Annotated in this window: 97 protein-coding genes and 6 pseudogenes (1 of these 103 cut by a window edge); 36 read left to right on the top strand and 67 right to left on the bottom strand. The window is 72.5% G+C overall.

Going from position 1 to position 113,764, the window contains the following annotated elements; all coding sequences use genetic code 11:
* Positions 1 to 1,073, bottom strand: the 5' portion of a protein-coding gene (locus ACWDD7_RS27865) for a helix-turn-helix domain-containing protein (RefSeq protein WP_450459442.1). The gene continues 55 nt to the left of window position 1, outside the view; 1,073 of the gene's 1,128 nt are visible here — the first part of the coding sequence; the start codon lies at positions 1,071 to 1,073; its stop codon lies off the left edge, out of view.
* Between the two features lie 175 nt (positions 1,074 to 1,248).
* On the opposite strand from ACWDD7_RS27865, the gene ACWDD7_RS27860 reads away from it, so the two are divergent.
* The 3 genes from ACWDD7_RS27860 to ACWDD7_RS27850 are packed head-to-tail and all read left to right on the top strand — an operon-like array spanning position 1,249 to position 4,789.
* Entirely contained in the window at positions 1,249 to 2,598 is a 1,350-nt protein-coding gene (locus tag ACWDD7_RS27860; RefSeq protein ID WP_450459441.1) for a flavin-containing monooxygenase, read from the top strand.
* Positions 2,595 to 3,446 carry an SDR family NAD(P)-dependent oxidoreductase gene (locus ACWDD7_RS27855; protein WP_351874781.1) on the top strand — a complete coding sequence of 284 codons (852 nt, stop codon included), beginning with the start codon at positions 2,595 to 2,597 and terminating at the stop codon, positions 3,444 to 3,446. The genes ACWDD7_RS27860 and ACWDD7_RS27855 overlap by 4 nt, the downstream gene beginning before the upstream one ends.
* The gene (locus tag ACWDD7_RS27850) at positions 3,443 to 4,789 is read left to right on the top strand and encodes an MFS transporter (protein ID WP_450459440.1); all 1,347 of its coding nucleotides are present in this window, start codon (positions 3,443 to 3,445) and stop codon (positions 4,787 to 4,789) included. The genes ACWDD7_RS27855 and ACWDD7_RS27850 overlap by 4 nt, the downstream gene beginning before the upstream one ends.
* On the opposite strand, the gene ACWDD7_RS27845 is transcribed toward ACWDD7_RS27850, so the two are convergent.
* Genes ACWDD7_RS27845 through ACWDD7_RS27820 form a run of 6 tightly spaced genes read right to left on the bottom strand, consistent with a single transcriptional unit; the run spans position 4,737 to position 10,910 of the window.
* On the bottom strand, positions 4,737 to 5,648 hold the full coding sequence (locus ACWDD7_RS27845) for an STM4011 family radical SAM protein (protein WP_450459439.1): 912 nt from the start codon (positions 5,646 to 5,648) through the stop codon (positions 4,737 to 4,739). The genes ACWDD7_RS27850 and ACWDD7_RS27845 overlap by 53 nt on opposite strands.
* Before the next feature lie 10 nt (positions 5,649 to 5,658).
* A complete protein-coding gene (locus ACWDD7_RS27840; RefSeq protein ID WP_450459438.1) occupies positions 5,659 to 7,017 on the bottom strand; it encodes an STM4012 family radical SAM protein in 1,359 nt (452 codons plus the stop codon).
* A complete protein-coding gene (locus tag ACWDD7_RS27835; protein ID WP_450459454.1) occupies positions 7,014 to 7,820 on the bottom strand; it encodes an STM4013/SEN3800 family hydrolase in 807 nt (268 codons plus the stop codon). The genes ACWDD7_RS27840 and ACWDD7_RS27835 overlap by 4 nt, the downstream gene beginning before the upstream one ends.
* A 1-nt stretch (position 7,821) precedes the next feature.
* Positions 7,822 to 9,000 carry an STM4014 family protein gene (locus ACWDD7_RS27830; RefSeq protein ID WP_450459437.1) on the bottom strand — a complete coding sequence of 393 codons (1,179 nt, stop codon included), beginning with the start codon at positions 8,998 to 9,000 and terminating at the stop codon, positions 7,822 to 7,824.
* Positions 8,981 to 9,946 (bottom strand): STM4015 family protein, encoded by a 966-nt coding sequence (locus ACWDD7_RS27825; RefSeq protein ID WP_450459436.1) that lies wholly within the window; start codon positions 9,944 to 9,946, stop codon positions 8,981 to 8,983. Before ACWDD7_RS27825 ends, ACWDD7_RS27830 begins: the two co-directional genes overlap by 20 nt.
* Before the next feature lie 7 nt (positions 9,947 to 9,953).
* Entirely contained in the window at positions 9,954 to 10,910 is a 957-nt protein-coding gene (locus ACWDD7_RS27820) for an STM4015 family protein (protein WP_450459435.1), read from the bottom strand.
* A 174-nt stretch (positions 10,911 to 11,084) separates the two neighbouring features.
* Here ACWDD7_RS27820 and ACWDD7_RS27815 point away from each other — a divergent pair, with 174 nt between their 5' ends.
* Complete coding sequence (locus tag ACWDD7_RS27815; protein WP_351874801.1) at positions 11,085 to 11,411, top strand: hypothetical protein; 327 nt, start codon at positions 11,085 to 11,087, stop codon at positions 11,409 to 11,411.
* A gap of 151 nt (positions 11,412 to 11,562) precedes the next feature.
* Positions 11,563 to 12,648 (top strand): DUF6745 domain-containing protein, encoded by a 1,086-nt coding sequence (locus ACWDD7_RS27810; protein ID WP_450459434.1) that lies wholly within the window; start codon positions 11,563 to 11,565, stop codon positions 12,646 to 12,648.
* 128 nt (positions 12,649 to 12,776) lie between these two features.
* Here ACWDD7_RS27810 and ACWDD7_RS27805 read toward each other — a convergent pair whose 3' ends face one another.
* The 3 genes from ACWDD7_RS27805 to ACWDD7_RS27795 all read right to left on the bottom strand — a co-directional run bounded on the left by ACWDD7_RS27805 (position 12,777) and on the right by ACWDD7_RS27795 (position 15,617).
* A complete protein-coding gene (locus ACWDD7_RS27805; RefSeq protein WP_450459433.1) occupies positions 12,777 to 14,204 on the bottom strand; it encodes an MFS transporter in 1,428 nt (475 codons plus the stop codon).
* A complete protein-coding gene (locus ACWDD7_RS27800; RefSeq protein WP_450459432.1) occupies positions 14,197 to 14,643 on the bottom strand; it encodes a MarR family winged helix-turn-helix transcriptional regulator in 447 nt (148 codons plus the stop codon). Before ACWDD7_RS27800 ends, ACWDD7_RS27805 begins: the two co-directional genes overlap by 8 nt.
* Positions 14,644 to 14,831: 188 nt before the next feature.
* Positions 14,832 to 15,617: an SAM-dependent methyltransferase gene (locus ACWDD7_RS27795; protein ID WP_450459431.1), complete on the bottom strand. Its 786-nt coding sequence runs from the start codon at positions 15,615 to 15,617 to the stop codon at positions 14,832 to 14,834.
* A gap of 250 nt (positions 15,618 to 15,867) precedes the next feature.
* Between ACWDD7_RS27795 and ACWDD7_RS27790 the strand changes: the two genes are divergently transcribed.
* Entirely contained in the window at positions 15,868 to 16,947 is a 1,080-nt protein-coding gene (locus ACWDD7_RS27790) for a fatty acid desaturase family protein (protein WP_450459430.1), read from the top strand.
* 111 nt (positions 16,948 to 17,058) lie between these two features.
* Here ACWDD7_RS27790 and ACWDD7_RS27785 read toward each other — a convergent pair whose 3' ends face one another.
* Together ACWDD7_RS27785 and ACWDD7_RS27780 are read right to left on the bottom strand one after the other, a co-directional pair.
* Positions 17,059 to 18,207, bottom strand: coding sequence for a macrolide family glycosyltransferase (locus ACWDD7_RS27785; protein WP_450459453.1), 1,149 nt, complete (start codon positions 18,205 to 18,207; stop codon positions 17,059 to 17,061).
* Between the two features lie 272 nt (positions 18,208 to 18,479).
* Positions 18,480 to 19,121 carry a CatB-related O-acetyltransferase gene (locus ACWDD7_RS27780; protein ID WP_450459452.1) on the bottom strand — a complete coding sequence of 214 codons (642 nt, stop codon included), beginning with the start codon at positions 19,119 to 19,121 and terminating at the stop codon, positions 18,480 to 18,482.
* A gap of 256 nt (positions 19,122 to 19,377) precedes the next feature.
* Between ACWDD7_RS27780 and ACWDD7_RS27775 the strand changes: the two genes are divergently transcribed.
* From ACWDD7_RS27775 to ACWDD7_RS27765, 3 genes are all read left to right on the top strand, one after another.
* Entirely contained in the window at positions 19,378 to 20,025 is a 648-nt protein-coding gene (locus ACWDD7_RS27775; RefSeq protein WP_450459429.1) for an FMN-binding negative transcriptional regulator, read from the top strand.
* Between the two features lie 229 nt (positions 20,026 to 20,254).
* A complete protein-coding gene (locus tag ACWDD7_RS27770; protein ID WP_351874817.1) occupies positions 20,255 to 20,929 on the top strand; it encodes a CBS domain-containing protein in 675 nt (224 codons plus the stop codon).
* A gap of 44 nt (positions 20,930 to 20,973) precedes the next feature.
* Positions 20,974 to 22,254, top strand: a complete 1,281-nt coding sequence (locus ACWDD7_RS27765; RefSeq protein WP_450459428.1) for an MFS transporter — start codon at positions 20,974 to 20,976, stop codon at positions 22,252 to 22,254.
* 50 nt (positions 22,255 to 22,304) lie between these two features.
* Here the strand turns inward: ACWDD7_RS27765 and ACWDD7_RS27760 are convergent, their stop codons facing one another.
* The 5 genes from ACWDD7_RS27760 to ACWDD7_RS27740 form a co-directional block, all read right to left on the bottom strand.
* Positions 22,305 to 22,961, bottom strand: coding sequence for a potassium channel family protein (locus tag ACWDD7_RS27760; RefSeq protein WP_351874822.1), 657 nt, complete (start codon positions 22,959 to 22,961; stop codon positions 22,305 to 22,307).
* Entirely contained in the window at positions 22,958 to 23,617 is a 660-nt protein-coding gene (locus ACWDD7_RS27755) for a potassium channel family protein (protein ID WP_392213990.1), read from the bottom strand. Before ACWDD7_RS27755 ends, ACWDD7_RS27760 begins: the two co-directional genes overlap by 4 nt.
* Positions 23,614 to 26,385, bottom strand: a complete 2,772-nt coding sequence (locus tag ACWDD7_RS27750) for a cation-translocating P-type ATPase (protein WP_450459427.1) — start codon at positions 26,383 to 26,385, stop codon at positions 23,614 to 23,616. The genes ACWDD7_RS27755 and ACWDD7_RS27750 overlap by 4 nt, the downstream gene beginning before the upstream one ends.
* A gap of 166 nt (positions 26,386 to 26,551) precedes the next feature.
* Positions 26,552 to 27,547, bottom strand: coding sequence for an Acg family FMN-binding oxidoreductase (locus ACWDD7_RS27745; RefSeq protein ID WP_450459426.1), 996 nt, complete (start codon positions 27,545 to 27,547; stop codon positions 26,552 to 26,554).
* A 30-nt stretch (positions 27,548 to 27,577) separates the two neighbouring features.
* Entirely contained in the window at positions 27,578 to 28,498 is a 921-nt protein-coding gene (locus ACWDD7_RS27740; protein ID WP_450459425.1) for a universal stress protein, read from the bottom strand.
* A gap of 239 nt (positions 28,499 to 28,737) precedes the next feature.
* Here ACWDD7_RS27740 and ACWDD7_RS27735 point away from each other — a divergent pair, with 239 nt between their 5' ends.
* Positions 28,738 to 29,160, top strand: coding sequence for an Hsp20/alpha crystallin family protein (locus ACWDD7_RS27735; RefSeq protein ID WP_351874837.1), 423 nt, complete (start codon positions 28,738 to 28,740; stop codon positions 29,158 to 29,160).
* 229 nt (positions 29,161 to 29,389) lie between these two features.
* Here the strand turns inward: ACWDD7_RS27735 and ACWDD7_RS27730 are convergent, their stop codons facing one another.
* The 9 genes from ACWDD7_RS27730 to ACWDD7_RS27690 form a co-directional block, all read right to left on the bottom strand.
* Complete coding sequence (locus ACWDD7_RS27730; protein ID WP_450459424.1) at positions 29,390 to 30,010, bottom strand: V-type ATP synthase subunit D; 621 nt, start codon at positions 30,008 to 30,010, stop codon at positions 29,390 to 29,392.
* Entirely contained in the window at positions 30,007 to 31,425 is a 1,419-nt protein-coding gene (locus ACWDD7_RS27725; RefSeq protein ID WP_450459423.1) for a V-type ATP synthase subunit B, read from the bottom strand. The genes ACWDD7_RS27730 and ACWDD7_RS27725 overlap by 4 nt, the downstream gene beginning before the upstream one ends.
* A gap of 25 nt (positions 31,426 to 31,450) precedes the next feature.
* Positions 31,451 to 33,202: a V-type ATP synthase subunit A gene (locus ACWDD7_RS27720; protein WP_450459422.1), complete on the bottom strand. Its 1,752-nt coding sequence runs from the start codon at positions 33,200 to 33,202 to the stop codon at positions 31,451 to 31,453.
* Positions 33,199 to 33,708, bottom strand: coding sequence for a hypothetical protein (locus tag ACWDD7_RS27715; RefSeq protein WP_450459421.1), 510 nt, complete (start codon positions 33,706 to 33,708; stop codon positions 33,199 to 33,201). The genes ACWDD7_RS27720 and ACWDD7_RS27715 overlap by 4 nt, the downstream gene beginning before the upstream one ends.
* 273 nt (positions 33,709 to 33,981) lie before the next feature.
* Positions 33,982 to 34,209 (bottom strand): hypothetical protein, encoded by a 228-nt coding sequence (locus ACWDD7_RS27710; RefSeq protein WP_351881660.1) that lies wholly within the window; start codon positions 34,207 to 34,209, stop codon positions 33,982 to 33,984.
* 2 nt (positions 34,210 to 34,211) lie between these two features.
* A complete protein-coding gene (locus ACWDD7_RS27705; protein WP_450459420.1) occupies positions 34,212 to 34,625 on the bottom strand; it encodes an ATP synthase subunit C in 414 nt (137 codons plus the stop codon).
* A complete protein-coding gene (locus ACWDD7_RS27700) occupies positions 34,610 to 36,046 on the bottom strand; it encodes a V-type ATPase 116kDa subunit family protein (protein WP_450459419.1) in 1,437 nt (478 codons plus the stop codon). The genes ACWDD7_RS27705 and ACWDD7_RS27700 overlap by 16 nt, the downstream gene beginning before the upstream one ends.
* A complete protein-coding gene (locus ACWDD7_RS27695; RefSeq protein WP_450459418.1) occupies positions 36,033 to 36,962 on the bottom strand; it encodes a hypothetical protein in 930 nt (309 codons plus the stop codon). The genes ACWDD7_RS27700 and ACWDD7_RS27695 overlap by 14 nt, the downstream gene beginning before the upstream one ends.
* Positions 36,959 to 37,396 (bottom strand): hypothetical protein, encoded by a 438-nt coding sequence (locus ACWDD7_RS27690; RefSeq protein WP_450459417.1) that lies wholly within the window; start codon positions 37,394 to 37,396, stop codon positions 36,959 to 36,961. Before ACWDD7_RS27690 ends, ACWDD7_RS27695 begins: the two co-directional genes overlap by 4 nt.
* A gap of 157 nt (positions 37,397 to 37,553) precedes the next feature.
* Here ACWDD7_RS27690 and ACWDD7_RS27685 point away from each other — a divergent pair, with 157 nt between their 5' ends.
* Both ACWDD7_RS27685 and ACWDD7_RS27680 read left to right on the top strand, forming a co-directional pair.
* On the top strand, positions 37,554 to 38,390 hold the full coding sequence (locus tag ACWDD7_RS27685; protein ID WP_351871678.1) for a CBS domain-containing protein: 837 nt from the start codon (positions 37,554 to 37,556) through the stop codon (positions 38,388 to 38,390).
* A 49-nt stretch (positions 38,391 to 38,439) separates the two neighbouring features.
* On the top strand, positions 38,440 to 39,345 hold the full coding sequence (locus ACWDD7_RS27680) for a universal stress protein (protein ID WP_450459416.1): 906 nt from the start codon (positions 38,440 to 38,442) through the stop codon (positions 39,343 to 39,345).
* A gap of 54 nt (positions 39,346 to 39,399) precedes the next feature.
* On the opposite strand, the gene ACWDD7_RS27675 is transcribed toward ACWDD7_RS27680, so the two are convergent.
* The 4 genes from ACWDD7_RS27675 to ACWDD7_RS27660 form a co-directional block, all read right to left on the bottom strand.
* On the bottom strand, positions 39,400 to 39,966 hold the full coding sequence (locus ACWDD7_RS27675; RefSeq protein ID WP_450459415.1) for an Rv1733c family protein: 567 nt from the start codon (positions 39,964 to 39,966) through the stop codon (positions 39,400 to 39,402).
* A 231-nt stretch (positions 39,967 to 40,197) separates the two neighbouring features.
* On the bottom strand, positions 40,198 to 41,103 hold the full coding sequence (locus ACWDD7_RS27670) for an N-acetyltransferase family protein (protein ID WP_450459414.1): 906 nt from the start codon (positions 41,101 to 41,103) through the stop codon (positions 40,198 to 40,200).
* A 78-nt stretch (positions 41,104 to 41,181) separates the two neighbouring features.
* The gene (locus ACWDD7_RS27665) at positions 41,182 to 41,826 is read right to left on the bottom strand and encodes a response regulator transcription factor (protein ID WP_351871666.1); all 645 of its coding nucleotides are present in this window, start codon (positions 41,824 to 41,826) and stop codon (positions 41,182 to 41,184) included.
* The gene (locus ACWDD7_RS27660) at positions 41,823 to 42,956 is read right to left on the bottom strand and encodes a GAF domain-containing sensor histidine kinase (protein ID WP_351871663.1); all 1,134 of its coding nucleotides are present in this window, start codon (positions 42,954 to 42,956) and stop codon (positions 41,823 to 41,825) included. The genes ACWDD7_RS27665 and ACWDD7_RS27660 overlap by 4 nt, the downstream gene beginning before the upstream one ends.
* A gap of 212 nt (positions 42,957 to 43,168) precedes the next feature.
* Here ACWDD7_RS27660 and ACWDD7_RS27655 point away from each other — a divergent pair, with 212 nt between their 5' ends.
* The 3 genes from ACWDD7_RS27655 to ACWDD7_RS27645 all read left to right on the top strand — a co-directional run bounded on the left by ACWDD7_RS27655 (position 43,169) and on the right by ACWDD7_RS27645 (position 47,286).
* Positions 43,169 to 45,049 (top strand): propionyl-CoA synthetase, encoded by a 1,881-nt coding sequence (locus tag ACWDD7_RS27655; RefSeq protein WP_450459413.1) that lies wholly within the window; start codon positions 43,169 to 43,171, stop codon positions 45,047 to 45,049.
* Positions 45,049 to 46,626 (top strand): acetyl-CoA hydrolase/transferase family protein, encoded by a 1,578-nt coding sequence (locus ACWDD7_RS27650; RefSeq protein WP_351871657.1) that lies wholly within the window; start codon positions 45,049 to 45,051, stop codon positions 46,624 to 46,626. Before ACWDD7_RS27655 ends, ACWDD7_RS27650 begins: the two co-directional genes overlap by 1 nt.
* Before the next feature lie 120 nt (positions 46,627 to 46,746).
* On the top strand, positions 46,747 to 47,286 hold the full coding sequence (locus tag ACWDD7_RS27645; RefSeq protein WP_450459412.1) for a manganese efflux pump MntP: 540 nt from the start codon (positions 46,747 to 46,749) through the stop codon (positions 47,284 to 47,286).
* On the opposite strand, the gene pqqE is transcribed toward ACWDD7_RS27645, so the two are convergent.
* The 12 genes and pseudogenes from pqqE to ACWDD7_RS27585 all read right to left on the bottom strand — a co-directional run bounded on the left by pqqE (position 47,283) and on the right by ACWDD7_RS27585 (position 58,303).
* Positions 47,283 to 48,413 (bottom strand): pyrroloquinoline quinone biosynthesis protein PqqE, encoded by a 1,131-nt coding sequence (gene pqqE / locus ACWDD7_RS27640; RefSeq protein ID WP_450459451.1) that lies wholly within the window; start codon positions 48,411 to 48,413, stop codon positions 47,283 to 47,285. The genes ACWDD7_RS27645 and pqqE overlap by 4 nt on opposite strands.
* Complete coding sequence (gene pqqD, locus ACWDD7_RS27635; protein WP_450459411.1) at positions 48,406 to 48,762, bottom strand: pyrroloquinoline quinone biosynthesis peptide chaperone PqqD; 357 nt, start codon at positions 48,760 to 48,762, stop codon at positions 48,406 to 48,408. The genes pqqE and pqqD overlap by 8 nt, the downstream gene beginning before the upstream one ends.
* Positions 48,763 to 48,767: 5 nt before the next feature.
* Positions 48,768 to 49,466: a pyrroloquinoline-quinone synthase PqqC gene (gene pqqC / locus ACWDD7_RS27630; protein WP_450459410.1), complete on the bottom strand. Its 699-nt coding sequence runs from the start codon at positions 49,464 to 49,466 to the stop codon at positions 48,768 to 48,770.
* A 4-nt stretch (positions 49,467 to 49,470) separates the two neighbouring features.
* On the bottom strand, positions 49,471 to 50,358 hold the full coding sequence (gene pqqB / locus ACWDD7_RS27625) for a pyrroloquinoline quinone biosynthesis protein PqqB (RefSeq protein ID WP_450459409.1): 888 nt from the start codon (positions 50,356 to 50,358) through the stop codon (positions 49,471 to 49,473).
* Between the two features lie 100 nt (positions 50,359 to 50,458).
* Complete coding sequence (gene pqqA, locus ACWDD7_RS27620; protein WP_285555765.1) at positions 50,459 to 50,554, bottom strand: pyrroloquinoline quinone precursor peptide PqqA; 96 nt, start codon at positions 50,552 to 50,554, stop codon at positions 50,459 to 50,461.
* A 46-nt stretch (positions 50,555 to 50,600) separates the two neighbouring features.
* Complete coding sequence (locus ACWDD7_RS27615; RefSeq protein ID WP_450459408.1) at positions 50,601 to 52,301, bottom strand: PQQ-dependent dehydrogenase, methanol/ethanol family; 1,701 nt, start codon at positions 52,299 to 52,301, stop codon at positions 50,601 to 50,603.
* A gap of 18 nt (positions 52,302 to 52,319) precedes the next feature.
* On the bottom strand, positions 52,320 to 52,781 hold the full coding sequence (locus tag ACWDD7_RS27610) for an MSMEG_3727 family PQQ-associated protein (protein WP_450459407.1): 462 nt from the start codon (positions 52,779 to 52,781) through the stop codon (positions 52,320 to 52,322).
* 215 nt (positions 52,782 to 52,996) lie between these two features.
* On the bottom strand, positions 52,997 to 55,192 hold the full coding sequence (gene katG, locus ACWDD7_RS27605; RefSeq protein WP_450459450.1) for a catalase/peroxidase HPI: 2,196 nt from the start codon (positions 55,190 to 55,192) through the stop codon (positions 52,997 to 52,999).
* Between the two features lie 107 nt (positions 55,193 to 55,299).
* Positions 55,300 to 56,697: a LytTR family transcriptional regulator DNA-binding domain-containing protein gene (locus tag ACWDD7_RS27600; protein ID WP_450459406.1), complete on the bottom strand. Its 1,398-nt coding sequence runs from the start codon at positions 56,695 to 56,697 to the stop codon at positions 55,300 to 55,302.
* Positions 56,698 to 56,834: 137 nt separating this feature from the next.
* Positions 56,835 to 57,284: pseudogene (locus ACWDD7_RS27595) on the bottom strand (nuclear transport factor 2 family protein); the annotation flags it as partial.
* Positions 57,285 to 57,339: 55 nt separating this feature from the next.
* A complete protein-coding gene (locus tag ACWDD7_RS27590; protein WP_450459405.1) occupies positions 57,340 to 57,897 on the bottom strand; it encodes an RICIN domain-containing protein in 558 nt (185 codons plus the stop codon).
* A gap of 76 nt (positions 57,898 to 57,973) precedes the next feature.
* Entirely contained in the window at positions 57,974 to 58,303 is a 330-nt protein-coding gene (locus ACWDD7_RS27585; RefSeq protein WP_450459404.1) for a hypothetical protein, read from the bottom strand.
* A gap of 22 nt (positions 58,304 to 58,325) precedes the next feature.
* On the opposite strand from ACWDD7_RS27585, the gene ACWDD7_RS27580 reads away from it, so the two are divergent.
* On the top strand, positions 58,326 to 59,006 hold the full coding sequence (locus ACWDD7_RS27580) for an adenosylcobinamide amidohydrolase (RefSeq protein WP_450459403.1): 681 nt from the start codon (positions 58,326 to 58,328) through the stop codon (positions 59,004 to 59,006).
* Positions 59,007 to 59,252: 246 nt separating this feature from the next.
* On the opposite strand, the gene ACWDD7_RS27575 is transcribed toward ACWDD7_RS27580, so the two are convergent.
* Complete coding sequence (locus tag ACWDD7_RS27575) at positions 59,253 to 60,728, bottom strand: MFS transporter (RefSeq protein WP_450459402.1); 1,476 nt, start codon at positions 60,726 to 60,728, stop codon at positions 59,253 to 59,255.
* 248 nt (positions 60,729 to 60,976) lie between these two features.
* Here ACWDD7_RS27575 and ACWDD7_RS27570 point away from each other — a divergent pair, with 248 nt between their 5' ends.
* The 3 genes from ACWDD7_RS27570 to ACWDD7_RS27560 all read left to right on the top strand — a co-directional run bounded on the left by ACWDD7_RS27570 (position 60,977) and on the right by ACWDD7_RS27560 (position 64,989).
* The gene (locus ACWDD7_RS27570; RefSeq protein WP_450459401.1) at positions 60,977 to 61,939 is read left to right on the top strand and encodes a helix-turn-helix domain-containing protein; all 963 of its coding nucleotides are present in this window, start codon (positions 60,977 to 60,979) and stop codon (positions 61,937 to 61,939) included.
* Between the two features lie 217 nt (positions 61,940 to 62,156).
* Positions 62,157 to 62,807, top strand: coding sequence for a hypothetical protein (locus ACWDD7_RS27565; RefSeq protein ID WP_450459400.1), 651 nt, complete (start codon positions 62,157 to 62,159; stop codon positions 62,805 to 62,807).
* Between the two features lie 628 nt (positions 62,808 to 63,435).
* A complete protein-coding gene (locus ACWDD7_RS27560) occupies positions 63,436 to 64,989 on the top strand; it encodes a serine/threonine-protein kinase (RefSeq protein WP_450459399.1) in 1,554 nt (517 codons plus the stop codon).
* 368 nt (positions 64,990 to 65,357) lie between these two features.
* On the opposite strand, the gene ACWDD7_RS27555 is transcribed toward ACWDD7_RS27560, so the two are convergent.
* A complete protein-coding gene (locus ACWDD7_RS27555) occupies positions 65,358 to 66,728 on the bottom strand; it encodes a M20/M25/M40 family metallo-hydrolase (RefSeq protein WP_450459398.1) in 1,371 nt (456 codons plus the stop codon).
* The gene (locus tag ACWDD7_RS27550; RefSeq protein WP_450459397.1) at positions 66,688 to 67,881 is read right to left on the bottom strand and encodes an MFS transporter; all 1,194 of its coding nucleotides are present in this window, start codon (positions 67,879 to 67,881) and stop codon (positions 66,688 to 66,690) included. Before ACWDD7_RS27550 ends, ACWDD7_RS27555 begins: the two co-directional genes overlap by 41 nt.
* A gap of 108 nt (positions 67,882 to 67,989) precedes the next feature.
* Between ACWDD7_RS27550 and ACWDD7_RS27545 the strand changes: the two genes are divergently transcribed.
* Positions 67,990 to 70,884, top strand: a complete 2,895-nt coding sequence (locus ACWDD7_RS27545) for a helix-turn-helix transcriptional regulator (protein WP_450459396.1) — start codon at positions 67,990 to 67,992, stop codon at positions 70,882 to 70,884.
* Positions 70,885 to 70,961: 77 nt separating this feature from the next.
* On the opposite strand, the gene ACWDD7_RS27540 is transcribed toward ACWDD7_RS27545, so the two are convergent.
* Positions 70,962 to 71,141: a helix-turn-helix domain-containing protein gene (locus tag ACWDD7_RS27540; RefSeq protein ID WP_450459395.1), complete on the bottom strand. Its 180-nt coding sequence runs from the start codon at positions 71,139 to 71,141 to the stop codon at positions 70,962 to 70,964.
* Between ACWDD7_RS27540 and ACWDD7_RS27535 the strand changes: the two genes are divergently transcribed.
* The gene (locus ACWDD7_RS27535) at positions 71,110 to 71,310 is read left to right on the top strand and encodes a hypothetical protein (protein ID WP_450459455.1); all 201 of its coding nucleotides are present in this window, start codon (positions 71,110 to 71,112) and stop codon (positions 71,308 to 71,310) included. The two genes, ACWDD7_RS27540 and ACWDD7_RS27535, sit on opposite strands and share 32 nt — an antisense overlap.
* Positions 71,311 to 71,341: 31 nt before the next feature.
* Here the strand turns inward: ACWDD7_RS27535 and ACWDD7_RS27530 are convergent, their stop codons facing one another.
* The 5 genes and pseudogenes from ACWDD7_RS27530 to ACWDD7_RS27510 form a co-directional block, all read right to left on the bottom strand.
* Entirely contained in the window at positions 71,342 to 71,920 is a 579-nt protein-coding gene (locus tag ACWDD7_RS27530) for a hypothetical protein (RefSeq protein WP_450459394.1), read from the bottom strand.
* A gap of 159 nt (positions 71,921 to 72,079) precedes the next feature.
* Positions 72,080 to 72,174 (bottom strand): annotated as a pseudogene (locus ACWDD7_RS27525).
* A 102-nt stretch (positions 72,175 to 72,276) separates the two neighbouring features.
* Positions 72,277 to 73,287 carry a DUF2804 domain-containing protein gene (locus tag ACWDD7_RS27520; RefSeq protein WP_450459393.1) on the bottom strand — a complete coding sequence of 337 codons (1,011 nt, stop codon included), beginning with the start codon at positions 73,285 to 73,287 and terminating at the stop codon, positions 72,277 to 72,279.
* Between the two features lie 217 nt (positions 73,288 to 73,504).
* Positions 73,505 to 75,010 (bottom strand): aldehyde dehydrogenase (NADP(+)), encoded by a 1,506-nt coding sequence (locus ACWDD7_RS27515; protein WP_450459392.1) that lies wholly within the window; start codon positions 75,008 to 75,010, stop codon positions 73,505 to 73,507.
* Positions 75,011 to 75,083: 73 nt separating this feature from the next.
* Positions 75,084 to 75,884, bottom strand: coding sequence for an NAD-dependent epimerase/dehydratase family protein (locus ACWDD7_RS27510; RefSeq protein ID WP_450459391.1), 801 nt, complete (start codon positions 75,882 to 75,884; stop codon positions 75,084 to 75,086).
* A 165-nt stretch (positions 75,885 to 76,049) separates the two neighbouring features.
* Between ACWDD7_RS27510 and ACWDD7_RS27505 the strand changes: the two genes are divergently transcribed.
* Positions 76,050 to 76,970 carry a 5-dehydro-4-deoxyglucarate dehydratase gene (locus tag ACWDD7_RS27505; RefSeq protein ID WP_450459449.1) on the top strand — a complete coding sequence of 307 codons (921 nt, stop codon included), beginning with the start codon at positions 76,050 to 76,052 and terminating at the stop codon, positions 76,968 to 76,970.
* Positions 76,967 to 78,235, top strand: a complete 1,269-nt coding sequence (locus ACWDD7_RS27500; RefSeq protein WP_351871590.1) for a glucarate dehydratase family protein — start codon at positions 76,967 to 76,969, stop codon at positions 78,233 to 78,235. The genes ACWDD7_RS27505 and ACWDD7_RS27500 overlap by 4 nt, the downstream gene beginning before the upstream one ends.
* A 69-nt stretch (positions 78,236 to 78,304) precedes the next feature.
* On the opposite strand, the gene ACWDD7_RS27495 is transcribed toward ACWDD7_RS27500, so the two are convergent.
* Complete coding sequence (locus tag ACWDD7_RS27495) at positions 78,305 to 79,096, bottom strand: IclR family transcriptional regulator (protein WP_351871587.1); 792 nt, start codon at positions 79,094 to 79,096, stop codon at positions 78,305 to 78,307.
* A 210-nt stretch (positions 79,097 to 79,306) separates the two neighbouring features.
* Here ACWDD7_RS27495 and ACWDD7_RS27490 point away from each other — a divergent pair, with 210 nt between their 5' ends.
* On the top strand, positions 79,307 to 80,824 hold the full coding sequence (locus tag ACWDD7_RS27490) for a sodium:solute symporter family protein (protein ID WP_450459390.1): 1,518 nt from the start codon (positions 79,307 to 79,309) through the stop codon (positions 80,822 to 80,824).
* A gap of 227 nt (positions 80,825 to 81,051) precedes the next feature.
* Entirely contained in the window at positions 81,052 to 81,705 is a 654-nt protein-coding gene (locus ACWDD7_RS27485; protein WP_450459389.1) for a chloramphenicol phosphotransferase CPT family protein, read from the top strand.
* 89 nt (positions 81,706 to 81,794) lie between these two features.
* Here ACWDD7_RS27485 and ACWDD7_RS27480 read toward each other — a convergent pair whose 3' ends face one another.
* Entirely contained in the window at positions 81,795 to 82,367 is a 573-nt protein-coding gene (locus tag ACWDD7_RS27480; RefSeq protein WP_450459388.1) for a maleylpyruvate isomerase N-terminal domain-containing protein, read from the bottom strand.
* A gap of 54 nt (positions 82,368 to 82,421) precedes the next feature.
* Positions 82,422 to 82,520, bottom strand: a pseudogene (locus tag ACWDD7_RS27475).
* A gap of 272 nt (positions 82,521 to 82,792) precedes the next feature.
* Here ACWDD7_RS27475 and ACWDD7_RS27470 point away from each other — a divergent pair.
* Positions 82,793 to 83,695 (top strand): fructosamine kinase family protein, encoded by a 903-nt coding sequence (locus ACWDD7_RS27470; RefSeq protein ID WP_450459387.1) that lies wholly within the window; start codon positions 82,793 to 82,795, stop codon positions 83,693 to 83,695.
* Positions 83,696 to 83,813: 118 nt separating this feature from the next.
* Positions 83,814 to 83,909 (top strand): annotated as a pseudogene (locus tag ACWDD7_RS27465) (SDR family NAD(P)-dependent oxidoreductase); the annotation flags it as partial.
* 1 nt (position 83,910) lies between these two features.
* Here ACWDD7_RS27465 and ACWDD7_RS27460 read toward each other — a convergent pair.
* From ACWDD7_RS27460 to ACWDD7_RS27445, 4 genes are read right to left on the bottom strand one after another with little or no spacing between them, the layout of a single operon-like run.
* The gene (locus tag ACWDD7_RS27460) at positions 83,911 to 85,338 is read right to left on the bottom strand and encodes an NAD(P)/FAD-dependent oxidoreductase (protein ID WP_450459386.1); all 1,428 of its coding nucleotides are present in this window, start codon (positions 85,336 to 85,338) and stop codon (positions 83,911 to 83,913) included.
* Positions 85,335 to 86,522, bottom strand: coding sequence for an MAB_1171c family putative transporter (locus ACWDD7_RS27455; RefSeq protein WP_450459385.1), 1,188 nt, complete (start codon positions 86,520 to 86,522; stop codon positions 85,335 to 85,337). The genes ACWDD7_RS27460 and ACWDD7_RS27455 overlap by 4 nt, the downstream gene beginning before the upstream one ends.
* Positions 86,523 to 86,574: 52 nt before the next feature.
* Entirely contained in the window at positions 86,575 to 87,180 is a 606-nt protein-coding gene (locus tag ACWDD7_RS27450; RefSeq protein ID WP_450459384.1) for a toxin-antitoxin system, toxin component, read from the bottom strand.
* Positions 87,177 to 87,791, bottom strand: coding sequence for a hypothetical protein (locus ACWDD7_RS27445; RefSeq protein WP_450459383.1), 615 nt, complete (start codon positions 87,789 to 87,791; stop codon positions 87,177 to 87,179). The genes ACWDD7_RS27450 and ACWDD7_RS27445 overlap by 4 nt, the downstream gene beginning before the upstream one ends.
* Before the next feature lie 287 nt (positions 87,792 to 88,078).
* Here ACWDD7_RS27445 and ACWDD7_RS27440 point away from each other — a divergent pair, with 287 nt between their 5' ends.
* From ACWDD7_RS27440 to ACWDD7_RS27430, 3 genes are read left to right on the top strand one after another with little or no spacing between them, the layout of a single operon-like run.
* A complete protein-coding gene (locus ACWDD7_RS27440; RefSeq protein ID WP_450459382.1) occupies positions 88,079 to 89,563 on the top strand; it encodes a wax ester/triacylglycerol synthase domain-containing protein in 1,485 nt (494 codons plus the stop codon).
* Positions 89,560 to 91,518: a glycerol-3-phosphate 1-O-acyltransferase gene (locus ACWDD7_RS27435; RefSeq protein ID WP_450459381.1), complete on the top strand. Its 1,959-nt coding sequence runs from the start codon at positions 89,560 to 89,562 to the stop codon at positions 91,516 to 91,518. Before ACWDD7_RS27440 ends, ACWDD7_RS27435 begins: the two co-directional genes overlap by 4 nt.
* Positions 91,515 to 92,963, top strand: coding sequence for an HAD-IB family hydrolase (locus ACWDD7_RS27430; protein WP_450459380.1), 1,449 nt, complete (start codon positions 91,515 to 91,517; stop codon positions 92,961 to 92,963). The genes ACWDD7_RS27435 and ACWDD7_RS27430 overlap by 4 nt, the downstream gene beginning before the upstream one ends.
* Positions 92,964 to 93,008: 45 nt before the next feature.
* Here the strand turns inward: ACWDD7_RS27430 and ACWDD7_RS27425 are convergent, their stop codons facing one another.
* Together ACWDD7_RS27425 and ACWDD7_RS27420 are read right to left on the bottom strand one after the other, a co-directional pair.
* On the bottom strand, positions 93,009 to 94,916 hold the full coding sequence (locus tag ACWDD7_RS27425) for an AMP-dependent synthetase/ligase (RefSeq protein ID WP_450459379.1): 1,908 nt from the start codon (positions 94,914 to 94,916) through the stop codon (positions 93,009 to 93,011).
* Between the two features lie 358 nt (positions 94,917 to 95,274).
* Positions 95,275 to 96,024: a hypothetical protein gene (locus ACWDD7_RS27420; RefSeq protein WP_450459378.1), complete on the bottom strand. Its 750-nt coding sequence runs from the start codon at positions 96,022 to 96,024 to the stop codon at positions 95,275 to 95,277.
* 344 nt (positions 96,025 to 96,368) lie between these two features.
* On the opposite strand from ACWDD7_RS27420, the gene ACWDD7_RS27415 reads away from it, so the two are divergent.
* The 4 genes from ACWDD7_RS27415 (at position 96,369) to ACWDD7_RS27400 (ending at position 105,117) form a co-directional block, all read left to right on the top strand.
* A complete protein-coding gene (locus tag ACWDD7_RS27415) occupies positions 96,369 to 100,625 on the top strand; it encodes a HAMP domain-containing protein (RefSeq protein WP_450459377.1) in 4,257 nt (1,418 codons plus the stop codon).
* A gap of 125 nt (positions 100,626 to 100,750) precedes the next feature.
* Positions 100,751 to 103,156 (top strand): SpoIIE family protein phosphatase, encoded by a 2,406-nt coding sequence (locus ACWDD7_RS27410; RefSeq protein WP_450459448.1) that lies wholly within the window; start codon positions 100,751 to 100,753, stop codon positions 103,154 to 103,156.
* 772 nt (positions 103,157 to 103,928) lie between these two features.
* A complete protein-coding gene (locus ACWDD7_RS27405; protein WP_450459376.1) occupies positions 103,929 to 104,852 on the top strand; it encodes a glyoxalase in 924 nt (307 codons plus the stop codon).
* Positions 104,853 to 104,862: 10 nt separating this feature from the next.
* Positions 104,863 to 105,117, top strand: a complete 255-nt coding sequence (locus tag ACWDD7_RS27400) for a DUF5709 domain-containing protein (RefSeq protein ID WP_450459375.1) — start codon at positions 104,863 to 104,865, stop codon at positions 105,115 to 105,117.
* 278 nt (positions 105,118 to 105,395) lie between these two features.
* Here the strand turns inward: ACWDD7_RS27400 and ACWDD7_RS27395 are convergent, their stop codons facing one another.
* The 3 genes and pseudogenes from ACWDD7_RS27395 to ACWDD7_RS27385 all read right to left on the bottom strand — a co-directional run bounded on the left by ACWDD7_RS27395 (position 105,396) and on the right by ACWDD7_RS27385 (position 107,886).
* On the bottom strand, positions 105,396 to 106,250 hold the full coding sequence (locus tag ACWDD7_RS27395; protein ID WP_392214039.1) for a LysR family transcriptional regulator: 855 nt from the start codon (positions 106,248 to 106,250) through the stop codon (positions 105,396 to 105,398).
* A 163-nt stretch (positions 106,251 to 106,413) separates the two neighbouring features.
* Positions 106,414 to 106,578 (bottom strand): annotated as a pseudogene (locus ACWDD7_RS27390) (SsgA family sporulation/cell division regulator); the annotation flags it as partial.
* 63 nt (positions 106,579 to 106,641) lie between these two features.
* A complete protein-coding gene (locus tag ACWDD7_RS27385; RefSeq protein ID WP_450459374.1) occupies positions 106,642 to 107,886 on the bottom strand; it encodes an MFS transporter in 1,245 nt (414 codons plus the stop codon).
* A gap of 167 nt (positions 107,887 to 108,053) precedes the next feature.
* On the opposite strand from ACWDD7_RS27385, the pseudogene ACWDD7_RS27380 reads away from it, so the two are divergent.
* A pseudogene (locus tag ACWDD7_RS27380) lies at positions 108,054 to 108,303 on the top strand (pirin family protein); the annotation flags it as partial.
* A gap of 523 nt (positions 108,304 to 108,826) precedes the next feature.
* Here the strand turns inward: ACWDD7_RS27380 and ACWDD7_RS27375 are convergent.
* From ACWDD7_RS27375 to ACWDD7_RS27360, 4 genes are all read right to left on the bottom strand, one after another.
* Positions 108,827 to 109,564 (bottom strand): YoaK family protein, encoded by a 738-nt coding sequence (locus ACWDD7_RS27375; RefSeq protein ID WP_450459373.1) that lies wholly within the window; start codon positions 109,562 to 109,564, stop codon positions 108,827 to 108,829.
* A complete protein-coding gene (locus ACWDD7_RS27370) occupies positions 109,545 to 110,069 on the bottom strand; it encodes a DoxX family protein (RefSeq protein WP_450459372.1) in 525 nt (174 codons plus the stop codon). Before ACWDD7_RS27370 ends, ACWDD7_RS27375 begins: the two co-directional genes overlap by 20 nt.
* Positions 110,070 to 110,124: 55 nt before the next feature.
* On the bottom strand, positions 110,125 to 110,787 hold the full coding sequence (locus ACWDD7_RS27365; RefSeq protein WP_351867794.1) for a hydrolase: 663 nt from the start codon (positions 110,785 to 110,787) through the stop codon (positions 110,125 to 110,127).
* Between the two features lie 75 nt (positions 110,788 to 110,862).
* Positions 110,863 to 112,731: an amidohydrolase gene (locus tag ACWDD7_RS27360; protein ID WP_450459447.1), complete on the bottom strand. Its 1,869-nt coding sequence runs from the start codon at positions 112,729 to 112,731 to the stop codon at positions 110,863 to 110,865.
* 388 nt (positions 112,732 to 113,119) lie between these two features.
* Here ACWDD7_RS27360 and ACWDD7_RS27355 point away from each other — a divergent pair.
* On the top strand, positions 113,120 to 113,764 hold a 645-nt coding region (locus ACWDD7_RS27355; RefSeq protein ID WP_450459371.1), incomplete at its 3' end, for an alpha/beta hydrolase.

Raw genomic sequence — 113,764 nt, 5'->3', positions numbered from 1 at the left:
CAGGCGTTCAGGGCCCCGAACGTGTCGTAGGGATCGATCCCCGTGACCTCCGCGAACCGCTGCACCCGGTTCCGCACCGTGTTCGGATGGACGAACAACCGCTCCGCCGCCGCTGCCACCTCCCGCCCGGCCTCCAGCCACGCGCGAACGGCCAGCGCGACCGGCTCGGCGTGGGAGCCGAGAGCGGCCCACGCGGGGCGGTGGCGTTCCGTCAGCACGGCGGACAAGTCGGCCCGGTCGGCCACCGCGGCGAGCACCGCGACGTCCGCGACGTGCACCACCCCCGTCCGCCCCGCCGACTCCGCGGCCGTCAGGGCGGAGAGGGCCAGCCGTCGCGCGGTGCCGAGTTCCTCCGGTTCGGCCGGCCCGGCGAGCCCCGCAGCGACACCGGTCCGCGTGCCCGGTGCCTGGGGGAGCACACCGACCAGCAGTCCGTCGAGGTGCCCGGTGAGCGCCTGCGCGCGATCGCGCAGGGCCTGCTCCAGAGCCGCGTCGCCCGGCCGGGCGACCAGCACCCACAGGCCCCCGGTCACGGGCAGCCCCGCCTCGGCCGCGGCCAGCGCGGCCGCCGAGCCGCCTTCGAGCAGCCGGCGCAGGATCGTCAGATTCCGGTCGTCCGCTTCGCGCCGGCCGGTGTCGGCGGCGCGGTGGGCCCTGATCAGCCGGGTGCGCACCGCCTCGGCCCAGTCGTCGTAGAGCTCGCGCACGTCCAGCAGCAGACGGGCCTCGATCCCCGCCTCGGCGGCCACTTCCCGGGCTCGTGACCAGATGGCGCGTTCGGAGACGTGGATGGCGCCGAGCACCGCCTCGATGGGTACGCCCTGCCGGGCGCGGGTGTCACCGAGCTGCGCCACGAAGGACAGCTCGGCCTCCGTGGGGCCCCGCCCGGCGGCCAGCGCACGGGTGGCCGCGGCCAGCAGTGCCCGGGTGTGCCCGGCGATGTCGGCGGGCGCGAGCCCCGCGACCTCGCGCACCGTCGTGCGGACGCCGGTGACCACGGACGGCAGGAGGTCGTCCTCGCCGACCACCCGCTCGATCAGGTCGACCACGCTGTCCCAGCCCTCCTGTCGCATGCGCGGCATGCTCGCACCGGTTGTGGCGCGGCACAAGGGAGGGGCCGAATCACGTGGTGCGGGACATGTTCGGCTGCGGTGATCGGACCTACGGTTGGCCGCAGTCACAACACGGCAGCCGTACGGTCGTACACGACCCGGCCGTCCCCCCACCCCCGCCCCGAGGAGATCCGCCATGCCCCCTTCCCGCCGGGTCGCCGTGGTCGGCGCCGGTGCGGCCGGCCTCGCCGCCACCAAGGCCCTGCTCGACGCGGGGGTCGGGGTCGTCACCTACGAGCAGGGCGACCGGCCCGGCGGGCTGTGGGCGCGCGGCAACGCGAGCGGACTGTCCCCGGCGTACCCCTCGCTGCACCTCAACACCAGTAAGGGCCGTACCGAGTTCGCCGACTTCCCGATGCCACGGCAGTGGCCGGACTACCCGTCGGCCGACCTCGTGGCCGGCTACCTCGCCGACTACAGCGCGGAGTTCGGCCTCACTCGGCACATCCGCTTCGGTACCGGCGTCGCGTCCGTCGAGCGCGCCGAGGACGGCTGGGCGGTCACGACCGGATCCGGGGAGAAGAGCCGGTACGACGCGGTCGTCGTCGCCAACGGCCACAACTGGCAGCCCCGTTGGCCCGAACCGGCGTACCCGGGAAGCTTCGACGGCAGTCAGACGCACGCCCACGACTACCGCGGCCCCGAGGTCTTCCGGGACCGGCGGGTGCTCGTCGTCGGCATGGGCAACTCCGCGATGGACATCGCCGTCGACGCCTCCCACGTCGCCCGCGGACCCGTCCTGCTGTCGGCCCGCCGCGGTGTCCACATCGTCCCCAAGTACCTCTTCGGGCGGCCCTCCGACGCGACCGCCGGCGCCCTCGCGGCGCTGCCGTGGCGAGTGCGCCAGCGCGTCGCCGAGACCATGCTGCGGCTGGCCGTCGGGACCCCGCAGCGCTACGGCCTGCCCGCGCCCGAGGGCGGCCTGTTCCAGAACCACCCCACGATCAGCGACACCATCCTGCACCGCCTCACCCATGGCGAGGTCGTCGCCCGGCCCGGGATCGAGCGACTGGCCGGGAACACGGTCGTCTTCACCGACGGCCGCTCGGAACCGGTCGACGTGATCGTGTGGGCCACCGGCTACCGCGTCCACATCCCCTTCCTGTCCGCCCGCTGGGTGGGTGACGATCCGGAGCGACTCCCGCTGTACCAACGGGTGTTCCACCTTCAGGACCCGAGCCTCGCCTTCGTCGGGCTGATGCAGTCCACGGGTGCCGCGCTCCCCGTGGTGGAGGCCCAGGCCAAGCTGGCCGCCGCCTGGTTCTCCGGCGGCTACGCGCTGCCCGCGCCGCAGGAGCAGCGGCGTGCCGTCGATCGCGCACTGCGCGCCGCGGCCGCCCGCTGGGGCGACCGGCGCCCGCAGATGCGCATCGACTTCGACCGGTATCTCGCCGACGTCTCCCGCGAGCTCGCGGCCGGACGCGCCCGACTGCGGCGCGGCGCCCGCCCGTTCACCGCACCGGCCCGTGAAGGGAGCCACGTATGAAGGCCGCATCCGTGACGCGAAGGGGCCTGCGCGACGCCCGCGGCCTGCGCGTCCTCGTCACCGGCGCCTCCGGTACCTTCGGCCGGGCCATCTGCGCCCGTCTCGCCGAACTCGGCGCCCACGTCGTCGGGCTGGACCGCGCGCCCCGCCCGGACGACCCGGTCGAGGTGCTCGCCTGCGACATCACCGACGACGCGGGCACGGCGACCGCCGTGGCCGCCGCGATCGACCGGCTCGGCGGCCTCGACCTGCTCGTCAACAACGCCGGCGTCGGCGGACCCGCCCCGGCCGAACTCCCGCCCGGAGCCGAGGTGCGGCGCCAGCTCGACATCAATCTGCTCGGGGCCTGGCGGGTGACCGCCGCGAGCGTGGCCGCCCTGGTGGCCTCCCGCGGCCGGATCGTCATGGTCTCCTCGCGCATGGCCGCCCTGCAACTGCCCCTGGCCGCCGCCTACGGCGCCTCCAAGCGGGCACTGGTCGCCTACGCCGACGCGCTGCGCCTCGAACTCGGCACGCACGTGGGCGTGACCTGCGTGTACCCGTCGGCGGTGCGCAGCCCCATCCACGACTCGACCGCCGAAGCCGGACTCTCGCTGGAAGGCATGAGCAGCTACGAGCCGCTGGAGGGCGTGGTCGACACGGTGCTCCGCGCCGCCCTGGGCCGCCGGGTGCGCCGCGACCTGTCCACCACCCGCCGCGGGGCCTTCGAGTTCTTCCTGGCCCGCCATCTGCCGTCCCTCACCGACCGGATCGTCGCCCGCACCCTCGCCGGCCGGGCCCGCTCCGGCGCCTTCGGGGGGGCCGAACTGGCCGCCGGCGTCGTCAGACGCCACACGGAGACACCGTGACCGCGGTGACCCGTACGACGGGGGAGTGCGCCACCTCGACCCGACCCCGGGCCGTCGACCTCACCCTCTACGCGACCGGCTCCATCGGCATGGGCGTGTGGGTCACCGTCCCCGGCCTGCTGCTCCTCTACTTCCTCACCCGGACCCTCGGGGTCCCCGCGTTCCTCGCCGGTGCGACCCTGCTGCTGCCGAAGATTGTCGACGTCGTCGTCCACCCCCTCCTCGGCTCCCTGACGGACCGCCAGGCGCGGCGTGGCGGGCACCGGCGCGGCCTGCTCCGCGTGGGGCTGTGGCTGACGGCGGCCTGGATCGCCCTGTTCTCCGTCCCCGGGGGCCTGTCCGGAACACCGGCCGCGCTGTGGGTCGGTTGCTGCTGCGTCGCCGGGAACCTGCTGTTCGCCTGCTTCCAGGTGCCGTATCTGACGACGCCGTCCGACCTGAGCATCGGCTACCACGAACGCACCCGCGTCTTCATGTTCCGGATGGTCTTCCTCACCCTGGGACTGCTCGTCGCGGGCGTCGCGGCACCGGCTCTGGTCGGCTCGGGAGGCCACCGCGCCTATGCCCGCATGGCCGTGCTGCTGGCCGGGCTCCTGGTGGGCTCGCAGCTGGTCGCCCTCGCGGGCGTGCGCAGGCTGACCGACCGCTGCGGATTCCGGCCCCCGGACGAGCGCGCCCACTCCGTCCGCGACGACATCAGGACCGCCTGGCGCGACCGGGACTTCCGGGCGCTTGCGCTGTCGTACCTGTGCACCGGGACCACCACGCACCTCTTCCTGGCCGCCGTGCCCTTCTACACCGAGTACGTCCTGCGCGACCGCGGCCTGACCGCCGTACTGATGGGCGCCTTCCTGATCCCCGCGACCGTCGCCGGACCCGGCTGGCTGCGCGCGTCGAGGCGCATCGGCAAGCAGAACGGACTCCTGCTCTCCCAGGCCGTCTTCGTCGCCGGCTCCCTCGCGCTGGCGGCCGGCGGACGGCTCGGCACGGCCGGGGCCGCCGTCCTGGTGGCGGCCATGGGCACCGCCTTCGCCGGGCTCCAGCTGTTCGCCTTCTCGCTGGTGCCGGACGCGGTGGCCGCGGCCGGGACACGCGGCTCCGCCCGCGCGGGCGCCTACACCGGGGTGTGGACCGCCACCGAGGCGACCGGGACCGCGCTCGGCCCCTACGTCTACTCCATGGTGCTGGCCCTCGGCGGCTTCGTGTCCACCACCGAGGGCCGCGCCGTGCAGCAGTCCCACGCCGCGCACGTCGGACTGCTGCTGGGCATCACGGTCGTCCCGGCCGCGTTCATGGCGGTGGCGATGGCGTTCCAGCGCCGGTGCGGACTCGATCGCCGCTGACCGGGCCCCGGCGGGGAGCCGAGGCCGGAATCCGCTCCAGCACCCCGCCCGCGAACACGTCGTACAGCGGCAGCGTCTCCAGATGGACGTAGCCGATGTGGCAGTCGCAGACCGCGAGCGGACAGGCCCGGGGCCGCAGGGCCCGCCGGTACGAGCCGTCGTAGAGGTTGCCCAGCTCCGCGCGGACGAAGTGGCAGCGGCGCACCGTGCCCTCGCCGTCCACCGATATGACCGACTCGCCCGTACGGCAGGGCAGGCCCGCGCTGCGGTGCGGGTGACGGCTGTACGGGAAGAGCGGGTCCAGCGCGGTCCACCGGTCGGCCTCCGCGTCGGTGTAGGTGTGCCCCTCGGCGGCGTTGACCCACAGATAGACCTGCTCGGGCAGGTCGGCGCGCAGCCGGCGGGCGTGCTCCAGGTGCTCGGGCAGGCCGACCACTCCGACGCTGTGCCGGACCCCGCGGGCGGCCAGGTCGTGGCACTTGGCGAGGAAGCGGTCGTACGGCGTCTGCCCCGGATGGTAGGTGCACCAGAGCGCGAGGGTGTCCCGGTCGGCCGCCTCCAGCCAGTCGGTGCGGCAGCTGAGGTTGGTCTGGATCGCCACCCGCCGGATGTGCGGCAACCGGCTCAGCTCCACGAGCGCACGCCGGTACCAGGAACGCACCAGACCCTCGCCCCACGGGGTGAACAGCAGCGACAGCCGATCGCCCTCCTGCGCCGCCGCCCAGTCGGCGAAGCGCCGCAACGCGGCTCGGTCGGCGGCCAGTTGGTCACGGCTGTCGCGCCGCTTGCCGAAGGGGCAGTACGGACAGTCGTAGTCGCACGACGCCAGCGGGCCCCGGTAGAGAATCGTCAGGTCCATGCGCGCCTCGTCACTTCGGCTCGTACGCGGCCATCCGCGCGCGCACGGCGCCGGAGAACAACTCGGGGCCCACCGCGTCCGAGTGCGCCAGCCCCTCGGGGCTCAGCCGCAGCAGGCCCGGACCCGCGGAGTCGTCCAGCCAGCCCCGGTCGCCGAACCGCGCCAGCTCGGCGGCGAAGTCGTCGCCCGGCAAGCTGCCGAACCGGGCCCGGTAGCCGGCCACCGGCATGCCCTCGGCCTGGAGCAGCGACTGCAACAGATGGCGGCGCCGCGCCTCGTCCCCGGTCATCTCCCAGCCGAAGTCCGCGTGCCGGAAGCCGTCGGCGGAACGGGAGGCGTACGCGTCGATGATCCCGCGTATGCGGTGCATGTCCACGGCGTAGTCGAACGAGTAGTGCAACCGGGAGGTGTACGACCGCGCGCCGCAGCCGAGACCGACCATGCCGTCGGTCTGGCACGCGTAGTCGCCCGCGCCGGTGTCCGGGGCGTCCGCGCGGCGGAACATCCGCATCGAGACCTGCTGGTAGCCGTGCGCGAGCAGATGGTCCCGGCCGTGGCGGTAGAGCCGCAGCCGCTGCTCGTCCCACTCGGCCTCGCCGGACACCACGCCCTCGCGCTGCCGGCCGAGACCCGTGAGCGGGCGCACATAGAGGGGATAGAGGTACAGCTCCTCCGGCCGCCACGCGAGGGCCGCGTCCAGGGAACGGGTGAAGGACTCCTCGGTCTGGCCGTCGATGCCGTAGATCAGATCGATGTTCAGGACGGGGATACCCGCGTCGCGGACCCGGGCGAGGGCCGCCTCCACGTCCGTTCGACGCTGCGGTCGAACGGCGGTACGCGCCTCGGCGTCGACGAAGCTCTGCACGCCCAGGCTCAGCCGGGTGGTGCCCCGGTCGGCCAGCACCGCCAGCCGGTCGGCGGTCGCCGTGGCGGGCGAGGCCTCCACCGACAGCGGGATCGCGGCGAGATCGGCGCCCAGGCCCCGCTCGGCCAGATCGCACAGCCGCTCCAGCTCCGCCGCCTCCAGGAACGTCGGAGTGCCGCCGCCGAAGGCCGCGTTGGCGAACCGCGCCCCCTCGCCCAACGCCTCGCGCACCGCCGACGCCTGCCGTTCCAGCGCGTCCAGATAGGCGCCGGTCAGGCCGCCCGGTGCGCCGATCCGCGTGAAGAGGTTGCAGAAGCCGCAGCGCACCTCGCAGAACGGGATGTGGAAGTAGAGCGAGAGGGCGCCCTTCGGCTCGTCCGCCCACAGGGCGCGCAGCGACGCCTGCTCACGGGGCAGCGGGCGGTAGGCCGTCTTGTGCGGATAGGCGTAGACGTACTGCTGGTACGGGCGGACGGCGGTGGCCGTCGCGGGGGTGCCGGTCATCGTGCCTCGTCGACGAAGAAGTGGGCGTAGGGGACGGTCCAGACGACGTCGTGGCCGATGCGGTGGCCCGTGTAACCGTCCTCGCCGTACGCGGTGCCGTGGTCGGAACAGACGATCGCGAGGCACGGGCGGCGGCTGCCGGCCGCGGCCAGGAGCCGGCCCATGTGCCGGTCCACGTACTCCAGGGCCGCCGCGTGCGAGTCCCGGGTGTCGCCCGTCTCGCGGGTGGCCCCGGGCAGATGGAACCAGTTGGGCTGGTGCAGCGCCGCCACGTTCACGAAGAGGAACAGCCGCTGCTCCTCGGGGAGACCGGCGACGACCTTCTCGGCGCACGCCACCTGGGCCTCGAACGAGGTGGGGGAGGCCACCCCGAACTCCGGCTCCCAGTGACTCTCCTGGAACATCCCCGGCAGCACCGAGCCCAGCGGCCCCTGCTTGTTGAAGAAGCCCACACCGCCGATGCACACGGTGCGGTAGCCCACGGCGGCCAGACCCGAGACCAGGTCGGGGGTGTCGTAGACGAACGTGCCCGTCGCCGTGCTCTCACTGCCCGCGAACCGGGCGGCGAACAGCCGCGGATGCGGGCCCGGCGCGGCCGGCGTCGGCAGGAACCCCGCGAACATCGCCTGGTGGGAGGCGTAGGTGAAGCTCCCGGGCGCGTGTCTGCGCTCCCATGCGCCGCCCGGCAGATACCGGGTCAGGTTCGGGAGGCGCCCGGCCTCGGCCAACTCCTGCGCCACGTCGTAGCGCAGGGTGTCGAGCGTGACCATCAGCAGATCGTGGCTACCCACGATCTCGGTCATGTCAAGCGGGGATGTCATGGTGGTGCTCCTCGTGTTCCGGCCGCCGTTCGCCACGCCCTGTCGGCCGTACGACGGCGGGGGCCGCGGCGACCTGCGCGGCATAGGTGTCCAGGTGCTCGGCGCCGCTGCCGGGCAGGCCGGTCAGGCGCGGGAGCAGGTCCCCGAAGGCGTTCACCTCGCCGACGGCGAAGCGGCGCCAGCCGGTGGCCGGCAGGATGTCCACGCCGACACACAGCGTGCCCGGGAAGCACGCGGCCGCCCGCTCGGCCACCTTGAGGACCTCGGCGAAGTCGCCGCCCGCGGCCCGGATCGCCTCGCGGGCCGCGTCCAGATCGCCCCGGGCGCCGCCGAGATGCAGGTTGGTCATGGGGTGCCGACTGGTCCGTACGACGGCGTGCGTGGCGCGTCCCGCGACCACGACGACCCGCAGATCGGCCGCCCGGCCGCCCTGCATGGCCTTCGGCAGCCACCGCTCCACGTGGACCCCGTCCGGGACCAGGGCGTCGACCAGGGCCGCGACCTCACGCTCCGAGGTGTAGTCGCGCACCCGCAGCGAGTTGTACAGCCGGCCGTCGTCGCCCCGCTCCACGGAGGTCGTCGCCTTGATCCGGCCGGGACCCGCCACCGACAGCGCCACGACACCGGAGGCCGACGAGCCGTGGGCGGGCTTCACGAACGCCCGCTGGAAACGGGCCTCCCTGAGCTGTCGTCGAACCCCGTCCCAGCCGTCGAACGGACCGGTCAGGGCCGGTGGGACCGGGACACCCGCGGCGGCGAGCCGGGCATGGCAGCGCCGCTTGTCGAACATCACCGCGATCTCCTCCGGGTCCGCGCTCGTCACCGCGCCCGCACGATGCGCCGCTCGCCCCAGTTCCCGGACCAGCGAGGTGAAGCGGCGGTACCACAGCGCCGTGCCCTCGACCCGGGTCGGATCGTCGACGCCCCGCAGCAGCCGGTCGACCTCGGCGTCCTCACCGGGGGAGTCGATCCGTACCCACTCGCCCCGCGCGAAGGCGTACCGGCCGCGCAGTACGTCCCGCCACGCGAGCACGCGCGGTGCCGGGTGCCCCGCGGCGCGCACGGCGTCGGCGAACATGGTCGTCCGCCGGTTCTCCGGGTTGCCGACGACGGCGAACCGGAGACCCGCACCGGACGCCGGGCTACTCGGAGACGGCGACATAACGCCACTCCTCGTCCCGCCATCGATGTGGAGCAAGGCGGTCCGACAGGTCCACCTCGGTCCCGGCGGAGCCGATGGCCGCCTCGACCCGCTCGGTCATGGACTCGCCGAGGAAGTGGTGGTGCAGGTCGAGCCGCTTGAGATGGGTCAGCGGCTGACCGCGCAGCAACGCCTCGGCACCGGCGTCGGTGAGGGTGCCCATGGACAGGCTCAGGGACTCCAGCTGGGCCACGACGGGCGCGGAGGCGACGGCCGCCGCGATCTCGTCCTGCAACTCGCTGTCCTGGACACCGAGATGGCGCAATGCCGGGAAACGGCCCCCGGACAGGATCGGCGCCAGGTCGGCCACCGTGGCATCACCGCCGTACGTCTGCACGCCGAGCCATAGCTCCAGCCGCTCCAGGGCGGGCAGATCACAGGCACCGACCGCCCGCACCACCTGCCCCGGCAGGCCACCCGACTCGAACCGGAGCACACGCAGCGCGTCGTGCCGCACGGGGCGCAGCGAGAGGGTTTCCTCGCCGAGCCCCTGCGAGTCGCCGCCGCGCACGCCCAGCTCCTCCAGCAGGGGGAAGGCTTCCAGGACCCGGGTGACGTCCGTGAGTTGGAGCCAGGAGATCTCGCACTCCTCGCTGGTGACGTCGGCGAGGAACAGGGCGCGCAGCGCGGGGAACCGCGCGGCGTCGGCCAGGATCAGCTCCAGCACCGGACGCAGCTCGCTGTACTCGTCCTCCCACCAGGGCCCGATGACGAGGGCCCGTACGCCCGCGCTCTTCACCCGTTCCGTGAAGCTCTGCCACAGTTCGGGGAACGGGATGTCCCCGGCCTCGAAGCAGTCCAGCCGCCAGGCCACGTCGCCCGCGGCCGGAAGCGCCTCCTCGCCCCGCTCGGGCAGGGTGAGGACGGGCAGTCCGTGAAAAGTGTCGAAGTGATCGGCGAAGGTCATGGCAGCCTCACTCCGCGACCGCGGTGTAGCGGTGCACGACGCCGTCGTGCTCCCAGGTGTCACCGGGTTCGGACAGGTCGACCTCGACACCGGACGGCTCCAGCGCCGCCCTGACCCGCTCGGCCACCGACTCGGTGACGTAGTTGTGGCGCAGGTCGAGCCGGGTCAGATGAGTGAGCGGCTGCCCGTCGAGCAGTGCGATCACACCCTCGTCGGTGAGCACCCCCATGGACAGGTCGAGCGAGGCCAGCTGGGCGACGACCGGGGCGCCCGCGACGGCGGCGGCGATCTCGTCCTGGATCTCGCTGTTGCGCAGGCCCAGACGGCGCAGCGCCGGGAAGCCGCCCCCGGCCAGGAGCGGGGCGAGATCGGCCACCGTCGCGTCGCCGCCGTACTCGGACACGCCGAGCCATATGTCGAGGAGCTCCAGCGCGGGCAGTTCGCTCGCGGCGACACCCCGCACGACCTCGCCGGGCAGGCCGCCGGCCTCGAAACGGAGTGTGCGTAGCCGCTGGTGGCGGACGGCCGGGAAGCGCAGTCCGGTGCCGCCGCGGATCCCGAACTCCTCCAGCAGCGGATAGGCGTCGAGGACCGGGGTGACGTCGGACTGCTCGATCCAGGAGATCTCTTCCTCCTCCTGCTCCAGATCCCCGATGAACACGGCCCGCAGGCCGGTCAGCCGCTCCCGGGCCGCCACGAGGCGGCGCACGATGAACTCGGAGTCGTTGTCGTACGCCTCGCCCCACCGGCCGATGACGAGGGCGCGCACACCGGCGGGGTCCACGGTCTCCAGAAAGCGGTCCCACAGCTCCTCGAACTCCTCCTCGGAGTCGTCGTCGTAGGGATCGATGCTCAGGCGCCACGCCACCGCATCCGCCTCCGGCAGCTCCCGAGCCGCCTCGGCGGCGGGGAAGTCGAAGGCCGGAAGGCCGTGCAGTTCCTTCAGATGCTCGACGTACGACATGACGCGCTGGCCTCCTGGGACCGTGATCGTGCGGTGGTCGGCAAAGTTCTACCAACCCGCACTGACAACGCGGGTGACGGGCTGTGGGAAGCCGCTCGCGAGGCCGTTGTCAGACCCCCGGCGTAGCGTCCTGGACATCGGTCGGCGAGGCGCCGACCGGGAAGGGAGACACGTATGTACCGGCAAGGGGACGTCCTGATCGTGCCCGTGGCGGAGGAGGCCGTGCCGCCGGGCACCGACCGGCTGCCGCGCCGGCCGCGGGACGCCCGGGGCAGGCTGGTGCTGGCCCTCGGCGAGGTCACGGGCCACGCGCATGCCGTGGTCGGGCCGGGCACGCTGGTCCGCGAGAGCGGTCCGTTCGGCACCGCGTACCTCCATCTCCCGGACGGCGGACGGGTGGTGCACGAGGAGCACGCGGCGATACCGCTGCCCAAGGGCTGGTACCGCGTGGTGCGTCAGCGCGAGTACGTGCCCGGCGCGGTCCGCGTCGTGGCGGACTGAGGCGGCGGGCACGACAGTGGCAGCGATCAGTGGGGAAGCGGGGGGAACGGTGACGGTGGTCGACGGAGGAGTCGGGGGAACGGTGACGGCGGCTGTCGGGGGAGCGGTGACGGCGGGAGTCGGGGGAACGGTGACGGTAGGCGGCGGAACAGTGACGACGGAGACGATCCGCACGTGGCGGGAGGTTGCCTCGGCGACCGGTCCCGCGGACCGTGCGGCGGCCGAGGAGGGCGTGCGCCTGGCCTACCGGCTGGCGGACCTGCCCGAGCCCGAGACCATCGTCTGGGCGGACTCGCCCCGCGAGGGCGCGGCCCTGGCCGCGCGGCTCACGGCGGAGGGCACGGCCGGCCGCGGCGTCCGCGACGCGGTACGCACGCGCCCGTGGGCGACCGCCCGCAGGCGCCTCCTCGACCGGCTCGGCCCGGCCGGCTGGGCCGAGCGCTGGGCCCTGACCGGCGCTCAGCTGTGGGACGGCATGGTCATGCTGACCGAGCGGATACGGACCGGTGTGACGGAGGACCGGGCTGGTTCGGCGGACGGACTGTCCGGCGCCCCGGAGACCTCGGCCGGCGCTCCGGACGCCTCGGCCGACGCGGTGGCCGCCGAACAGGCGGCCCGCCTGGTACTCCTCGACGCGGTCCTCGGCCAGCACGACGCCGCCTGGCTCGCGGCGTTCGACGGCCAGGAGGGTGGGGAGGCGCTCGCCGGGGTCGCCGCGGTGGCCCGCGCCGCGGGCTGGTGGTGGCCGTACGAGAAGGCGGCGGTCGTCTGCGAGCGCCCCGTTGAACTCCACCTGGACGAGGCGGGCCGGCTCGACCGGGGCGACGGCCCCGCGCTCGCCTTCCCCGACGACTTCGCCCTGTACGCCTGGCGCGGCATGCCGGTCCCGGCCGAGTTCCTCGACGAGCTCACCGAGCTGACGCCCCAGAGGATCCGCGAGGAGGAGAACGCCGAGCTGCGCCGAGTGATGCTGGAGCACTACGGCTACGACCGCTACCTGAAGGAGTCCGGCGCCGAACCGATGCAGCGGGACGAGACGGGCGTGCTCTGGCGCCTCGAACTGGAGGGCGACGAGCCGCAGGTCATGGTCGAGGTCGTCAACTCCACCCCGGAACCCGACGGCACCCACCGCACCTACTGGCTCCGTGTCCCTCCCCGCACCCGCACCGCACGCGAGGGCGTCGCCTGGACCTTCGGCCTGGAGGAGGCGGAGTACGCACCGATGCGACAGACGTGAGCCGACGGAGCCGCCGCGCTCCAACGCCCGGAGCGACCCAGGGAGCCTGATCGGAGGATGCCCGCTCAGGCCGGGGCTGGGGTCGGCGCGGGCTTCGGAGAGGACGTACGTTCGTGCGGTGTCGGGGGCTACCTCGCCGCCTGGGTGTCCGGTGCCGGTGCTCGGCCGAGCCTGCGGTCGAGGACGGTCAGCAGGAGGTAGAGCACGCCGGCGCCGAGCATGACCCAGGCGAGCTGGTGCATGCCGCCGGTGTCGGCGCGCTGCCCGAAGGACGCGGCGGTCGCGGAGGAGGCGACCATCGAGCCGATGTAGGCGAAGGTGCGCAGCAGCCCGGCCGAGGACGCGATCCGCTCGGGATCGGCCTGGAAGTACACGGAGTTCTGCAGGGCCAGGTTGTTGAGCCCCTGGGGGATGCCGAAGACGAGGGTGACGAGGAACAGCATCCACAGCGCGCTGCCCGTGCCGAGGGTCAGCATCACCAGGCAGGCGACGATCTGCCCGGCCGCGCCGAGCAGCAGCTTCCCGCGCACGCCCGGCCGTCGCCCGGAGACGATCGCGACACCGATCGCCACCAGGAACGTCGGGATCTGCACCAACCCCGCGTGGAAGGGGGTCAGCCCGTAGCCCTCTTCGGTCCACTGGCTGAAGCCGTAGAGGAAGGCGTAGGCGACGACGTACGCGACGAGCGCACGGCCGTAGGTGGTCATGAGCGGCGTGTTGCCGCCGAACACCCGCAGGTCGATGAAGGGGGTGGCGGTCCGCAGTTCCCGCACCGCGAACCCGGCCCCCAGAGCGGCGGCGACCACCAGCAGGTACCCGTCGCGCAGGTGTGGGTTCATCAGGAACAACAGCAGCGAGCTGAGCATCGCGGCGAACAGCACCATGCCCGGCAGATCGAGTTGCGCGATCAGCCGACCACGCCGCCCCGGGGACTCCTCCGCGCCGGCGGCGACGGGCTTGGGCAGCCACAGCAGGCCCAGCACCACGGACGCCACGGACAGCGGCACGTTCAACGCGAAGGTGGCGCGCCAGCCGCCCACCGCGATCAGCAGACCGCCGAGCAGCGGGCCGATGACCGCGATGGTCTGGTTGGCTACCGCCAGGGCGGTCAGCACTCCGCCGGGGCTGTCCCGCCCGGTGCGCTTGGCCTCGCTGCGCAGCAGGGCCATCGCGGCGGGATAGCCGGAACAGGTGCCGAATCCGAGCAGGACACGGGAGACGATCAGCACCGCCATGTTCGGGGCCAGGGTGCCGACGACGCCGGCGACCCCGACAAGGCTGGTGCTGAACAGGAAGAGTCTGCGCGGCCCGAAGAGGTCGATGAGCCGGCCGACGACCGGCTGTCCGAGCGAGGTGGCCAGGTAGAGGGCGGAGACCAGCCAGGCGGTCTGCGAGGCCGGCGCGCCCAGGGCCCTGCCGATGGGGACGAGCGCGACGGAGATGATGGTCGAGTTGATCGGGTTCAGGACCGAGCCCAGCATCATCGGCGGCAGGAGCCGCCGATCGAAACCGGGCTTGTCCGTCTCCCGTATCGCCCCCGGCTCCGTTTCAGTCATGGGTCAGCCGTTCCAGTACGGCCATGGCGGCGATCACGTTCCGGCGTTCCTCTTCCGTGCAGCGCTCCTGCAACCGGCCGGCGAGCCACTCCGTCCGGGCCTGCCGCCCCTTCTCCACCCGGCGCCGGCCCTCTGCGGTCAGCTCGATCAGCAGGCGCCGCCCGTCGTCCGGGTCGGGCGCACGCTCCACCAGGCCCAGCGCGGCCAGCGCGGCGACCGTCGCCGTCATCGACTGGTGTCGCACCCCTTCGGACGTGGCCAGCTCACTCGCCGTGACCCGGCCCTTGTCGGCCAGCCGGGCCAGCACGGATGCCTGCCCCAAGGTCATGTCCTCGGCCTCGGAGGCCTTCAGGATGCGCCGCCGCAGCCGACTGATCACCGCGCGAACCTCGCGCGACGCCTCGACCGCCGACGGCGACAGGCTCGGATTCTCCCTCATGACCAGCAGCTTAATCTGTACAGCCTTACCTGTACAGTTTCGCCTGCGTGAATGAACGGGCGAGGGATCGGGCACCGGCCGCCTGCCCGGATGTGTGGGAGGGCGGTCGGTCCGCCTCCTTCACCGCACTTGAACCGGCCAAGCCGGGCACGTCCGGTCAGTCGCCCCGGGCGTCCCACGGACCCGCGCTATGCCTTCCTGCCCAGTCCCGCGGCGATGAGCTGCTCCCAGACGGTCGGTACCTGAGACCCCTCGGTGGGGTCGGGGCGCCACTGGACGGCGGGGACGATGCCCGGTTCCTGGAGGTCCAGGCCGCGGAAGAGGGCGAGGAGTTCGGCGTCCGTGCGCCAGCGGCCGCGGCCGAAGGCGCCGATGAGTTCGGCCTGGGCGGCCTCGGTCTCCTTGTTGTGTCCGCAGCGGAAGTGGGAGATGAAGACGTAGCTGCCGGGCGCGATCCGATCGCTCCAGTAGCGGACGGCCGCGGCCGGGTTCTCGTCGTCGAGGTGGTGGAGTACGGCGCTGAGGATGATGCCGACCGGCTGCCCGAAGTCGATCAGCCGCTCCGTCTCGGGGTGGTGGCGGATGGCGTCCGGGGCGCGGACGTCTCCTTGGACGACGGTGGTGGACTCGTTCTCCGTCAGCAGGGCCCGGCCGTGGGCGAGGACGGTCGGGTCCGTGTCGACGTAGACCACGGCCGCCTCGGGCTGATGGCGCTGGGCGACCTGATGCACGTTGTCGGCGGTCGGCAGCCCGCTTCCCAGGTCGACGAACTGCCGGATGCCGGCGCGTGCGAGCGTGCGCACCGCGCGGACCAGTGCCCTTCGGTTGCTGTGGGCGATGGCGACCGACCCCGGCAGGTCGACCTTGAAGCGGTCGCCGACCTCCCTGTCGACGGCGTAGTTGTCCTTGCCGCCGAGCAGATAGTCGTACACCCGGGCAATGCTCGGTGCCTGTCCGCTCTCGTCCGCCGTCATCAACTTCCCCTTCTCGGAGCGTCGTTGACGTCATCGTAGGTATCCACAGGGCCGGATGTGCGCGCCTTCGCCCCGATGTGCCCGGTAGCCGACGAGCGTGGGCAGGAGGCGCCTTCGAACGGCCCTTCCAGGGTGGTTCGTTCCCTGGGAGGGGTGCTAACCCCCCTCCCCTGACCTGGGGGAAGCCCCCCCGCCGGTCCGGTGGCTGGCAGGCTGTCTCGCGCGAACGACCGTCGCGAGACTCGATGGCATGACGATTTCCACTGACGCACCCGTGATCGCGGGAGCACCTGCCGCCCACCCCCATGACTCCCCATCGCGGGCCGGCAGCGACTTCGCCGGACTTTCCCGGCGCATCGCCGAGGCGGGCCTGCTGGAGCGGCGCCCCGGTTACTACACGGTGCGGCTCGGTGTGGTGATCGCGCTGCTGACGGCGGGCTGGGGAGCCTTCTTCGCGCTCGGCGACACCTGGTGGCAACTCGCGGTCGCCGCCTTCCTCGCGCTGGTCTTCGGCCAAGTGGCCCTGGTGGCCCATGATCTGGCCCACCGGCAGGTCTTCCGGCGGCGCCGGCCGAGCGAGATCTGGGGCCGGCTCTTCGGCAACCTCGGCATAGGCATGAGCTACGGCTGGTGGATGAACAAACACACCCGCCACCACGCCAACCCCAACCACGAGGAACTCGACCCGGACGTCTCCCCGGACATCCTGGTCTGGTCCACCGACCAGGCCCGCAACAGCAGCGGCGTGTCCCGCCTCATCGGCGGGCGCCAGGCGGCCCTGTTCTTCCCGCTGCTGACACTGGAGGGCTTCAATCTGCATGTCGCCGGCGTGCGGGCGCTGCGCTCGCCGTCGATGAAGAACCGGCTGCTGGAAGGCTCCCTGCTCTTCCTGCACATCGCGGCCTACCTGACCGCGCTGTTCGTGGTGCTCCCCCCGGGCAAGGCGGTGGCGTTCCTCGCCGTGCACCAGTGCCTCTTCGGCGTCTACCTCGGCTGCACCTTCGCGCCGAACCACAAAGGCATGCCGACCTTCACCGGCGACGAACGGCCCGACTTCCTGCGACGCCAGGTGCTCACCTCCCGCAATGTGCGCGGCGGCCTGCTCACCGACGTGATGCTCGGCGGCCTCAACTACCAGATCGAGCACCACCTGTTCCCGAGCATGCCCACGCCCCATCTGCGACGGGCCCGGACGGTCGTGCGCGCGTACTGCGCGGAGATAGGCGTGCCGTACTACGAGACCGGGCTGATCCAGTCCTACCGCGAGGCGCTCACCCATCTGCACCGGGTGGGGGAACCGATCAGGCGGCGGCGCGGGGAGGCGTCCTGATGCACCCCGTACCCCGTACCCCGTTCCGCGGGCCCGCGCCCGCCGAACGGAGCCTCGGCCAGGACCACCGGCCTCTCGGACGGCGGCCCCGCGACCTTGGGACATCACGGCTCAGACCAGCACCCCCTCGATGAGGTCGGCGGCACGCGCTGTCCCGCCCTCGGCCCGCGCCTCGGCACGCAGTCGGGCCGAGCGACGCGCGACCTCCGGATCCCCGATCAGATCCCTCAGGGCCGTCCGCAGTGCGTCGGCCGTCGCGTCCGCGGTGTCGATACGGCGCGCCACGCCCAGCTCCACCAACCGGTCGGCGTTCATGAACTGTTCGGCGGCCTGCGGTACGGCGATCATCGGGACGCCCGCCAGCAGGCCCTCGCCGCAGCCGCCCATGCCGGCGTGGGTGACGAAGGCGTCCGCCTGGTCGAGGATCGCGCGCTGCGGGACCCAGGAGTGGACCTCGACGTTGGACGGGATGGTGCCGAGTTCCCTCGGGTCGGTGTACTTGCCGATCTGGAGGACGACATGCCAGCCGGGCAGATCGCCGTAGGCCGCGAGGCACCGGCGGTAGAACTCGGGCTGCCGGGTGAAGGCCGAGCCCAGGGAGACCAGCAGCACCTTCTCGGCGCCCGCCGGTCGGGTCCAGCCGTCCCCGGCCGCCGCCCGGTCGAAGCAGGGGCCGACGTAGGTCACCGTGCTGGTGTCGACCCGGTCGGCGTGCGGCTGCATCGCCCGCGGGATGAGCGCCAGCGCCCGCGCGGGCCGGCCGGAGAAGGAGTCCACGTCGGTCGTGGACGCCCCGCACCCGGCGAGCCACTCGGCGAACCTCGCCCGGTAGGCGTCCGCGCCCGGCAACTGCCGGATGTGCGCCGCGACCTCCTCGCCATAGCCCTCCCAGGCGACGAAGGTCGGGGACAGCTGCATCAGGGGCCGGCCCTGCGACTCGGCGAGGGCGCGCGCGGCGTAGGCGCCGATGTCGTACAGGTACAGGTCCGCCGGGTCCTGGTCGTAGGCGGCGTGCAGCCGGGGGAGGGTCCGGATGGCGTCGGAGAGGAAGAGGTCCATCGTGGCGACGGGGTCCTCGGGCCAGGTGTTGTCGGCGAACGGCAGCCCGGAGGGGCAGGGGACGAGTTCGGCGCCGGCGCCCGTGATCAGGTCGGCGACCGCCGGATCGTTGGCGTACGTCACCCGGTGGCCGCGCGCCACCAGTTCACGGATGACCGCCAGACTGGGCAGCACATGACTGACGAGCGGGATGCCGACCATGGCGATGTGGGCACGACGGCGCGAAGCGGAGGACAGGGAGGACAGGGAGGACAGGGAGGACAAGAGGACTCACTCATTCCAGATCTACGGCGAAAGGGATACGCAGGCCGGCGTGCCGACGGAACCCCGTCCTGTCGGCGGACGCGCTGGGCCATGCGGAGGGGAACCGGGGCGCTGCCCCGACCCGTTCAGCCGTAGATCTGAGTGAAGTGCATGCCGGTGACTCTAGCCGTGATCACGATCCGGGACACCGGATTTTCTTCCGTCCTCTCTCACACCCGCGGGGCGGCGGCCTCCAGATCGGCGATGCTGCCCGACATGATGGTGCGGATGTGCTCTGTGATGTGCTCCGCGGGCCAGTCCCACCAGGCCACCGCCAGCAGCCGGGCGACGTCCTCGGAGCCGTAGCGGGTGCGGATGAGGCGGGCCGGGTTGCCGCCGACGATGCCGTAGTCGGGCACCTCCGCGGTCACCACGGCGCCGGTGGCGATGATCGCGCCGTGTCCGATCCGAACGCCGGGCATCACCGTCGCGCCGTGCCCGAACCAGACGTCGTTGCCGACGACGGTGTCCCCCCGGTTCGGCAGCCCGGTGAGCAGGTCGAAGTGCGCGGCCCAGGAGCCGCCCATGGTGGGGAAGGGGAAGGTCGAGGGGCCGTCCATGCGGTGGTTGGCGCCGTTCATGATGAACCGCACGCCCGTGCCCAGCGCACAGAACTTGCCGATGACCAGCTTCTCCGGCCCGTAGTGGTAGAGCACGTTGCGTGTCTCGAACGCGGTCGCGTCGTCCGGGTCGTCGTAGTACGAGTACTCCCCGACCTCGATCAACGGGGACTTCACCAGGGGCTTGAGCAGGACGACCCGAGGCTGCTCGGGCATCGGGTGGAGAACGGTGGGGTCGGCCGGTACGGGCATGGTGGGTGATTCCTCGGAGGGCGCGGGTTCGATTGGCCGTTCCATGATCGTGTCGTAGGGCCGCCCGGGACACCGGATTACGGGACTTCCGCCGTCCGATCGTCGTTCCTGCCGGGGCGCGGTGAAGTGGACCGGGCGGTCCGGTGGTTGACGCCGGCCGGTCGAGCTGTTGTACGGTCCCCTCGTTCCACCGCTGGTGAGGGACGTGCCGTGCCCGGTGTCGCCCGACCCGCCGCACCACGTCGAGGAGACCCGCATGTTCATCCAGCCCTGGGACGCCGGTCTGGACGAGGCCGAATGGCGGACCTGGCTCGCCGAGGGCCATGACTTCGGGCAGCTCAGCGTCAACGGTCTGCCCGGTGAGGCGCCCGTCGTCGTCCCCACCCACTTCGTCACCGACGGCGACCAGCTGCTGATCCACCTCGCCCGGCCCAACCCGGTCTGGAAAGCGATCGAGCACGACCCGAACGTCACCTTCGCGGTCAGCGGCGACTACGCCTTCATCCCCGGCCCCTGGCGCGCCGCGCCCGGCATCCCGCCCACCGACGGCGTGCCGACCAGCTACTACGCGGCCGTCCAGTTCACCTGCCGCGCCCACATCATCGACGACCCCGAGGCCAAGGCCGAGCTGCTGCGCCGCCAGCTGGCCCACTTCCAGCCCGACGGCGACCACGGCCCCGTCGAGGTCGATGGGCCGCCGTACGGCCGGACGCTGCCCGGCATCCGCGGCCTGAGGCTGGACGTCGTCGAGGTACGGGCCAAGTTCAAGTACGACAACCAGAAGCCCGTCGAACTCCGCACCTCCGTCGCCGACCGCCTCACCGAGCGCGGCGAGGGCCTCGACGCGCCGACCGCCCGCCAGCAGCTGCGCCGGGTGGACCGCATCGGCACCTGGAAGGCCTGACGCCGGCTCCGGCTCCCGGAGCACGCGCCGGCCCGACGACCTCCGACCTCCGCCCCCCGACCTCCGAACAGACGATCCTGCGATCGGGTCGGTTCGCCGGGGTGAGCTCGCATGATCGCCCGACCCTCCGCAGAATGGTGCTGTATCCGACCTGCCACGCGGGCCACACCGCCGTACGGGGCCGCAGCCCGGTATCCGCGAGGTGGGCGCCCCGTCTCCGGGAGGCGACATGCACCACCGAACGGTCGAGGAACTCATGACCCGGGACGTCGTCCGTGCCCGGCGCGACACCTCGTTCAAGGAACTCGCGAGGCTGCTGGAGGAGAACGACATCACCGCCGTCCCCGTGGTGGACGAGATGGAGCGTCCGATGGGCGTGGTGTCCGAGGCCGACCTGCTGCGCAAGAGCGCCGACCAGGCCGACCCGTCGGGCCTGACCCCGATCCCGCACCTGGAGGCATGGGAACGGGCCAAGGCCGAGGGCGCCCGCGCCGAGGAACTGATGTCCGCCCCCGCGGTGTGCGCCCGGCCCGAATGGACCGTGGTCGAGGCCGCCCGCCTCATGGAGGTCCAGCACGTCAAACGCCTGCCCGTGGTGGACGAGGCCGACCGGCTCGTGGGCATCGTCAGCCGTGCCGACCTGCTGCGGGTCTTCCTGCGCCGCGACGAGGCCATCCGCGAGGAGATCAACCGCGACCTTCTGCGGGGCACGCTCCTCCTCGATCCCCGCGATGTGACGGCGGAGGTGCGCGACGGACGGGTCACGCTCGCCGGCGTCGTGGAGTTCAGGAGTCAGATCCCCGTCGTCGAGCAACTGTGCCGGGGGGTCGACGGGGTGGTGTCGGTGTCCGGCAACCTCACCTACCGGAGGGATGACGCCAGGGACGCGCCCGGCGGAAGGTGAGCGTCCGCGCTGATCGTCGGCGGCGCTGCCGGCATGCCGCCGGGATGAGGCCGTTCGGGCTGGGGGACACGTTCGCCGCGCTGCGGGTGCGCGACTTCCGGCTGTACTTCGCGGGCCAGTGCGTGAGCCTGGTCGGCACCTGGATGCAGGCGGTGGCCCAGTCCTGGCTGGTGCTCCAGCTGACCGGCTCGGGCACGGTGCTGGGACTGGTGGTGGCCGTCCAGTTCCTGCCGGTTCTGCTGCTCGGCCCCTACGGCGGACTGGTCGCGGACCGCGCCGACAAGCGCCGCCTGCTGATGGCCACCCAGACGGCCCTGGCCGGCCTGTCCCTGGTCCTGGGCCTGCTCAGCGTCACCCACGTCGTGCGGCTGTGGATGGTGGTGATCCTCGCCGTCGCCCTCGGTACCGTCAACGCGATCGACAACCCCACCCGGCAGACCCTGGTGCCCGAGGTGGTCGGGCCGGAGCTGCTGCGCGACGCGGTCAGCCTGAACAGCGTGATGACCAACGCGGCCCGCGCGATCGGCCCGGCGCTCGCCGGCGTCCTGATCGCCTCCGTCGGGGTGGGCGTCTGCTTCCTGGCCAACGCCGCCAGCTTCGCCGCCGTACTGCTCGCCCTGCGCGTGATGCGTACCGACCGGCTCCAGCGGAGCGCGCCGGTCGAGAAGGGCCCGGGACAGCTGGCGGCCGGACTGCGCTACGTCCGCGGCACCGCGGGACTGTGGGTGCCGCTGGCCATGATGGCGCTGATCGGCACGCTCGCCTACGAATTCCAGGTGGTCCTCCCGGTGCTGGCCCGCACCGGTGTGCACGGCGACGCTCGCACCTACGGATTCATGACCTCCGCCATGGGCCTGGGCGCGACGGTCGGCGGCCTGGCCGTGGCCGCCTTCGGCAGGGCCGGAGCGGTCCCGCTGATCCGGACCGCCGCCTTCTTCGCCGCCGCGCTGACCGCGGTCGCGGTCATTCCCTGGCTGCCCGGCGTCCTCGCGGCACTCGCCGTCGTGGGAGCGGCGAGCACCGCGTTCCTGGCGACCGGGAACACCACCCTGCAACTGGTCGCCGACCCGTCCCTGCGCGGCCGGGTGATGGCGTTGTGGTCGGTGACCTTCCTCGGCAGCACCCCCGTCGGCGGGCCCGTCGTCGGCGTCGTGGCCCAGCACCTCGGCCCGCGGGCCGGGCTCGGCCTCGGCGCCGGTGCCTGTCTGGCCGCCACCGTCCTCGGCTTCGCCGTCCTTCCGCGGATCTCCCCGGAGCACCGGTTCATCGAACCCGGGCCCGCCCCCTGCCATCCGCCGCCCCCCACCGAGACCGACCGGACCTGAGCCGCCGGGGCCCATGCCCGGCCTCGGCCGCCGGAAGGCCGGGGCCCCGGTCACTGGAAGGCCGCGTGGATCTCCTGCTCGGTCGCCTCGTGCGACACGAGCAGGAGCTCGTCGCCGGGCAGCAGCCGCACCCCGGGACCGGGCACGGTGGGCTGGCCGTCGCGCACGACGGTGGCGACCACGGTGCCCGCGGGCAGCGGGATCTCGCCCAGGGTGCGCCCCGCGGCTCGGGAGCGCGCGGTGATGGCGGTCTCGATGACCTCCACGCCCGCCTTGCTCAGCCTGAGCAGCGCCACCGTGTCCGTCGCGCCGGTGGCCTCCTCGATCAGGGAGATCAGCGGGGTGGCGGCGGGCACGGCCACGTCCACGCCCCACCGCTCGTCGAAGAGCCACGCGTTCTCCGCGTCGTTGACCCGCGCGGCCACCCGGGCCACGCCGAACCGCCCCTTGGCGAGCAGAGCGATGACGAGGTTGTCCTCGTCGCGTCCCGTGGTGGCGATGACGAGGTCGCAGGCGAAGGCCCCCGCGCGCTCCAGCGTGCCCGGATCGCAGGCGTCGCCGGTCAGGAGACGCACCTGCTTCAGCCCGCCGAGTTCGGCCACGCGGTCGTCGTCGTACTCGACGAGGGAGACGTCGTTGCGTGCGGCCGACAGCACCTGGGCGATCTGCGCGCCGAGCCGGCCCGCGCCGGCGATCAGGACCTTCACGTTCCCAGCTCCTTGTCGAGAAAGCCGCCGAGCCGGCCGAGCGCGGTCGCGGCGACGGAGAAGGTGACGAGGTCACCGGGCTCGGCGAGCACACCATGGGCGGGCAGCAGCGAATGCCCTCCCCTGGTGACCTCCACGACGCGGATCTCGCCGTCGACGTCGAACTCGGACAACCGCCGCCCGGTGAGGTACGACGGCAGCCGTGAGCGTACGAGGAGGGTCTCGCCGCTTCCGAAGGAGACCTCGGGGCTGAGATGGCGGTGCAGCAGCATCTGGTGGAAGCGGTTGACCGCCCAGCGGACACTGGAGACCGTCGGGATGCCCAGCTCCTGGTAGATGTCGGCGCGGCGCGGATCGTGGATGCGGGCGAGGACGACCGGGACCCGGTACGTGTCCCTGGCGGTCCGCGCGCTGACGATGTTGCTGTTGTCCCCGGAGGTGAGCGCGACGAAGGCGTCCGCGTGGGCGATCCCGGCCGACTCCAGCGCGGAACGGCTGAAGCTGTTGCCCACGTGGAAGGCGCCGGGGAACCCGGGCGGCAGCAGCCCGCGGGCCTTGGGCTGCCGGTCGATGAGCCGTACGTCATGACCCTCGGTGACGAGCTGGCTCGCCAGGGCGGCACCGACCCGGCCGCAGCCGGCGATGATCAACCTCATCCTGCCGCTCCCCCCGCGCGTCGGTCATGGCGTCGCACCAGCCCTTTGCGGACCTCCTCGGCGGCGAGCAGCAGAGCCCCGAACGCGGCGAGCACCGCCCAGTCGGCGAGGGTCAGCGGCGCGGTGCGGAAGACCGCCTGGAGCGGGGGCGCGTAGCTGATGGCGGCCATCAACCCGATGCCGAAGCAGCCGGCCGCCAGCAGCCACGGGTTGCCCAGCAGGCCCGCCCTGAAGACGCTCTGCCGGTCGGTGCGTACGGCGAGGGCGTTGAAGAACTGACTGACCACGATGCCGGCCTGGACCATGGTGATCGCCTCCCGGTAGACGGGGTCCGCCTTGGTGAAGTGCGCGTAGGGGATGCCGGAGGCGTGGATGTGCCAGAAGAAGACGGCGCACACGCCGACGGCCTGGATGCCGCCGAGGAAGAGGACACGGCCCATGACGGCCGTCGAGAAGAGCCGCTCCTGGCGGCGCCTCGGCGGGCTGTTCATGACGTCGGGTTCCATCGGCTCCGCGCCCAGGGCCAGGGCGGGCAGCACGTCCGAGCCGAGGTCGATGGCGAGGATCTGCACGGCGGTGATCGGCACCAGCGGGAACCCGGCGAAGGTCGCCGCGAGGATCGGCACGAGTTCGGCGATGTTGTGACTGAACAGGTAGATCAGGAACTTGCGGATGTTCCGGTAGACCGAACGGCCCAGTCCGACCGCGGTGGTGATCGAGGCGAACGAGTCGTCGAGCAGCACCATCACCGCCGCCTCGCGGGCGACATCGGTACCCGAGGCACCCATGGCGACGCCGATGTCCGCGTGTTTGAGCGCCGGCGCGTCGTTGGCTCCGTCGCCGGTGACGGCGACGACCTCACCGCGTCGCTGCAACGCCGTCACCACCCGCATCTTGTGCTCGGGATCGACCCGGCACAGCAGCAGTTCCGCACGGTCGGCCAGCAGGGCGTCCAGACCGGCGTCGTCCAGGGCGTCCAGCTCGCTGCCGGTCGCCACGGCCGGTGCCGGTCCGCGCACGATGCCGACCCTGCGGGCGACGGCCTCCGCGGTCAGCGGATGGTCACCGGTCACCATGACGATGCGGATACCCGCCCGCCGGCACGCGTCGACGGCCTCCCGCACCTCCGGCCGCGGCGGATCGTACATCCCCGTGAGCCCCAGCAGCGTCAGTCCCGACTCGACCTCCGCGAGCGGCGGCCGTCGCCCGGCGACCCGCCGCCGGGCGACCGCCAGCACGCGCAGACCCTGCCCGGCCATGCCGTCGGCCGCCGCGGTCACCCGGGCCCGGTACGCCTGCGTCAGCGCGGTCCTCGTCCCCGCCGCACCGACGGCGTCGCAGCGGGCCAGCACCTCCAGCGGGGCGCCCTTGACGCAGGCGAAGAACGTGCCGTCACCATCGCGGTGCACCGTGCTCATCAGCTTGCGCCCGGAGTCGAAGGGATACTCCGCCACCCGGGGCGTCAGGGCTTCCTCCCGCGCCGGATCCAGACCGGCCTTGCGGGCGGCCACCAGCAGGGCGCCCTCGGTGGGGTCCCCGAGCACCCGCCACGTCTCGCGCCCGTCCGGCGGCACCAGCCGGGCGTTGCCGCACAGGGCCGCCGCCCGCAGCAGCTCCCGCACCCCCGGCGCGTCGGCGACCTCACCCACCGGCGCGTACCCCACCCCCGTCACCGGGTACGGCACACCGTCCGCCCACAGCTGTACGACGGTCATCTCGGCCTGGGTGAGGGTGCCCGTCTTGTCCGTGCAGATCACGCTGGTCGAGCCCAGTGCCTCCACGGCGAGCAGCTGCTTGACGAGCGCGTGCCGGCGGGCCATCCGGCGGACACCGATCGCCAGGGACACCGACAGCGTGGCCGGCAGTCCCTCCGGGACCAGCGCCACCATCACCCCGAGGGAGAAGACGAACGTGTCGACGAACGGCTGCCCCTCCGGCACCCGTACGGCGAAGAGGACGGCACCCGTCGCGAGTGCCACGCCCGCGACCCGGCGGGCCATGACGGCCACCTGCCGCTGCAGCGGGGTCCGCTGCCTCGGAGCGGCCGCGGTGAGCCGGAAGATCCGCCCGAACTCGGTGGCCGTGCCCGTGGCGTACACGACGGCCTTGCCCGTGCCGGCGACCATGTCGGTGCCCATGAACACACAGTTGCGCGCACGCAGCGGCGGTCCCGGCGGCACGGGTTCGGCGACGCGCCCGACCGGCTCGCTCTCCCCGGTGAGCGGGGCGTTGTCGACCGCGGCCTCCTGGGCGTCGACCAGCCGGCAGTCGGCCGGTACCGCGTCTCCCGCCTCCAGGACCACCACATCGCCCGGCACCAGGTCCCGTGCCGGCAGCTCACGCCGCTCCCCGTCCCGCAGCACCCGGCAGGTGTGCGGCACCATCGCCTGGAGGGACTGCGCCGTGCGCTCGGCGGAGTACTCCTGCGCGAAGCCGATGCCCGCGTTGAGCAGGACCACCCCGAGGATCGCCAGGGCGAGCTGGAGGGTGGCCGGATCGCGGGGGCGTCCGAGGACATAGGCGAGAAACGTGATCGCCGAGGAGACCAGCAGGACCACCGCGAACAGGTCGGTGAACTGTGCGAGCAGCCGGCGCCACAGCCGGCCGCGCCGTGCGCCCGGCAGGACGTTGGGGCCGTAGCCGTCCTGCCGTGCGGCGGCCTCGGCCGACGGGAGGCCGCGTGGGGAGCTGTCCAGGGCGGCGAAGACGTCGGGAACGGACAGCGAGGGCAGGAGCGGCGGGGGCCCGTTCCGCCGGTCCGAAGGCATGACCGGCGCCCCGGCGCTCGGGCCGCCCTCGGGCGGGGCCGGGGTGTGCCGGTCCGGCCCGGGACCCGCTGGGGAGGCCGGACGCGTCCCGTCGTGCGCACGGCGGGAGCGGTCGGCGCCGCCGAGACCCCCGTACGGCCGCTCCCCACTGCGCGGTGAGGCCCGGTCAGAGGACATCGAGCACATCGGCCACCGGCCGCCGCGGGCTCGCGGGGCCCTCGGGGCCGTAGCCGAGCCGGATCACCATCTGGACGTACGCCATCTCCGAGACGGGATCACGGACGGCCCACCGGACCTCGGACCACTCCAGGGGCTGGGAGGTGAGCGAGGCGACCAGACCGTCGGTGGTGGCCCGGAGCAGGACCCGCTCCAGCGCCTGACCGGCGCACAGCCAGTCCACCGGGCCGTCCTCGACCGTACCCAGCAGCGCGATGTTCGGGTTCTGCTCGAAGACGGCCTCGCCGCGTCCGGGCACCGGGCGGCCCGCGGCGAAGTCGCGTACCGGAACCGAGGTGCCGTGCTGCCGGGGGCCGAACGCCTCGGCGGGGATGCCTTCGGACGCCCCTGGGGTGCCCGGTGCCGCCGGTTCCGTGTGTGCCCACCGTGCCGTCTCCGCTCGCCACGCCGGATCGCTCGCCTCCCGGTCCTCGGCGTCCCGCACCAGCTCCAGGACCGACCGCACGTGCCAGGCGCCCGGGAACACCAGTTGGGCGCCCTCGGTACGGGCCGCGTCGTACAGCCGCTCCTTGACGGCGGCCGGGATGTCCTCGTCGCGGTAGGGAAGGCGACTGGAGTGCCGCCTCGGGACCGCCGGGTGGAGCCCGGCCAGCGCGGCGTCGGGTGATCCGGCGCCGGACAGGCGCACCTCGGCGAGGAGCTCCGGCTGCGCCGGGTCGGGCAGCAGCCGGACGTCCGGGGCGAGTCCCGCCGCGGCGGCCGAGACCCGCAGGTTCAGCAGCGCCGCGCCGCAGCTCAGGTGCAGGCCCCGGTTCTCCGGGTCGGCATGCGGGAGCGTGCGGTGCAGGTCGGCGTACAACCGCAGCGCCCCGCTCTCCCGCAGGTAACGGAACGTCCAGGGCTGCGCGTTGCACAGGGACGGCGCCGCGACGGCGTCCGCGACCAGCGCGGTGGCCGTGCTCACGGTGAGGGACTCTGCGGTCACGGTGGCTTCCCTTCGTACCGGCTCGGTCGCTCACCCGCGGGTCGGGACCGCGATGACAGGACAGCGGGCGTGGTGCAGCACGCCCTGGCTCACGGAGCCCAGGAGCATGCCCGCGAAGCCGCCGCGGCCCCGGGTGCCCACCACCAGGCCCAGCGCATGGGCCGAAGCCTCGGTGAGGACCTGGACCGGGTGGCCCGCGACCAGTTCGTGGCGCAGGTCCACCTCGGGGTAGCGCGCTTGGCGGCCCGCCACGATCTCGGAGAGCAGCCGACGGGACTCCTCCTGCGGCCCGCTCTCGTCGAAGACCCTCAGCGGGCCGTGCTCCCACACGAGCAGCGCCCGCAGCCCGGCGCCGCGCAGGGCCGCCTCCTCGAACGCCACGTCGACCGCCGCCGCGGAGCGTTCGCTGCCGTCGACGCCGACGACGTAGTACGGCCGGTCCTGGGTGATGTGCTCGGGCTCGGGCACGACCACCAGCGGGCAGTGCGTACGGGCCATCACCGGCAGGGCGATGGACGCGGATCCGAACACCTCCCGGCGGCGGCTCAGGTGCCGTGAGCCGAGGACGAGGGAGCTGGCGTCGCGGCTCTGCTCGCACAGTGTCCACACCGGGTCGCCCTCGGCGAGCAGCGTGTCCACCTCCAGTTCCGGATGCCGGGCCGTGACGAACTCGGCGGCCTCCTCCAGCACCTGTCTCCCGGCCTCGTGCAGCGCCGCGTTCCACCCCTCCCAGGAGGGCGGGACGGCCTCTTTGCGATCGCCGGGCGTCGGTACGCCCTCGACATGGACCAGGCGCAGTGGCAGCCGACGGCGGCTCGCCTCGTCCGCCGCCCAGGCCGGCGCCATGCGATGGGCGCGGTCGGGATCGACGCCGACCACGATCGGCCGGCGTCCGGGACCGGTGTTCCGGGCGCCCGGGTCGTCCTTGCTCGCGGGTACGGGAGCGGACATCGTCCTTTTCTCCTCCCTGCGGCGGAGCGCCGCCGCGACTTCCATGAAAGCCCGGAACCGTGGGCCTTGCCAGGGGACCGTCGGCCCCCCGGAGCGGCCCAACGGCACGACGTCGGGGAATCGGGACGAAAGGGACCTCAGGGCCCGGGGTATGGGCTGTTCGGCCTCAGCGGCAGAGGGGCCCGCGCGGTGGACTGGAAGGTGTCCGCGGACAGCACGAGAGCCGAGGAGGTACGGCGATGACCACACTGGCCCGCAGGCAGAGGTTCGCGTTCCCGGAGATCCCGGACTGGTTCGAGAACCTTCCGGCACGGTTCGCGATGCCGACGATGGGTGATCTGTACACGGTCAGGATCGAGGACTACACGCAGGACGACCGCTACGTGATGCGGGCGGAGCTCCCGGGCATGGCGCCCGAGGACATAGACGTCCTCATCGGCGACGGCGTGCTGACGATCCGGGCCGAACGCAGCGAGAAGGACATCACGAAGAACCACAGCGAGATCCGGTACGGCTCCATGAGCCGCAGTGTGTCGCTGCCGCCCGGCGCCGACGAGGACGACGTCAAGGCCGACTACACCGACGGCATGCTGACGGTCAGCGTGGGCCTGGGTACGGAGAAGCAGGAGGCGAAGCACGTGGAGATCCGGCACGGCGGCTGAACAGCGGCCACGGCGAGCGGCGGGCCCGGCACCGGGCCCGCCGTCCGTGTGTCCGGTCCGGTCCCGGCCCGGTGTCGGACCGCTTCGTGGCGGGCCCGCCGTGGGAGCTTCTGGTCCCGGGTGTGCGGTCGGCGTGTTCCGTGCTCGGCCGGCCGCCGGCGCGTTCGGTCCCGGACGTCGGCCGGCGCGGTCCACGGCGGGCTCGCCGTCGGCGCCCCGGGCACCGGTGTCACCCGCCCGCGCGGGTGGCGGCCCAGCGGCGTCGTACCGCCTCCTCGTGTTCGGATTCCTCCAGTGCCAGCTCCAGGGCGGCCAGCTCGTCCCGCAGCCGGGGGATCCAGTGGCGGCGCAGGGCGCGGACCCGTTGCCGGGTCCGCCCGGTCTCGGCGGCCAGCAGGTCGGCGGCCGTCTGGTGCACGGCGAGTTCCGCGGCGGCGCGGACGGCGGCACGGTACGCCGTCTCGGCGTGCGCGAGCGCGGTGTTGGGCGCGGTCGGCTCCGCCGGGGTGCGGACCGGGTCCGTCCAGTCCACCGCCGCCGGGTGGCGCACGCCCATGAGCACGGCCCAGCGGACGTCGACGCGTGCCCGGTCCGCGGGCGCGGACGCGGACAGCGCGCTCTCGCCGCCGAGCAGGACCCCGCGCACCAGCCAGGTCTCGGCGTCGGCCAGCCGCTCCCGCCACACCCGCTCCGCTTCCCGTGCGGCCCGCCGCGCCGTGTGCTCGCGGTCCGACAGCAGCCGGAGTTTGCGTTCGAGCAGGTCCGCCGCGCGCGTGGCCGTGGCGAGACTGCGGCGCAGCCGCAGCCGTCCGGCCCGTCCGGCCGGGGCCCGCCGCGCACGCGGGCTCACCGCGGTTCCTCGTCCGCCGACGCGGCGTGCGCGTCGAGAAGCTCGGCCGGGATCATGCCGAGCTGGCTGCGCGGCAGGGTCAGCAGCACCTCCCAGGCCCGGTCCAGGGAGTCCTCCAGGGACCGGTTCTCGTCGGTGCCCTGCGTGAGGAACCGGCTGTGGAAGGCGTCCTCCAGCTCCAGATGGCGCAGGTCGGCGGGGCTCAGCGCGGACCGGCCGACGAGATCGGCGAGCTCCGCCACCTGCCGGGAGCGGGCCAGCGCGGCGATCAGCTGGGCCGCGAGGGCCGGATGGTCGGCACGGGTCAGCCCGGGTCCGGTGCCCTTGCGCATCAACCGCGACAGCGAGGCGAGTGGATCCACGGGCGGATAGGCACCGGCGGCCTGGACGTCGGCGGACAGCACGATCTGGCCCTCCGTGATGTAGCCGGTCAGATCGGGCACCGGGTGGGTGATGTCGCCCCCGGGCATCGTGAGCACGGGCAGGACGGTGACCGAGCCCGGCCGCCCCCTGATCCTGCCGCAGCGCTCGTAGAGGGAGGCGAGGTCGCTGTAGAGATAGCCGGGGTAGGCGCGCCGGGCCGGGATCTCACCGCGCGCGGCGGACACCTCGCGCAGCGCCTCCGCGTAGGCCGTCATGTCCGTCATCACCACCAGGACGTGGCGGCCCTCGGCGAACGCGAGGTGCTCGGCGACGGTCAGGGCCAGCCGCGGGGTGAGCATCCGTTCGATCACCGGGTCGTCGGCGGTGTTGACGAACAGCACCAGCTCCCGGGCGGCGGAACGCGCGGCGAGCGCGTCCCGTACGAACGCCGTGTCGGCGTGCGTGAGCCCCATCCCGGCGAACACGACGGCGAACGGCTCGCCCCCGCAGGTAGCCTGGTCGGCGATCTGCACCGCGAGTTCCAGGTGCGGCAGCCCGGCCGCGGAGAACACCGGCAGCTTCTGGCCCCGCACCAGCGTGGTCAGCACGTCCACGGCGCTCACGCCGGTGAGCACCGGCTCGTTGGGCGGTTCCCGGCGCACCGGATTGATCGGCGCGCCGCCGACCGCCGCGTAGGAGCCGCCCAGCACCGGGGGGCCGCCGTCGGCCGCCTCCCCCCGCCCGTTGCACACCCGGCCCAGCCAACCGGTGCCCACGGGGATCCGCAGCGGCGACCCGGAGAAGGCGACCCGGGTGCCGGTGCGGTTCATCCCGGCCGTGTCCTCCAGGACCTGCACCACCGCCAGGTCGCGGTCCACGTCCAGCACCAGCCCGTGCCGCCGCTCACCGGAGTCGAGGACGATCGTGGCGAACTCGTCCCAGCCGACACCGCTCACCCCTTCGACGACCACCAGCGGGCCGCGCAGCTCACGGACGTTCGTGAACTCGATCGGCGCGGGACCGGCCGTGCCCGCTCCTCGGTCCGGTGTCATGCCGCCTCCCCGGGCCGGGACGTCCTCATGCGGTCTCCTTCAGCCGGGCCAGCACGGCGTCGCGGGCCGCCGTCACCGGGGCGGTCTCGGCCGGGGCCGCCGTCTCACGCGCCCGCAGCAGCGGGGTGAAGTCGACCGCCTCGACGGCGTCCGCGGCCGTACCGGCCTCCACCAGCTCCAGACAGCGGTCGATCACGGTCAGTACGGCCTCCACCAGGGCCGCGGTCTTCTCGGGGGTGCTGTAGGCGTCCGCCGGGCTCAGCGCGTTCTGCTGGATCGCGGCCTCCCGCAGCAGCCGCCCGGCGAGTACGTCGACCCGCTCCCGGGGCGGCAGCGCGGTGATGCCGACCAGCTCCACCAGATCGGCGAGCCGGTCGGCCTGCGCCAGCTGCCGCGCCACGCGCCCGCGCCGCTCGGCCCACTCCGGGTCGCCGCCCCGCGCGTGTGCGGCGGCCAGCGCGGGGGCGTCCCGGGAGAAGGACTCGGACCAGGACACGGCCGGGTAGTGCCGTGCGTAGGCGAGATCGCGGTCCAGGCTCCACAGGCAGCGCACGAACCGTTCGGTGTGCGCGGTGACCGGCTCGGTGCGGTCGCCGCCCGGCGGGGACACCGCGCCGATCACCGTGACCGACCCGTCGGCGCCGCCCAGGGTGCGGACCGCCGCCGCCCGCTCGTAGAACGCGGCGAGCTGCGAGGCGAGACCGGCCGGATAGCCCTCCTCCGCGGGGAGTTCGCCCATGCGGGAGGCGAACTCGCGCAGCGCCTCCGCCCAGCGGGAGGTCGAGTCTGCGATCAGGACGACGTGGAGACCCATGTCGCGGAAGTACTCGGCGACCGTCGCCCCCGTGTGCACGCTCGCCTCGCGGGCCATCATCGGCATGTTCGAGGTGTTCGCGATCGTCACGGTCCGGTCCGCCAGCCGGCCCCCGGTCCGCGGATCGGTCAGTGCTCCCAGCTCCTCGATGACGTCCGCCATCTCGTTGCCGCGCTCGCCGCAGCCGACATAGACGATCACGTCCGCGTCGCACCACTTGGCGATCTGCTGCAACAGCATGGTCTTGCCGGTGCCGAAACCACCGGGGACGGCGACCGTGCTGCCCCGGGCGACGGGGAAGAGCAGGTCGACGGCGCGCTGACCGGTGTTCAGGGGCACCCCGGCCGGCACCCGCCGCGCGACCGGGCGCGGCCTGCGCACCGGCCAGGGCTGCGCCATCCGCACCTCCTGCCCGCCGACCTCGGCGACCACGGCGTCCGAGGAGTGCTCGCCCGCCGGCGCGATCCACCCCACCTCGCCCGCCAGGCCCGGCGGCACCAGCAGCCGCAGCGGAACCCGCGCGCCGATCTCCCCGAGGACCTCACCGGCCGCCACCCCGGTCCCTCGCGTCACCCGCGGAGTGAACGGCCAGGACGGCCGCCGGGACGTACCGGCCGGAGGACCGTTCGACGTGAGCAGATCACCGCTGTCGGCCAGCGGACGCAGCAGACCGTCGAAGACACCGCCGAGCAGTTCCGGCGACAGCCGCACCGACAACGGCGTCCCCAGTGGCTCGGCCGGGTGCCCGGGGGCCAGCCCGCCGGTGTACTCGTACGCCTGGACGGTCGCCGTGTCGCCGTCGATGGCGACGACCTCGCCCGGCAGCCGGTCCGTGCCCAGCGCGACCAGGTCGTGCATGGCGACGTCGGCGGGACAGACGACCTCCACGAGGGGGCCGGACACGCGCAGGATCCGGGAGCGGCCCGCCCCGGGGTCCGGTACCGGGGGGCCGGCGGCGGTCACGACGGCTCCCAGAGCGTCGCGGCGCGCACCCCCAGCCGGTCCAGGGCACGGTCGGCGAGGGCGTCGGCCGACAGGTCGACGCGGCGGCCGGGCGCATCGGCCGTCACGCCGCCCTCCGCGGCGGCCGTGACCCGGGCCCGCGGCCCCAGCGCGTCCCGTGCCGCGGCCGCGACGGCCGACGACGCGGCCGCGTCGTTCGCAAGGGCTCGCCGCACACCCGCGCGGACCGCGTCCCTCAACGCGGCGTAGACCTCGGCGCGCGCCGCGAGCTCCGCCGCCCAGGCGTCCTGCGCCGCGCGGACCCGCTCCCGTGCCGCCCCGGCCGCACCGTCGGCCGCCCCGAGCTCCCGGGCCCGCGCCAGCACCGCGTCGGCCGTGGCGCGCGCCCCGCGCAGGGTGGCGTCGGCATCGTCCCGCGCGCGCTCCAGAACGGCGTCGGCCGAGGCACGCGCCGCACGCAACAGCTCGGCCCGGACCGGGTCCAGGGCGTCCACGGGCGCGCTCACGAAGGGATCACCGCGCTCGGGGCGTGGCACGGAGCCGCGGCGCCGAACGGCTCGACGGGCACGGCCGGGCCGGGGAGCCGGACGGGGCGAGCCGGGTCCGGCGGGCGGCGCGGGCCTTCGGGCGACTCGTGTGCGCGGGCTGGGGGAGAGGTGGCGGGGTCGGGGCGCGCGGGGGTGTGGCCGTGCGGGGGGCACCGTCGGCGAGGGGGTGCCTGCGGTCGCGGGTGCCGGCGCACGCCGGGTGCCGTGGCCGGGCGCGGAGCGCGGGGGCGTTCATGCGGACATCACCACCGTCATGGGCCGGTTCGGCGCCGGCGTCGTCGTCTCGGCGCCCAGCGCGTCGGCCGCCTCGGGCGTGAGGACGACCAGGGCGACCGTGCCGGGCAGCGTCCGCCAGGCCCGGCGTACCGCGTCCGCGTCCTCGGCGACGCGGACCTCGACCCCGGCCAGGGCCAGCCCGCCCACGGCGACGCGGGCGCCGATGGCGGCGACGGTGCCCATCGTCAAGCCTTCCCGATGAGCAGGATCGCGACCACCAGCCCGTACACGGCGATGCCCTCCGCCAGGCCGACGACCACCATCGCCCGGCCGAAGATCTCCGGCCGTTCGCTCAGCGCGGCCAGCGCCGCGGCGCCCGTGTACGCGACGGCGATCGCGGCCCCGATCGACGCGCCGGCCACCGCGATGGCCGCCCCGATCAGGGCGGACCCGTTGGCCCCGCCGCCCGCGGCGGCCTGCGCCGAGGCACTGGCCGGCCCCGTGAGCGCCGCGCCCAGGACGACCAGGGCACCCCCCAGCAGGGCGAGGTTCGTGGCCAGGAGCCAGCGGAAGGCATGTCCGGTGCGGCGCCGGCGCAGCAACCGGACGGCGCCGAGGACCGCTACCAGGACCGGCAGCACGATCAGCCAGGTGAGCATGGGACCACCTTCGCAGCGGGGTCGGCGGATTCCGCCGGGGGAACCCGCCAGGGACGGAACGGGCGGCCCTCCGCGCCGAAGAGCCGGGAGAACAGCTCGTAGAACTCCAGCCGCAGGGCCTGCACACCGGCCACCAGCGCCTCCAGGGCGAAGGTGACGGCCGTACCCACGACGAACAGCAGGACGGCGCCCGCGACCGCGGCGCCACCCCGCCCCGCCAGTGCCGCGGTGCCGCGCCACACCAGGCCGGCCAGCGCGGCGTGCGTGAGCCCGAAGGCCGCGAGCCGGGCGAAGGACAGCGTGTTGGTGCCCGCGCGTATGACGATGTCGAACAGCTGTACCACCGTCTCGGCGAGTCCCCCGCCGCCGCCCGCCGTGGCCCGGTACAGCCCGACCGCCACCAGCGCCAGCCCCGCCGCCGCGAGCGCGGCACCGGCCATGGACAGGGCCGTCCGGTGCAGGACGAGGGCGCCCGCGGCCGACGCCAGCCCCAGGTAGAACAGCAGCCCGGCACCGCCGGAGGCCGCGCACAGTCCCGCGCCCCAGCCGCTTTCCCGCACCCGGTTCACGGCTCCCGAGGCATGCGCGAGGGCCAGCAGACCCGCGCCGAGGACCACCGCGGCGGCCAGCAGCCGCGCGGGCTCGGCCGTCGGACTCAGCCACAGCACCGGCAGCAGCCCCGTCGGCCCGAAGAACTCGCCGTAGGCGGCGCCCGCGAGCATCGAGGCGACACCCGCGCCCGCCAGGAAGGGCCACAGCCGTCCCAGCCGGGCCAGCCGGCGGGGCCGGCCGAGGCGCAGTGCGAGGGCGCCGAGCAGCAGCAGCGCCCCGTGCCCCACGTCGCCGAACATGATTCCGAACATCGCGACATAGGTGAGCCCCGCGGGCCACGACGGATCGAGGTCCGCGTACGCAGGGGTGCCGTACGTCGTCACCAGTGGGGTGAAGGACGCGGTCCGGTGCGGCCGCAGCTGGGTCGGGGGATCGGTGCCGCGCGGCGACGGCAGGGGCAGCAGCGCACCGCCCACCTCGGCCAGCCGTCGCGCGACCCGGGCCACCTCGGCGGCCGGGCACCACCCGGCCAGCGCGGCGACCTCCCCCCTGTGCACGGCGGCGGCCACCCGCTCCTCCAACTGGGCCTCGCCCGCCAGCAGGGCCGCGTCGCCCCGCTGTTCGAGGAGATCGAGGTCGGGGGCGGCGGCGGCCAGGACGGCCGGGGCGGCGTTCTCGGCCCCCGCACCCCGCCCCCGTACCCGCTGGAGCCGGGCGCCCGCCGCCCCCGGGGCGGACTCCTCGGCGCGGTCCAGCTCCACGCAGCCCTCCTCCGCGATCCGCACCAGCGCGTCCCGCAGAGCGGTCCGCGGCACGACCACCGCCACGCGGCGCATCCGGACCGGTGCCATCGCCTCAGACCAGGGCATCGAACGCCTCCCGGGCCCGGCCGCCGCGGGCCGCCGACTCCAGAGCCGCCCGCACCAGCCAGGCGTCCACGGACAGCACGGCGACCGCGCCGACGACCACCCCGGGCCCGTGGCGGCCCTCCCGCAGGAGCGCCGCGCCCTCGGCGCGCACCGTCCGCCACCAACGGGTCTCGGCCCGCCACAGCGTGTCCGGCTCCTCGACGCCCGCCAGCACCCAGCGAGCCGATGGCCCCAGGCGGTCGCGGAAGTCCTGGTAGGAGGCGGCGTCCGACGCCCGGGGCCCGAGCAGCCGTGCCGCGTCGCGCCGTACGGGCGCCGGCAGCGAGCGGCCGTGCACGAACCGTTCACGCGCCGCCAGCAGCGCCGCGCGCCCCCGCGCCCAGCGCCGTGCGGCCGGTACGGCGGCAGCGGTGCGCCGGGCGGCGGCCATCCGCATGCCCGTGACCAGGGCCCAGGGCGTGTCGGCCCCCGGGTCGCCCCAGGGCGAGGCGGCGAGCGCCGCCCGCAGCTCCGTGGGCGTCCCCGCACGCTCCAGGCTCCGCCAGGCGGTCTCCAGCGCCCCCAGCCGGTACGGCTCCGGGGCCCTGTCGGGACGGCCGTCCGGTGCGGGCAGCAGGGCCGCCACGTTGGCGATCTCGAACCCGGCGGCCAGCGGAACCAGCAGCCGGGCACCGCCCGGCGGCAGCCATCCGGCCAGCACCCGCAGCTGCCACAGGGCCGTGGCGGCCACGGCCCGCTGCGCCCCGGGCAGGTCCACCGCCGTGCGCGCGTACCGCCCGTACGGCGTCGGTGCCAGGAGCCGCAGGGCGTCGCCCAGGGCCGGGCCGCGCGCGATCTCCCGGGCACTGTCCGGCCCCGGACACTTGCCGGCGAGTTCCCGGGCCCGCACCGCCGCGGCGACCCAGCCGGCGCTCATGGGGCCCCTCGTGACCCGCCCGCCGGGCGCAGCGCGTCGGCCACCGCGAGATCCACCAGGGCCGGCATGCGCTCCGCCGCCCGCGCGCGGATCTCCGCGGCGGTGCGCTCCCCGGCGGCGCGCAGGGCGTCGGCCTCCCGGCGCGCCTCCCGCACCACGGGTTCGGCCGCCTGCCGGCGCACCGCGGGAGCCCGCTCCCGGGCGGCGGCCACGACACGCTCCGCCGCGCGCGCGGCGTCCCGGCGCAGGGCCGCGGCGGCCTCCTGCGCGTCGGCCCGGATCCGCGCCGCCTGTTCCTGGGCATCCGCCAGCCGGGCGAGGGCGGGCTCCAGTTCCGCCGTGCGCTCCGCCGTGCGGTCGGCGGGTACGCCGGCGGCGGACGCTCCCGGCGTACCCCTCGGACGGAACCGTTCCAGGAAGTCCCGCAGGGTCATCGGCGGCCTCCTGCCGGTCGGCTGCCCCTTCAGTCTCACCGCTCCCGCCCCGCCCCGCACGGTCGTCGGTCGGCCCCCAGGGCCGTTCGGCTCTTGGCACGGGCCGCGGGCGCGCGAGACTGGGACAGTAGGCAGCCGATGGACCGAGGAGGCCGCCGTGGAAGCGCACGAGAATCTCTCCGCCCAGACCGATGCCCGCCGGGAGGCGCCGGGCCGTCGCTGGAGTCCCGGTGAAGCGGCCCGGCAGGATGTGCTGCTCCGCTACCTGGGTGCCGTCGCCACGGCCGCGGCCGGACACGCGGCCGAGGAGGGCGCGCCGGCGGCGCCGAAGCGGCCCATGGCCCCGCCCGGGACCGGCCGGCTCGTGGTGCGCGAGGTGATGGACGTACCGGCCGGGTATGTGCGCGCCGACCTGCCGTACCGCGACATCGCCCGGGTGCTGGCCCGTGAGCAGGCGGGTGCGTTGCCGGTGATCGACGAGGAGGACCAGGTGATCGGCGTCGTATCGGAGTCCGACCTGCTGGCCAAGGTCGCCTTCGAGGCGTCCGGTCACCGGCCCGGACCCGTCGGCAGGCTGCGCGAGCGCCGGGTGCACGGCAAGGCCCGCGGCGAGACGGCAGCCGACCTGATGACCAGCCCCGCGATCACGGTGCTGCCGGACGCGACCGTCGCCGAGGCCGCGTGGCTCGCCGCGCTGTCCCGGCTGAAGCGGATGCCGGTCACCGACCGCAGGGGGCGGCTGGTCGGCGTCGTGCGCAGGGACGCCCTGCTCCAGGCGCTCATCAGGGACGACGCCGGTATCAGGGCGGACGTGGAGGCCGTGGTGCGAGCCTGCTGCCCGCCGGGCGAGCGGGACGCCGTGCAGGTGGCCGTGCATGACGGCATCGTGGAACTGACCGGACGGATGCCCGCGGCGACATCGCAGCGCCTGCTGGCGGAGGTCGAGAGGATCACCGACGTGGTCGAGGTGAAGAACCTCCTCACCGGGCCCTGACGTCGGCGGCATCACGCCGGTGCCGGAACTCACCCCGGAGGCGCGGACCATGTCCCGAACCGTCACCGCAGGCATCGACGACTCGCCCGAAAGCCGGACCGCAGCCGAATGGGCGGCCCGCGAGGCGTTGTTGCGCGACCTGCCCCTGAAGATCGTGTACGTCCAGGAGCCCACGCCGAGAATGGCGGCACGGACTCCGCTGTTCGACGTCGACAGCTACCGGCGCTGGGCCGAGCGGATGGCCGAGGAGGCCGCCGCCGGCATCCGGACGCGGCATCCGGACGTCGAGGTGACCACCGCGCAGCTCACGGGGACCGTGGCCGACGTGCTGTGCGAGGCGGCGGGGGACGCGGAGCTGCTGGTGCTGGGCTCCCGGGGGCTCGGGAGGCTCGGCGGGTTCCTGGTCGGCTCGGTGAGCCTCGCCGTCGTGGCCCGCGCCGAGCGCCCGGTGGTGCTCGTGCGGGCGGGAGAGGAGTCGCAGACGGCGGGCGCGCCGTCCGAAGCGTCCGACGAGGGGCCTTCCCTCCCTTCCCTCCCCGTCGTGCTCGGCCTCGACATCGAGGAACCGGCCGACGCACTGCTGGAGTTCGCCTTCGACGCCGCCGCGCGCCGCAAGGTCCCGCTGCGTGCCGTGCACGCCTGGCCCGAGCCGCCGACCTCCTTCTACCGCTTCTACGGAGACGCCGAACTCTACAACGACCTACAGCGCGGTCAGGCCGTTCTCCTGGGCAAGGTGCTGCGGCCCTGGCGGCAGAAGTTCCCGGACGTCGAGGTGATCGAGGCGAGCCGCTGCGGAAGCGCCGCGCAGGTCCTCGTCAACCACTCCCGCGACGCCTCCCTCGTGGCCGTCGGCCGCCGCATCCGCAGCCGTACCTTCGGATTCCACCTCGGCCACGTCCTGCACTCCGCCCTGCACCACATCGCCGCCCCGGTCGCGGTCGTCCCGCACAGCTGACGACCGGGCCCCGGTGTTCGCCGGCACCGGGGCGACGGCTGGCAGGGACGCTCCTCACCGAGGCCCCACCAGGTCCCATTCCCGATCCCACAGGGCCAGACGACGCCGGTCCAGCCGCGCCCGTGCGAAGGCGCCCGCGCCCAGCAGCGGAGCCGCGGCGGCCAGCGCGGCGCCGACGGCGAGGAAGCCCGCCTCGACGCGTCCTTCGCCGGGCTTCGTGGGCGCCGTGGTGACGAGCCGGCCCCGGTCGTCCTGCCACAGCGGCACCGTCGCGCCCGCCGGGAGACTCGGGTCCACCAGCGTGCGCCCGGTACGGGACGTGCCGTCCGGCGCCACCCAGCGCACCGCGTCCTGGACCCGCCCGTCCGCCGACCACTCCGCGGTGACGCCGTGGGGCGCGTCGTCCATCAGGACCGCCCGTACGGGATGCCGGTGGGCGCGCTGCTCCGCGAACCGGTGCTCGGCGGCGCGGAACGCCAGCGGCGCGGCGACGGCACCGACCACCGCCACGAGCACCCACACGGCCAGTACGATCCATGCCTCCACGACGTCCTCGCGCCGGCGCAGCGGATTGCGCCGCCACCGCCACAGATGCCGTCTGCCGCTCATCAAGCCGCTCATCAAGGAGACCTCCGCCTCGTGCCGACCCCTTCGACTCCGACGGTGCCTCCGGCGGGGGTCGCGCGGACAGGGGCGAAGGGACCTCCGCGGCGGGCCGCCCGGGACCGGAATCGGCGCGGGGTGGGGCCATGAGTCCCTTCCGGCGGCGCACCTGGGCGCATACCGGGGCCGGCCGTGCTCTGCGTTCCGGCGCATGATCCGCGGTGCGCGGACGGCCCGCCGCCCGATCCGTCAGGGCAGTTCGACGGAACGGTCCTCCTCCACGACCCGGTACCCCGCGCTCGTGTACAGGTTCATGGCCACCTCGTTGCCGCCCCACACCGTGAACATCAGCGCCGCGTCACCGGCCGCGAACGTGGTCCGCTCGCCGACGGCCATCGCGGCCCGCCCGTGGCCCTTGCCGCGGTGTTCCTCGTGGACGTGCAGCGAGTACACGTAGGTGACCCCGGGCAGGTACGCGTGCCTGAGCCACTCCGTGCCGATCGGCTCGCCCGCCGCCTCCAGTACGAGGAAGGTGTGCTCCGGTGTCGCCAGCCCCTCGGGAAGCAGCGCGGTGAAGTCGTCGTCCGACTTGCGTACGGCATCCTCGTGGCTCATGGCACCCGACCGGACGATGTCGCCGACATAGCTGTGCTTCTCAGGGGCGAGCCAGTCGGCGTACTCGTCCTGTGTCATCGGCCGCGCGGTGACCCCGCCGAGCGGCTCCGGCGGGGCCTCGACGCGCCGCGCCCTGACCTGCCCGTGGACGTCGTAACCGGCGAACACCTCGGCCATGGCGGGATCGACGAGCCGGACACCCACCCGGCGCGCGCCCCGCTTTGCGCACCATGCCTGCGCCCACTCCCGAGCGGCCTGCTCATGCCCCCGTCCGGCGTGGTCCGCGTCGATGTGCAGATCCCCGATACGCCCCGCGAGCACCCCCTTGTCCTCTGCCACGCTCACGGCCACGAACCCCACCCGGACCCCGGCGTCCATGATCCCGGCGACCGTCCAGTCGCCCACGAGGGCGCGGCCCTTGTCCACGTACCTCTCGGCCGCGGCCGCCCCGAGCCCGGCCGCCGAGTAGGAGGCGACGAGCCGACGCTCGCGGTCCTTCCGCCAGGCCGTGGTGTCATCCAGAAAGCTGAATTCCGTCACCCGGTCACATTAGTCACGTTGTCATGAACCTTGATCAGCGAATCCGGACGCCGAGGCCGCGCAGCGCGTTCCCGCGCCTCACAACAGTCTCGCCTCCCCGGCCTTCGCGATCGCCTCCACCCGGTTGCGCGCCCCGAGCTTGTGCATCGCCGCCTGCAGATACGTCTTCACGGTGTTCCGCGCCAGGTTGAGTTCCGCGGCGATCTCCGGGTTCGTGCGGCCCATGGCGACCAGGCGGAGCACGTCGTACTCGCGGCGCGTGATGCCGGCCTCCTGGAGGTGGCGGCGCAGGTCGGCGTCGTCGGGGGCGGAGAGGCGGGGATCGAGGACGGGGGTGCCGGCGGCGACCTTGTGCAGGGCCGTCGTCAGGTCCGGTGTCGCGGCGTCCTTGAGGAGGCAGCCGTCGGCGCCGTGGTCGAGGGCCGTGCGGACCCCCGCGTGGTCGCCGTACGCGGTGAAGAGCAGGACCCGCACGCCGGGAGCCTCCTCGTGGAGGCGGTCGATGACCTCGGGGGCGAGCATGTCGGGGAGCCGGAGGTCGAGGAGCACGACGTCGGGACGCAGCGCCACGGCCTGTCGTACGGCCTCCGCGCCGGTCTGCGCGCTGCCGACCAGGTCGATCCGCCGGTCGTGGCGGACGAGGAGCTTCACGCCGTCGCACACCACCGGGTGGTCGTCGGCCACGAGGACCCGGACCGGCTGCCGGGAACGGGAAGCGGTCACCGCAGCGGCATCCGGATCCGTACGGTGACCCCGGCGTCGTCGTTCTCCACGACCTGCACGTCTCCTCCCAGTCGTTCCAGGCGCTCGCGCACGGCCCCCAGCCCGATGCCGCCGACCGATGGTGTCAGGGACCCGGCGAGGCCCACGCCGTCGTCGGACACCACCGCGGTCAGCTCCCCGTCGGCCGCCATGAGGGTCACGACGACGGACGCGGCCCGGGCGTGCTTCTCGACGTTCAGCAGGGCCTCGCGTATCGCGCCGAGCAGGATACGGAACCGGGCGGGGTCCGGCTCGGGCAGGGGGGTGAGGGTGATCGCGCGAGCGGTGACCCCGGTCCGTTCCTCGAACGCCGCGCAGTCGGCGGTCACGGTGGCGGCGAGCGAACGGCCGGCGGGCAGGTCGCTGAGGGCGGCCAGCGACCGGCGCAGCGCCGTGGACGCCTCCGCGAGCCCCCGCTCGACCGTGCCGAGCCGCTCGGCCAGCTCGGGCGTGGTGTCGCCGTCGGACCGCAGATCCCGTACCTGCGCGCCGACGGTGAAGAGCATCGCCCCCACCGAGTCGTGCAGCGCGACGGCGATCCGGCGCCGCTCCGCGAGGGTGTCCGCCTCGCGCCGGGCGTCCGCCAGTTCGGCGACCGCGAGGGAGAGCGCCGTGGCGTCGGCTATCCGGGTGAGCGCGGCCGTGGCGCGGGTGCCGAAGTCCCCGGGGTCGCGGTAGGCGGCGTAGACCATCCCCAGCACCTCGTCGCCGCGCTGGATCGGCACACCGAGCATGGCCCGGATGCCCTCCGCGTTGATCGGGTCGTCGAACTCATGGGTGATGCTGCGGGAGCGCGCGTAGTCGTGGACACGGCAGGGGCGGTTCGTGGCGAGCACCTTGCCGCCCAGACCGAGCCCGGTGGGGACGACGAGATTGTGCAGTCCGGTGTGGTGGGTGCCGGCCCAGGACCGCACCACCGCGACGCCCGTGTCCTCCATCTCGCCGATCAGCGCGACATCGGCGCCGGTCAGCGCGCAGACCTGGCGTGCCGCCTCCCGAAGGGCGACCCTGCGGTCCAGCAGCGCGACCAGGTGGGAGGGTTCCCAGTCGACTCGGCCCGCACCGCGAGGCTCCCGCGTGTTCCTGCTCATGTGAACACTGTCGCACTCAGACTGGCGAAAACGCGAGGAGGGTCTCCATATGGAGGTGGTACGACCTGCGCCTCGGCCCGATGATGCCTGTCACCGGCCGAGGTACCCGGGTGCGACGCCGAGCCGCCGAGCATCCTGGAGCGGCAGGTCGCGCTCCCTCCGCAGGACAGGCGGGCTGTCCACGCGTGCTACCCCGAGGAGTGACGACGCACATGGGCGTCTACAGCGAGCAGTACCAGCGCAGCATCACCGACCCTGAGGGCTTCTGGGGCGATGCCGCCACCGCGCTCACCTGGTACGAGGAACCGTCGAGCGTCCTGGACGACGCACGGGCACCTCTGTACCGGTGGTTTCCGGACGGAAGGATCAACACCTGTTTCAACGCCCTGGACCGGCATGTCGCCGCGGGCCACGGTGACCGCACGGCGCTGATCTACGACAGCCCCGTCACCGGCACCACGGCCGAGTACACCTACGACGAGCTCCTGCGGCTCACCGCCCGGTTCGCGGGCGTGCTGCGGGGCCTCGGCGTCGGCCGGGGCGACCGCGTGGTCATCTACATGCCGATGGTGCCCGAGGCGGTCGTCGCCATGCTGGCCTGCGCGCGCCTCGGCGCGGTCCACTCCGTCGTCTTCGGCGGATTCGCACCGCGGGAACTCGCCCTGCGCATCGACGACGCCCGCCCCAAGGTCGTGGTGTCCGCGTCCTGCGGCATCGAGGGCAGCCGCGTCATCCCCTACAAGCCCCTGCTCGACCAGGCGCTGCTGCTGGCCCAGTACGCGCCGGACATCAGCGTGATCCTCCAGCGCCCCGAGGTGCAGGCCGAGCTGTCCCTGCGCGACGTCGACTGGGACGAGGCGATGGCCTCCGCCACGCCGGCCGACTGCGAGCCGCTCGACGCCACCGACCCGCTCTACGTCCTGTACACCTCGGGCACCACGGGCCGCCCCAAGGGCGTGGTGCGCGACAACGGCGGGCACGCGGTCGCCCTGGCCTGGAGCATGGCCAACGTCTACGACATCGGCCCCGGCGACGTCTGGTGGGCCGCCTCCGACGTGGGCTGGGTCGTCGGGCACTCGTACATCGTCTACGCCCCCCTCCTCGTCGGCGCCACCACCGTCCTCTACGAGGGCAAGCCGGTCGGCACCCCGGACGCGGGCGCCTTCTGGCGGGTCATCGCCGACCACCGTGTGAAGGCCATGCTCACCGCCCCGACCGCGATGCGCGCGATCAAGAAGCTGGACCCCCACGCCGAGCTGATGGCCGGGTACGACATGGCGAGCTTCCGCTGCCTGTTCCTGGCCGGCGAACGCCTCGACCCGGACACCTACGACTGGGCCCGCACGACACTCGGCGTGCCCGTGATCGACAACTGGTGGCAGACCGAGACGGGCTGGCCGATCGCCGCGAACCCGCGGGGACTGGAGCCGATGGAGGTCAAGGCGGGCTCGCCCAGCGTGCCCATGCCGGGCTACGACCTGCGCATCCTCGACTTCGAGGGCAACGACCGCCCCGCGGGCGAGGAGGGTGCCATCGCCCTGCGGCTGCCCCTGCCGCCCGGCACGCTCACCACCCTGTGGGGCGACGACGAGCGCTACGTGGAGTCGTACCTGTCCCGCTATCCTGGTTACTACCTCACCGGCGACGGTGGATACCGCGACGAGGACGGCTACGTCTTCGTCATGGGCCGGATGGACGACGTGATCAACATCGCCGGGCACCGGCTGTCCACCGGCGCGATGGAGGAGGTCGTCGCCTCCCACCCGGATGTCGCCGAATGCGCTGTCATCGCGGCGTACGACGCGCTGAAGGGTCAGGTGCCGCGCGCCTTCGTGGTGCTCAAGGCGACCGCCACCTGCGACCCCGGCGGACTGGAGCGGGAGATCATCCAGGCGGTGCGCGACCGGATCGGCCCGATCGCCGCGCTCAAGGACGTCACGGTGGTCGCGGCCCTGCCGAAGACCCGTTCCGGCAAGATCCTGCGCGCCTCCATGCGCTCGCTCGCCAACGGGGACGACGCTCCGGTGCCGGCCACCATCGACGACCCCGCCGTACTGGAATCACTGCGCCTCGTGCTGCGCAAGGAGAACTGATGCTGACCGAAGACCCGACCCGTGCGACCGCCGGGGCGCCGAGTGCCGGCAGGCCGGCCGCGCACCCCGCCGCGTCCCGGATCCAGGACGCGCGGCTGGCCGGCCGGATCATGACCGCCGAGGAGGCCGCCGCGCTGATCCCGGCCGGCGCGACGGTCGGCATGAGCGGCTTCACCGGCGCCGGCTACCCCAAGGCGGTGCCCCAGGCCCTCGCCGACCGCATCGCCGCCGCGAGCGAGCGCGGCGAGCGGATGCGGGTCAACGTGTGGACGGGCGCCTCCACCGCTCCCGAACTCGACGGCGTGCTCGCCGAGGCCGAGGGCATCGAACTGCGCCTGCCCTACCAGTCGGACCCCACCACCCGCCGGGAGATCAACGAGGGGCGGATGGAATACCTCGACATGCACCTCTCGCATGTCGCCCAGACGGTCTGGCAGGGCTTCCTCGGGCCGCTGGACATCGCCGTCATCGAGGTCAGCGGCATCACCGAGGACGGCCGGCTCATCCCGTCCTCCTCGGTCGGCAACAACAAGACCTGGATCGAGCGCGCGGACGCCGTGATCCTGGAGGTCAACTCCCGCCAGCCGGCCGAGCTGGAGGGCATGCACGACATCTACTACGGCACCGCCCTGCCCCCGCACCGCACGCCCGTCCCCATCATCCGGCCCACCGACCGCATCGGCGTCCCGTACCTGGGGTGCCCCACCGAGAAGATCATCGCGGTCGTACCGACCGACGCCCCCGACCGCAACACCCCGTTCTCCGCGCCGGACGACACCTCCCAGCGGATCGCCGAGCACGTCCTCGACTTCCTGGCCCACGAGGTCGAGCGGGGCCGTCTCCCGGAGAACCTGCTTCCGCTGCAGTCGGGCGTGGGCAACGTCGCCAACGCCGTGCTCGCCGGGCTCGGCGAGGGGCCGTTCGAGAACCTCACCGCCTACACCGAGGTCATCCAGGACGGCATGCTGCACCTGATCGACACCGGCAAACTGGTCGGCGTCTCGGCCACCGCCTTCTCGCTGAGCCCGGAGGCGGCCGAGCGGTTCAACGCCCGTGCGGGGGAGTACCGCGACAAGATCGTGCTGCGCCCCCAGGAGATCAGCAACCACCCCGAGGTCGTGCGCAGGCTCGGCTGCCTGGCCATGAACGGCATGATCGAGGCCGACATCTACGGCAACGTCAACTCCACCCATGTCATGGGCAGCCGCGTCCAGAACGGCATCGGCGGCTCCGGCGACTTCGCCCGCAACGGTCTGATCTCCTTCTTCCTCAGCCCCTCGCGGGCCAAGCAGGGCGCGATCTCCGCCATCGTGCCCATGGTGTCCCACGTCGACCACACCGAACACGACGTGGACGTCATCGTCACCGAACAGGGCCTCGCCGACCTGCGCGGTCTGTCGCCCAAGCAGCGTGCCCGCCGCATCATCGACCACTGCGCCCACCCGGATTTCCGGCCTGCCCTCCAGGACTACTACGACCGCGCCCTGCACTCCTCCTACGGCCGCCACACCCCGCACCTGCTGGAGGAGTCCCTGTCCTGGCACACACGGTTCATGAGGACCGGTTCCATGCGCTGAACGACGGGACCGGATCACCTTCGAAAAGCGAACGGTAATCACGGAATTCGCTGAGTGAATATCGCTCGGGAACGGCCCGCCGGGTTTATCCGGTGGGCCGCCCGAGATATCATGTCGTTCATGATCTGGGAAATGCTGGGCCTGGGTTTTGTACTCAGTCTCGACAATTTCCGGGTATCGATTGTGCTCGGCACCGTCCCCTTCGGGCTGAGACGCGCGGTGCAGGTCGCGGGGACCTTCGGACTGTGGGACGCGGTCATGCCCCTGATCGGGCTGCTGGTGGGCCACGAGATCGGGGAGTCGATCGAGGGCTACGCGGATGTGGTGGGCGCCGCAGCGCTCGGCGGGTACGGCCTCTACCTCGTCGTCTCGTCCCTGCGCCACCCCGAGCCGGACGAACTCGACCACCCGTGGGCCCTGTTCGGCATCCCGCTGACGCTGAGCCTGGACAACCTGATCGCCGGGGCGAGCCTCGGGATCCTCGGACTCTCGCCCTGGCTGTCGGCCGCCGCCTTCGGCCTCATCACGGCCGGGATGTCCCTGCTCGGCCTGCGCCTCGGCCGCGCCGCTGCACGCCTCGTCCGCGTCCGCTCGGACCTGCTCAGCGGCGTCACCCTGATCATCGCCGCAGCGGCGCTGCCGCTCGTGTCCGGCGGCTAGCGCACGCGCGTGTTCGGCGGCCGGCCCGCGCGCCCGGCCGGTCGACGCACCTGGTGCGGGCGTGGGACCAGCGGAGGACGGCCGGCGCCCTGCGGGGAGTCGGCGGCCTGGACCGCCCGGGTGACCAGCTCGTGGTCGGGCGACAGATGGCAGACCGGGTCGGTGCGCGCCGCGTCGCCGGTGAGCTGGAACGCCTGGCAGCGGCACCCGCCGAAGTCCACCTCCCGCCGGGGACAGGAGCGGCAGGGCTCCGGCATCCAGTCGGTCCCCCGGAACGCGTTCATCACCGGCGCGTCGGTCCAGATCCGCTCCAGCGGGTCCTCGCGCACACTGGCCCGCGGCAAGGGCAGCGGCTGGGCGGCCGGACACGGAAGGACGTCGCCGTTCGGCGTGATGGTCAGCTGCCGTGATGCCCAACCGCCCATGCAGGGCTTCGGATAGCGGCTGTAGTAGTCCGGGATGACGTAGATGATGTCCATCCGGTCCCGCAGCCGCGCGCCCGCGGCCCGTACGACACCCTCGGCCGCCTCCAGCTGCGACCGGCTCGGCAGCAGCGCGGCGCGGTTGCGCCAGGCCCAGCCGTAGTACTGGGTGTTGGCCAGCTCCACCCGGTCCGCGCCCACCTCCTCGGCCAGCGCGAGCACCTCGGCGACACGGTCGATGTTGTACCGGTGCAGCACCACGTTCATGGTCAGGGGCCAGCCCAGCTCCTTGACCACGCCCATCGCCTCGACCTTGCGCCGGAAGGAGGGGACCCCGGCGATCCGGTCGGACATCGCGGGCTCGTCGGCCTGGACGCTGACCTGCACATGGTCCAGGCCCGCCGCCCGCAGCTCCTCCGCCCTCGCCCGCGAGAACCCCAGGGCGCTGGTGATCAGGTTGGTGTAAAGGCCCAGGTCATGGGCGTGTGCCACGATCGCCACCAGGTCGCGTCGCAGCAGCGGTTCGCCGCCGGACAGATGGCACTGCAGCACCCCCAGATCACCGGCCTCCGTCAGTACCCGCAGCCACTCCTCGGTGGTCAGCTCGTCCCCGTAGTCGGCCAGGTTCAGCGGGTTCGAGCAGTACGGGCACGCCAACGGGCAGCGGTACGTCAGCTCGGCGAGCAGACCGAACGGGCTATCCATCGCCATCGCCTGCCCCCTCGCCTGCCCCCTCGCCTCGCCCTTCGCCGAGCTCCACATAGCGCCGGGCGACGAGCCGCGACAGGAACTGCCGTACCTCGGCCTCGGGAACGCGCTGGTAGCGCCCGCCGAGTTCGCTCACGATCGCGGCGACGGTGCGCCGGCCGTCGCACAGGTCGAGGACCGCCGCACCGGTGTCGTTCAGCACCACTACCGCCTCGGGGTGCAGCAGGATCCGGCGCTGCCTGGTCCGGTCGAAGCCCAGCCGGGCATGGCGCGCCAGCCGGGGCCGGTCCGAGCCGGCCACCCCGACGGTGCTCGCCCGGTGCGTTCCGGTGGGGGTCGCGTCCATGATCGTCACTCCGGATAGGCCTGGTCGACGGCGTCCATCAGGCTCCACAGGACGTCGCACTTGAACGACAGCGCGTCCACGGCGCGCGCCCGCGACTCGGCGGTCACGCAGTGGGCGGTGACCACCTCCAGGGCGTGTTCGCAGTCCCGCGGGGCCTGTTCGAGACGGGCCCGGAAGTAGGCGAGGCCCTCGGGGGCGATCCACGGGTACCATCGCTCGAACCCGGCCAGCCGCGCGGCCATCAGGTCGGGCGCGAACATCTCGGTGAGCGAGGACGCCACCGCCTCCACCCACGGCCGGGTCCGGGCGAAGTTCACATAGGCGTCAACGGCGAACCGCACCCCCGGCACCAGATGCCGGTGGTCCAGGAGCTCCTCGCGGCCCAGCCCGGCGGCCTCGCCGAGGCGCAGCCAGGCATCGATGCCGCCCTCCCCGGCGGCGGTGCCGTCATGGTCGAGGATGCGCCGGACCCAGCGGCGGCGGACCTCCGGGTCGGGGCAGTTGGACAGGATCGCGGCGTCCTTGCGGGGGATGTTCTCCTGGTAGTAGAAGCGGTTCGCGACCCAGCCCCGGACCTGTTCGCGGCTCAGGCGGCCGGCGTTCATCCGTACGTGGAACGGGTGCTGGTCGTGGTACCGCCGCGAGTGGGCTCGCAGCGCCTCCACGAAACCGTCCGCGCTCGCTGCCGTGGCCGTCGTCGTCACGGCACTACACCTGGACCTCAAGGCCGTCCATGGCAACCTCCATGCCGTACTCCTCCACGGTACGCCGCTCGGGCGTGCCCTCCAGGAGGACCGGATTGGTGTTGTTCATGTGCACGAAGATCGTCCGCCGCACGCCCAGGGACGAGAGCTGCGCCAGGCTGCCGTCCGGTCCGTCGAGGGGCAGATGGCCCATCTCCCGGGACGTCTTTCGCGCCAGGCCGAGCCGCACCAGTTCGTCGTCGCGCCAGCACGTCCCGTCGATCAGCAGGCATGGGCAGCCCTCGATCTCCCTGCGCAGCGCCCGGGTCAGCGCCTGCACGGCCGGCAGGTACACCAGCGTTCCGCCGGTGCGCTCGTCGGTCAGCCGGTACCCCACGACACGGTCGGGTTCCGGGCCGCCGCCGAACCGGGGGTGCTTGGTGGTGGGCACGTCGAAAGCCCGGCACGACAGGCCGTCCGCCAGGGGGAAGTCCGTGCCGGGGATCACCGAGCGCCACTCCACCGGGCAGTAGTGCTCCAGCGTGCGCAGGATCCCCGAGCCGTCCCACAGGGTCTTGTGCACCGCCGGGGTGGCGTACAGCAGCAGGGTGTGGGCCTCGCGCAGCATCAGCAGGCCCAGCGTGTGGTCCAGCTCCGCGTCGGTGAGCAGCACCGCCTCCAGCGGCGTCGTACGGTCCTCGCGCGGACGCAGCCCGGGGAAGCTCTCGATCTGGGCGCGGACGTCGGGAGAGGCGTTGACGAGGAACCACCGGCGGCCGTCGGCGCTGACCGCCACCGACGACTGGGTGCGCGGGACACCGGCCCCCGAACGGACCGCGGCGCACACCGGGCAGCCGCAGTTCCACTGCGGGGACCCGCCGCCCGCCGCCGAGCCCAGCACACGCAGCAACATGACGGCACCTCCGTCCGCCGTAGGGACGTCCAAGGGCCCGAGTGCCGGGTGGCGCCGGATCGGTTCCGGCGCCACCCCGACGGACCGCTCCTTACGTCCGCTACTCCTCCAGCCGGGCGAGGTACATCGTCACCTCGGCCGCGACCACGATCTCGTCGAACTCCGGTGTCTCCCACACGGCGAGCTCGCACTCCATGGATCCACCTCCTCTCTGCCCCATCGCGGCAGGCTCCGGTCACGCGCTACGACGATTCCGGAAGGGCGAAGGCGAACAGGGCGCTTCCGTGCCCCGCGCCGAGCATGCCGGGCAGGAACCCCTCGGCCCAGCCGCCCCAGCCGACCGGCACGGCGACGTACTGCCTTCCGTCGACCATGTAGGTGGTCGGGCTGCTGTGGTGGCCGCTGCCGCACTGGAACTTCCACAGCGGCTCCCCGGTGCGGGCGTCGAGCGCGTCGAACTCACCGGAGGGCTCCCCGGCGAACACCAGGTCGCCGCCGGTGGCCAACGTCGAGGCGCACATCGGCAGTTCGTTGCGCCAGCGCCACTTTTCCTCGCCGCTCGCGTCGAACGCGCTGACGGAACCGGCCATGTCCTCGATGTCCACCTGAACGCCCGCGCCCCAGTAGGGGATGCTCTCCTTGAACTCCCGGCGCCGCCGGGTGGCCGTGGCACCGGTGTCCTGGACCGGGACGTAGAACAGCTCGGTCTTCGGGCTGTAGGACGCGTGCGTCCACTCCTTGGCACCGGCCGGGCCGGGGTAGAAGTGGACCGGGACGCCCTCCTCGTCCGGGTAGAGCTTGGCCGTCACCTGGCCGTCCCGCGTGATCGCTCCCCAGGTGATGCGGTCCACGAAGGGAGTGATCGAGACCCGCTCGCCGTTCGTGCGGTCGAGGACGAAGAAGTAGCCGTTCTTGTCGAAGTGGCCCAGCAGTTTGCGCCCGCCCTGCTCGAACAGGATGCACTCGGCGATGCTGTCGTAGTCCCACAGGTCGTGCGGGGTGCACTGGTAGTACCAGCGGATCTGACCGCTGTCCACGTCGACGGCGATGATGCTGTCCGTGAACAGGTTGTCGCCCTCGCGGACCGCTCCGTCGAAGTCGGGCGCCGGGTTGCCGGTGCCCACGTACAGCAGGTTCGTCTCGGGGTCGAAGGTGCCGGTGAGCCAGCAGTTCGCCCCGCCCCGCGCCCAGGCCTCGCCGTCGGCCGGCCAGGTCTCCGCACCCGGCTCCCCGGGCTTCGGCACGGTGTAGCAGCGCCACTGGTGCTCGCCGCTCTCCAGGTCGAACGCGTCGAGATGACCGCGCACGCCGAACTCGCCGCCCGAACTGCCCACGATGACCATGTTCTTCACGATCAGCGGGGCGACCGTGGCGCTCTCGCCGGCCCGGACGTCGCCGTAGGTCTTGGACCAGACCTGCTTGCCGGTGGTGGCGTCGAGCGCGATCAGCCGGGCGTTCGCCGTGACGAAGAAGACCTTGCCCTGGGCCACCGCGACGCCGCGGTTCACGTTCCCGCAGCACAAGGACACGTCGAAGGGGACCGCGTGCTTGTACCGCCAGATCTCCGTGCCCGTCTTCGCGTTCAGGGCCCAGACCCAGCCGTCCCAGCCGGACAGGAACATGACCCCGTCCACGACGATCGGGGCGGCCTCGAAGGAGTAGGTCGACGCGCCGGCGATCAGACCGGTGGTGCCGGCCTGGAAGACCCACGCGGGGACCATGTGCTTGACGGTCTCGGTGTTGATCTGGTCCAGCGTGCTGAAACGCTGCCCGTTGTAGGCGCCGTAGTAGGTGAGCCAGTTCTGGGGTTCCTCGCGGGCCCGCAGAATGCGTTCGTAGCCGACGTCGGCCACCACCGGCGGCGCGACCTCTCCGCCCGCGACCTTGCCGCTCAGGTTGCCCTGGTCGACGGCCTCGCCCGCGTCCACGTAGTCGACGGTCATGCGCTCCGCCTCCTTCCCTTACGGTCGCGGCTGTTCCGGACGGTCGAGGCGGGCCTCCGGCGGAGCGTCCCCGAGCACGACGATGGACCCGGTCAGTCCCCGGCCCTCGTCATTGCCCGTGGGCGAGCCGAACCAGTAGTAGCCCGGTCCGTCGAGGTTGAGGTGCGCGTGTCCGCGCGAATGGTTCACCAGCCAGATGAACTTCCGGTCACCGTTGCTCGGCAGAAGCGCGCAGTGCGTGTTCAGGTCGTCATTGACGAGTTCGAGCTCGATGTCTCCTCCATGCGGCATGACCAGAATGGAGGGATCCCAGGAAAGCTCATCGGGATTGATGCGAATAGTGGCCCGCATGTGGCCGTCCGGCTCTTCGGCGGCGCGGCCGATGCTTCCGGTGCCCAGTACCTGGCCCAGCGCCGCTTTGTTCTGTGCGTTCAACCCGATCTGGTCCAGCAGGTCGGTTCGCTCCCGCGTGGTCGTCATCGGGGCTTCACTCTCCTCGTCGATAACCGCTGGTCGAATTTACCTCTCCTTCTTTTCTGTGCGTTTTACTGCGCCTCGAACGAATCACGCCGAAAAAGAATGGAAATATTCTTCCGTAAACACGCTACGCCGGACGGATCACCCGGACAAGGGCGACCGGGAGTCCGGGCCGGCGCCTGCCGTTCACCCGCTCATCGCTACCGCTCGTTCGCTTCCTACGACCGCTGGGACCGGCAGAGGTCGTAGCGGTCGAGGTTCATGACCTTGTCCCACGCGGCGACGAAGTCCCGTACGAACTTCTCCCGCGCGTCGTCGCTCGCGTAGACCTCCGCCACCACGCGCAGCTCGGAGTCCGAGCCGAAGACCAGGTCGACGCGGCTGCCGGTCCACTTGAGCGCTCCGGTCGCGCGGTCGCGGCCCTCGAAGGTCCGCGCGCCGGGAGTGACCGGCTCCCACGTCGTGTCCACGTCGAGCAGGTTCACGAAGAAGTCGTTGGTCAGCGACTCCGGCGCCGAGGTGAAGACGCCCAGCGGCGACTGCCGGTGGTTGGCGCCCAGCACCCGCAGGCCGCCCACCAGGACGGTCGTCTCGGGCGCGCTGAGGTTCAGCAGGTTCGCCCGGTCGATCAGCAGATGCTCGGCGGGCAGGCGGGGGCCGCCCTTGCCGAGGTAGTTGCGGAACCCGTCCGCGGCCGGTTCCAGCGCGGCGAAGGACGCCACGTCGGTCCACTCCTGCGGGGCGTCCGTACGTCCCGGCACGAAGGGCACCCGGACGTCGTGGCCCGCGCGCCCGGCGGCCCGCTCGACGGCGGCGGCCCCGCCGAGCACGACGAGGTCGGCCAGCGAGACCCGCTTGCCCCCGCTCTGCGCGCTGTCGAACGATTCCCGGATCCCCTCCAGGGTGGTCAGCGTCCGGGCCAGCGCGTCGGGCTCGTTGACCTCCCAGTCCCGCTGCGGCGCGAGCCGTATGCGGGCGCCGTTCGCCCCGCCCCGCTTGTCGCTGACCCGGAACGTCGAGGCCGACGCCCACGCCGTCGAGACGAGCCGGCCGATCGACAGCCCGGAGGCGAGGATCCGGCTCTTGAGCGCGGCGATGTCCGCCGCGTCGACGAGCGGGTGGTCCACGGCCGGGACCCGGTCCTGCCACAGCAGCCGCTCGCGGGGGACCAGCGGCCCGAGGTACCGCTGGATCGGGCCCATGTCGAGGTGCGTCAGCTTGAACCACACCCGGGCGAAGGCATCCGCGAGCTGGTCCGGATGCTCCAGGAAGCGCCGTGCGATCGGCTCGTAGACCGGGTCGAGACGCAGCGCGAGGTCCGTCGTCAGGATGGTCGGGGCGTGCGTCGCGGCCGGGTCGTGGGCGTCCGGCACGGTACCGGCCCCGGCGCCGTCCTTGGGGATCCACTGCCACAGGCCGCCGGGGCTCAGCTCCAGCTCCCACTCGTAGCCGAACAAGGTCTCGAAGAAGCTGTTGTCCCAGCGGGTCGGGGTCGGCGTCCACGTGCCTTCGAGGCCGCTGGAGATGGCGTCACCGGCCATTCCGGTGCCGTAGCCGCTCCGCCAGCCCAGGCCCTGCTGGTCGAGCGGGGCGCCCTCGGGCTCGGGTCCGAGCCAGGCCTCCGGGTCGGCCGCGCCATGGGTCTTGCCGAAGGTGTGGCCGCCCGCGATCAGCGCGACGGTCTCCTCGTCGTCCATCCCCATGCGCCGGAACGTCTCGCGGATGTCCCGCGCCGAGGTCAGCGGGTCCGGGACGGTGTTCGGGCCCTCCGGATTGACGTAGATGAGGCCCATCTGCGCGGCGGCCAGCGGCCGCTCCAGCTCCCGTACGCCGCCGTGGCGTTCGTCGCCGAGCCAGACCCGCTCGGGGCCCCAGTACACGTCCTCGTCGGACTCCCAGATCTCCGCCCGGCCGCCCGCGAAGCCGAAGGTGCGGAAACCCATCGACTCCAGGGCGCGGTTGCCCGCGAAGACCATCAGGTCGGGCCAGGAGATCTTCCGTCCGTACTTCTTCTTCACCGGCCACAGCAGCCGGCGCGCCTTGTCGAGATTGCGGTTGTCGGGCCAGCTGTTCACCGGCGCGAAGCGCTGCATGCCGCAGCTCGCGCCGCCGCGGCCGTCGCCGACGCGGTACGTCCCGGCGCAGTGCCACACCATCCGGAGCACGAGCGGCCCGTAGTGCCCGTAGTCGGCGGGCCACCAGGGCTGCGAGGTCGTCAGCACCGCGTCGACGTCGCGCGCGAGGGCGTCGAGGTCGAGGGTGGCGAACTCCGCGGCGTAGTCGAAGTCCTCGCCCATCGGGTCGGCCGTGGCGGGGTGTTTGCGCAGGACCGAGAGGTCGAGCCGGTTCGGCCACCAGTCGCGGTTGCGCATGCCGCCGCCCGGGCCGTTGCGCGCCCCGGCCGCGGCGGACAGTCCGAGACCGCGGCCCGCACTCGTCACGCTCCTCTCGCCCGCGACGGCGTCCCGAGTGTCCGACACGGGGACCTCCTTCCCGGAACATGGGCGGTTGCCGGTGGACGTCAGATGCCCAGCGCGCGGCGTACGGCCGCCGCGTTCCGCCGGGACACCGGCACCGTCTCCTTCGTCCCGTCGTCCATGACCAGGGACAGCTCGCCCTTGAGTCCGCGCTCGACCTCCCGGACCCGCCCGAGGTTGACCACGTACCGCCGGTGCACCCGCAGGAAGCCGTCGTCCGCCAGCTCACCGTCGAGCTTGTCCAGACTCGGACAGGCGGCTCGCAGGCGTCCCTGATCGGTGCGGAGCCACACGTCGTTGCCCCGCGACTCGGCGGAGGAGACCTCGGCGGGCCGCAGCAGCACCATCCGGTTGCCGTGCACCGCCACCAGCCGGCGCGGCCGCACCGCGGGACGCACGGGGTCCTCCGCCCCGGGCACCCGGGCCCCGTCGGAGGCACCGAACGAGACCAGGTTCCCGATCAGATGCCCGGAGGAGAAGACCGGCCGGATGCTGATCGACGTCGGCTCGTCGCAGGGGTGGCCGTAGATCTGCGTCGAACCGACCCAGGCGGGATCGTGCGCCGCCTGCCCGGTGGCGTGCCGGGAGGCCGCGATCAGTTCCGGCAGGCCGGGGTTCCAGCGCAGCGTCGGGTCGATCGCCGGGGTGGAGGCCGGGACGCCGAGGAGCACGCCCGCCAGGTCGTCGGCGATCACCACCCGGCCCGCGGTGTCCAGCGCGGCCAGCGGCGCGCGCGAGTGCCTCCTGGCCAGGGTGTAGGCGGCGACCAGTTCGGCTCCGCTGTCCCGGGCGCGCCGCTTGAGCGGGTGCTGGGCCATGACGGCCGCGTGCGCGAGCCAGCTCGCCGCGGCCGCGGGAAGCCGGCTGTGCCAGCAGCAGATGCCGAGGACCGCGATCGGTTCCCTGGTCACCACGTCACGCACCGCGATGCCCGCACAGCCCCAGTCGTGGAACGCCTGGCACCAGTGCTCCGGACCACTGATCGGCACCGGTCCGTGCGCTTCCAGCGCCGTCCCCATGCCGTTCGTCCCGGCCGCGGACTCCGACCAGCAGAACCAGGGGGCCAGCCGGGACTCGTACGCCCTCGCCAGCGTCGCCTGGTCACCCCACTCGGCGAGGATCCGGCCGGAGGCGTCGGTGACCGTGACGACACCACCGATCCCGCCGACCTCGTGCGCCACCGTGGCCGCCCGGAACCCCAGCTCGGCGAAGACGACGTCGTGCTCCGGCGGATGACTCGGCTGCGCGACGGCCACCGGGGCCTCGGCGAGATGCGGATCGACCCGGTACTGCTCCCGGCAGCGATGCCAGGAGACCGCCACCAGGGGCCGGACCCCCGGCACCCGGTCCTCCCCCCGGACGAACCGCTCCCACGCCGCGAGCACGGCGCAGTCCCCGGGATCCGCCGACATCGGCTCGGCCGGCCGAGATACATCCCTCATGGTTCAGAACCACCCTCGGTCCATCCCCGGCACGTGGGTTCCATCGTTTCCCCCGCAAACCCGTGTACGACACACCCTAGATACCCGCGCGGCCGCGCGCACGCCCCCTCGGGACGAGGCGCCAGGCACGGGCTTCATCAGGCGGCGTGCCGGTGACAGACCTTGTTGGCGATGCGCCATCCGCCGTCGACGCGGACCAGCAGGAAGACGTCCGTGAACGTGTCCGTGCCGTGCCGGAGCGTCATGGTCGCGGTCGCCACGCCGCCGTGGACGTCGACGGCGCCGACACCGCGGGACCGGGTCGGCTCGTCCGGGGCCGGTCGGCCAGGGAAGAGAGCGCAGTACTCGTCCAGTCGCCAGGAGACGAATACGCCGTCCCGGATTCCCTCGATGTGCGCGGTGGGCAGGAACGCGTCACGGAAGTGGGCGGGGGCTCCGGTGGCGGGCCCGCGGATGTACGCGCGGAGCGGTTCGAGCACGGCGTCGTCCACGGCGGGGACCGTGGCGGTGACGGCGGTGTCGGCCTCAAGGGGGACGGGGGTGCCGGTGTGGGCCGGACCGTCCGCGCCGCGCGCCGGGGTCTCGGACTCCAGGTCCTGACGGGGTGCTCGCCGCCGGTGCGCGCGAGCACCCCGACATCCCTCACCAGCTGCTGTCGTTGGGGGTGATCCGCCACAGCCTGTCGTCGCTGGGGTACGCCGTGTCGAGGTGCAGGGTGTCCCAACTGCCGTCGTTGTAGCGGTTCAGAGCCACGGCCAGCTTGGTGTCCACCTTGGGCTGCCACAGCCACCAGCGGGAGTTGTTGTCGTACTCGGGACGCAGGACCCACCGTTGCAGATCCGAGCCGTCGCAGTTGCGTACGACGATGGTGGTGCCCCGGGCGGGCGTGGCGGAGGACGGCTGGAGGCACTTGCCGGCGGCGCGGTTCTTGAACGTGAGGGTGTAGCCCGCGCTCTCCCACCTGCCGTCGACCTCGTCCCAGGCCTCGGTGCCGTACCGCCAGCCAGGGTCCCGCAGGGTGATGGCGGTGGTGCCCTCCCCGGTGGCGTTGCCGAGGAGCGCAAGGCGGCTGCCGTCCGACTTGTTGACCAGGTCCTGGTCGGTGCGGTCCGCGGCGGAGGCGGAGCCGGCGAGGGCGCCGACGAGCGTGGTGGCGGCCGCCGCGCACAGGGCGGCGCGGGCGAGGTGGTGCTTGGACATCGTTCTCCTTCGAGCACGGATCTTCCGGCTGGCCCGACGACGGACTCGGCTGTGACGTCGGTTGCCGACCGTGTGCTCACGGTCGCGGAGAGAGGGCGGCAATGCCGGGTAAACGGTGGATATGGCGCAAACCGGCGCTCCAGGGGTGCCGCGTGCGACGCCGATGGCGTCTTCCGCCGCGCGGGCAAAAACGTTGCGGCAGTGAGAGGTCCGCCGGACCGCCCGCCCGTGCGACGACCGAAAGACGATCACACCCATGGGTGACGCCCGGAATGCGGCGGAATGCGGTGTGGTCGATGCGCCGACTCATCTCGGTCCACTGGCAGGCGCGGTCCTGGCTCGTGCACAGGTCCTCCTGCGCGTACTCGAAGCACTGAAGTGCGCTCGGTACGATCATCAGCGTCATCCGCCCGGAGGAGTCCCGCTCAGTGATCGTTGCCCCGCCGTCCCGCGCCGCCGTCGGCGTCCTTCCGCTGGAGACGCTGACCCGCGTCGAGTGCGACGAGCAGCTGTCGGCCCTGCTCTGGCGGGCGGGTGCCGGCTGGCGGATGATCAGCAGCGCGGTCCTCGGCGGCGGCATCGGCGAGCGCTCCTGGGTCCTCAACGCCCAGGTTCCGCACGGCTACAGCCGCACCGACCCCGGGGACCACCTCGCGAGCCTCGCCCACGACGCCGGAGCACAAGGGCCGGGCGTGGGCCTGATGACGGCCGCCGACGTCCTCCGCCACGGCCACGCGCTGGACGGCGGCGTCGAGGCGGTGGTCACCGCGGGCCTCGGTGTCCACGGCTGGGCCGCCACCCCCACGCCAGGCACACCCGCGCCGCCCGCCCCCGGCACCATCAACATCATCGCCGTCTTCCCCGCCGCCCTCACCGACGCCGCCCTGGTCAACGCGGCAACGACCGCTACCGAGGCCAAGGTCCAGGCCCTTCTCGACTCCGGCTACGACTGCTCAGGCACCCCCACCGACGCGATCTGCGTCGCCGCCCGCACCCCCCGACCGGGCGAGGAACCAGCGGCCTTCGCCGGCCCCCGTTCCCTGTGGGGCGCCCGCCTGGCCCGCGCGGTCCACTCCGCGGTGTGCGCCGCGGCGGCGGGCGGACGCTGACCCGCCGGCTCGACCGCCGTGTCCATCCAGCCGGGGCCGGGCTGCGCCGCACCCGGATCGAACTCCTGCGTGGCGGGGGCCCGGCGGTTCCGGTGTCCCGGCCGCGAACCACTGCCCGACCGGGGGGTGCTGTGCCCGCCGGGTCCGACGCGGCTGCGCGGTGGGACCGGTCCTGCTGCGTCGTCGGCCGAACACCGGGTGACGTCACCGCGGTTGCCACCGGTCGGCGGGACCGCGAACGGGGTGTCATTCGCGCGGCAGGAGCAGTCGCGAGAGGACGGTGGTCACGAGGAGCAGTGCGGCGACGGCCAGAAGGCCGACGCGCATACCGGGGAGGGAGAAGCCGTCGCCGGCGCCGGACAGCAGGCTGCCGAACAGGGCGACCGCGAGGGCACCGCCCAGTTGGCGGAGGGAGTTGAGCAGCCCCGACACGGTTCCCGCGCGCTCCGCCGGGACCGCGTCGATCAGCAGCGCGGTCAGCGCGGGCACCGCGACCGCCCCGCCCATGCTCAGCGGCAGCAGCAGGACCAGCACCAGCCACACCGGGGTGCCCGCGGCCAGCGGCAGCATGGCCAGCATCGCGACGGTGAAGACCAGTTGGCCGACGACGATCACCGGCCGCCGCCCGGTCCGCTCGGCGAGCCGCGGCGAGACCAGGTTCGTCGCGGTCACCACCGCCGACATCGGCACGAACATCAACCCCGCCGCTGTCGCCGACATGCCCCGCAACTGCTGGTAGTACAGCCCGAGCAGGAAGATCCCGCCGTAGAAGGCGGCGTTGACGGCGAAGCCGACGGCGAGCGGGACGGCCACCCGGCGGTCCCTCAGCAGCGCGGGCGGGATCATGGGCTGACGGTGCCGGGACTCCACGAGGCGGAACACGAACCCCGAGACGACGGCGAGCGCGGCCGCGGCCAGCACGGGGAGGCTGGTCCAGCCCAGGTGACCGCCCTCGATCACCGCGACGGCCAGCCCGGCCAGGGCCAGGACGGCCGTCAACTGACCGGCGCCGTCCAGCGCGGCGGGCCGCCGGGGCGAGCGCGGCACCCGGACCAGCAGGCCGAGGATCACCGCGCCCACCGGGAGGTTGAGCAGAAAGACCGCCCGCCAGCCGGCCCACTCGGTGAGCAGCCCGCCCAGCACCGGGCCCGCGGCCATCGCCACCGAACCCCCGACGGTCCACAGCGCGATGGCCCGCGCACGCTCCCTGCTGTCCTCGTGGGCCTGCCGGATCAGGGCGAGCGAGGCCGGCATCACGACCGCGGCCGCCCCGCCCTGTGCCACCCGCGCGGCGACCAGCACACCGATGCCCGGCGCCAGCGCGCAGCCGAGGGAGGCCAGGGTGAACAGGGCCACGCCCCAGGCGTAGGCGCGCCGTGCGCCCGCACGGTCGGCGATGGCACCGGCGGAGAGCATCAGGGCGGCGAACATCAGCGTGTACGCGTCCACCACCCACTGGAGCCCGGCCATCCCGCCGTCGAGGGACGCCCGGATCGCGGGCAGCGCGATGTTCACGGCCGACACGTCGATGGTGATCACGGTGAACCCGAGCAGCGAGGCGACCAGCGCGACACCTGCCCGCCGGGACGGGGCGGCGGTGTCGACGTCCGCCGCTGGTCGGGCCCGGTCCGGCCGGCGTCGCCGTACCCTCCGCGCGGGCCGCTCGGGCTCGCGTACCCGGGCGGGCGCGGCGGACGGTGAGGGGGAAGGGGTGCCCGGCATGCTGGCCTCCTGGACGATCAGGCACGGTCGACGGTGTCCGTCAGGGACGAAAGGGCGGGCGGCCACGGACAACGGGACCGCGGTCCGGTGTCACGCACCCCCTGGGCCCGCGCCGCCGGGCCGCCCGCTCCTGATCAACTCTGCGCTCACGCGCCCCGGCGCGGCAGACCGCGCCGAACCCGGGGTGCGGCGTTCCTGGCCCTGACACGGCCCCCCAACGCCCTTGCGGACCTGCCACAATCGACCGAATGGCAGCGACAACAGACGTGCGGGGCACCGAACTCGGCAGATACCTGAAGGCCCGCAGGGCGCAGATACGCCCGGAGGACGTCGGCCTCCCGGCCGGCGCGGGCCTGCGCCGCACACCCGGGCTCCGCCGTGAGGAGCTGGCCGCGCTGGCCGGCGTGAGCGTGGACTACTACATCCGCCTCGAACGCGGCCGCGAGACCAATCCCTCGGCCGCCGTCGTCGACGCCCTCGGCCGCGCCCTGCGTCTGCGCGGCGACGCCTACGAGCGTCTCCACGAACTGGCGGAGTTGGCCGCGGGGCGGACCTCCGAGCTGCCGGCCTGTGCGGACCACACCGTGCGCGACTCGGTGCTGCGCATGCTGGACTCGGTGCGCCCGCTGCCTGCCTACATCGTGAGCCGGTACAACCGCGTCCTGGCCGCGAACCCACCGGGCCGACGGCTGCTGCCCGGCCTCTGGGACTGGCCGGAGGAACAGCGCAATCTGACCCGCTACCTCTTTCTCCACCCGGTGGGCAGGACGCTCTACGAACCCTGGGAGGACACCGTCGCCCTCTCGGTGGCCCATCTCCGGGCCGTCGCCGGCGCCGACCCGGACGACCCCGAACTGACCACCCTCGTCGGTGAACTGGTTCTGAAATCAAACGAGTTCGCACGTCTGTGGGAGCGGTACGACGTCTGCGAGCGCGGCGGCGGCCAGAAGAACTTCCGGCACCCCGGGGTGGGACTTATGACCCTGACCTACGAGGTCATGCGACTGGCCCGGACCGGCGGCCAGCGGATGGTCGTCTACCAGGCCGCCCCCGGCACCGCCGACGAGGAAGCCATGCTCCGCCTGGAATCCGGGGCGCGCCCCGCGGTGAGCGACCCGCGGACTCCCGTACCGGCCGGCGATTCCTCCGGGGCGGAGGCGTTCAGCGCCCGCCGCGGTGCGTCCGGCGGGCCCGGCATCGGCAGCGGCTGACCGGCGGGCGGTCGGCGCGCGCTCGGACCGCGACACTTCTGCGAACGCCTCCCGCAGGACGCCCTGGTCGATCCTGGGCTACTCGGCTACCCGATTCGGGACGCGAACGGGATGGCTCGGGCCGACCGCAGCACCGCACGACTCCGGCGGGCACTGCCGAGAAACCGTGCGGCGGGGAACCGCGCCGCCTCGGGATACTGGACCGGTGAGCGACGCCATGGCTGAGTACGAAGCGGATGACGAACAGTCGGAGCGAAGGGTCTACCTCGGCCTGCGCGAGGGCGACCTCGACCCACAGGACGTCGTCGCCCTCGCCTGCGAACTGCTCGACGGTTTCCATTACACCGACGCCATCGTGGAGGTCGTCGAGCGGAACCCGGCCGAGGTGTCGCCGGCGGAGATGACTGCCCTGGCCCGGCGCATCCTGGACGACATCGGCTTCGATCCCGGCTTCGACCTCGCTCCCGAGCGTTTGGAGACGTTGCGCGCCGCGCTGCGAATCGTGGCCCGCGACCTGCCCACACGCGGGATCGAGGGCGAACCGGAGATCGAGATTCTGGAGGACTGGTTCCCGGTGGGAGCCGGTGTCCGCCTTGCCGACGGCGAACGGCTCACCTGGGGCGGCCCCGTCCTGCCGAACATGTGCGACGACCCGACCACCGCACTGACCGGCCTGGCGATCCTGATCCAGGAGAGCCTGCTCGAACGGACCTGGCAGGTCTGGCCGGTGTGCCCCCGGCATGACCTCGGCGTCCACGGCTCGGAGCGGGAGCGCGAGGTCGTGTGGTGGTGCGCGGGCGATGGCGGACACGCGCTGGCACCGGTCGGCGAACTCGCCCGCGCCCTCGGCCGCCGTCGCCGCGAGTAGGGTCGGCGTGCGGCTGGTTGCGAGCCGCCGGGATCAGGCGGTGGCCGTGTATTTCCCCTGGCGTGTGCGGGGTCGAGGTGTTCGTGTGCGCGGGCGGCGTAGTAGCGCCGGCAGGAGTCGAAGTATCCGTTGGAGAGGACGGCACGCAGGCGCGGTAGGGCCTCCTCTCCGTGAAGGCCCTGGCGGGCGCCGGTGATGTCGAGGCGGTCGGCGATCCGGTGGCGGCCCGTGCCCCGACCGCGCCGGTGGCGAAGAGGCCGCCGCGGCAGGCAAGTACGTCACCACGTCGCAGCCCCAGGGGACCGTCCGTTGGGTGCGGTGTGCAGAACGGGCTCGGTCAGGTGCGCCCGCCCCGAGGGCTGCGGCCCGGCACGCGGGAAAGGGGCCGACGTCGTCGGAGCCACACGCTCCGGGTACTTACCAGATGCTCCCGCCCATTCTGTGGCCGGGCGCGCGTGAAGGGCGGCACCCAACGGGGGAGGACCTGACAGCGCCCTCCGAATCTCGGATGTTGTGGGTGGCGCTCTGCGCCGAGTGCCATGATCGAGGTGCTGGGGGCGCGGACGCACAGGTGAGTCCACGACGGGAGGACGCGGTGGAGGGCCAACTTCTGGGAGGCCGGTACCGGTTGGTCCGGCAGCTCGGCGAGGGCGGCATGGGCGAGGTCTGGGAGGCACGGGACGAGACGCTGGACCGGCAGGTGGCTGTCAAGGTGATCTCCCTCCTCGCCGGCGGCGGAAGCCGTGGGGATGAGGCTCGCGCGCGCTTTCTGCGCGAAGCGCGGATCACGGCCCGGCTCCAGCATCCGTACGTCGTGACCGTCCACGATCTCGGCGAGAGCGGTACGCAGCGAGGCACCGCGCCCTTTCTGGTCATGGAGTTGGTGCGCGGGGAAGGGCTCGATGCCAAGCTCCGGGAAGGCCCCGTCGACCTGGCTGAGGCGGCCCGGTGGGGTGCTCAGATCTGTGACGCGTTGGGTGACGCACACGCCCAGGGCATCATGCACAGGGACATCAAACCGTCCAACATCCTCGTCACATCCGCCGGAACGGTGAAGGTCCTCGACTTCGGTGTCGCACGCGCCGCCGATCCCTACGCGACCGCGGACCGGCTCACCCAGACCGGGTTCATCGTGGGCACGCCCCCGTACATGGCACCGGAGCAGGCACGCGGCTACCCGGAGCCGAGAAGCGATCTGTACGCGCTGGGCTGCCTGCTCTTCGAGCTGGTGACCGGCAGGCTGCCGTTCCAGGCCCCGGACAGCGTCGGCTATCTGACGGCGCACCTGAGCCAGCAACCACCCGCGCCCAGTTCCGTGGCCGCGGGTGTGCCGGAGGCCTGGGACGCTCTCCTGCTCAGGCTCCTGCGCAAGGATCCCGCCGAGCGGTACGCGAGCGCCGCCGACGCCGCCCAGGCCCTGCGGGGGCTCTCGGACGCGCCCGAGCCCGCGCCGACGGACACCGCGCTGCTGACAGAGGCCTGGCCGTCGCCGTCCCCCGGTGGCCCCGTCAGGAAGCCCGTTGTGGGGCGGTCCTGGATCGCGGTTGCGGTCTGGTTCCTCGTCACGCTGGTGGCCGCCACGGTGACCATGGTCAATATCGACGGAGTCGACGACGGTCGCGACGTGGCCAGCGGCGCCGGCGCGGTCGCCGTGGCCACCGGCGGGCTGATCGTATGGTTCGCCGTGCAGGCGCGACCCCGTTGGCAGGCACGCATGGCTCTGCCGCTCCGGTTCCTCCCCCCGACGCTCCTTTTCTGCGTCTACGCCACGGTGGTCGCCGCCGCCGTCGCCGACGACGCATCCGTCGGTGTGATCGACTGGGGCTACTGGCTGTCCGTCGGCGGGGTCTCCACGCTCACGCTGGCGGGCCTCCTGACCGTGGCCGCGGCCCTCACCCCCCGGACGGGACGCCGGACGCGCGGAATCGGCTACGCCCTCGTCGGCGTCAACGCCGCCGCGGTGGTCGGCACGGCAACGACGATGCTGTCCGGTCATCGGTTCGGTTTCCAGTACGTCTGGTTCGTCTCGCCGCAATGGGTTCCCCTCGCCGTGGGCGTGGCGGCCATCGCGCTTTTCTGCACGCGCGAGATCACGACGCGCCGGGTGGGTTCGGCATCGGGGCTTGCCGGAACACCGCTGAGCATGACGACGAGAACCGGTTCTCCGCGTTCCTCTCGCTGATCGCCACGTGCCGCCGGGAAGTGCCGGACGGCCCGGTCCGCGACGTACTCACCCGCCGGCCGGTCGAGTACGTCCAGGCCGGCGGGGGCAGGCATGGCCGGGAACCCCCGTGATGTCCGTGGGACGGGGGCGGGTCCCTCCAGGGAGTCAGGTCCTCGACGGACGCGAGTTCGTGTCATCGAAGGGTTAATGGCGCTGGATCACTGTAGGCCGCATGATCGGGAGGCGGGAGGCGGGAGGCGGGAGGCGGGAGGCGGGAGGCGGGAGGCGGGAGGCCAGGGGCCGCGGTCCGGGCCCATGAGCGGCATCTCCCACGAGATCGACTCGGCAAACCGCCGTGCACTGTCGGGCAGTTCGCCGGGCCGCGGTCATTGTCTGAGTTCGGTGAGGAGCAGGGTCTCGGCGAGGCAGGCGCGTTCGAAGTCGGCCAGGTGCAGGCTTTCGTTCTCGCTGTGTGCGCGGGAGTCGCCGTCGGCTCCGGCGGAGGCGATCAGGATTGCCGCGTCGGGGTAGGCGTGGGCGAACGCGGCGATGAAGGGGATGGAGGCGCCGGAGCCGATGTCGAGGACATCTTTGTCGTATGCCTGGCGGTAGGCCTTGCGGGCGGCGTCGAATGCCGGGCCTTGCGCGTCGACGAGGAATGGTTGTCCGGACTCGCCCTCGGTGACGGTGACGTGCAGTCCCCAGGGCGTGTGGTGCCGCAGATGGCGGGCGAGGGCTCGTCTTGCCATGACTGCATCGTCGCCTGGTGCGACCCGTAGCCCGACCTTCGCTCTGGCCGTGGGGGTGAGCGTATTGGACGCGGTGTCCACGGGGGTGGCGTCGATCGCGAGTACGGTGGCCGCTGGCCTGGCCCAGAGCCGCTCGCTGATGCTGCCGCGTCCGAGGAGGTGAACGCCGTCGAGGAGACCTGCCTCGGCTCGGAATCCGGTCTCGGAGAGGCTGTCGGCGGGTGCCGTCGCGGTGCCGAGGCCTTCGACGGCGACGTTGCCCTGCTCGTCGTGGAGCGTGGCGAGGAGTCGGCACAACGCGGTCAGTGCGTCCGGGGCGGCTCCGCCGTAGATGCCGGAGTGCACGCCGCGCTGCAGGGCGCGCAGTTCTACCACGCAGGCGGCGATCCCGCGCAGGCCGGTGGTCAGGCAGGGCGTGCCGGTGGTCAGGTTGTCGGCGTCAGCGAGCACGATGATGTCGGCGTTGAGTTTGTCCTTGTGGCGGTCGAGGAACGTGCTGAGGTTCGGTGATCCGATTTCTTCCTCACCTTCGACGAGCACGGTCACGCCGATGGGCGGTCGGCCGGAGTAGGCGCGCAGCGCGGCGAGGTGCGCGGCGATGCCGGCCTTGTCGTCGGCGGTGCCGCGGCCGTACAAACGCCCGTCGCGTTCGGTCGGCTGGAAGGGCGGGCTGGACCACCCTGCGAGATCGCCGGCGGGCTGCACGTCATGGTGGGCGTACAGCAATGCGGTGGGTTGACCGGGCGGGGCGGCATAGCGTGCGAGAACTGCGGGCCGGCCGCCTTCGATGTCATCCAGGATCTCGACCTGCGGGGAGCCGGTGTTCCGGAACAGGCAGGCTGTCATCTCGGCGGAGCGGCGCACCTCGTCGAAGGAGTCGGGGTCGGCGCTGACCGAGGGGATCCGGACCAGTGCTTCGAGGTCTGCCCGGACGGCAGGCAGCACCCGGCACACAGCCTGGCGAAGGTCATGATGCATGGTTGGCTTCCCTTCCTGCTGTGCGATCACGCCATGCGGGGGCGATCGCGGCGATGAGTACCAGTGCGGTCACGGCGAATCCGGTCGGGTAGCCCACCGGCGCGGTCAGCAGGCCGAATCCGACGGCTCCGATGCCGAAACCGCCGTCATAGGCGAGGTTCCATAGCGCACTGGCCTTGCCGAACTCGGTCGGTGAGACGCGCTCCAACATCAGCGCCAGGGTCGCGTTCTGGCCGATACCGAACCCGATCCCGAACAGCGCCATCCCCACGATCACCGCGAACGGGCTTGCCACCCACACAAGCCCCGCCGTGCCGATGGCTGCGGTGAGCACCGCGGGGACCAGCAGAGGCCCAGAGCCCCGGCGGTCGCCCAGGCGTCCTGCCCCCCAGCGTGCGAAGGGGGTGACGGCGGTCTGCGCCAGGAGAGCGAGGGGAACCCACGCGCGGACTGTGGCGGGCATGGCCAGCGACAAGAAGGTCTCCACCACGCCGGCTACCACCGTGAAGGCGGCGAAGATCACCGCAGGCCGGACGAGCCCACTGCCGCGAAGGCCGCCCAGCATCCCGCCATGACGTTCGCTGCGTCCCCGCTGAGCCGGCAGGCCGAGCGCGGCGACCAGGGTGGCAACAGATACTCCCGCGCTGATCAGGAAGACGAGGTGAAAGCCGAGGTGGCCGCTGAGCCACACACCCAGTGGCAGGCCGATCACGGCAGGTACACCGACCACCACGCCATACAGGCCGAGTCCTTCACCTCGACGCTCGGGGGGCACCAGTTCGGCGGTCAGTGCGGGGCCGACCACGGCCACGATCGCCAGGCCCGCTCCACGGAGCAGGCACACGGTGAGTATCAGCGGCATTCGCTCAGAGAGGGTGAGTGCGGCCGCCGAGGCGGCGAGCATCAGCAGGCCTGCTGATGCCACCGTCCGGTAGCCGAATCTCGCCACCAGACGGGCTACCGCCAACTCCATCAGGACGGTGGCAAGCATCATGGCGCCGGTTGCGGAGCCGGCACCACTCGCACCAGCCCCACCCGCGGCGGCATACAGAGGAACGACCGAGAGCAGCAGGTAGAAGCCGATGAACGAGCCGAATGACACAAGCAAGAGCAAGATCATCTGGCGGCTGGCGATCGACCGGGAGGCCATCGTGCTCGACGGGCCGGTATCGGAGACGGTCACGGCACGAGACTCGCCCCGGCCGGGGGCGGCCCGCATCGTACGACTGCCTTATGCGAGCGCCTTAGATCCTCACCGCGAGTGCTTACAGCGATCTGAAAGACTGGAGGCATGGCTACGACCAGCGCTGTCTTGGCGGGGCGAGAGGAAGAGCTGTCCGCCCTCACCGACGCATTCCAACGCGCTGGCGGCGGCCAGCCGTCCGCCATACTGATCGCTGGAGAGGCCGGCGTGGGCAAGTCCCGGCTGGTCAGCGAGTTCGCGGCACAGCTGCCGGCTTCAACCTGGCAACTCACCGGCGCATGCCTGGAGATAGGTGAGACCGGCCTGCCTTTCGCCCCCTTCACCGCGATGTTGCGTGAGCTGGTCCGCACGATCGGTGTAGAAGAAGTCCGCCAGCTGCTGCCGAACGGTGAGACGGGCGAGCTCGGACGGCTGCTGCCCAGCCTGAGCCGCCCGCACTCCGCGGACGAGACCGACCTTGCCCGCGCTCGCCTGTTCGAACAGTTCCTTGCGCTACTGCAGGCCCTCGGACAACGCGCACCGGTGCTCCTTGTCGTCGAGGATGTTCACTGGGCGGATCGGTCCAGCTTGGACCTGCTCACGTTCATCATCCGCAACGAGCAGTCCGTTCCCGATGTGCTGGCAGTGGTGACCTACCGCAGCGACCGACTGGCCCCGGCGCAAACGGTGCGCCGGCTGCTCGCCGAGATGGAGCGCATGGCGTGGGCACAGCGAATCGACCTCGGCAGACTGACCAAGAGCGAGGTCACCACGCAACTGCGTGGCTTGCTCGGACATCCGCCAACTCCTGAGCTGAGCGAAACGATCTACCGGCGAAGCGAAGGCAATCCACTGCTGGTGGAGGCACTGCTGACCTGTGGTGCCGAACCGGGCGAGCCACTGCCGTCTTCGATCCGCGATCTACTGGTCGCACCACTGGAGCGACTCGCAGAGCAGACCCAGAGCGTGGTCCGTGCCGCCGCTGTCGGCGGCGTGCGCGTTGGTCATGCGCTGCTCGCCGAGGTCACCGGCCTCGGCGACCTGGCATTGTCCACCGCGCTGCGGCCCGCCGTGGCATCGAACCTGCTGGTTGTCGAAGGCGACAGCTATGTCTTCCGACACGCACTGATCCGGGAGGTCATCGAGGGGGAGCTGCTTCCCGGTGAACGCTCTGTCCTGCACGTACGGTACGGCGAGGCGTTGCAGCGCTATCCCCACCTTGCTCCCCCCGGCCGTGGCGCACTTGAGCTGGCCCATCATTGGCACGCCGTGGCCGAGCAACACCCGCAACGAGCATTCGCTGCCGCGTGGGACGCTGCCGAGAGCGCCGAGGCATCACTGGCCTACACCGAACAGTCGCGCATACTGGAGACAGTCCTGGACCTGTGGGATCAGGCCCCCGACGTGGCACGTCGGCTCGGGATCGACCGAAGGTCCGCGCTGGACAAGGCCATCCAGGCGGCGATGCTGTCCGGCGAAGGTGGTCATGGCATGACACTGATAGCCACTGCACTCGCCGACGTCGATCCTGCCGACAATCCAGGGCGCGCCGCGCAGCTGCTCCGCCACCGAGGAGAGCTGCGTCAGGCCCTGGGACAGCCCGGCGCCGTCGATGACCTGCGGACAGCGGCGCGGATCATGCCACCACAACACCCGGACCGGCCCAACGTCCTGAACACCTTGACTCATCGCCTGCTCACCATGCCGTGTGGCGAAGAAGGAATCGCCATCGCCACAGAGGCGATCCGGGCGGCGCACGCTGCCGGCGACATCCGGGCCGAGGTGATCGCCTCGACCAACCTGGCCTACGCGCGGGCCCGTACCGGCGACCTGGACCGACAGCTGCCACACCTGGCCCAGGCACGGGCAAAAGCACAAAGCATCCATGATCCTGCCGCGTTGATGCACGCGTTCCGCTGCGAGGCCGACGTGCTCCAGGGAGCCGGTCGGTACGAGCAGGCTGCAGAATCAGCGCGGCAAGGTCTGACCGCGGCGAGCCGTGCCGGACTGTTGCGCACTTTCGGGCCCACGCACGCCGCCAACGTGGCCGAGGCCCTGATCGCGAGAGGGCAGTGGGACGAAGCGACCGAGATTCTCGACCATTCACTCGAACTCGCCCCCGCCCCCAGCTTCCGCGCCTATCTCCTGGTCCTGCGCGGCTCGATCGCATTGGCCCGAGGCGATCTCTCGCTGGCCGAATCCGCTGCCGACTTCGCCAACGGCGTCTTCAGCTGGGGAACTTCCGACGCCCAAGACCTCCTCCCGCTGATCTGCCTCGCATCGGAACTGGCACTCGCCAAGGGCAACGAAGCACAAGCCGTCGCGAATGTGGAGCAAATCCTGGCCAGGAACGAGGTCATATCAACTCCCCGCTACCTGTGGCCGCTGCTCGTCCTCGGTGCGCGAGTCGCCCACGCGAGCCCCACGCTGCCGGCCGCTCTGTGCGAGCTCGCCGCCGAGCTTCCCGTCATCGGGCCGGTCCAACAAGCGCAGCAATTGACCTTCACCGCCGAAACCGCACGAGTCCGCGGATCATCCCAGCCGTCGGCCTGGGACCGCTGCGCGACCGCCTGGGGCGAGCTACACCAGCCCTATCAACAAGGCCTGGCGCTCCTGCGAGCAGCGGAGGCAGCGGCCGAGGCCAGCGACCGGCAAACGGCGGCCGACCGTCTTCGAACCGCCCGCCACAACGCCGATCTGCTCGGCGCCCGCGGCCTGCTGACAGACATCGAGCAGCTGGCCAGGCTGGCTAGGCTTCCGCTGAACTCCCCTCCACATGAACACCGCTCTTCAGGCCAGCACCACGGGCTCACCCCCCGTGAGCACGAGGTGCTCCACCTGGTCGCTAACGGCCGCACCAACCGAGAGATCGCAGAGGAGCTGTACATCTCCACCAAGACAGCCAGCGTCCATGTCTCCAACATCCTCGCCAAGCTCGGCGTCTCCAGCCGAGTCCAGGCCGCCACCGCCGCCTACCGCCTCGGACTTGTCCCACCAGAATGACGATCATGGATCGGCGTACGAATGGCCCAGCACAGCCCACCCCCTCCATCCCACCCATGAGGGCTCTGAGGAGCCAATCAACCCTCTGGTGTGACCCGAAGAACGGCGACACTCTCGCGGTGCTTGCGGAGCTCCCGGTACAGCGTGGAGCGGCTGATACCGAGTTCAGCGGCGACCCGCTCGGGGATCGCGCCGTCCTTGATCCGCTGGGCTGCCCCGGCGCGAGTGCCTGTCCCGGCGATCTCCCATGGACGCACGGCGGAGCACCCGCCCGGCCACCGCGAGGCGGTACGCGTCGCCGCGGCCTGGGCCTTGGACGACGACCGCAGGAGCGACCTCCTGGACGACGTCGAGTACCCGGCCCAGGCCGCTGCCCCGCCCGAGCGGCGCGACCGGGACCGACCCGAGCCGCTGTCGGGGCGCTGACGGCGGCGGCCGGCTCAGCGCGATGTCCGGGCTACCACTGGCAGTGGACGTGGGTGCTGTGGCCCTTGTCGCCGGGGCCGAGGACCAGCGTGGCGCCGAGCTTGCGGCACGCGTTCATGAACCCGCGGTGATCGGCCTTCTTGCCCACGTGACGGCCGTTGATCCAGGTCACGTCGACCGCGCGGCCCGCGTAGTGCTTGGAGGTGCTGCTGTGCTCTCCGCCGACGAACTCGGAGATCTCGAACCTGTAGTGGTACTGGGTGTTGAGCTTCAGGACACCGTTGAGCATCCGCGTGTCGAGCGCCACCCGGGCACCCTTCTTGTGACCCCACGGGCTGGTCCTGGCCGGGCGCCCATGGGAGACATCGACCAGGTTCTGCTTCGGGAGGGACGCCTTGTCGGTGCCGCCCACGTGCGCACTGGCGTAGGTGATGCCCTTCGTGTTCAGGATGGAACGGGCCAGCCGAGCCGACTCGCTCGCCGGCCTCGCGGGCGCGTGGTGCCGGGCGGCTTCTCCGTGCCTGCCCGGGGAGGGCGTTGCCGCGGTCGGCCCGGCAGCGAGAGCGATGGCCGAGGCCGTCGCGGCGACGCAGACAGCGAGACGCTTCATCCGTGGGTCCTCATTCCTCTGTGGACGGTCAGGATCAAGAGGAAAGCAGGTGACCAGGCTGTTTCCGGCAACCTGGCAGGTATCCCACCTGATCGAGGTACCTGCGCGTCAACACCTTGTCCACAGGGGACCACCAGGAGTGAGCCCGGGGTCGCGCCGCGGAGAGGGCAGGATTCGAACCTGCGTGGACCCTCAAGGGTCCGACCTCGAGACGTGCTCGCTGGTCCCCGATCAACCGCTCCGGGCACCTCTCCTCGTTCCCGGCTCCCGGTCTCCCCGGGCCCCGTTCACGTGAACAAGAGTGGCAGGACCGTCTGACGGGCGGCTGACGTGTGCCTGACGCGGTGCCGCACGGTCTACAGGCGGGCCTTCATGCTTTCGCAGACCCCGTGGACGTCCTCGATCCCGATGTCGCCCTCGGCGCCGCGGAGCACACCACGGTAGCGCCCGAAGAGCTGGAAGTAGTCGACCGCGAAGAGTCCGAGGTTGTGCTTCACCTGCTTGCGGCCCTCCGGCTCGAAGACGACGTCGATGCGGCCGTCCTGGGAGGCGATGTGCCAGGGGGCCGACGGATCGGCCGACGCGGGCTCGAAGACCACGTCGCCGAGTGGCTCGCACCTGTTCGGGGTCCACAGACAGGACTCCTCCGGCTCGCCGGGCAACGCGGGCCGGGCCGCGAAGTTGGCCCCGACGACCGGGCCGGCGTCCGTCAAGGCCGCGAAGGTGCCCCAGAGCCAGTCGGTCCGGTACGGGAGCAGCGAGCGGTGCTCGTCGAGGATCGCCAGGTCGCGGGCGGGGTCGAAGGCGATCTCGGCATCCCCGACGCGGAGCACGCCGGAGACGGGGAAAGCGGCCTTGTGGGTGTACATGCTCCCCCTCGGCAGCCGGGAGCTGACGGAGAGGGGAGCGGTGGCCGCCATGGCGTCGAGGCTGAGGTGACCGTGGATGGCCGGGGCCTTCGGCGTCGCCGCGATGTCGAGTTCGATCCGGTGCCGCGCGGACGCGCGGGAGAAGGAGCAGGTGATCCGGTAGCCGTCGCGCTCGAAGCGGCAGGCGCTCTCCAGAAGCTCGGCGGGCAGCGTGGGGCTGCCGCCGGACGCGTTGGCCGCGTGCTGGTGGAGCGCGCCGCGCGTCCGGTCGTAGGCGTAGATCTCGGAACTGGCCAGGTAGTGCGCGTCCTGGATGATCAGGGAGGAGTACCAGTCAGGATGCAGCAGCGTGAAGCCGACCCACTCCTTCAGCCGCAGGCTCTTCACACGACGGGTGAAGCCGGCGTACACGTCGAGGGGGTTGGCGACAGCGGGTCGGTCCGGCAGCCGGCCCCAGTGGCGGACACCGTCCTGGACAAGGCGTTGAGGGGTGGACATGGCGGGTAGTTTTGCCCGCGGCGTCGCCACGGGTCAACAGCCTGTCAGCAGCAGCCGCGAGTGCGCCGCACCAGCTGCAAGCGTACGTCCCGCGTGCTCCCTCGGCGCCTCGCCCACAGCCCTTCGCGACCACGGCGCCCGGCCGTCACGATGACGTTCGGCGGCGCCGCGGACACCTTCCGCGGATCCTCGAACTCGGCCTGTCCCGGCGGGTGGGTCAGCCCACGCGGCGCGGGATGCCCAGCGGGTTCGTGTCCTGGAGTTCCGGCGGGAGCAGGTCGTCCGGCCAGTCCTGGTAGGCGATCGGGACGAGCCAGCGGTCGATCGAGCCGGCGCCCACCGAGGTGTGCAGCGGGGCCGTCGTCGAGGGCCAGGGGCCGCCGTGGTGCATGGCCCAGCACACGGCGACGCCGGTCGGCCAGCCGTTGTGGACGAGGCGGCCCACGCGGTGTCGCAGGGCCGTCGCCACCCGGGTGGCCGCCGGTGCGTCGCCGGCCGTGGCGTGCACCGAGCCGGTGAGGCTGCCCGGCAGGACGGCCAGCACCTCGGCCAGGGAGGCCACGTCCGGGTACGTCACCACCAGGCCGGCCGGGCCGAAGCATTCCTCGGCGAGGGTGTCCAGCTGTTCCGCGAAGGACTTCAGGGACAGCCGCCAGACGCGCGGCGCCACCGCGAAGGAGTCGCCGCCCGCGCTCCCGGAGGCCAGCGGGGCGAGGCCCGCGACCTCGTCCAGTGCGGCGACCCGGGCCCGGTAACCGTCCCGGATCCGGGACGTCAGCATCGCGCCGGTGGCCGAGGCGCCGACCGCGATGGCGACCGCGTCCGCCAGCGGGCCCTCCTCGGGGACGAACAGCAGACCGGGGTTGGTGCAGAACTGGCCGGTGCCCAGGGTGAGCGACTGCGCGTACCCCTCGGCGATCTCCTCGGCGCGGTCGGCCGCGGCGCCCGGCAGGACCACCACCGGGTTGACGCTGCCGAGTTCGCCGTAGAACGGGATCGGCTCGGGGCGGGCGGCGGCGAGGTCGTACAGCGCACGGCCGCCGGCCCGCGAGCCGGTGAAGCCGACGGCCTTGACGGCGGGGTGGTTCACCAGCGCGACACCCGCCTCGAATCCGGTGACGAGGCCGAGGACGCCCTCGGGGGCGCCGGCGCCGCGCAGCGCCTCGGTGACGATGCGCGCGACCGCGGCCGAGGTCGCCGGGTGCCCCTCGTGTGCCTTGACGACCACCGGGCAGCCGGCCGCCAGGGCCGAGGCCGTGTCGCCGCCCGCCACGGAGAAGGCGAAGGGGAAGTTGGACGCGCTGAACACCGCCACCGGGCCGATCGCCTGCCGCATCCGGCGGATGTCGGGACGGCCGGCGGCCGGATCGGCCGGGGTGAGGACGGCCTGCACATGGCCGCCGTCCCGCAGCACCTCGGCGAAGAGGCGCAGTTGGCCACTGGTGCGGCCTACCTCGCCGGTCAGCCGGGCCACGCCGAGCGCGGTCTCCGCGTCGGCGACGGCCACGAGTCCGTCGCGGGCCGCGTCCAGCGCGTCGGCGGCGGCCTCCAGGGCCCTGGCCCGGTCGGCGGCGGGCAGCGCGGACCAGACGGGGAAGGCCCGGGCAGCGGCGCGGACCGCGGCGTCGACGTCCCGCGCGCCGGACACGGGGACCGGGTCGCCGACCGGCTCGCCGGTACGCGGGCTGACGCCCCGCAGCGGGGCGGACGTGGTGTCGGTCATCGGTCGAACCTCCGGGTCGAACGGGGCGGTCGGGGGAAACCGCGTGGGAGTTGAGGGAGCCGGGCGCCTGGCGTCAGTCGTCCGCGGCCGCGTCGAGCTCCGGCGAGCAGAAGGCGCCGCCCAGGTAGATCTCGTCCAGCGGGTCGTGGTGGTCCGCGAGTTCGCCGGCGAAGCGTTCGGCGTCGTCCTGGGGCTCGTAGCCGAGGGCGCGTGCCTCGTCCAGCGAGAACCAGCGGCGGGTGTTGTCCGAGACGCCCCACACGACTCGGAAGCCGGGGGAGGGCGCGGCGATGAGCGCCTCCATCAGACGGGCGCAGTCGTCGGGGGAGAGCCAGGTGGCCAACTGACGGGTGGCGATGGGACGTTCGAAGCAGCCGCCGATGCGGACGCAGACCACGTCCAGGCCGTAGCGGTCGTGGTAGAGGCTGCCCAGGGCCTCGGCGGCCACCTTGCTCACGCCGTAGTAGGTGTCGGGGCGGGGGAAGAGGTAGTCGGGAGCCTCGCCCCTGCCCCGCGGGTGGAAGCCCACCGCGTGACTGCTGCTGGCGATGATCACTCGGGGCACCCCGGCCCGGCGGGCCGCCTCCAGGACCGTACGGGTGCCGTTGATGTTGATGTCGAGGATCTCGTCCCACGGCCCCTCGACACTGAGCCCGCCGAGGTGGATCACCGCGTCGGCTCCGGTGAGCGCCTCGCGCATCGCCGGCAGATCCGTCACCGACAGCCGTACGGTCTCCACGTCCTCGCCCTCGGCCGCGCCGGGCACCGGCGCCACGTCGAGCAGTCGCAGGGTCCGTCCCGCACGGGCCAGCCGGGGACGGAGCAGACTGCCGACCCCTCCCGCGGCCCCGGTGATCACGATGCGCTGGCTCACTCGCCTCATCTCCTCCGTAGCGGTGGTGCGGCGGCCGGGCGGCTCCCGGGCCGTCTTGACCGTGCTCCGGGGCGAGTCTTACAGTTCGAAGGCAAGTTCGCAAATGTGGAGCCTGTCTGCATATGTAGACAGCATATGTAGACGACGGAGGAGTGCCAAGTGCCCATGTTCGACGGCGTGCTGTTCTTTCCGGTGACGCCCTTCACGGCGTCCGGACAGGTCGACGGGGAGGTGCTCGCCGAGCATCTGCGCCGCGGCTTGGCCGCCGGCCCCGGAGGAGTCTTCGTCGCCTGTGGTACGGGCGAGTTCCACGCCCTGAGCCCCGACGAGTACGGCGAGGCGGTGCGCACCGCGGTGCGCACCGTGGCCGGCCGCGTCCCGGTGTACGCCGGCACCGGCGGCCCCCTGCCGCTGGCCCGCCGGTACGCGCGCATCGCCCAGGAGGCGGGCGCCGACGGCCTGCTCCTGCTGCCGCCCTACCTGGTCCAGGCCCCGGCGGCCGGACTCGCCGCCTACACCCGCGAGGTCGCCGAGTCGAGCGACCTGCCGCTCATCGTCTACAACCGCTCCAACGCCCGCTTCGACGCCGCCACCGCCGCCGAGCTGGCCCGCCACGAGAAGGTGGTCGGCTTCAAGGACGGCGTCGGCGACCTCGACCGGCTCTCCCGCATCGTGACCGCCGTGCGGCACGAACTCGCGGGCACCGGCAAGGAGTTCCAGTTCTTCAACGGCATGCCCACCGCCGAGGTGACCGTCCCGGCCTACCGCGGCATCGGCGTCGACCTGTACTCCTCCGCCGTCTTCTGCTTCGCCCCCGAGATCTCCAACGCCTTCTACCAGGCGGTCGAGAAGGGGGACGCGGCCAAGGTGGAGCGGCTGCAACGGGAGTTCTTCCACCCGCTTGTGGCGCTGCGCGATCTGGTCCCGGGCTACGCCGTCTCGCTGGTCAAGGCCGGCGTGCGGCAGCAGGGCCTGGACGTCGGCGGGGTGCGCGCCCCGCTGGTCGACCCGGCCCCCGAGCACCTCGACGCCCTGCGCCGGATCACCGACGCGGGCCTGGCCCTCGTGGAGGACACCGCCCGATGAGCGACGCGATCCGCATCACCGACGTCACCGTCACCCCCGTCGCCTTCCGCGACCCGGCCCTGCTCAACGCGGTCGGTGTGCACGAACCGTACGCGCTGCGGGCCGTCCTTGAGGTCCACACGGACCAGGGGATCACCGGCCTCGGCGAGACGTACGCCGACGAGGGGCATCTGCGCCGGCTGCGGCAGGCCGCCGACGCCCTCGTGGGCCTGGACGTCCACCGGCTCGGCCGGATGCACGCCGCGGTCGCCGCCGCGCTCGGCGGGGACACCGGCAGCGACGGCCACGGCCTCACCGGCATGATCACCACCAGCAGCACGGTGGACCGGGTCTTCTCGCCGTTCGAGGTCGCCTGCCTGGACATCCAGGGCAAGGCGGCCGGGCGGCCGGTGTCCGACCTGCTCGGCGGCGCCGTACGGGACGAAGTGCCCTTCAGCGCCTACCTGTTCTACAAGTGGGCCGCGCACCCGGGCGACGAGCCCGACTCCTGGGGCGAGGCGCTCGACCCCGAGGGCATCGTCGCGCAGGCCCGCCGCATGATCGACGAGTACGGCTTCTCGGCCATCAAGCTCAAGGGCGGCGTCTTCCGGCCCGAGGAGGAGATCGAGGCGGTCCGCGCCCTGCGCGAGGCCTTCCCCGACCGGCCGCTGCGGCTCGACCCGAACGCGGCCTGGACGGTGGAGACCTCGCTGATGGTCGCCCGCGAGCTGGACGGCGTCGTCGAGTACCTGGAGGACCCCACGCCCGGGCAGCAGGGCATGGCCGAAGTCGCCCGCGAGGCGCCCATGCCGCTCGCCACCAACATGTGCGTGGTCGCCTTCGACGAACTCAAGCCCGCCGTGGCCCTGGACGCGGTCCAGGTCGTACTCTCCGACCACCACTACTGGGGCGGCCTGCAGCGCTCGAAGGTGCTCGCCGGGATCTGCGACACGTTCGACCTGGGCCTGTCCATGCACTCCAACTCGCACCTGGGCATCAGCCTCGCCGCCATGACCCACCTGGCGGCGGCCACGCCGAACCTGACGTACGCCTGCGACACCCACTGGCCGTGGAAGAGCGAGGAGGTGGTCGTGGACGGCGTCCTGGAGTTCCGCGACGGCTCCGTCGCCGTGCCCACCGCCCCCGGCCTCGGCGTCGAGCTGGACCGCGACGCGCTGGCCCGTCTGCACGAGCAGTACCTCTCCTGCGGCCTGCGCAACCGCGACGACACCGGTTACATGCGGCGGATCGACCCGTCGTACGAGAAGAAGGTCCCCCGCTGGTGAGGCACCCGGCCTCCGGGTGGTGAGAGCGGTGGTGCCCCGTCGGTGACACCGGCGGGGCACGGGCGTACGTCAGCGGATGCCGTTGCGGCGCAGGGTTCCCGCCAGCGCCGCGGCGTGCCGGCTGACGGCCTCCGCGACGCGTTCGATCTCCTGGTCCGTGGCGTGGTCCAGCGGGATCGAGCAGCTGATCGCGTCGGTCGCCGGGATGCGGTACGACACGGTCGCGGCGACGCAGCACAGCCCCGGTGTGTTCTGCTCGCTCTCCACCGCCCAGCCGCGGGTGCGCGTCTGCTCCAGCTCCTCCCGCAGGGCCGGGCGGCGGGTGACCGTGTGCGGGGTGAGTGCCTCCAGGGGCTGCTCGGGCAGCAGCGCCTCCACCTCCTGCGCGGTCAGCTCGGCGAGCAGCGCCTTGCCCAGGGCCGTGGCGTGCGCCGGGAGTTGCCGGCCCACGCGGGAGGTCAGCCTGCGGGAGTCCGTGGCCTCACGGGTGGCCAGGTAGATGACGTTCGAGCCGTCCAGCCGGGCGTAGTGGGTGGTGTAGCCGACGTCCGCGCGCAACTGCTCGATCTGGCGCACCGCGTAGGGCAGTGCCGGGTCCCGGTCCAGGTACGCCGTGCCGCACAGCAGAGCGCGCGGGCCGATGCCGAAGCCGGCCGCCTCGCCGCCCTCCTCGACCTCGATCCACTTCAGCGCCACCAGGGTGCGCAGCAGCGCGTACAGGCTCGAACGCGGGTATCCCGTGCGCTCCTGGAGCTGGCCCAGGGTGAGCCGCTCCGGGGAGGCCGAGAGCACTTCCATGATCTGGACCGTGCGCTCCGCGGACTTCACCGGCCCGCGGCCGCCGTCAGATGTCTCCGTCAACGAAAACCTCCCGAAACATTGACCGCCCCTGTACGCCAGGCTAACGTGCGCGCTGAAAAGCATGGATGAGAACTGAGTCTACATACGTAGACGGCTTGGTCAAGTCGAGCTTCTGTCCATGTAGATGGAGGTCCGGGGCGTCGGTGCCGTCGGGACCCCTTCACCCCTACCGCTCGCTACCGCCGACGGCCGTCGGCACGAGGAGTTCGCATGGCTTGGCCGGACTGGGTGGCCCTCGGTGGCTACTTCGTGGTGATGCTGCTCATAGGCATCTGGTCGCACAAGCGCGTCAGTGACGTGAGCGACTACTTCACCGGCGGCGGCCGGATGCCCTGGTGGCTGTCCGGCATCTCGCACCACATGTCGGGATACAGCGCCGCGGTGTTCGTCGCCTACGCGGCGGTCGCCTACAGCTACGGCATCACCATCTATGTCTGGGCGTTCCTGCCGCTCGCGCTGGCGACCGGCGTCGGCGCCTGGCTGTTCGCACCGCGCTGGAACCGGCTGCGCCGCCGTTACGACGTCGCCTCACCGCTCGAATACCTGGCGCGCCGGTACAACATCGCCACGCAGCAGGCGCTGGCCTGGAGCGGCGCGCTGCTCAAGGTCTTCGACGTCGCCGCCAAGTGGGCCTCGGTCGCCATCCTGCTCAACGTGTTCACCGGCGTCTCGCTCGACGTCGGCATCCTGATCACCGGCGTCGTCACCCTGGTCTACTGCACGGTCGGCGGCCTGTGGGCGGACGCCCTCACCGACTTCGGCCAGTTCGTCATCCAGGGCGTCGCCGCGCTCTCCATGGTGGTCATCACGCTGAACCACGTGGGCGGCTTCTCCGGTCTCGGCTCCATCTGGCACCGCCTGCCCGCCGACCACACCCACCCGCTGGTCGGCCCGTACACGGCCGGCTTCCTCACGGCGTACGTGGTCGTCAAGCTCTTCGAGTACAACGGCGGCATGTGGAACCTGGCCCAGCGCTACATGGCCACCGACTCGGCACCCGCCGCCAAGCGCTCGGCCGTGCTGTCCGCGGTCCTCTACCTGATCTGGCCCGCGGTCCTGCTCTTCCCGTCCGTCGTGGGCCCGGTACTGATGCCGCACATCGCGGACCCGCAGCAGGTCTACGCGCTGATGGCCGAGCACCTGCTCCCGGCCGGCCTGGTCGGTCTGACCCTGGCGGGCATGTTCTCGCACACCATGGCCATGGCCTCCTCGGACGCCAACGCCATCGCCTCCGTGGTCGTCCGGGACATCATCCCCGCCGTCGCCCGCGGGGGCCGGGCGCTGAGTGCCGGAAGCGGACTGCTCGCCGCGCGCATCTGCACCGTCTCCTTCATCGCGGTGAGCATGGTGGTCGCCATGGAGGCGAGCCACTTCGGCGGCCCGCTCGGCATCATCACGGCCCTGGTCGCCGCCGTGATGGGCCCGATCTCCATTCCGATGCTGCTCGGTCTGCTCCCGGCGTTCCGCCGCTGGGGTTCCCTGGCCGCGCTGATCTCCTGGGCCTGCGGCCTGGCGAGCTTCGTCCTGGTGAAGTACGTCCTGGACAGCACCGACCAGACCTCGACCGTCGCCACCCCGCTGGTGACCTCGCTCGTCCTGTACCTGGTCATCGGCCTGGTGCTGCCGCAGCCGTCCGCGGTGGCGGACGAGATCACCGCCGCGGTGAGCGCGGCCGGGGACGCTCCGGCGCCGGAGGGGCCGGCGTCGCTGGTCCCGGCGACGGACTGATCCGGCCGCCAGGGGCCGCCGGCCCCGCTGTACGGCCCCCGACCCGGCCCCTGGCCGCGGGCCGGGGGCCATCGGCGTTCCGGGTGCCGCGGCTCGCGTCCCCCGGATCCGGAGGCATCGTGACGACGTGTCCCCAGCGGGGGCTGCCGTCCGGGAGATCTCTGTCCGTACGGTCGCCCATGGACGATGATGATCGGACGTCACCGGCGACAGCGAAGGAGTCCGAGATGCCCGAAGCCGGGAACAGGGGCGGGTCCGTACCGGCCGGCCACGGTGCGGACCCCGCGCCGTCCCGTACCGGACTGATCATCTTCCTGAACGGGACGTCCAGTTCAGGCAAGTCCAGTATCGCCAAGGAACTGTTGCAGGTCCTGGACGAGCCGTCCTTCCACATGCCGGTGGACTCCTTCCACGCGATGCGAACCCGGCGGGAGATGAGCCCGGAAGAGCTGCCCGCCGTACTCCGGCGCACATGGATGGGCTTCCACCGGGCGGTCGCCGGGATGGCCGCGGCCGGCAACACCCTCGTGGTCGACCACGTGCTGAGCGAGGAATGGCGCCTGCTGGACTGCCTGGAACTCTTCACCGCCAGGAACGTCGTGCTCGTCGGCGTGCGCTGTTCGCTCGACGAACTCCGGCGACGTGAACAGGCGCGCGGCGACCGCCCGGTCGGCCTGGCGGCGCGGCAGTTCGAGCACGTCCACGCGCACGGCCTGTACGACATCGAGTGCGACACCACCACGGACAGCCCGCTGCACTGCGCCCGCCGGATCAGCGCCTTCCTGCCGCAGCGCCCGACCCCGACGGCCTTCGAACAACTCCGGGCGAAACTGCGCCCGGACCTGCCGGCCGTCGAAGCGGAGGCCGTCGCGCCGTCATGACGGCCCGGTCGGTTCGCCGAGCGGACCGGAGCGCGGCGGACCGATCCGAGCTCTCGCGTCGCGCGGAACCCCGCCGTGCGGGCCCGGAGTCAGTCCGCACGGCGCGGCCGCGGCCGCGCCCTACTCGCCCGGATCCCGGTCGCGCAGCAGGTCGAACCGGCCTCGGTCGCCGCCGAGTTGCCGGGCGTCGACCGGGAGGCGGTCGTACAGGACGAGGACCGGTTCGCCGGCCGTGCCCCGGAGCGAGGCGTCGGCCGCGTCCGGGCCGTCGTCGCGCAGGAGGTGGACAGGAACTCGTCGACACCGTCGAGCGCGACCTCCTCCGGCAGCGGCAGCGGGGTGCCCAGAGCGGTCCGGGCGTCGTGGGTGCGCACCGCGGCCTCCTGCACCTGGTGCCGGGCGACGGCCCCGGAGGTCTGCGGCGACTGCGAGTCACCCCACCACGTCCAGCAGGCGCGATCCGGGCCGGCCTCGCGCGGCGCGTCCAGGAACCGCCGCGTCGACTCGGCCGACCAGGCCGGCAGGGCGTCGCGCTCCCGGGGCGCGGCCTTGGCGCCCTGCGACGCCTTGGCCGGGGGAGTGGCGTCCGGGTCCGCGGTGACGATGGAGGCCCAGCGGCGGTGCACCGCGCCCGTGCTTCGCGGGCCGCGCGCGATTTTCACGGCCGTCGGCAGAGGTCCGGCCGGGCTGTTCCCAGCTCCACCCGCGCGGCGACGTGGCGGAGAGGGCAGGATTCGAACCTGCGTGGGCCCCGAAGGACCCGACCATGAGGCGTGGCTGCGTGGCCCCCGATAAACCGCTCCGGGCACCTCTCCTCGCTCCCGGCCCCGGGCGGTGCCCCGAGCCGTTCACGTGAAAGAGCGTGACACGGGTCCCTGACGTGCGGCTGACGCGCGGCTGAGCCCACTCCTTGAGGTCGAGGTGTCTTCGCCTGGGCGCGACCATCGCACGGAGATCGGCGTCTCAGGCATACTGACGCCCGTTGCCGCCATGGTCCGGATCCGGGGCAGGGCGCCCGATGAGCGAGCCGCCGTCGCGGGCTCGGCCCCGATCGCCGTGGTGCGAGCCCCGCAGAGAGGAGCACCCCGTGACGGACGCGACGTCCTTCCTGCTCGAACGTCTGCACGCGGCCGGTCTGACCGACGTCGTCGCGGTCGAGCCGGCCACGGGAGGCCTCGCCGCGACCGCGGGGCTCGCGCGACGTGGTGACGGGGCGTCGGTGTTCGTCAAGGCGTTCGGGGAGCCACCGTCGGACGACGCGTTCGCCGCGGAGGCCGAAGGGCTCACCGCGCTGCGCGAGGCGGGCGGCATCGCCACGCCCGAGGTCATCCACGCCGACCGCGACCTGCTCGTGCTGTCCGTGCTGCGGCCCCGGCCGGGCACCGAGGCCTTCTGGGAACAACTCGCGCACGGGCTCGCCCACATGCACACCGCCACGCGGCACCCCCGATTCGGATGGCACCGGGACAACTGGCTGGGCCGCCGTCGGCAGGTCAACACCTGGGACGACGACGGGTTCGAGTTCTTCGCCCAGCACCGTCTGCTGCGCTGGCTCGGCGAGCCCCGCGTCCAGGACGCGCTCGACGCCGCGGACCGGGCGGCGCTGGAGCGGCTGTGCGACCGACTGCCCGAGCTGTTGCCGGTCGGGCCCGCGTGCCTGACGCACGGTGACCTGTGGGCGCAGAACGTCCTGGCCACCCCCGACGGGCGGCCCGCGCTGATCGACCCGGCCGTGTCGTACACGTGGGCCGAGGTCGACCTGGCCCACCTGTGGACGACGGCGCCGCCGCCCGAGGCGCGCATGTTCTTCGAGCTGTACGCCGAGCTGACCGGACTCGACAGCGACTGGCGCGACCGCATGTCGATCCTCCAGCTGCGCCAACACCTGGCCGTCATAGCCCAGTTCGAGCCCGATTGGGGCGCCGCCGACCTCGTACGCGCCACGCTCGCCCCGTTCCGGAAGCGGCCGTCGGCCCAGCCCGGCGCCTGAGCCGCGCGACGCGGCCGAGGCAGCGGCGCGCGGCTTGCCGCGTCCGTCGCGCGCTCACCGCGACACCGGTCCCGTTCTCCGTTCCCCGCCGGTCGTGGCGGCTGCGGACGACCCGGGACTAACGGTGACCCGGGACTACCGGCCCAAGCGCACCTACGGCCGGTCGAAGCCGGCGCAGATGTGCTTCGCCTTCGAACTCGATCGCCGCCTGCGCGTCACGCCCGGTGTCCTCCCCACGACCCCTCGCGCAGGCCCTTGAGAAGGCCGAGCTCCTCCGGGGTGAACTGCGGCCCCTCCAACTGCGGCCGAAGCGGCCCCACCAGAGCGGAAAGCAGCACGCTCGGCCGTACCAGAGAGGCAGGCGGGGCCTGAAGCGTCAGCACGTCGGTCAGTGCCGTGGCCGTGCGGAAGGAACCGGTCGCCGTGCGGGAGAGACGGCTGACGTAGCGCTGGAGGAGCCGGTCGGTGAAGCGCGGGGTCTTGCCGGTGGTGGTGGAGAAGTGGATGTCCTGCCCGACGGTCAGCGCCCACGCCGCGTCCACCGGCCGGGCGATCGCCCGCTGGGCGCGCCGGGCCAGTCCCGGAACCAGTCCGCCGCGCGCCAGATCGCGCAGGGCCAGGGCGCCCTGCGCTATCACCGACAGGCCCTGCCCGTACATCGGGTTGAAGGCGGCGACGGAGTCGCCCAGCGCCACCAGGCCCTCGGGCCACGCCCTGAGCCGCTCGTAGTAGTAGCGGCGGTTGGCCGTGGTGTGCGTGATGCTGACGTCGGTGAGCGGCTCGGCGAGTTCGAGGAGGTCGGCGATGACGGGGTGCCGCAGGGTGCGCGCGAAGGACTCGAAGGCGTCGGCGTCCCGGGTGGGCTGCCCGCCGGGCGCACCCATCAGGCTGACGTGCCAGCGGTCGCCCTCGATCGGCAGGATGCCGCCGGCTCGGGCGGGCAGGGGCAGGCGCGGATCGGCGTTCACACTGACCACGGGCCAGCCGCGCGTGGGAACAGGGGCCCGGTACACGCGGCTGGCGTAGGCCAGGCCGGAGTCGACGCGGTCCTCGGTGAGACCGCTGACCCCCAGCTCGGCGAGCCATCGGGGCATACGGGAGGAACGGCCGGAGGCGTCGATCACCAGGTCGGCACGCAGTTCCGTCTCGCCCCGGCCCGCAGTGCGGACGCGCACTCCGGTGACCCGGCGCCTGTCGCCGAGCAGTCCGACCACCTTGGACCGTGTACGTGCGGTGACATGGGGTTCTTCGAGTACGCGTTCCCGGACGACGTGGTCCGTCAGGTCCCGGCTCGCGGTCATGAGGCGGTGGGTGGCGCGCTGCCAGCGCCGGTACCAGCCCTCGGGCGAGTAGATGACCATATCGGTCGTCACCGGTATCCGGTGCGCCCCCGCCGCCGCCAACTGGTCGATCACACCGGGCAGAAGCTCCTCCAGCCCGTCCACGCCACCGGACTGGAGGAGGTGGATGTGTACGGCCTGGGGGACCCCGACGCGCGGGCCGGGCCCCTCGGGAAGGTCGTGGGACTCGATGATCTCCACGGATCCGACCTGGTCCTTGACGGCGGCCGCGGCGAGCATGCCGGCCATACTGCCCCCGATGACGACGGCGCGGGCGGGACTCTGCCGGGTTGCTTCAGTCATGGTCGGCTGCTTTCTGCGCGGATACGGTGGTGTTCACGGACGGTTCGGACGACGGGCGAGGCAAGAGCGAGGGACACCGGGACCAGATCCCTGGAGCGCCACGCCGATGAGGCGGCGCCCTCCGGCATCCGGTCGGGGTGGGCCTGCCGCCGCTCCAGGGCGACGACGATCATGGCCGCGTCGGCGCTCGCCGCGGCCGCGGCCTCGTCCGGGCAGCGGCTCAGCGCCGTCCGGTAGGCCGCGTCGCGGACGGCCGGGTCGCAGTAGGGAGCCAGCGCGAGGATGGCGTCGTACAGCGCCGTCTTCCGGCTCATCAGGAGCATCGCCCAGGGAGTGCGCCACCAGGGCAGCGCGGAACGGATCGCCCCGGGAGTGGGTACGTCGCGCAACAGCCGCCACAGCGGAGTGAGTTGGCGCAGCTGCCGTACGACCTGGACGGTCCGTGCCGCCCGGGGCCCCACCAGGGGCAGCGCGTATCCGACGGCACCGATCACTGCGGACAGGGCGGCGAACCGCGGGGAGACCTGGGCGATGAGGAAGTCCAGGTCGTGGCCGGCCCAACGGGCGCCGACCGCGACGAGACGCGTGACGTCGTAACCCACATGGAGCAGGTAGGCGGCGACGAGCAGGCGCAAGCCCGTCCGGAGCGAACCGTGGACCTCTGTGGACCAGCGCCGGCACATGGTGACGTTGGCGATGGCCGCCACGCCGTGGGCCAGGAGATACGTGACGATCATTTCCCGGATGAAGGGCGTGTCGGCGTAGTACGAGTCGAAGAGCGTGACCTGCTCCACCGGAGCGTTCCCGGCCCAGAAGAGGACCACGACGGTCAGGACGGCCAGGCTGTACGCCGCCACGCACCAGCGCGCGGCGCGCCGGGTCTGCTCCGGCGGAGCCGGGCGCCAGTGGATGATCAGCAGCAGGCTGGCGCCGGAGTACGCGGTCAGCGCCGCGTAGACGACCAGTGCCGCGCAGTTCGTGATGCCGGTGGCCCGGTTGAGCGCGACGACGGACTGCGGGGCGGCGAGGAGCATGATGCACCCGCCTGCGAACAGTTGCGCGAAAGCCGACCACAGCAGCGGGTCGCGCCGTCGGCGGGCGAGCGGCGGCAGCTTCAGGGCGCAGACCAGGAACAGCGCGGCACCGCCGACGTAGTAGACGGGATTGCCGGGTCCTGATGCCACTGTGCTGTTCTCCCCTGGTCGCGCGCCGAGCGACGGCTCCGCGTCGTACGGATCAGCTCTGACGGAACCGATGGGCCATGGAGGCCCCGATCCGCCCGCTGACATGGTGGGGATCGACGGGTGAGTCCTTCAGCCGCAGGGCGGCCTGCAGACCGATGGCGAGCCGCAGGCCGAAGCGCTCGGCCTCCATCTCCTCGTCCATCCCGTGGCCGTCCGAGCGCGCGGCGTAATGGAGCGCCGCGTCCGTGCGGTCGGTGAGCGGCGTGTCCGCCTCGTCGGCCGCGGACACGAGGGCCACGAACGCGGCGAGGCCGGCCGTCCTCTCGCTGCCGGACGCGCGGGCGGCGGGCTGCCGCGAGCCGCCGCTTCCGCAGTGCCCCTGGAACATGTGCCATGCCTCGTGACCGATGATCACCAGTTGGTGCTCGGGGTCGGTGTGCTTCTCGTAGACGATCAGGTCGTGGCTCGCGCGGTCCACCCACAGTCCGCTGGCGGTCACCGGCGGGAAGGCCGCCTCGCGCAGCCGCACCGTCCGGCCTCGAACCTGGCTCAGGGCCCGGCCGAGGAGCGGGATCAGCTTCTCGTCTCCCGCGGGCGCGGGCAGACTTCCGATGAGGCGGGTGCTGAGCCGCCGCATCGCCCTTGCTCCGGCGCTCACCGGTCTTCCTCTTGGTCGTCGAGCTCCAGCAGGGCCTTCAGGGTCGCGTTGAGCACGTTCCAACGCTCCTCCGGCAGGTTTCGCGCCTGCCGGAGCGCGAAGCCGCGCACATCGTCGTGACGTGACGAGGCCACCACCGCGGTCGGCCGTCCCTCGGTCGCCGACCGCGCTGCGACCATGGACAGCAGCTCCCGATGGAGTGCTTCCGAGGCCGGTGCGGTGAAGAACGCCTCACCCCCCTCGACCCCGAAGAAGTCGACGAGGCCGTGCAGCAGTTCCACACTGGGTACCTTGGCACCCGCGCAGACCTGCCGGGCCCAGAACGCGGAGACCCCCAACTGCCGGGAAATACCGCCCGCGAGGTCCGACATACGTTGGCCGGTGCGCGCCAGCCGGTCGTCCGCGAGCGCCTTGATGCGTGACCGAACCCGCTCGTTGACCGTCTCCACGGGCGGCTGCCCACCGCGCAGCAGCGTGCGTACGACGCTCTCGGGCAACGCGGTCCTGACCGCCAGCCGCCTCGGGCTGAGGAACTCCGAGCGATCGAGGCCCTCCTGCTGGATCAGCGCGTCAAGACGCCGAAGGGTCTCGGGCAGCGGCGTCGACTCCACCGATGTGCTCCAAGCGGTCGCGGGACTGCGGCAATGCACATGGCACCCTACGCGGAACCGACGTCACCTCGGTGATCGTTTATTGGCCAAAGAGCGATCGCCGGACGATGACCCGGTCGGTGGCCCTGCCTTTGTGGTGCGCCGCCCGCTCACTTAGCCTTTTCCCATGCGCACACCGCGGATGACGGTGGAGCCTTCGCGCACGCCCTTCGGCAAGTGGCCGCCTTCTCACGCGGGCCTGCGCACGGCGGGCGCGACCGAGGACGAGGTCGGCTGACATGGGCGCGATGAATGTACCGTCGGCCGGCGCGGTCGGGACGGGCGGACTGGCGGACTGGGGCGTCCGGCGGACCATGACCGACTTCGAAGCGGCGATGTGGCGGATGGAGGCCGATCCTCGGCTGCGGACCCCGATGGCCGCCGTGGAAGTCCTTGACCGCACCCCCGACTGGGACCGATTCCTGGCCGCGCACGAGTGGGCCACCAGGGCCCTCCCGCGAGCCCGGATGCGCGCCGTCGACACGCCGCTGCACCTGGGCAACCCGGTCTGGGCGGTCGACCCGAACTTCGATCTGGACTTCCACGTACGACGGCAGCGCCTGCCGTCGCCCGCCACGTTCGAGCAGGCCTTGCGGGTGTGCCAGAACGTGATGAGCGAGCCCTTCGACCGCGCTCGCCCGCCGTGGCAGGCACTGCTGATCGAGGGGCCGACCGGCGGAGCGGCGGTCTACATGCTGAAGGCGCACCACAGCCTGACCGACGGGCTGGGCGGCATCCAGATGCTCGCCCTGCTGCACAGCCGCAAGCGCGGGCACTCCGCGCCCGAGTGGCACTGCGAGGCTCCGGCGGCCGAGGACATCGGAGCATGGGGCGCGCTGGGCGAACAGGTGTGCCGCGGCCTGCGTGACGCACCCGCCCGGCTGGCGGCCACGACGCTGCGCGCGCCCGCGACGCTGGCCGCACTCACCGCGCTTCCGGCCGGCGCGGCGGCGGCGGTCCGGTACGTACGTTCGCTGACCGGCCTGCTGGCCCCACCGGCCTGCCCGCCCTCGCCCCTGCTCCGCGGCCGGAGCCTCTCCTACCGGTTCTCGGTCCTGGAAACCACGGTGGACGCCCTCAAGCACGCGGGCAAGGCGGCGGGTGGCTCACTGAACGACGCCTACATCGCGGCGCTCCTCGGCGGCTTCCGCCGTTACCACGAGGCGCTGAGCCGCCCCGTCGCGCAGATACCGATGGCCATGCCGGTGAGTCTGCGTGCCGGGGACAACCCGATGGGCGGAAACCGCTTCGCGGGCGCGCGCTTCGCGGCCCCGGTCGACATCGAGGACCCGGCCGAGCGGATCGCGGCGATCCACGAGATCGTCCTGTCGGTGCGCCACGAGCCCGCCCTCGACGCCCTCCAGGTGTTCGCACCCGTGTTCAGCCGGATTCCGACGCCGTTGCTCACCGACTGGTACGCCGGCCAGTCCACCCGTCTCGACCTACAGGCCAGCAACATCCGGGGCCTGGCCGAGCCGGTCTACATCGCCGGAGCCCGCGTAGAACGAATGTTCCCCTTCGGGCCGCTCCCGGGCTGTGCCGTCATGGCGGTGCTGGCGTCGCACTGCGGCGTGTGCTGCATCGGCGTCAACGCCGACCCGGCCGCGGTCACCGAACCCGACCTGTTCCTGCACTGCATGCGTGCGGGCTTGGACGAGGTGCTGGCCGTCGGTGGCGAGACCGCGCCGCGCGGCCTCACCGCGTGGCGCGAGGCATGGGAAGAGTCGTCATGATCGTCGACCTGGGGAAGCTGCGAGGTCGTCTGGCCGGGCGCGGGGCCGGGGCGCTGCCGGGGTTTCTGCGGCCCCACGGCGCGCCGGCCCGGGACCGCGCCGAAGGCCGGGCACAGGGCGGGCAGGGCCAGATCCCGTTCCTGGTGTGCGAGGACATCATCAGAAGCGCCCGGTACCGGTCCGGCGTCCGGGAACTCGCGGACCGGCTGGAGCGCCCGCCCGACGACGTGGACCGGCGCGCCCGAGCGTACCTGCGGGAGATGGTCGCCGGCCGGAACAGGCTCGTCCTCGACGTCTGGGAACGCTTCGGCGCCTACGTCTCCCGCGCCTACCGCACCGACCTCGCCCGTGCGCGCGTGGACGAGGTGCGGCGGCTCGGCCGAGGCCACACCCTGGTGTTCCTCCCCAGCCACCGTTCCTACCTCGATCCGCTGGTGCTGCGCCCGGCGCTGCTGCGGCACGGGTTTCCGCCGAACCACGTTCTCTCCGGGATCAACCTGTCCTTCTGGCCGCTCGGCCCGCTGATGCGTCGCAGCGGATACGTGTTCATCCGCCGCAGCCTCGCGGGGGACGAGATCTACAAGTGGGTGCTGCGGCAGTATCTGGGCCACCTGCTGCGCGACAGAGCCAATCTCGAATGGTACGTCGAGGGCGGACGCACCCGCACCGGCAAGCTCCGTCCGCCCCGCTACGGCCTGCTGACCTACCTGGCCGAGGCGTTCCACGACAGCGGCGTGGACGACGCGTACATCGTCCCCGTCTCGATCGTCTACGACCGGTTGTACGAGGTCGGCGAGATGGAGGAGGAAGCGCGCGGGTCGGCGAAGAAGCCCGAGAACCTGTCCGTCGCGGTGCGGTACATCAAGGCGCAGGGCAGGCGGCGCGGACAGGTGCACCTGGCCTTCGGCGAACCCCTGTCGGTCGCGGCCGAGTTGGGCGGCGACTGGGCCGCGCTGCCCCCGGCGCGGCGGCGCCGCGCGATCCAGAGACTCGGGATCGAGGTGATGCATCGCATCGACTCCGTCACGCCGGTCACCGCCATGGGGCTCGTCACGCTCTGTCTGCTGGGCCTGGGGGGCCGCGCCCTGACCGTCACGGAGATCAGGGCCACGCTCGCCCCGCTGCTCGGCTATGTCCGCGACCGCCGCCTGCCGAGCGTCGTCGCACCGCGTCTCCAGGACGTCGGCGGTGTCGAACGTGTGCTGGACGTCCTGATCGCCGACGGAGTGATCACCTGCTACGCCAAGGGAACCGATCCGGTGTACCAGGTCGCCGAGAACCAGGAACTGGTCGCCGCGTTCTACCGGAACAACATCATCCACTTCCTGGTGAACCGGGCCGTGACCGAGTTGGTGCTGCAAGCGGCGGCGGAGGGGCACTACCCCGACCCGGTCACCGACGGCTGGCAGGAAGCGCTCCGGCTGCGCGCGTTGCTGGAGTTCGAGTTCTTCTTCGACGACAAACGGGCGTTCCGGCACAGGATCCAGTCGGAACTCGCCCTCATGGACGAGCAGTGGACCGAGCTCCTGCGGTCGCCGCACGCCGCCGAGGAACTGCTGGAGCGGATCAGACCGCATCTGGCCCACCGGGTCCTGGCGTCCTACCTGGAGGCGTACCTCCTCGTGGCCGAACGGCTCGCCGCTCACCCCTCACACGAACCCGTCGAGGAAAGGGCGTTCCTCACCGACTGCCTCGACACCGGGCGCCAACTGCTGATGCAACAGCGCATCACCAGCAGCGAGTCCCTCTCCCTGGAGCTCTTCACCACCGGCCTGCGACTCGCCCGCCACCGAGGACTGCTGGACCCGGGCGGGGATCAGGTCACCGACCGGCGCATCGCGTTCGCGCGCGAGCTGGAGACGCTCGTCGGGCGGTTGCGCCGGTCCCGGGCACTGGCGCTGCGGGACATCGGCGTGACGGCCTCGCCGCCGTCGGCGGGCAGCGGGCAGCCGTGACGGCCCTGGCCGCGATCCTCGACTCCGTCGCCGCGGCGCCGACGGGGCCGTCCACCGCCGCGTTCTTCGACCTCGACGGAACGGTCGTGGAGGGCTACACGGTGCGCAGCGTCTACCGCGACCGGCTGCGCCACGCCGACATCAGCCCGAGCCGGTCCGGCCGACTGGCACTCGCCGCACTGGACGTGCGGTTCCGGCAGGCCCCCTTCGACAAAGTCGTCGACATCGCCTTCGAGGCACTGGCCGGACGTACCGAGGACGAACTCGCCGCATTCGGCGAGCGATTGTTCCGGCAGGACATCGCCGGCCGGATCTACCCGCAGGCGCGCCAACTCGTCCACGCACACCGCAGGGCCGGGCACCGCGTCGTCATGGCGACGTCCGCCACACCGTTCCAGGCGGATCCCGTCGCCACCGACATGGGCTTCGACGCCGTCCTGTGCACGCGCCCCGAGGTGCGGTCCGGGACGCTCACCGGCAAGGTGGACGGAGACGTCCTGTGGGGCCCCGACAAGGCCCGGTCGATCAAGGCCTACGCCCGGCGGGAAGGCGTTCGCCTCGCCGACAGCTTCGCCTACGGCAACGGAGCCGAGGACGCGCCGATGCTCGGCGCTGTCGGCCACCCGCGGCCGCTGAACCCCGAGCCGGAACTGGTCGACATCGCCCACCTGCGAGGCTGGCCCGTGGTCCGGCTCGAACCGCCCCGCCGCGGTGTCTCGCTCTCGTCGGCCCTGCGCACCGGCGCGGCACTCACCGCCCTCGGCGCGTCCGCGCTGCTCGGCATCGGCGTCGGCCTGCTCACCCGCGACCGGCAGGCCGGCGCCAACGTGGGTACCGGAACAGGGTGTGGCCTCGCGCTGGCTTTCGGGGGCGTGAGCCTCCACGTCGTCGGTGAGCACAACCTGTGGGTGCGGCGCCCGGCCGTCTTCATGTTCAACCACCAGAGCAGCCTGGACATGCTGGTGCTCGGCGATCTCCTGCGCCGCGACGTCACCGGCGTGGCCAAGAAGGAACTGGCCCACGATCCCCTGTTCGCCCCCGTCGGCCGACTGGTGGACATCGTGTACGTCGACCGAGCACACCCCCACGAGGCGAGGGAATCCCTGCGGGCGGCGGTCGCCAAGCTGCGCGACGGCATCTCCGTGGCCATCGCGCCGGAGGGCACCCGCTCTCCCAGCCCGACCCTCGGTCCCTTCAAGAAGGGCGGGTTCCACATCGCCGTCGAAGCGGGCGTGCCGATCGTCCCGATCGTCATCCGCAACACCGGCGCGCTCATGTGGCGGGACTCGCTCTGGTTGCACCCGGGCACCGTGGACGTCGCCGTGCTGGAGCCCGTCCCGACATCGGACTGGAACCCGGACAGGTTCGACGACCACGTCGCGTACGTCCGCCGACGCTTCCTCGACACCTTGGCCGACTGGCCGGGGGAGGCGGAGGCGAAGTGACGGCTCTCCCGGACGCCACGCCGGCGGACCTCGCCCCCCGTCCCGTCAACCGCCGTAGATGGCCTCGATCTCGTCGGCGTACTCCTTCGCCACCACGTCCCGCTTCACCTTCTGCGACGGGGTCAGTTCTCCGCCCTTCTCGGTGAGGTCCCGGGGCAGGATCCGGAACGACCTGATCGACTCCGCGCGGGAGACCGCCTGGTTGGCGTCGTCCACGGCCCGCTGGACGGCCGTCCGCAAGCGCGGATCGTCGCGGAGATCGGCGGCGGTGGCTCCGGCCGGTTCGCCGTGCTCGGCCTTCCACACCGCGAGCGCCTTTTCGTCGATGGTGACGAGCGCCGCGATGAACGGCCGTCTGTCGCCGACGACCACGCACTGGCTGATCAGTTCATGGCGGCGCAGTCGGTCCTCAAGCGGGGTGGGCGCGACGTTCTTGCCCCCCGAGGTCACCAGCAACTCCTTCTCGCGGCCCGTGATCCGCAGGAAACCGTCGTTCAACTCGCCGAGGTCACCGGTGTGGAACCAGCCGGCCGCGTCCAGGACCTGGGCCGTGGCGGCGTCGTTGTTCCAGTACCGGGTGAACACCTGGTCGCCCTTGACGAGGATCTCGCCCGTGTCGGTGATGCGTACAGCGGTGCCGGGCAGCGGCCGGCCGACGGTGCCGAAGCGCACCTCGCCGTCGAAGTCGGCGGCGACCAGGGGTGACGTCTCGGTCAGCCCGTATCCTTCCCGCACGTCGAGGCCGGCCCCGCGGAAGAAGTGGGCCAGCCGGACATCGAGTTGGGCGCCGCCGCAGATCGCGTGCGTGCACCGGCCGCCGAAGGCGGCGCGCAACTCGTCGTACACCAGCTTGGTGAACAGCGCGTGGCACAGGCGCAGGGCCGGTCCGGGGCCGTCGGCGTCGAGCGACCGGCTGTAGGCGACGGCGGTCCGTTCGGCGTGCTCGAAGAGCCTGCCCCTGCCGGCGGCCTGCGCCTTCTGCCGCGCGGTGTCGCGCGTCTTCTCGAAGACGCGGGGAACGGCCAGTACGAAGGTCGGCCGGAACGAGGCGAGATCGGCCGCGAGGTGCTTGGCGTCGGGAGCGTGGCCCATCCGGACTCCGGCCTGCACACAGCCGAGTTGGATCAGGCGCCCGAACGAGTGCGCCAGCGGCAGGAACAGCAGGGTGGAAGCGCCTTCCTGGAGCATCGACCGCAGCTTCGGGACGGCGTTGGCGACCACGAAGCAGAGGTTGCGGTGACTGAGGACGCAGCCCTTCGGCCGGCCGGTCGTGCCGCTCGTGTAGGCGATGGTGGCCATGTCGTCCGCCCTCACCGCGTGGCGGCGCCGCTCGACCTCCGCGGCCGGTACGGCGACGCCTTCGGCGACCAGCTCGTCGACCGCGCCGTGCGGCGCGTCGATCTGCCACAGCCTGGTCATGGCCGGGAGCCGCTCGCGCGCACGCGCCGCCTTCGCGTGGTGGGCGTCGGTCTCCGCGAAGCACGCGACCGCGCCGGAGTCCGACAGGATCCAGAGGACCTGTTCCGCGCTGGAGGTCTCGTAGATGGGCACGGTGACCGCGCCGACGGTCAGGATCGCGTAGTCCAGCAGGGTCCACTCGTACCTGTTCCTGCTCAGCAGCGCCACCCGGTCCCCGACCCGCACCCCGGCGGCGACCAGGCCTCGGGCCACGGCGATCACGTCGTCGCGGAACTGCGCGCAGGTCACGTCCTGCCACGGGCCGTCGAGGCGACGGGCGAACTGGACCGCGTCCGGCGTGAGGGCCGCGTTGTCCCACACCGGATCGGTGAGCACGGCGGCATCCGCGACCGTTGCGACGGCCGGTACGGAGAACTCGCTGACGACGCGAGGTCGCGGGGGCGACGGGTCCGCGTGGACAGCGCGGCGCGGGGCGGGTGCCGCCGTCGCCGGACGATCCGCCGCCGGGTCTTGGTTGTCGGCCGAGCCGTTCATCGGACCTCCTGGGGCAGAGCCGTCAGAAGCACGTGCGGACGTCGAACCGCGCCGGGAGCACGTCGAAAGGTCGAAGGCCGGCGGGCTGGTCGCCGAGCCATGACCGACCGGCCCCGAGCGCGGCGCCGCTCGCACCGCTCGGTGCCCGCGCCGGCCCGCAACCCGGTGGGCGGTCTCGGGAGTTCCCGCCCATGGCAGCGATTTTATCGCCCGCGCCCCCTCGCGCACTCGGCTGCCCGCACCTGACCGTGCCCACCTCGACACCTTGCGTCATGACGATGCTGTGACACCGGGCGTCAGGGCGATGCCGCCCGGCGTGCGACGGCCGCGGGGGCGTAGGGGGCCGGGGCCGACCAGGTCAGGGCGTGGGCGAAGCGTCGGTGAGGGACATCCAGCGCCGGACGGTCTCCTGGTGGGAACCGGACGCCGTCCCCGCCGCCACGGCGCGCGCGTCCGCCGGTGAGCACGGAGCTCCGGCCCGGGTCAGGAGGACGAGCGGCCAGGCCGGGCCCGCGCCGGGGCCCGCCCCGTCGAAGGCCCACCAGTCCCAGGGGCCGTCGAAGCGCCATGCCCGTCCGGCGGCATCGGCGACCTCGTCGCCCGGCCGTAGAAACGCGTACGGCCGCATCAGCAGTTCAAAGGTGAACGGTGTCCCGTCGCCCGGGTGAATGCCGTAACCCGTGCCGTCGAGATGGCTGCCGTCCGGAAACTCCCGGTAGGACAGGCCCCGCCGCAGCACGGCCACGGTCAGCCCGGGGCGTGGCAGCCAGCCCGTCTCCAGCGGCGGATCGTGGTGATCGACAGCCGTCACGTGGACCACGGTCGGCGGCACTCCGACCCGGCAGACGTCCCCCGCTTTCAACTGCTCGGGCGGCGGATCCGTCCGGAACAGCTCCGTTTCCACCTCCGGCGGGACGCGCCCGCCACCGTCCACGCCCAGGGCCACGACCCCGTTCCAATGGAAGAAGTCGCTGTCGGGATCGATGCGCCACCACGGCCACCGCACCGACACCGCGTCCCAGGTCACACCCCGCTCGACTCCGGTCGGTGTGAAGGGACAGGCGATCGACAGCACGTCACCGACCCGGAAATCCCCCTCATGAAGCATCGGGCCAGCTTACGGGCCCATCGGCGAAGTGCGCTCACCCGCGGGCAGTTCCCGGCGGGAGGGCGGGGCGACCCACTGCTCGCGGGGTCGGCAAAGGCCCCGGGGACGTCCCCGAGGCGCCGCCGTCGATCCCCCCGGGACACCCATGGATGCCAGGACCGTTCCGAGTCGGGACTGCTTTGTGCGAGCGTGCGCGGCTGGGTTAACCTGCGGCGTATTTTCCCGTCATGTGAATCCGTGAACTGGGGAAACGCACACATGAACCGCCGGGTCAGGCCGCGTGCCCGGCGATGGTTCCGAGCCCTTTCGCATGAGGGCTCCTGGGGAGCGGAATGAGGGCGCGCATGGCCGGCAAGGCGACCGGGACGACCGACGCGGTACCGGGGGACGAGGAACTGAGGAGGCTGCTCGCGGGGCTGACCTCGGTCCGTGACGGAGACTTCGGCACCCGGCTGCCGGACGACTCCCCGGGGCTCATGGGCGACATCGCCACGGTCTTCAACGGCATGGTCGACCAGCTGTCCGTGTTCACGTCCGAAGTCACCCGGGTCGCGCGCGAGGTGGGCACCGAGGGCACCCTCGGGGGCCAGGCGCAGGTGCCGGGGGTCTCGGGCACCTGGGCCGACCTGACCGACTCGGTCAACGCGATGGCGGGCAACCTCACCACCCAGGTCCGTGACATCGCCCAGGTGGCCACCGCGGTCGCCAAGGGTGATCTGTCGCAGAAGATCGACGTGCCGGCGCGCGGCGAGATCCTCCAGCTGAAGGAGACCGTCAACACGATGGTCGACCAGCTCTCCGCCTTCGCCGACGAGGTGACCCGGGTCGCCCGCGAGGTCGGTACCGAGGGCAGGCTGGGCGGCCAGGCACAGGTGCCGGGCGTCGCCGGCGTCTGGCGCGACCTGACGGATTCGGTCAACTTCATGGCCGGGAACCTGACGGCTCAGGTGCGCAATGTCGCCCAGGTGACGACGGCGGTGGCGCAGGGTGATCTGTCGCAGAAGATCACGGTGGATGCCCGGGGCGAGATCCTGGAGCTGAAGAGCACCATCAACACGATGGTGGACCAGTTGTCGGCGTTCGCGGGCGAGGTGACCCGCGTGGCCCGCGAGGTGGGTACCGAGGGCCGCCTCGGCGGCCAGGCGGACGTGAAGGGCGTCAAGGGGACATGGCGCGACCTGACGGATTCGGTCAACTTCATGGCCGGGAACCTGACGGCTCAGGTGCGCAATGTCGCCCAGGTGGCCACGGCGGTGGCGCAGGGTGATCTGTCGCAGAAGATCACGGTGGATGCCCGGGGCGAGATCCTGGAGCTGAAGAGCACCATCAACACGATGGTGGACCAGTTGTCGGCGTTCGCCGACGAGGCGACCCGCGTGGCCCGCGAGGTGGGTACCGAGGGCAGGCTGGGCGGCCAGGCACAGGTGCGGGGCGTCGCCGGCACCTGGAAGGACCTCACCGACAACGTCAACGTGATGGCCTCCAACCTCACCGGCCAGGTCCGCTCCATCACCCAGGTGGCCACGGCCGTCGCCAAGGGCGACCTCTCGCAGAAGATCACCGTCGAGGCCAAGGGCGAGGTCGCCGCGCTCGCCGACGTCATCAACACCATGGTCGACACGCTGTCGGCGTTCGCGGACGAGGTGACGCGCGTGGCGCGCGAGGTGGGTACCGAGGGCAGGCTGGGCGGGCAGGCGCATGTGCCCAATGTGGCCGGCACCTGGAAGGACCTCACCGACAACGTCAACTCCATGGCCAACAACCTCACCGGCCAGGTGCGCAACATCGCGCTGGTGACCACCGCCGTCGCCAGGGGAGACCTGTCGAAGAAGATCGACGTCGACGCGCGCGGCGAGATCCTGGAGCTGAAGACCACCATCAACACCATGGTGGACCAGTTGTCGGCGTTCGCCGACGAGGTGACCCGGGTCGCCCGCGAGGTGGGCACCGAGGGCCGGCTCGGCGGCCAGGCCGAGGTCGAGGGCGTGTCGGGCACCTGGAAGCGGCTCACCGAGAACGTCAACGAACTCGCCGGGAACCTCACCCGGCAGGTCCGCGCCATCGCCGACGTGGCCAGCGCCGTCGCCGAGGGCGACCTGACCCGGTCCATCACCGTCGACGCCTCCGGCGAGGTCGCCGACCTCAAGGACAACATCAACTCCATGGTGGAGTCGCTGCGCGAGACCACCCGGGCCAACCAGGAACAGGACTGGCTCAAGACCAACCTCGCCCGGATCTCCGGCCTCATGCAGGGCCACCGCGACCTGCGCGTCGTGGCCGAGCTGATCATGGACGAACTGGTGCCCCAGGTGTCCGCCCAGTACGGCGCCTTCTACCTCGCCGAGGACGGCGCCGCGGGGCCCGAGCTGCGGCTCGTCGGCTCCTACGGCCGCCCCGACGGGGACGACCGGCCGGACCGGATCCCCTTCGGCCGCTCCCTGGTCGGCCAGGCGGCGCGCAGCCGCCGCACGATCGCGGTGGACGAACTGCCGCCCGGATACGTCACCATCTCCTCCGGGCTCGGGCAGATCGAGCCGACGGCACTGTTGCTGCTCCCCATCCTCTTCGAGGAGCAGGTGCTCGGAGTCATCGAACTGGCCTCCGTCACCCGGTTCACCGCTGTGCAGCGGGACTTCCTCCAGCAGCTCGTGGACACCATCGGCGTCAACGTCAACACGATCGTCGCCAACGCCCGCACCGACGAACTCCTGGAGGAGTCCCAGCGCCTGACCAGCGAACTCCAGGCGCGCTCGGCCGAGTTGCAGGTACGGCAGGAGGAGTTGCAGCGCTCCAACGCCGAACTGGAGGAGAAGGCCTCGCTGCTCGCCGAGCAGAACCGCGACATCGAGGGCAAGAACCTTCAGATCGAGCAGGCCCGGCAGGAACTGGAGGCCCGCGCCCAGCAGTTGTCGCTCGCCTCCAAGTACAAGTCCGAGTTCCTCGCCAACATGAGCCATGAGCTGCGCACCCCGCTCAACAGCCTGCTCATCCTGGCCCAGTTGCTCGCCCAGAACCCCTCCCGCAACCTCACCCCGAAGCAGGTCGAGTACGCGGGCATCATCCACTCGGCGGGCTCGGACCTGCTCCAGCTGATCAACGACATCCTCGACCTGTCCAAGGTCGAGGCCGGCAAGATGGACGTGACGCCGGAGCGCGTCTCCCTGCGCCAGCTCATCGAGTACGTCGAGGCCACCTTCCGGCCGATGACCTCGCAGAAGAGCCTCGGCTTCACCGTCACCACGTCGGCCGGCGCGCCCGCCGACCTCCTCACCGACGACTCACGGCTCCGCCAGATCCTGCGCAACCTGCTGTCCAACGCGGTGAAGTTCACCGAGCAGGGCGGCGTCGAACTGCGCGTGGAACCCGCCGGCGACGACGAGGTGCCACGGGACGTGGTACGCGGCGGCGCGGTGGTCGCCTTCCGGGTGAAGGACACCGGCATCGGCATCCCGGAGCAGGAACTGGAGAGCGTCTTCGGCGCGTTCCAGCAGGCGGACGGCACCACCAGCCGCAAGTACGGCGGCACCGGGCTCGGCCTGTCCATCACCCGGGAGATCGCCCATCTGCTCGGCGGCGCCGTCACCGTCGACAGCACACCGGGAAAGGGCAGCACGTTCACGCTTTATCTGCCCGTCGCGCGGCCCGACTTCGACGCACATCTGCGGGGCGAACCCGGCACCACCGAACCGGCCGAACAGGAGCGGACGGACGCCGCGGGCCCGCACGAACTCACGGCGGCGGCACCCCGCGTCTTTGCCAAGCGGCAACGCGCCCGCAGACTCCTCGTCGTGGAGGAACGCCCTCGCGGCCTGCTGACCCTGGTCGCCGAGAGCGTCGTCGGCGACCTGGACCACGGCCACGCCGACGGCGTCCCCGTCGACATCATCACCGCGGTCGGCGCCCAGGAAGCGGCCGGGGCCCTCGCCGCCGAACCCTGCCACTGCGTCGTCGTGGAACTGGGCGGCCCCGACGGGGAGTCGGCCCGGTTCCTGAAGGCGCTGCACGGCGACTCCGCCCTCGCCGGTGTCCCCGTACTGGTGCACAGCTCCCACCGCGCCGGGTACCCGGAGGCGGAGCCGGGCGGCTCGCTGGAGCACCTCTCCAGCCTGGACGAGCTGCGGGAGCGGATCGCCCTCCACCTGTCCGCCGAGGAGCCCGGCGAGGTGCTCACCTTCGTCCGCGGCGAGGAACTGCAGCACACGCCGGCGGACCTGGTCGACGAGCACACCCGCGGCCGTACCGTCCTCGTCGTCGACGACGACGCGCGGAACCTGTTCGCGCTCAGCGGCATCCTCGAACTGCACGGCTTCCGCGTGCTGCACGCGGAGAACGGCCGCAAGGGCATCGAGACGCTGCTACGCAACCCGGACGTCGAACTGGTCCTGATGGACGTGATGATGCCCGAGATGGACGGATACGCCGCCACCGCCGAGATCCGCGGCATGCCGGAGTACGCCGACCTGCCGGTGATCGCCGTGACGGCGAAGGCGATGCAGGGCGACCGGGAGAAGAGCCTCGCCTCCGGTGCCAGCGACTACGTGACGAAACCGGTGGACACCCGCGACCTCATCGCCTGTGTCCGGCGCTGGCTGCCCGCATGAGACAGGAGAACGCGCAGCCGGAGAACGACACCGCGCATCCGCCCTTTCGCAGGCCGAGGAGTACCCGTCCGGTGAACACCCAGCCGCCCGCCGAACCCGGCGCGCAGACCGGCACGCCGGGCGGTGTGCCCGCCCCGCTCGTGCCGGTGGACCCGGTGGACCCGGTGGACCCGGTGGACGATGTGGCGGCCGACGTGCCCGCGACCTCGCCGGTGGGCAGGCTCGCCGCCACCGTGGAGCGGTTGCGCCGCGAGGTGCGGACCGCGCAGGCGGCGGCCGAGGGCCGTGCGCTGATCGAGCTGGCCAAGGGCATCCTGGTCGAGCGCCTGGGCTGCGGACCCGCCCAGGCCGCCCGGCAGCTCACCGAACTGGCCGAGCAGGCGCAGGTGACACCGCTGGAACTCGCGGTGGACGTCATCAACCAGGCGGCCAGGGACCGGGTCTCGGAGGTGACCGAAGCCTTCCTCTCCGCGACCGCCGATCCCTCCGGCCCGGTCGAGGACTCCGCCGCCGTGCGGCTGCGCGCCGCCGAGAGCGGTGCGCTGGCCGCCCATGACACCGAGGCGATGGCCGACTCCCTGCTCGAACAGGCCCTGCGCCCGCTCGGCGCCGTCGCCGTGGCCATCTGGGCGGCCGGCTCGGACGGCTCGCTGACCCTCGCCGGCAGCGCGGGCTTCACCCCTGCCGAGGCGGCCCGCTGGTGCTACGTCCCGCCGGACGTGGCCACCGTGGCCCGACGCGGGCTGACCGAGCCCGACGGGCAGTGGGTGCCCTCGCTCGCCGAGTCCGGGCTGCCCACCATCGGCCGGCGCGAGTACGGCGACGGCGCCCGCATCGCCGTACCCGCCGGCGCGGGCGGCCGGATCCACGGCGTCCTGGAGATCGCCTGGCCCAGGCCCGAGGGACCGCTGCCGCGTCCGGTACTGCGTCAGGTGGCGGCACTCGCCGAGCTGTGTGCGCACACCCTGGACGACTTCGTGCCCTCCGCCGCGCCCGGGTGGGGAGCCGGGATGGTGCCGGACGTGGCGGAACTGATGGACCTGGCGGACGGACTGCACGACCCGGCCCTGGTGCTCGTGCCGCACCTCGACGACGCCGGACAACTCGTCGACTTCCGCATCCAGCACGTCAACAACCGCTTCCTCGACCCGGCGGGCCGCCCGCGGGCCGTCATCGGCGGCGCCCTGCTGCTGGAGACCTACCCGATGGCCGCCGGCACCAGCGAGCTGTTCCAGCGCGCGGAGCGGGTCTACGCCACCGGCGAGCCCTTCCGTGCCCAGCGCGTGCGACTCACCGCACTGGTCGACCAGGTCCCGCTGTCCGCGGTCGCCGACATGAGCATCAGCCGCCACGGCTCCAGCCTGCTGCTCATCTGGCGCATCGAGGACGAGACCGCGCGCCTGGCCAGCCTGCTCCAGCACGCCCAGCGGCTCGGCCGGATCGGCGGCTTCGAGGAGAACCTGCTGACCGGCGAGATCACCTGGAACGGCCAGCTGTTCGGCCTCTACGGCCGACCGCCCACGAGTCCCCCGGTGGCCCTGGAGGAGCTGCCCGCCTATGCCCACCCGGACGACGCCGTCCAGATCGGCCGGTTCCTGCGCACCCTGCTGCACCACGGCCGCCCGGCGTCGGCGGCCTTCCGCCTGCAGCGGCCGGACGGAGTGTCCCGGCACATGCGCGTGGTCGCCGAGCCGGTCCTCGACACCGACGGCCAGCTGTTCGGCGTGCGCGGCGCCTACCAGGACATCTCCGCCCAGCACTGGACCGAGGTCGCCCTCGCCGCGACCCGCGACCAGCTCGCCCACACCGAGCAGCAGGCCGCCGAGCGCAACCGGCTCGCCCTCCAGCTCCAGCACGCGATCATGCCCCCCGCCCAGGCGCCGCTGCGCGTGCCCAGCCTCCAGGTGGCGGTGCGCTATCGGCCCGCCGAGACGGAGCATCTGGTCGGCGGCGACTGGTACGACGCCGTGGTGCTGCCCTCGGGGCTGGTCCTGCTGTGCGTCGGCGACGTCGCCGGACACGGGATCGAGGCGGCCACCAGCATGGTCGTGCTGCGCAACGCGCTGCGCGGACTCGCCGTCACCGGAGCAGGCCCCGCGCAGCTGCTGTCCTGGCTGAACATCGTCGCCCACCATCTGACGGGCGCCGTCACCGCGACCGCCGTGTGCGGTCTGTACGACGGCGAGCGCCGCACGCTGCGCTGGGCGCGGGCGGGCCATCTGCCGCCGGTCCTGGTGCGCGAGGACGAGGCCACTGCGCTGCCCATGCTCAAGGGCCTGTTGCTGGGCGCCCTGCCGGAGGCGGAGTACGAGGAGACCGAGCTGCGACTGGCCGCCGGCGACACCCTTCTGATGTACACCGACGGACTGATAGAACGCAGGGACCGCTCGGTGGAGGAGTCCCTGTCCCACCTCCTGGAGACGGCGCGCTCGGGACCCCGGACCCTGGACCAGCAACTGGACAGGCTGCTCACGTACAGCAGGTCGGACACCGACGACGACACCTGCATCGTGGGCATCCGAGTCGACTGAGTCGGTCGAGTCGGTCGAGTTGGTCGAGGCGGCCGAGTCGACCGATTCGGCCGAGGAGAACGGAAGGCGTCGGGGCCGTCCTGGCGTCGTCGCGTCGGCCGGACCACCGTCACCGGTGAGGGTCCGGCCGCACGGCGGGTGCCGGGGACGACCGCGACGCACGCCATGTCAGGAGCGCGCCCGTGGCGCCGTATGCCAGGAGCAGGACTCCGTTTCCGGCATCGCGGCGCCGTTCCAGGGACTGTGCCTGTCGCTGCTGCGCGTAGTCCCGTGTCGCCACCGTGCGAGACCTGTCCAGCACCGAGCACCGGGTGTCCCCGGGACGCATCGGGCCCGGACGTTCCTGGCCGTCCGCGCCCACGTTCTCACCGGGACAGACGACCTCTGCCGCGGCCGTCAGCGAACCCACGAGGTCCGCCGCGCCCCATACCGCCGGCACGAGGAAGAGACCCGCGAGGGCGACCCCGTACTTCACCCCTTACCCCCCACGCGCCTCACCGGCACGCTGCTCCCGCGCGCTCGCCACCGGTCCGGCGGACGCCCCCGGCGACCCCAAGTGTCCCCGAACTCCCGGCGCCGGCGGGGCGCAATCCCGAAATCCCCGGCGGTGACGTCGTACGCCTCGCGGACGCAAGGGTGACGGGCGTCCGCTACTCTCGCGTTGTTCGCCGAGAGTCAACACCCGGGACACTGTCGGCATGATCGGCCGCGCGCTCCGTATCTACCTTTCGACTCGGATGGTTTCGAGGGAATTCGAGGGAAAGGGACCGGGATGAAGCGCAGAACGACGGCATGGACGCTGACCGCCTTACTGGTGGCGCTGAGTGTGGTGGGATCCGGGGCTCCGTCCTCCGCTCACGACGAGGCAGCCGCGGTGACGGCCTCCACGACGGCGGTCGGTCCCCAGTACGACACCACTCATGTCTATGTCACTCCCGGCGCCGTGGACGCGTTCGTCGCCAGTTGGGGGGCGACGTTCGGCGGAACCCACACGGCGAAGGTCGTCACGAACGTCACCCCGACGCCCAGCGAGACGGAGTCGGAGCTGGTCCTCTCGCCCGTGGGCACCCTGTCCGTCTTCGACTTCCGGACGCCCGCCCCCTACCCGTTCGGCGCCGAACGGACGGGCTGGCTCATGAGCGACTTCGACAAGGGCGTCCGCCTGGCCAGGCAGAGCGGGGCACACCTCGTCGTCGCGCCGTTCGACGACCCGATCGGGCGGGACGCGATCGTTCAGTTCCCGGGCGGCGTCGACGCGCAGTTGTACTGGCACACCAAGGCGCCGTCGTACGCGCCTCTGAAGACCGTGCCGGACAACCGCGTCTACCTGACCCCCGACTCGGTGGACGGATTCCTCCGCTCCTACGTGCGGTTCACCGGGGGCCGGATCGTCTCCGACGATCGGGCGGCGGACGGCGGTGACATCGGTCTGCCCGACGAGACGTACCGCCGCATCGCCATCCGCTCGCGGTTCGGCAAGACGGTCGTCAGCGTCAACGACGGCCACCTGCCTTACCCGTTCGGACGGGAGACCACCGGCTACGCGGTGGAGGATCTCACGGCGGCGCTGCACAAGGCCGAGGAGGCCGGCGCGAAGGTGCTGTGGGGGCCGCACACCTCCGAGGGCCACTCCGACGCCATGGTGCAGTTCCCCGGGGGCTACGTGGCTGAGCTGCACCAGGGCGACGACTGCTGATCCGTCGGCAGTGACGAGGTCCACCAGCCGGACGGGTCGGAGGTGCCGGACGGCGTCGGCCTCCCCGACACGGCCGACACCCTGGACCGTCGGGGCGCACGACGACGAGGTCGGCGGCGAGCGTGCCGGACGTCTCGTCGGGCAGGACGAGGGCAGCCGTGAGAACACCGCGTCCGACCTGTTCGCATCCGACGTGGGCCTGGACGGCGCCGGGGCGTCGGCGGAGGCGGCGATGCAGGTGATCCCGGCCGTGACGTGGCGCTGAGCGACGACGAGCAGAACGGCTGCCGGGAGCGCCGTCAGAACGTCGGCCGGCCGGTCGTCGGCCTCGACCAGGGTGACGGTCTCGGCGACGGCCCGGACCGACAGGCCCCGCACCGGCGTGCCGTCGAGGAGGATCGTGCCCGCGGGGGGCGGCAGACGCCCGGCGAGTTGACCCGCACACCTTCGGCCCGTCCCGATGCGGGGTGCGTCAGCCAGGCGGTCGCCCCGGCACTCGGACATCGATCCGCCGCGCCACGGCGTGGGCCGTGCCCGGTGGTCTCAGCCGATGTGCCGCAGAAGCGCCGCGACCGCTGCCGGCGGCCTGCCAGGAGGGTGTACCACCATGACCTTCCACGTTGGTGCGTGCCGGGCGAATCGGTACGTCGTCAGATCGGGGAAGCGGTCGGCGATGGAGCGGGGCATGACGCAGACGCCCAGGTCGTTGCGGACCAGTTCGGAGGCGGCCACGATGTCGTTGACCTCGAAGGTCGTGGTGCGGTCGACGCCGGCGGCGCGAAAGGCCCGGTCGACCGCGTCGCGGATCGCCCAGCCGGGGGTGAAGTCGACCAGGGGCAGTCGGGCGATCGCTTCGGGGTCGATCGTGCCCTCGGGAGCGCGCGCGCCGAGGTCCCGCTCGGGTGAGGCCACCAGGACCATCTCCTCGCGGGAGAGCAGCCGGGTCGTCAGCCCGCGCTGCTGCTGGCGGTCGAGCGCCACCACCGCCAGGTCCACCGTTCCCTCGCGCAGGGCCTGCCGGATGTCGGCGACCGCCGCTTGGCGCAGGTGGACCACCACGTTCGGGTGTTGCGCCCGCAGCGCGGCCAGCGCGTGGTGCAGTCCCGCCCAGACACCCTGCATCGTGCCGACCGTCACCCTGCCGCGCAGTTCCCCCCGGGCGGCGTCGACCGCCTCGCGGGCCAGTTCGGCGGCGCGCAGCGCGGCTCGTGCGGCGGGTACGAACGCCTCCCCGGCAGGGGTGAGCGCCACGCGGTGCGTCGTCCGGACGAACAGGGGAGTGCCCAACTCGCGTTCCAGCGAGCGGACCGTCCCGGAGACGGCGGACTGGACCACGTGCAGACGTCTCGCCGCCGCCGTGAACCCGCCCGCGTCCGCCACCGCGAGGACGACTTCCATCTGCCGGAGATCCATCATCCGCTCCCGGTGATGCGGCGCCCCTCCGATCAGGGCAACGATCTTTGCTGCATGGTATGCGGACGGGCGCGGGCCGACGCCGGCCGTCGGCGCGGAGCTGTTCGGCGACGCGGTCCAGATCGATGTGGTGGTTCTCGGTGCCCGGCGGCACCAGCGCGTCCGCTCGGTGGAGAAAGTCCGTGACGGCGGCGCTCGCGACGTCGAGGACCGCCGTACCTTTCCGGGTCAGGAGAAGGACGCGGACGGAGTCCTGACGGCACCGGCGCCGCGGGAACACGACCACGTCCCCGGCCCCCGCGAGCCCGCGCAGTCCGTCCGCGACTTCACGGCCGCCCGACGCGCCGTGTCCCGCGACAGCCGTCGGCGCGCCCTGTCATGCGGCGTCGAGGGCGGGGGCCCGGTCCGCCTTACGGCGCTCGGTGAGCCAGTACAGGAGCGCCGCGACCGGCAGGGCCGCGCCGAGGACCGTCAGCGCAGGCCAGCCGCCCGCGTGGTAGGTGAGCGAGCCGAACTGGGAGCCGAGGGCGCCGCCGAGGAAGAAGGTCGCGATGAAGGCGCTGTTGAGGCGGGCACGGGCGTGGGGATCGAGCTGGTAGATGGTGTGCTGGCCGAGGATCAGAGTGGTCTGGACGGCCATGTCGATCAGGACGGCGGCGAGCGCGATCAGGACGATGTGGTGCCGGCCGAATCCGGCGAGGGCGAAGGCCAGCGCGGCGAGGACGAACGCCGCGCCGGTCATGGGCCGGGTCAGCCTGCGGTCCGCCCAGTGTCCGGCCAGCGGGGCCACGGCCGCACCGGCCGCTCCCACCAGGGCGAAGATGCCGACCCCGACGGGGGAGTAGCGGAAGCCCGGACCGGTGAGGACGTACGAGACGGTGGTCCAGAAGGCGCTGAACGCGCCGAACATCGCCGCCTGGTAGAGGCCGCGACGCAGGAGCGCGGGGTGGGTGCGGACCAGCTGGACGGTGGAGCGCAGCACGTGGACGTAGGGGACGGTCGTGGTGGGCGCGTGCTGAGGCAGGGCCGCGCGCAGGGCCAGAGCGAGTACGGCCATCAGGACCGCGGAACCGAGGTAGACCACGCGCCAGCCGGCGACGTCGGAGACCAGGCTGCTGAGGGTGCGGGAGAGCAGGATGCCGGTGAGCAGACCGCTCATCACCCGGCCGACTGTCCGGCCGCGGGCATGGTCGGGGGCAAGGCTCGCCGCGAAGGGCACCAGGATCTGGGCGACGACCGACGTGGCGCCGCTGACCAGGGAGGCGATCAGCAGCACGGGGAAGTTCGGGGCGAGACCGGCCGTCACCAGGGCGACGGTGGTGACCGCGAGCAGTGCGCCGACCAGGCCGCGCTTCTCCAGTCGGTCGCCGAGCGGGACCAGGAAGAGCATGCCGACCACATAGCCGACCTGGGTGAGGGTGATCAGCCAGCCGGCCGCCGCCGTACTCGTGTGGAAGACCTCGCGCAGCGAGGAGAGCAGCGGCTGGGCGTAGTAGAGGTTGGCGACGGTCATACCGGAGGCCACGGCCAGCAGCGCGATCAGCCGGCCCGGCACACCGGGCTCGGTTTCGGCGCGGGGCGCACCCTGAGTCGAGGACCGCAGGTCGGATGACTGGGACACGAGGAACCTTCTTCGGGACGGGGAGCCGGTCGGTCCGGCTCGGGAGGATGCCTGATGGGACAAGCGCTGGAACCTCCCCGTCGCTTCCCCTCCCGTCACGATCGTTCGGGATATCGGTCATCTCCGTCGGAGATGGCCGGCGAATGGGTGACGGAGAGGAAGCGATGATGAGCGGTGCCGAAGCGAGGCCGGGGGAAACGCGGTGCGACGGCGGCGGACGGCGGGCAGCCGGACGGGAAGTCGCAGGTCGGCGTACTGGCCGCACGCGACGTGCCTCTGGGCGGCCCGCGGGCGGCGACCGTGCGCCGCACGCTGCCGCGGCGTACCCGGACCCCGATCGGCACGTGGTGCTTCGTGGATCACTACGCCCCCGCCGACGTCTCCGAGACGGGCGGCATGGACGCCCCCCCGCATCCCCTCGCGCACCACCGTGCTGCGCGGCGTCCAGCCGGGTCTTCCTCGGTTCCCTCGCCGGCGTCACCTCTCCGGCGCCGACGTTCACGCCCCTGATCGACCAGGGCGACGTCCCCCTGGCCGATGTCCTCCGCGCGGTCCGGGAACGGCAGGAATCCTCCGACCGCCTCGGCGCTGTCGAAGGGTATGCCGGAGAGGCTGCCCGGGTCGGCGTTCGGCACCTGGGCTGCGGCCGCGGGCGCCCGGAGGGGAGCTGCTCCGTCGTACCGGCGGGTGCGTGCTCGTTCTGGCGGCCTGCGGACCGCGGCGCAGGCCCCGGCGGCCTACGAGGATGTCCGGCGCGATCCTTCTCGACGACGACGATTCGACGACGTCGACACCGGGCAGACCCGCCCGTCGCCGCTCGCCTCTCCGGGATGCCTGGCGACGCACCGCCCGTCCTGAACTCCTCGGGCGCGCCTGCGCTGCGTCCGGACCCCTCGGCCGTACGGCATGCTCGCGGCCGAGCGGCCCAGGGCCTCGGTGCTCAGGACGGCGGCCGGGTCCAGGCGGCGTCCGTGGCGGACAGGCGGTGCGCGATCACGGAGGTGAGTGCCAGGAGCAGCAGGGCGAGGCCGAGGGTGGGCACGAGATGCCCGTGCAGGAGGAGTTCGGCTCCGACGAGGGCGCCGAGCAGCATGGCCAGCACGGACAGGATCCGGCGGCCGGGCCTCGGTGCCGCACCGCCGGCCGGGGTGGAGTCCGCGGCCAGCCCCGTCAGGGTCAGGGTCAGTACGGTCGTGGTGAGGTCGGGGACCCCGAGGCGCCGGGCGACCGCGTTCTGCAGGCCCATGCCGAGCCCGAGGCACACGATCAGCGTGTACTGGACACCGGTGGTGACCCGGCCGCCGGTGACCGCCGTGACGGCGACGGTGACGGCCACCAGGACCGTCTGCGCGGCGGTGGCCGTCCTCAGCAGGTGTCCGCGGTGCGTGGCGAGACGGCTTCCCAGCCTGCCGCCGGCCAGCGCGCCGAGGAGGAACGCCGCCAGCGCGACGACGGAGGCGACCGCGGACAGGTTCGGGGCACCCGCCAGCGAGAACCCGAGGAACACCACGTTGCCGGTCATGTTGGCGACGAAGACGTGTCCCAGCGCCAGGTAGCTCACCGCGTCGACCAGACCGGTGACCACGGTCAGCGCCAGCATCAGGGGAAGCAGCGGGCCATGGCGGTCCTCCCTGGGCGGGACCAGGGTGCGGAGCGCGTCAGTCACCAGCGTGCGCACGGGGCTTCCTCTCCGCCGTCGTGGGCTCGCGGTGCAGCACCACACGGGTGAGCAGCCCGCTGGCCGGACCGACCACGATCGCGGCCAGGGCGACCCACACCGGCCAAGGGGTGATGCCGAGCGCCTGGTCGAGGGACCACCGGCCGGGCCCCGTGAGCGCAAGCGCCGCGGAGATGACGACGAGCACCATCGGATACTCGTAGCCGTCGTTCTGCACCCAGAGGCCCTTGGGCAACTTGACGGTGCCCGCGACCGTCATCACGCCCATGGCGGCCATCGCGGCCAAGGGCGTGAGCAGTCCGGCGGTCAGGAACAGGCCGGCACCGATCTGACTGGCTCCCGCGGCGACCGCCGTCAGGCGGCCACCACGGAACCCGTCGTGACGGAACTCCTCCGTTCCGCCCGCCAAGCCGTGGCCCCCGAGCCGGAAGCTCACCTTCTGCACTCCGTGGCCGGCGACGAGCAGTCCCGCCACCAGCCGGAGGACCAGCAGTCCAGCATCCATCTCTTCCTGCCTGTTCCTGACTTCGTTCCTTGAACTGTCCTTGTCGGGGCGGGGCTCAGCCGGCGGCGTGGGCGTCGATCATGGCCTGCGCGTAGACCACACCGAGGCCGTAGGCGCCGGCGTGCTCCTTCACCACCTCGGTGACCGGGACGTACGTCTCGGTGCGGCCCCAGTCGCGCTGGAGTTCCAGGAGGACCTGAACCCAGGTGACCGGGACGACGCCGGCCTGGATCATGCGCTGGACGGCGTGTTCGTGGGCCTGCGGGCTGACGCCGCCGGACGCGTCGGTGACCACGTAGACCTCGTAGCCCTGGGCGATGGCGGAGAGCGCGGGCAGGACGACGCAGACCTCGGTCCACAGACCGGCTATGACGAGCTTCTTGCGGCCGGTCGCCTTGACGGCCTCGACGAACGCGGCGTCCTCCCAGGCGTTCATCGACGTACGGTCGATGATCTCCTGCTCGGGGAACACGCCCTTGAGCTGCGGCATGATCGGACCGGAGAAGGACTCCGCGGCCACGGTGCTCAGCACCACGGGGACGTCGAAGACCTTGGCCGCCTTGGCCAGGCCCAGGGTCGAGTTGATGATCGCGGTACGGTCGCCGCTGCCGGTGCCGAAGAACATCTGCGGCTGGTGGTCCACGAACAGGACCGCGCAGTTGTCGGGCGTCAGCAGGTCGGGGCTGGGGGAGGCGGTGACCTCGGCGATGTCGACCATGAGTGTGCCTTTCCGTGAAGTGGTTCGGTGGGGTCCCGGGAGGGGCGGCTGGTGGCCGGGCCCCTCCCGGAAGTCCTAGAGGGAGAAGCAGGGATCGAAGGGCGCGTCGGCGGTACCCGGGAGCAGCCCGCGGCTGACCCGCCACGTGCGGTGCTGCTCCGCCTCCGCGACGGCCTCGCCGAGTGACTCGGCCTGGCGCACGCCCGCTCGGCGGGACGTCTGGTAGCCGCCGAAGCGTGCCACCGGGCTCCACGCGGGGCTGACAGGCGGCAGCACCTCGTCCAGACCCTCGAACTCGGCGGCGGAGTAGACGATCCGGCCGCCGGTGACCGTGAGCAGCGACTCGATGTGCGCGATCTCGGGCTCGGGCACGGTGAAGTAGTCGTCGGACAGGACCGCGAGGTCCGCGTAGCAGCCCGGGCGCAGGACGCCCTTGACGTCCTCCTCGCCGGTCAGTTCGGCGCCGGCGCGGGTGAACATCCGCAGCGCGGTGTGCCGGTCGACGCGGTTGCCCGGTGGGCGGAGCGCCAGGCCGCCGACGTTGCGGCCGCTGACCAGCCAGTGCAGGGCGACCCAGGGGTTGTAGGTGGACACCCGGGTGGCGTCCGTGCCGGCGGCCACGGTCAGCCCGCGCTCCAGCATGGCCCGGACCGGCGGGGCGTCCGCGGCTCTGCCCGGGCCGTAGCGGCGCAGGAACGCCTCGCCCTGGAAGGACAGCCGGTTCTGCACGGACATCGCGCCGCCGAGCGCGGCGACGCGGTCGAGGCTCTCCGGGGAAACCGTCTCCGCGTGGTCGAACAGCCAGCGGTTTCCCGCCGGGAACAGGCCTTCCGCGGCCAGCTTTTCGAAGACCGCGAGATCCCGGCGGATGGTCTCGTCGTACGTGGCGTGCAGCCGGAATCCCCAACCGTTCTCCATGAGAAGACGTACCGCCTTCTCGAATTCCGCCTCGTAGCCGTCGAGTTCCGGACGCGGCTGGTTGAAGTTCTCGAAATCCGCCGCCGCCCAGGTGAGATTCTCGCCTGCGCCGTTGAGCCGCAGCCATTCGTCCCCGTCCTCGGGACGGGCCGTTTCGATCCAGCGGGTGAGATCGGCGATCTCCTGGCCCGGGGTCTGCGGGAAAAGATGGTAGGCGATGCGCAGCGACAACTGACCGGCTTTCGCCAGCTCGACGACGGTGCTGTAGTTGTCGGGGAAGTTCTGGAACCCGCCGGCGGCGTCGATCGCCGAGGTGAGACCGAATCTGTTCAGCTCGCGCAGGAAATGACGGGTCGAGAGTTTCTTGTCCTCTCCCTCCAGGACCGGTGCCTTGGCAAGGGTCGAGTAGAGGATGAGGGCGCTGGGTGCGGCCAGCAGCATGCCGGTCGGTTCCCCGTCCCGGCCCCGCACGATCTGTCCGCCCCTGGGGTCGGGCGTGTCCCTCCCGAACCCGGCGGCCCGCAGCGCCGCCCGGTTGAGCACGGCCGCCTGGTACAGGTGCAGGACGAACACCGGGGTGTCGGGGGCGGCGGCGTTCAGCTCCGCGACGGTCGGCATCCGCCGTTCGGCGAACTGCTCGACCGACCAGCCTCCCACCACTCGCACCCACTGGCCCTTGGGGGTACGCGCGGCCTGCTCCCGCAGCATCGCCAGGCCCTGACGCAGGGTGGGGACCCCGTCCCAGCGCAGTTCCAGTACGTAGTTGAGCCCGCCGCGAATCACATGCAGATGAGCGTCGTTGAGCCCCGGGACCACCCGCCGGCCGAGCGCGTCCACCACCTTCGTGGCGGCTCCGACGTGCGGGGCCACGTCCTTGTCGTCACCGACGACCGTGATGACACCGCTCCGCACGGCGATCGCCTCCGCCTGTGGGCGGTCCGGGTCTCCCGTGTGGATTCTCGCGTTGCGGACGACGAGTTCTGCGGCATCGTCGGTGGCCTGGGGAACCAGTCCGCCGACCGGCATTGGAGACACGTGTACGGGACCCCTTCCGGGATGAGCGTCTTCGATGTCCGCTGCGTCGGGACCTGCCGGACGACGCGGACGAGAAAAGCGGTGATGCGCGGGTCTTCGCCGTCGAGTCAGGGCGAACCGCGACCGCTGGGACGTCACTTTAGGCTCGGTGCACGCCGATGTGTGTTCCGTCCGTGCACTGGCGTATTCCTCACAGCGCACTGGACGCAGGCCGGAACGGCCTTCGTACGCTGCGGGGACATCAGATGTGCGCTGGCGGACAACTGGGGCGCGCACATCGCGTTTACGGTGACGAACACCGGTGCCGGAGTGCCCAGCACAACGATCCGGGGCGACGCCGGGACGACCGGCGTATCCGACGAGTTTTCAGGAGTCTCACATGTCTGATTCCCCGGAGCCGGTGCAGCCGGTGCTGGAACCCGAGGCAGCCGCGTTCGCGGAGGCGACCGCCAACCCGCCCTACCTGTTCGACCTGCCCCCGGCGGAGGGCCGTAAGGCCGTCGAGGAGGTGCAGTCCGGGGAGACCGAGAAGCCGGCGGTCGACGAGGAGTGGATCACTGTCTCGGGCGGGCCCACGGGCAGTGTCCGGGCGCGCATCGTCAAGCCCGCCGGCGCCGAGGGCACGCTGCCGGTGATCCTCTACATCCACGGCGCCGGCTGGGTGTTCGGCAGCGCGCACACCCACGACCGCCTGGTGCGCGAGCTGGCCGTCGGCGCGGACGCCGCGGTCGTGTTCCCCGAGTACGACCTGTCGCCCGAGGCGCGCTACCCGGTCGCCATCGAGCAGAACTACGCCGTGGCCCAGTGGATCGTGGAGCAGGGGGCCGCCGAGGGCCTGGACGGGACGCGACTGGCCGTGGCGGGCGACTCGGTCGGCGGCAACATGACGGCCGCGCTGACGCTCATGGCCAAGGAGCGCGGCGGTGTCCCGCTGGTCCAGCAGGTGCTGTTCTACCCGGTCACCGACGCGAACTTCGACACGCCGTCCTACCACCAGTTCGCCACCGGCTACTTCCTGCGCCGC

It is taken from the genome of Streptomyces sp. NPDC001056, from assembly GCF_053598955.1.
Note: the sequence above shows the minus strand (reverse complement) of the source record. Positions and strands in the feature narration are given on the sequence as shown.

Coding starts and splice junctions, on each gene's coding strand:
- ACWDD7_RS27545 (WP_450459396.1), top strand. CDS start 67,990: ATGGCTACGACCAGCGCTGTCTTGGCGGGGCGAGAGGAAGAGCTGTCC.
- ACWDD7_RS27615 (WP_450459408.1), bottom strand. CDS start 52,301: ATGACCGTCGACTACGTGGACGCGGGCGAGGCCGTCGACCAGGGCAAC.
- ACWDD7_RS27680 (WP_450459416.1), top strand. CDS start 38,440: ATGTCCCGAACCGTCACCGCAGGCATCGACGACTCGCCCGAAAGCCGG.
- ACWDD7_RS27700 (WP_450459419.1), bottom strand. CDS start 36,046: ATGCCCTGGTCTGAGGCGATGGCACCGGTCCGGATGCGCCGCGTGGCG.
- ACWDD7_RS27505 (WP_450459449.1), top strand. CDS start 76,050: ATGTTCGACGGCGTGCTGTTCTTTCCGGTGACGCCCTTCACGGCGTCC.
- ACWDD7_RS27660 (WP_351871663.1), bottom strand. CDS start 42,956: ATGAGCAGGAACACGCGGGAGCCTCGCGGTGCGGGCCGAGTCGACTGG.
- ACWDD7_RS27800 (WP_450459432.1), bottom strand. CDS start 14,643: ATGAGGGAGAATCCGAGCCTGTCGCCGTCGGCGGTCGAGGCGTCGCGC.
- ACWDD7_RS27770 (WP_351874817.1), top strand. CDS start 20,255: ATGCACCACCGAACGGTCGAGGAACTCATGACCCGGGACGTCGTCCGT.
- ACWDD7_RS27785 (WP_450459453.1), bottom strand. CDS start 18,207: ATGGTCGGCATCCCGCTCGTCAGTCATGTGCTGCCCAGTCTGGCGGTC.
- ACWDD7_RS27740 (WP_450459425.1), bottom strand. CDS start 28,498: ATGTCCGCTCCCGTACCCGCGAGCAAGGACGACCCGGGCGCCCGGAAC.
- ACWDD7_RS27855 (WP_351874781.1), top strand. CDS start 2,595: ATGAAGGCCGCATCCGTGACGCGAAGGGGCCTGCGCGACGCCCGCGGC.
- ACWDD7_RS27600 (WP_450459406.1), bottom strand. CDS start 56,697: ATGAGGGATGTATCTCGGCCGGCCGAGCCGATGTCGGCGGATCCCGGG.
- ACWDD7_RS27435 (WP_450459381.1), top strand. CDS start 89,560: ATGATCGTCGACCTGGGGAAGCTGCGAGGTCGTCTGGCCGGGCGCGGG.
- ACWDD7_RS27440 (WP_450459382.1), top strand. CDS start 88,079: ATGAATGTACCGTCGGCCGGCGCGGTCGGGACGGGCGGACTGGCGGAC.
- ACWDD7_RS27485 (WP_450459389.1), top strand. CDS start 81,052: ATGCCCGAAGCCGGGAACAGGGGCGGGTCCGTACCGGCCGGCCACGGT.
- ACWDD7_RS27840 (WP_450459438.1), bottom strand. CDS start 7,017: ATGACCGGCACCCCCGCGACGGCCACCGCCGTCCGCCCGTACCAGCAG.
- ACWDD7_RS27780 (WP_450459452.1), bottom strand. CDS start 19,121: ATGCCCGTACCGGCCGACCCCACCGTTCTCCACCCGATGCCCGAGCAG.
- ACWDD7_RS27360 (WP_450459447.1), bottom strand. CDS start 112,731: ATGCCGGTCGGCGGACTGGTTCCCCAGGCCACCGACGATGCCGCAGAA.
- ACWDD7_RS27860 (WP_450459441.1), top strand. CDS start 1,249: ATGCCCCCTTCCCGCCGGGTCGCCGTGGTCGGCGCCGGTGCGGCCGGC.
- pqqD (WP_450459411.1), bottom strand. CDS start 48,762: ATGGACGCGACCCCCACCGGAACGCACCGGGCGAGCACCGTCGGGGTG.
- ACWDD7_RS27705 (WP_450459420.1), bottom strand. CDS start 34,625: ATGCTCACCTGGCTGATCGTGCTGCCGGTCCTGGTAGCGGTCCTCGGC.
- ACWDD7_RS27645 (WP_450459412.1), top strand. CDS start 46,747: ATGATCTGGGAAATGCTGGGCCTGGGTTTTGTACTCAGTCTCGACAAT.
- ACWDD7_RS27650 (WP_351871657.1), top strand. CDS start 45,049: ATGCTGACCGAAGACCCGACCCGTGCGACCGCCGGGGCGCCGAGTGCC.
- ACWDD7_RS27710 (WP_351881660.1), bottom strand. CDS start 34,209: ATGGGCACCGTCGCCGCCATCGGCGCCCGCGTCGCCGTGGGCGGGCTG.
- ACWDD7_RS27830 (WP_450459437.1), bottom strand. CDS start 9,000: ATGTCGCCGTCTCCGAGTAGCCCGGCGTCCGGTGCGGGTCTCCGGTTC.
- ACWDD7_RS27515 (WP_450459392.1), bottom strand. CDS start 75,010: ATGACCGACACCACGTCCGCCCCGCTGCGGGGCGTCAGCCCGCGTACC.
- ACWDD7_RS27415 (WP_450459377.1), top strand. CDS start 96,369: ATGGCCGGCAAGGCGACCGGGACGACCGACGCGGTACCGGGGGACGAG.
- ACWDD7_RS27500 (WP_351871590.1), top strand. CDS start 76,967: ATGAGCGACGCGATCCGCATCACCGACGTCACCGTCACCCCCGTCGCC.
- pqqB (WP_450459409.1), bottom strand. CDS start 50,358: ATGTTGCTGCGTGTGCTGGGCTCGGCGGCGGGCGGCGGGTCCCCGCAG.
- ACWDD7_RS27805 (WP_450459433.1), bottom strand. CDS start 14,204: ATGACTGAAACGGAGCCGGGGGCGATACGGGAGACGGACAAGCCCGGT.
- ACWDD7_RS27825 (WP_450459436.1), bottom strand. CDS start 9,946: ATGACCTTCGCCGATCACTTCGACACTTTTCACGGACTGCCCGTCCTC.
- ACWDD7_RS27735 (WP_351874837.1), top strand. CDS start 28,738: ATGACCACACTGGCCCGCAGGCAGAGGTTCGCGTTCCCGGAGATCCCG.
- ACWDD7_RS27795 (WP_450459431.1), bottom strand. CDS start 15,617: ATGACGGCGGACGAGAGCGGACAGGCACCGAGCATTGCCCGGGTGTAC.
- ACWDD7_RS27395 (WP_392214039.1), bottom strand. CDS start 106,250: ATGGAAGTCGTCCTCGCGGTGGCGGACGCGGGCGGGTTCACGGCGGCG.
- ACWDD7_RS27675 (WP_450459415.1), bottom strand. CDS start 39,966: ATGAGCGGCTTGATGAGCGGCAGACGGCATCTGTGGCGGTGGCGGCGC.
- ACWDD7_RS27365 (WP_351867794.1), bottom strand. CDS start 110,787: ATGGTCGACATCGCCGAGGTCACCGCCTCCCCCAGCCCCGACCTGCTG.
- ACWDD7_RS27725 (WP_450459423.1), bottom strand. CDS start 31,425: ATGACACCGGACCGAGGAGCGGGCACGGCCGGTCCCGCGCCGATCGAG.
- ACWDD7_RS27610 (WP_450459407.1), bottom strand. CDS start 52,781: ATGACGACCACGCGGGAGCGAACCGACCTGCTGGACCAGATCGGGTTG.
- ACWDD7_RS27765 (WP_450459428.1), top strand. CDS start 20,974: ATGAGGCCGTTCGGGCTGGGGGACACGTTCGCCGCGCTGCGGGTGCGC.
- ACWDD7_RS27570 (WP_450459401.1), top strand. CDS start 60,977: ATGGCAGCGACAACAGACGTGCGGGGCACCGAACTCGGCAGATACCTG.
- ACWDD7_RS27460 (WP_450459386.1), bottom strand. CDS start 85,338: ATGACTGAAGCAACCCGGCAGAGTCCCGCCCGCGCCGTCGTCATCGGG.
- ACWDD7_RS27845 (WP_450459439.1), bottom strand. CDS start 5,648: ATGGACCTGACGATTCTCTACCGGGGCCCGCTGGCGTCGTGCGACTAC.
- ACWDD7_RS27790 (WP_450459430.1), top strand. CDS start 15,868: ATGACGATTTCCACTGACGCACCCGTGATCGCGGGAGCACCTGCCGCC.
- ACWDD7_RS27575 (WP_450459402.1), bottom strand. CDS start 60,728: ATGCCGGGCACCCCTTCCCCCTCACCGTCCGCCGCGCCCGCCCGGGTA.
- pqqE (WP_450459451.1), bottom strand. CDS start 48,413: ATGGATAGCCCGTTCGGTCTGCTCGCCGAGCTGACGTACCGCTGCCCG.
- ACWDD7_RS27420 (WP_450459378.1), bottom strand. CDS start 96,024: ATGCTTCATGAGGGGGATTTCCGGGTCGGTGACGTGCTGTCGATCGCC.
- ACWDD7_RS27750 (WP_450459427.1), bottom strand. CDS start 26,385: ATGCCTTCGGACCGGCGGAACGGGCCCCCGCCGCTCCTGCCCTCGCTG.
- ACWDD7_RS27815 (WP_351874801.1), top strand. CDS start 11,085: ATGTACCGGCAAGGGGACGTCCTGATCGTGCCCGTGGCGGAGGAGGCC.
- ACWDD7_RS27655 (WP_450459413.1), top strand. CDS start 43,169: ATGGGCGTCTACAGCGAGCAGTACCAGCGCAGCATCACCGACCCTGAG.
- ACWDD7_RS27565 (WP_450459400.1), top strand. CDS start 62,157: ATGGCTGAGTACGAAGCGGATGACGAACAGTCGGAGCGAAGGGTCTAC.
- ACWDD7_RS27755 (WP_392213990.1), bottom strand. CDS start 23,617: ATGAGGTTGATCATCGCCGGCTGCGGCCGGGTCGGTGCCGCCCTGGCG.
- ACWDD7_RS27585 (WP_450459404.1), bottom strand. CDS start 58,303: ATGACGCTGATGATCGTACCGAGCGCACTTCAGTGCTTCGAGTACGCG.
- ACWDD7_RS27405 (WP_450459376.1), top strand. CDS start 103,929: ATGAAGCGCAGAACGACGGCATGGACGCTGACCGCCTTACTGGTGGCG.
- ACWDD7_RS27835 (WP_450459454.1), bottom strand. CDS start 7,820: ATGACCGAGATCGTGGGTAGCCACGATCTGCTGATGGTCACGCTCGAC.
- ACWDD7_RS27775 (WP_450459429.1), top strand. CDS start 19,378: ATGTTCATCCAGCCCTGGGACGCCGGTCTGGACGAGGCCGAATGGCGG.
- ACWDD7_RS27820 (WP_450459435.1), bottom strand. CDS start 10,910: ATGTCGTACGTCGAGCATCTGAAGGAACTGCACGGCCTTCCGGCCTTC.
- ACWDD7_RS27695 (WP_450459418.1), bottom strand. CDS start 36,962: ATGAGCGCCGGCTGGGTCGCCGCGGCGGTGCGGGCCCGGGAACTCGCC.
- ACWDD7_RS27425 (WP_450459379.1), bottom strand. CDS start 94,916: ATGAACGGCTCGGCCGACAACCAAGACCCGGCGGCGGATCGTCCGGCG.
- ACWDD7_RS27520 (WP_450459393.1), bottom strand. CDS start 73,287: ATGTCCACCCCTCAACGCCTTGTCCAGGACGGTGTCCGCCACTGGGGC.
- ACWDD7_RS27590 (WP_450459405.1), bottom strand. CDS start 57,897: ATGTCCAAGCACCACCTCGCCCGCGCCGCCCTGTGCGCGGCGGCCGCC.
- ACWDD7_RS27690 (WP_450459417.1), bottom strand. CDS start 37,396: ATGACCCTGCGGGACTTCCTGGAACGGTTCCGTCCGAGGGGTACGCCG.
- ACWDD7_RS27370 (WP_450459372.1), bottom strand. CDS start 110,069: ATGGATGCTGGACTGCTGGTCCTCCGGCTGGTGGCGGGACTGCTCGTC.
- ACWDD7_RS27490 (WP_450459390.1), top strand. CDS start 79,307: ATGGCTTGGCCGGACTGGGTGGCCCTCGGTGGCTACTTCGTGGTGATG.
- ACWDD7_RS27530 (WP_450459394.1), bottom strand. CDS start 71,920: ATGAAGCGTCTCGCTGTCTGCGTCGCCGCGACGGCCTCGGCCATCGCT.
- pqqA (WP_285555765.1), bottom strand. CDS start 50,554: ATGGAGTGCGAGCTCGCCGTGTGGGAGACACCGGAGTTCGACGAGATC.